The sequence below is a fragment of the Achromobacter arsenitoxydans SY8 genome (assembly GCF_000236785.1).
In the GTDB taxonomy this organism is placed as follows: domain Bacteria; phylum Pseudomonadota; class Gammaproteobacteria; order Burkholderiales; family Burkholderiaceae_B; genus Achromobacter; species Achromobacter arsenitoxydans.
Genome location: NZ_AGUF01000046.1, coordinates 1 through 109398, shown reverse-complemented (window position 1 = coordinate 109398; position 109398 = coordinate 1). Strand labels below are relative to the sequence as shown.

Sequence of the window (109398 nt, the reverse complement as noted above, 5' to 3'; positions counted from 1 at the left end):
CTGCGCTTTCGCATCGGGGCGCCGTCCCGACCACCTCCGGGCGACCATGTAGAACAGCGGCGTAAAGAAAACCCCGAACACGGTCGCAGTCAGCATGCTGCCCATGACGCTGGTGCCGACGGCCTGCTGGCTGGCCGCGCCGGCGCCGGAAGCGAACGCCAGCGGCATCATCCCCAGCACGAACGTGACGCTGGTCAGGACGATGGGGCGCAGCCGTTGCCGGGCGGCGTCCACCACGGCCTCCTTGCGGTCACGGCCCGCCAGTTCCTCTTTCAGCGCGAACTCGACGATCAGGATGCCGTTCTTGGCCGCCAGGCCGATGATGGTCACCAGCCCGATGTTGAAATAGATATCCGCGGACATTCCCCGGCTCAGCGTGAACGCCGCGGCCCCGAAAATGCCGAAGGGCAGGATCAGCAGGACGGAGACAGGCACGGACCAGCTCTCGTACAGCGCGGACAGCAGCAGGAACACCACGATGAGCGAAATGCCCAGAAGCAGGGCCACCTGATTCCCCGCCTGCCGCTCTTCGAATGCGGTGCCGGTCCATTCATACGTGACACCCTGCGGCAGCACGCGCTGGGCAATCGCTTCCATCTCGTCCAGCGCGTCGCCGCTGGACCGTCCCGCGGCGGCCTCTCCCGAAATGGTGATCGACGGAAAGCCGTTGTAGCGCTCCAGCTGCTGCGGCCCGTCTACCCACCGCATGCGCGAAAACGCCGAAAACGGCACCATTTCGCCGCGATTGTTGGGCAGCTGCAATGCGGCGATATCCTGCGGCTGCATGCGCTGTGATGCTTCGGCCTGGATGAACACCCGCTGGACGCTGCCTTCATGCAGGAAGTCGTTCACGTAGTTGGACCCGAACGCGAAGGTCAGCGCCTGGTTCACCTGCGCAACCTGCAGGCCCAGCGCCCGGGCATGCACACGGTCGATCTCCACAAAGAGCCGCGGCCCCGGCGGCATCCCGTCCAGCCGCACCCCGGTCAGGAGCGGACTGGCCGCGGCCGCCGCGATCATCGCCGCGCCCGTCGCGGCCAGCCCTGCCCCGCCCTGCGCGGTGCGGTCCTGCACTTTCATGGAGAAGCCGGACGCGTTGCCCATCGAGGGAATGGGGGGTGGATTCAAGGCGAAGATCAAGGCCTGGGGAATCGCCCGGAAACCCAGGTTGTTGCGCCCCACCAGCGCGTCCACCGCATCGCTGCGCGCAGTGCGCTCGCCCCAGGGATGCAGATCCACGAACGACAGCGCCGCCGTCTGCCCCTGGCCGAAAAAGTTGAAGCCGACCACCGATGCGACGTTGCGCACGGCGGACTGCTGGCGCAGCATGCTTTCGGCCTGCTCCACGGCCGTCTGCGTCTGGTCGGCCGTGGTGCCGGGCGCTCCGGTGTACGAAACAAAGAAGTAGCCCTGGTCTTCCAGCGGCAGATAACCGCCGGGAAGACGCGAAAACAGGAAGATCGTCAGCCCGCAGACGCCCAGGAAGATCAGCATCCAGCGCAAGGGGCGCACCAGCATGTGCTCCACCGCCCGCACGTAGTAGCGCGTCATGGCGTCCAGGCCGGCGTTGAACTTGTTGAACACCCACATCTTGCCCTTTGACAGCGGCCCCTTGGGCGGACTGTCGTCCGGGAGCTTGAGCACCGTGGCGCAAAGGGCGGCGCCCAGCGACAACGCCAGCACGGAGGATATGACGATGGCGACGGACAGCGTGATGGAAAACTGGCGATAGATGGCGCCGCTGGATCCCGGGAACATCGCCATCGGCACAAACACGGCCACAAGAACCAGCGAGCTGGCGATGATCGCCCCCCAGACCTGGCCGATCGCCTTGCGCGTCGCCTCGAACGCCGACAGTTTCTCGTCCTTCATGATGCGGACGACGTTCTCCGACACGACGATGGCGTCATCGTTCAGCACCCCGATTGCCACCACCATGCCAAAGAGAGACAGCAGGTTGATCGACGTGCCGAACAGCAACAGACCCGCGCAGGTGCCGATCAGCGCAATCGGCACGACAATCGTCGGGATCAGCGTGCTTCTCCAGCTTTGCAGGAACAGGAACACCATGACCGTGACGAGCAGCAGCGCTTCCACCATGGTGGTCAGGACCGACGCGATGGAGGTCGTGATGAAGGGCGTCGTGTCGAACGGCACCGTCCAGCTGACGCCATCCGGAAACACGGACTCCAGTTCCGTCATCCGCTGCCGGACCTGTCGCGCAACGTCCAGCGCATTGGCATCGTTCGCCAGCTGAATGGCGATACCCGCCGCCTCATTGCCATTGACGCTAAGCCGGAAGTTGTAGCTCTCGTTGCCCAGTTCAACCCTGGCCACGTCTCCCAGCCGCACCAGTGATCCATCATTGTTCACGCGCAGGATGACCTGCCTGAATTGTTCGGGCGTGGAAAACCGGCTCTGGGCGACGATCTGCGCATTGAAGTCCGCTCCCGGCGCCAGCGGCAGGTCGCCCAGGGAGCCGCCGATGGTCTGCGCATTCTGTTCCTGCACCGCGCGCATCGCGTCGCCGGCCGACATCTGGAAGCTCGCCAGCCTGCGCTCGTCCAACCAGATCCGCATGGCATAGGATGAGCCAAACAGCTGCACATCCCCCACCCCCGGTATGCGCCGCAGTTCATTCAGGATGTTGTTCGACGCAAAGTTGCCCATCTGCACGGCGCTGACGCTGCCGCTCTCGGACTGCAGCGCAAGCAGCATCAGGAAGCCCGAAGAGGCCTTGGTGACGGCAACGCCCAATTGACGCACTTCTTGCGGCAGCCGGGGTTCGACGCGGCCCAGGCGGTCCTGCACCTGGCTGCGCGCGACGTCCAGATCGGTGCCCGGTTTCAGGGTGACCGTGATCTGGGACGTGCCGTTGGCGCGGCTGACCGAAGCCATGTAGAGGAAATTGTCCACGCCATTCATTTCCTCCTCGATGATGGAGGTGACGGTGCGGTCTATGGTCGTCGTGTCCGCGCCACGGAAGGTCGCCTGGATCGTAATGGAAGGCGGCGCGACGTTGGGGTATTGCTCCACCGGAAGCAGCACCAGCGAAATGACCCCGAACAACAGGATGAACAGCGCCACCACCCATGCAAACACCGGCCGCAAGACGAAGAATGAACCCATGGCTGACTCCGCTAGGGTTTCGCGTTCGGTTGTTCCACGGGAGCGACGCGCTGGCCCGGCCTGATCTTGTGCCAGCCATCGACCACGACCCGCTCTCCGGGTTCTAGCCCTCGCCGCACCACCCAAAACCCGTCGAGCTGGTCGCCGACCTCGATCTGCTTGGCCACCGCAGTGTCATCGGAACCGACGACAAACACGGTGGCCGTATCGCCATTGAGCCGCGCCGCGCGCGCCGGGAGCAGGATGCCGTCCTGGCGGACGCCGATATGGATCTGGCCAGTAACGAACTGGCCGGGCAGCAGTTCCCTGCCGGCATTGTCGAAACGGGCGCGTATGGTCTGCGCGCCTGTGGTCCGGTCGACGCTCAGGTCGGCAAAATCCACCACCCCCGTCTCGCCGAACTCCCGGCCATTGGCCAACGTCAGGCGCACCTGGAACGTGTTGTCCGCGGCAGTCGCCAACGCGCCGGAGCGGGCGTAGTCCGTGAGGTCCATGATGGCGGTATTGGACTTTGTGAACGTGGCGCTGATGGGAGAAAGCTGGTTGACCTGTGCAAGCAGCGTCGCCGCCGACGCGCTGACCAGCGCGCCTTCGGTCACCAGGGCGCGCCCCACCCTGCCCGCGATGGGCGCCCGGACCGTGCAACGGTCCAGGCGCAACTGCGCAAGCGTCACCGCCGCCAGCGCGTCCGCCACATTGGCCTGCGCCTGTCCCAAGGCCGCCAGCGCGGCCTCGTATTCCTGCGCGCTGACCGCCTGGCGCTGCACCAGCGGCCGGAATCGTTCCGTGACCGAACGCGCATTTTTTTGCACCGCCTGCGCGCGCTGCAGCATCGCGTTGGCTTGCGCCAGTTGCGCCTTGTAGTCGCTGGGATCTATCTGGAAAAGCGGGTCGCCCGCCTGGACATCGCTGCCCTCGTTGTACAGAAGCTTTTCGACGATGCCGTCAACCCGCGCCCGGACTTCGGCGGTGCGTATGGGTTCGATCCGGCCCGGCAGATTCACATTCAGATCCACGGGCTGACGCCCCACCGTGACCACGACGACCTTCATGGGCGGCACCTCGACCGACGCGTCGTTCCGGTCCCCGCACCCCGCCAGCACGAACGCCCAGGCCCCCGTGGCATACATCAGGACACGGCGGACATTGCTGCTTACTTTCGACATGCCAAAGCTCCTAGGCGTTCGAACACAAGATTCTCGCGCTGCCTTGCTCCGCATGAGGACGGGCAAGACCTAACCTGGACGGATCACGGGCGCCGGATCAGCGCGCCACTGTGCGCTGCCCAAACCGGACAGGCGCGGCGCAGCCGCGGCATGGGTTCGCGGCGGCAACGACGGGGTCTTGATATTGGAGCTGTATCTATGAGTTTGACGTGTGCGTCGGGAATCGCGCCGATGGCGATGGCAACGTCAGGCTGAGCCGGGACGAAATGCGTGGAACCGCGGAATAACCGCCCCAGACACGTGCCGGGCATTTCCACGGATCGGTTTGAATCGAACAAGACCTTCGACTTTCGCACAAGCATCCCTTTCATGAGTTGATAAGGAAAACCGGCAGAAATTACGTCCCTGGTCGGGCGATGGCTTGGCCTGCGAGCCCACCGACGGAGAGATTGGTAGCGTCAAACGTGGTATTGCGAACGGATATAGCTTAAGTAGCGATCGCCATTAACGCAAGGGCGCAGGAGCGGCGCGATCGAATCCACACGCAGCGCCTTCAGCGGCCATGGAGTTTTTTTCCGCACAAGTACGCGATACCTGGACGATCGCTTCGCGTCGGCGGCCTGGCTTTAGGGTTCGGCGCCCCTGAAAGTGACTGAAAGATACTATTGATACATCGACATTACATAGCCCGAATCCGGCCTGAATACCCTTGGCGGCTCGTTGCGCCGGCATGCCGAGGGGGCTCTGTCCCGTCTTATCGCAAGCCATGCGTGCGGGTCGCGATGCTGCAACGCGTATTGATCCCGCACGGGCCGTGTGCCCCAATACCCATTAACGCGGACACACGCGAAGCATTCAGGAGACGACAATGGCAAACCCTTCATACAAGCGAGTCATGGAAGTCGTGGCGGCAGCCGCCGACGGCACGACGTATCGCATCGACAAATACGCCCAGCCGCAGCAGAACGGCAGCGAACAGAACAACTCATTCTGCTGCCTGCAAGACGGGCAGCGTGTGGTCTGGTGCGGCGACGGCCAATACAAGCTTCCCGACGGCACCATCGTCGCGACGGTGGCGTCGCGCTTATGCGACTAGGCGGACCACCGGCCTGGCGTCATCGCCCCGCCGTCGATTCCCTTTCAATGATGCGGAATCCGACATCGACGAACGGCTCATCCGGTGTTTCGCCCCGGCATCGCGCAAGCAGGATGCGGCCCGCCTCCACGCCTATCCGCGAGCCATCGACGTGCACGGTCGTCAGCGTGGGCGCAAGGTGGCCAGAAAACGGGGTGCCGCCGAAGCCGCATACGGCCAGGTCTTCAGGGACCCGCAGTCCACGCACGCGCGCCTCGGTCAGCACGCCTTCCGCCAGCGTGTCGGAGCTGCAGAAGATCGCCCGTATCGACGGGTCTTTCGTCAGCAGCTCGGCGCCGGCCTGCCGGCCCGAGCCGACATTGCTGGGCGCCGGCACGACCGCAGTGGGCACGTCGTGGCCGATGCGATCCACGAAGCCCTGCCGGCGTATCAAGGCCCGCTGGTCGTCGCCCGTCGCTACCCCGAACCGCGTCCATCCTTTTGCCAGAAAGTAATCCGCGACGGCGCGGCCGACCTCCAGATGGGAGAAGCCGACAAGCATGTCGAACGGCTCATCGGTGATGTCCCAGGTTTCCACCAGCGGGATGCCGGCCGCGCGTATCCGCGTCCGTGCGGGCGTGTCGCTAAGCAGGCCAGCCATCACAATGCCGTCCACCTGGCGCCCGACCATCGAATTGAGCAGGTCCGCTTCGCGGGCGCGGTCGTAGCCCGTCTGCCCCAGCAGGAGCTGATAGCCCGCCCGGTCCAGCTGTTCCGTCAAGGCCTCGATCGTCGGCAGGAACTGCTGCACAGAAATGATGGGTACAAGCGCGGCCACCGTCTTGCTGCGGCGCGACTTCAGGCCGCCCGCCAGCAAATTGGGGATATATCCGATCGCGTCGGCGACGGCCTGTACGCGCGCCACGGTCTTGTCGGAAACGCGGTCGGGGTTGCTCAATGCGCGCGACGCGGTGATGAGCGAGACGCCAGCCTCGCGGGCGACGTCATGCAGGGTGATCGACTTCTGCTTGATGGGAGGCATTCAAATAAGGCTAAGGGTAAATACCAGCTAGAAAACTGTTTGCCGGCGAGTTTGGACAACGTTATCATTTTTCGCAACGACGCACTGAACTTTTGCGAAGACACAGCCGAATCGCGCGCTTGTCCTCGCACCCAGGCCCAGTGCGCATTTTTTCCCCAAAAAATGACAACGTTGTCCATACGTACCGCAGCGTTGCCAGTTCCGACCGAAGGAGGCATCCATGAACCCATCCCTAGCCGCCGACAGCATCAGCTGGATGCGCATTTCCTCGTGCTACCTGCCGCTGGCCACCCCGATCAGCGACGCCAAGGTGCTGACGGGCCGTCAGAAGCCCATGACCGAGGTAGCGCTTCTTTTCGTCGAGATCCAGACCAAGGACGGGCATGAAGGCCTGGGCATTAGCTACTCCAAACGCGCGGGCGGTCCTGGACAATTCGCGCACGCCAAGGAAATCGCGCCGGTCCTGCTGGGCGAAGACCCCAGCGACATCGGCCGTCTGTGGGTCAAGCTGGCGTGGGCAGGCGCATCCGTGGGCCGCAGCGGGTTGTCCACCCAGGCCATCGCGGCCTTCGACGTCGCGCTTTACGACCTGAAAGCCCGACGCGCCAACTTGCCGCTGGCAAAGCTGCTGGGCGCCTATCGCGATTCGGTGGCTTGCTACAACACGTCCGGCGGTTTCCTGCACACGCCGACGGATCAGCTGCTGGTGAATGCCTCGGCGTCCCGCGAGAAGGGAATCGGCGGCATCAAGCTCAAGGTGGGCCAGCCTGACCGCAAACTGGACATCAGCCGCGTGGAAGCGGTGCGCAAGCACCTGGGCGACAACGTGCCGCTGATGGTCGACGCCAATCAGCAATGGGACCGCCCCACCGCGCAGCGCATGTGCCGCATCTTTGAGCAATTCGATCTGGTGTGGATCGAAGAGCCGCTGGACGCCTATGACCATGAAGGACACGCGGCCCTGGCCGCCGCATTCGACACGCCCATCGCCACCGGCGAAATGCTGACGAGCGCGGCAGAGCACGGCGATCTGATCCGCCATCGCGGCGCCGACTACATCCAGCCCGATGCGCCTCGCGTCGGCGGAATCACGCCCTTCCTGAAGATTCTTTCGCAAGCCGACAGCGCGGGCCTGATGCTCGCGCCGCACTTCGCGATGGAATTGCATGTCCACCTGGCGGCGATCTATCCGACCGAACCATGGGTTGAACATTTCGACTGGCTGGAACCGCTGTTCCACGAACGCCTGGAGACGCGCGACGGCCGCATGCTGGTGCCCAACCGGCCGGGTCTCGGGCTGACGCTGACGGATCAGGCGCGCGCCTGGACCCGCGAGCAAGTCGAGGTCGGCAAGCGCGCCTGAGCGCATTACCTCCGCTTTACCCCCGCGTCCCGCGGGGCCTCATACCTATTCGAGCGCAACAACGCCAATCCTGAGGAGACAACTTGATGAAACGCCTAATTTCTGCCTTGCTCGTGCTGGGCGCCGCGGTTGCGGCGCCCAGCGTCGCAACCGCGGCCGACACCGCATGGCCCAACAAGCCTGTGACGTTCCTGGTGCCGTTCCCGCCCGGCGGCTCGACAGACTTCATCGCCCGGACCGTCGCCCAGAAGGTCGGCGACAAGCTGGGCGGCACGTTCCTGACCGAGAACAAGCCCGGCGCGGGGGGCACGATGGGGGCCGCCTATGCCAAACGCGCCGCGCCCGACGGCGGCACCATCCTCGTGTCGTCGCTGGGTCCGTTCGTGATCTCGCCTCACCTGGTGTCCAACCCCGGCTACGACGCGCGCAAGGACTTCGACTTCATCACCGTCGCGGTCCAGGCGCCCAACGTCCTGGTCGTCAACGCGAAATCGCCACTCCAGTCCTTGAAAGACGTTATGGAGTACCTCAAGTCCAATCCGGGCAAGATGACTTTCGCGTCGGCGGGCAACGGCACGTCGGATCACCTGACCGCCGAACTGTTCTGGCAGGAAACCCGCAGTCAAGCCACGCACATCCCCTACAAGGGAGGCGCGCCGGCAATCGTTGACCTGCTTGGCGGCCAGGTGGATGCGTCGTTCTCGAACATCAACACGTGCCTTACGCACATCCAGTCCGGCAAGCTGCGCGCGCTGGCGGTCACCAGCGCCAAACGCTCTCCCCTGCTGCCCGATGTGCCGACAATGGAAGAGTTGGGCTTGAAGGGCGTAACGGTGACGTCCTGGCAAGCGTTTGCCGCGCCGAAGGGGCTGCCCGCCGACATCCGCGACAAGCTCCGCAACGCGATCGTCGAGAGCCTAAACGACCCTGCCATCAAGCCCAAGCTGCTGGAACTGGGCTTCGAGATCGTCGGGAACACGCCCGCCGAGTTCACCAAGTTCCAGGCCGAAGAGTATGACCGCTGGAAGCGCGTGATCGAAGTGGGCAAGATCACGACGAACTGACAAGCGGCGTGGATTCTCTGTTCATGTCCCGTTGCCGCGCACGCGGTCGATGACGGCCTGCCAAAGCGCGGCGACGGGCGCCGCCTGGACTGCTTCCCATGCGCGCGAGACCAGGGCCATGCCGAACATGCCCGTGAGGAAGCCGGCCAGGCCGCCGGGGATGCCCAGCATGCCGGAAAGGTATGGCGCCGCGTAATACGCCCCGAGCGAACCGCTTACGGCCATGCTCAAGCGCGCGCGCCATGACCCCCGCAGGTAATGCACCGACACTGCGGCTCCCAGCACGCCGGCGAAATTCTCCGCGAAGGCGTCGAAGTCTTGGATGTTCAATTGCGTCCCCTATAAGCGTCAAAAACCTGGTCTTGCGTCAGGTAGACGACCAGGCCGCGAGCAGCCCCGCAGCGTTCGGGTCACCTTTCGTAATCTGACCGTTCTGAAGTTGATCGACGCATAAATCTTAGAATGCTAAGATTCAAAACACAAGCCACCTAAGATGTTTTTTGTTTAGCATCCTAAGATGACCTTTCAGAAGCGAATCACGCAGGCGTTCAACGAAGAAGCGTCCCGCCGGGCGGACGCGGCCGAGCCACGCCTGACCAAGACCAACCTTTGGAAGGCCGCAGGCGCCTCTTCCGGCGCCGCGACGCATTGGTTCAATGGGTCCAACGGGATGGACATGGCAACCTGCATCAAGGTTGCGCCGCTTCTGCATGTCAACGCGCAGTGGCTGTATGACGGCACCGGACCTAAGCTGCCTAAGATCGGCGACGCAGGTGCGGCCGCCGCGCTGGCGCCTCCCCCGGCGCCTTGGCCCTTTCCCAGCATCCCGGAAGATCAGGTGCGCGCCTTGTCCCCGGACCAGCTCCACAAGCTGCAGGGCGCGCTGGCGTTGGCGATCGCGCAATTGAAGCTGGGGATTGATGTCTCCCCGGCGCCTGTTGCACCGCAGATTTCGACAGTCCTGCGCAGCGACTCGCTGGTCGACACCTACCTGTCCAGCGACGAGTTCCCGATGCGCGTCGATGGCCTGTCCCCGGCCCCATGGGAAGGCGGAAAGACCACGCACCAGACAGAGCGCGAACACCGGGTGCAAATCAGCACCCAGACAGGCGTGGTGGCCAACGTAGGCGCGGGGGAACCGCCCGCAGCCAACGACAAGTTCGAGAAAGTCCCCGAGCTGGCGGACGTGCGGCTGGCGGCAGGCGAGCCCATCGAGAACCACACCGAAGAACAGACCGGCATGATCCAGTTCCGCAAGTCGTTCCTGAAGTCGGTGGGCGCGGACAGCGGAAAAGGCCGCGTCGTTTACGCCAAGGGCGACAGCATGGAACCCGTCATCCGCGACGGCGCCGCCCTGCTCGTGGTCCCCAACGAAAGCCTGACGCTGCGCGATATCGCGGCCGGCGGCGTGTATGCCATCAACTACGACGGCAAGATGATCGTCAAGACAATGGCCAAGGACAGGCTGACGGGGCACTGGGTGGCGCGATCGTTCAATCCCGTGCACGCCGACATTCCGCTAGAGAACGGCGCCCCGGTGCGGGTGCTGGGGCGGGTGGTCTGGGCGGGGGCCCGGCTGCGCGAGGATGAAGTCGGGCAATGGGTGAAGTCTTAGAAGTGAACGGCGGCGGGATGAATTAAGAACCGGCCGCCGCCGCTCACTGCGTTCGATGCGCCTAGCTACGCCGGGCGGTCAACCACTGAGTGATAGGCAGCGGTTCGCTCGCGATCCGGATTTCGCTGATGTTGCCAAAGAAGCCGTCGGCTCGCTCGCCGTCCCACGCACCCGCACCGACAACCCAGGGCATGGCCGCCGACACCGGAGCCAGGCCGGAAGCATTGCCCGAATTGCGCAGCACCGGCGCGCCTTCGATGTACATGATGCTTTCGCGCGCCACCGGGTCGGCGACGATCGCGATATGCACCCAGGTGTCGGGCATGATCTCGCCGGACCAGCTGGCCTGAGGCGACCGGGTTCCGGCTTGCGGCGTGACCACTTCCCACTGAATCTCGCGCAGGCTGGACACCGCGAACAGCACGGGAGGCGATTCGCCGTCGCCACCGGAGAATCCCGGAATCGCGTCGCGGCGCCCATCGCGCGTCATGACGTTCATCCAAGCATGCAGGCTGGAGCTCCAGTCCTTGTCGATCTTCACGAACGCTTCCACGGTGTAGCCCGTGCTCGCGAAGTCCATGGCATTGAGCGGCGCGGAGGCATCGGTCAGGAAGTAGCTGAGACGCTTTGTATTCTTGTTGGTATTGGCAAAGCGCACCGAGCCCGGGGCGGCCGACAGATAGTGCTTGTCGGCAGTCCAAAGCAGGTCGTCAAGCTGCGCCGTCAGTACGCCCGCCTCGGAATTCAGGGCGGCGCGGTGCAGCGAATTCTGGCCAGCGCGATCTTCAATGACGTGGCCCGCGGCAACGGCCTGCCCGGCCGTGCCGCCAACGAAACGCCAGTGTGCAACGGTGCTGCCCACCTTCGGATAGTCTTCGGCGTCCGCCGGCGCCCGGTTGGCCGCAACCTCGGGCTCGGTGTAGCCGGCAAGAATCATCGCGCTGGCGGTCTCCACAAGCGACGCCCTCAACTCGGCGCCAGGTCCGAAGGTCTTGTTGAATCCCGAAAAACGGGAGACAAAGTCCATGTCGATGATGAATTGCTCGTTGTCCGTCTTCAGCACGGCCTGGTCGAACTGCGTCAACGTTTCGCGCGGCTTTTGCACCACCCAGGGCGAGAACGACAGAACATGAATCTTGTTGTGGGTCAGGTCGAATTCGTACAGACGCATCAGGCCGTTGCCGCCCTGATAGGCCATTTGGTAATCCACCACCATCAGTTCGACTTTATTGCCAAAGTCGTTCGTGCGCGTCTGGTGCGCGGCGCCATGGTGATGGCCATTGAGCGTCATAAAAATCTGATCGTTGTCGCGGATCAGGCGGTCCCACAGCATCAGGCCGTACGGGGTTTCCAGCGGGCTGACGCCATCACGGTCGATATTCAGAAGCTGGTGATTGACAAGGATGACGGGCAGGCTCGGGTTCTCGCTGATGACGCGACGCGCCCATGCAATACCGTCATCCGATATGCGCCAGGACAGCGACAGCACCATGAACTTCTGACCTTCCGCCTCGAAGACATGGTACTCATGGAAACCGCTGGGATCGCGGCCGCCAAAGGTCTTCATGCGCTTGGCGCGCGTGGTGTTGAACCATTGCAGATAGGGTTCGTTGGCCAGCGTGCGCTGCGCATCGGTGCCGCTGGATTGGCTGGATGCGTCCACATAATCGCGCGACTGAAGCACGTCGTGATTGCCGGCCAGCACCGAGTAGGGAACCTTCGCGGATTCCAAAACCCGCATGGCCTGATCCGCCACCTTCCATTGATCCGGCATGTTCACCTGGTCGACCACGTCGCCCAAATGCGTCACGAACGGAATGTTCAACGCCGAAGCATTCGAAGCGATCCAGTACGTCTGGGCCATGAACGGTTCGCTGCCGAACTTGCGGCTGTACTGGCTGCTTTCCGCCAGGGTGGCGTAGCGGGCATAGAACTGCGTATCGGGCAGCACGGCCAGGGCAAAGCGAGAGCCCTTGCCGGTATCTTCGACAGGGCCCGGCTCAGGCGTTTCACCCGGACCGGGTGCTTCCTTGTCATCATCATGATCGTCGTCTCCGCCGCAAGCGGTCAGCAGGCCGGCGCCAGGGATCATCGCCACGGCCAGGCCGCCGCGCAAGAAAGTGCGCCGCGTAGGAGCGCTTGGTGCAGCGGCCTGCAGATCCTTGGGTTCATCAAACTTCGACATCGCAAAAACTTCCTGAGTGGACACGAGGACCCGCTTTATAGATCGGGCCAGTGACGCAGCCATGACAACGCCCAGGCAGATGCGCCGTCGAATTGATCGTGTTCTTGCGGCGCGATGCATCGTTTGAAGGCCAGCGGTTCAACATGAGCAAGCCCGCAGAACGCGAAAGCCCGCCGGCTTTCGCTGGCGGGCTTCGGGTCTGAGATTGGATGGTCTTACTACTATCGTCGGATCACAACGTGAAGGTCGGCCGGACCGGATTGCGCTTTCGTTTTGATTTTCATGCCGCAAAATGAAAAAAGGCACTTCGCTTTCGCGCAAGTGCCTGTTTTCATACAAATTCTTTGGGGTGGCTGATGGGGCTCGAACCCACGACAACCGGAATCACAATCCGGCGTAATACCTAGGATTCATGCGGCTTTCCGGGAGAAACTGGTGGCATGGACGTCCAAAACGGCCACAGCTCTGCGCGGTTCTTCGGGGAATTGCCACCGCTATTTTCAGCCCTATACTGACTGACCCGACCGGAGGGAACTATGTGCATCCACTACTCGGGCGCGAAGATGATGATGAAGGGACAACATGGAGAAAATCGTTGTTTGGGGCCGCGTGGTCACTGGCATCTTGTTTGCTTGCGTTGCCGCTTATGCTGCCTCAATGCTGAGGTATGTCGAAGTAGGCAGCTCGCCTAGTGGCACATGGATATACATCCTAGACCGGCTCACCGGAACCGTCTGCCTTACCGCTCCAGGGAGCGAAGTTAGCCAGTGCGTAGCCCGTGGGACCGTGGCGCGTTGGGAAGACGCTCCCCCCGGTGGCTATGAACCCGCACCCAACGAAAAAGACAAAAAATAGCGTGCACGCGGGAAAGACTCTCTTGGCCTGCACCTATTTTTGTGACCGGGATTGTAGGGATGGACCATGTGCAGCCACTACCAGACGCTAAGACGCTTCCAAATTCAGCGCGGTAAATCTGTCCGATGTTTATCTGCCGCTGCGCACCGCCCCTTTGCTATTGGGTAGAGTGGCGTATATGGACACATGGCCCTTCCCCGAATTCCCGCCCGAGCGCTTTGCACAGCTACCGGTTGAAGACAAGGAACTTTGCCTTGTGATGATCCGCGCGTACTTGGCCGAAATTGCGCTTCAAGAGCAGATAGGCATGCGGACAAGGCCGGCGGGCGACAGCTGACCCTATACTGGTTCCCCCCAGGAGGGTTCCATGTGCAGCCACTACCAAACGCTGAAAGATGCCGAGCTGCTGCTGAAGAAGTTCGGCGCGTCCAAGCCGGCCCCCATCGGCAAATACGACATGTGGCCTCGGTATCAGGGCGTATTTGTGCGCCGGCCGCCGGAGCATGACGCCGGCGATGAAGCCGTGCCGGAGCGCGAGGCAGTCCCTGGGCGCTGGGGCCTGATCTCGGCGTCCACCCGCCCGGACGCCCTGGCCGGGGCCGAGAAGCTGTCGACGTTCAACGCGCGCGACGATCGGGTCGCCAACGCCTTCACTTTCCGCAACGCCTGGCACCGGGCGCAGCACTGCATCATCCCTGCCGACGCGATCTTCGAGCCGGATTGGCGCTCTGGCAAGGCCGTGGCCACCCGCTTCACCCGGGCGGACGGCGCGCCGCTGGGCATCGCTGGGCTATGGGACCGCTATCGGGACGCCGACGGGGCCTGGCATAACAGCTACACCATGCTGACCATCAATGCCGACGAGGATCCGCTCTTCCGCGACTACCACCAACCGAACAAGGAAAAGCGGATGGTCGTAATCCTGCCGGAGGGCGCCTACGGAGATTGGCTGACGGCGAGCGCAGAACAAAGCCGCGATTTCCTCGCTCCCTTCCCTTCCGACAAGCTGATCGCCACGCCGATGACGTGACCCTGTTTTTGCTGCAATATACTGTATATCCATACAGCTATGTCGCAGCAGAATCATGCGTTGCTCAGTCGTCCGCACCCACTATCTCGGCCAGAAGCGTCGAGACAATGACCCTGCGCCCGCAGTGATCGGCACGGTTCGTATGTACTCTGTCACCCGCGAGGATCTGCGCCGCCACGTCACGGTCATGACCATGGATTGCCTCGCCAAATTTGGCGGAATGCAAAAAGGGGCGATTCCTGATCTGCTTGAGCCGGAGCTACTGACGTTCTCATCCGACCGCGGGATGATGGTCTGCGGCTTCGAAGAAATCGACGGCCGGCGCTATTACCAGGGGTGGTGGATGCAGTGGGTGCAGCAGTAGAAAAAAATTGACCCTTCGGTAATCTTTTTTGTTGACTGAGTAATCTTTTTTGATTACTATAGAGTCACTGTCAACAAACAAGGGAGGTGCGGTGAAGTTAAGCGAGTTCAGACGGTGGCTCGCAACCCAAGGGGCAACTTTCAAAGAGGGCTCAAGCCACACGAAAGTGTTCTACCAAGGGAAGCAAACCATCATGCCGAGGCACCCAGGCCGAGAAATCGGAGAAAGCCTAAGAAAAGAAATTCTGAAGCAACTGGGATTGAAGTAAAGGGAGGCCCCGGAAGGGGCTTCCCACTCGCATTCACCGCACCACCCCGGAGAGCAAGAACATGCTGCGTTACCCAGCCAAAATCCGTCCCGACACGGTCGGCTACTACGTGACCTTCCGCGATATCCCTGAGGCATTGACCGCTGGCGATGACTTCGAAGAAGCAAAGGCGATGGCCGCCGACGCGCTGCTGGTTTCGATGGATTTCTACTTCGACGACCGCCGCGCGGTTCCGCCGCCGTCCGCGCCTGAGCCGGACGAGGTCTTGATTGCCTTGCCCGCCAGCGTCACGGCAAAGATCTACGTCTTGAACGAGATGATCGCGCAGGGCGTGGGACCGACCGAGCTGGCCAACCGGATGGGAATCCGAAAGCAAGAAATGACCCGCATCGTCGACCTGGGCCATGCCACCAAAATCGACACGCTCGCGGCGGCGCTGAGCGCACTAGGCAAGGATCTGGAAATCTCGGTCCGCAACGCCTGATTCAAGGTTTGGGCCAAGCGTCCGCCATTGCCCGCTGTCTGGCCGCGCATTCTCCATACAGCAGCGCCAGCGCCATATAGCTGCGCGCAAAATCGTCCCAGTTATCGCTCATCACCTCGGGCACTGGCGGGCACGGCTGCGCCAGGTTGGCTGGCAGCATTGGCCACGCGGCCGGCTTCGTTGATGTGCTGCAGCCGCTCAGGGTCAATGCGGCAGCCAGCAGGCAAAGGGCTCTGAACTTCGACACGGGTGTACCTCTCGATGGTCTTGGGCTTGGCGTCGCGCAGCGCCACTAGGGCGTCTTCCAGGTTGGCCGACACTCCCGCCAGGCGCGAGGTCTGCGTCTTGAACTCTGCGAGTTCCGAAAGCGCGTGGCCCACATTGGCCTGGTCGACGCCGGCCTGGAACTGGCTGACCCCGTACCAGCGCACGCCAAGCAGGGCCGCCACCACCAGAGTGGCACCGATCAGGTACGGGAGCACAGGGCGCAGCAACGGGTTCATCTCGCCACCTCGTCCATGGCCAGGGCATAGTTGCGGCCCCACTTGGCCCGAAGCTCAGCGCGCTGTGCCAGAGAACCGCGCTCGTATGCGCCGGGGCGCCAGGTGCGGAGATACAACGCCCAGGCGCCTTGCTCATCGCCGACCGCAGGTAGCCGACCTGGATCACTCCACAGCAGCAGGCGCGCCAGCCCGGCGGCCAGCACATCATCGTGCTCGATCGCGTCCCAGATGGCCGCGTCGCGCGCTTGGACGCCTCGGGCCTGGTACAGGCGCGCGGCCGCAGCGCTGGTTGCAGCGTGCAGCCGCACGCCGTGCACCATGCCGCCGCCCTGCTCCCCCTGCCAGAAGCTCTTCGCCGGCCCGGTCGGCCTCGGCGGATTGCCGACCATCTGGCGGCGATGTTCGAAGCGCGATTCCTGCAAACCGATTGCCAGCAGCATGATGCGCGCCTCGGGCGTGTCCATGTTGGCGGGCAACAGCGCCAGCGCGGGGTTGATGGCCGTCTTGATGATCTCGGAAAGGGTCATGTCTTCGGTGTCCTGATGTGCTTGGCCGTCACCGCGACCACGTAGAAGGCAGCGGAGGCCGCGAGCGCGGCATCGCCGGAGCTGGCCCAGCCGGCCACGACGATGCGGCAGGCGGCTCCAGTCGCCGTAAGGCAGACAGCCGACAGCCCGATTCGCTCGAGAGTCGTGTCCTTGATGCCGCGCGCGAACACGGCCAGCGCCGCGCCACCAGCCACGATCAGCCAGCAGACGAACGCCAGAACCGCCCAAAGGGTCAGAATGATGGTGCTGTCCATGTCACGCCCCTTTTCCGCGCACGCGGTCGATTACGGCTTGCCAGAGAGCGCCAATCGGCGCAGCCTGGACCGCCTCCCAGGCGCGCGACACGATGGCCATGCCGAACATTCCGGTCAGAAATCCCACCAGCCCCTCAGGAATTCCAAGCGCCATCGAGAGATAAGGCGAGGCGTAGTAGGCCACCAGCGAACCGCTTGCCGCCATGCTCAGGCGCGCCGGCCACGCCCCCTGCAGGTATCGCATGGACACTGCGGCGCCAAGCACGCCGGCAAACTTTGCCGCGAAGGCGTCGAAGTCTTGGATGTTCAATCGCGTCCCCTGTAGACGAAAAAAAACCCGCCGAAGCGGGTGGATCATGAAATTTCAAAATCAAGCGGTCGGGAGCGCCAGCGCCGGAAGCTCTGCAATCAGCTCCTCATCGCTCGGAATGGCGCGCTCGCCGTTCTGGACCTGCTCCAGGATCTCGTAGCAACGCTCCCACACCAGACTGCGCCAGGCGCGAAATGCCAGCCCTTCAGCCTGGAACTTCGGCACGGCCGGCTCATCGGCATAAGTGATGGCGTTGGCGATGCTGTCGTAGTTCAAGGCGCGCGCCGCCGCGTCCATATGCTCCTGCACCAAGGCTACTTTTTGAGCAGTGATTTCTTCGTCAGAAGGCGGCGAGATTTCCGGCCCTGGAGCGCTGAACTTCTGGCCATCGAATCCCCATCCGATCGACACAAACTCGTCAGCAATTACGGCGATATGCCCGGCTGGCGCTTGCCAAGTGGCCTCGTTTCCGTCCCATACGACGACATTTGCCACAACCCCGTCTTTCACAAGGGCGTATTTGTTCATTATGCGTACTCCTCGACAACCACGATCCCTGCGCCTCCCGGGAAGCCAGGGCTGGCCGGCGTGTTCTGTCCCACGCCAGCCCCCACACCGCCACCGCCAATACCGGCACCAGCACCATCCAACGTGCCCCCACGTCCCCAAGCAGAATTGCCGCCCGAGCTATAGAGAATGTTCACGATTCCCAGCACGACGCCGCGGACTCCGGTTTGGCCAAGGCCGTTCAAGACTCCGAAGGTACCGACAGCGCTGATCGTTGAGACGGCGTTCGCCTGGCACGCCCCACTCAGCCCAGGGAATGTGCCCTGGGCATTACCAGCCAGGCCTCCATACCCCCCCTTGATCGTCGCGATAGAGCCGATAACGATATCCCCGCCGTTCCCCCCGTTCCCAGGCGCCGAAGACCCCGCCGCACCCGCGGCACCAATCGTAATCGGCATCGAGGTGAGGCCCTGCATGACGAAGAAGTCGAAATGATTGCCTGCGCTACCAGCGCCAGATGCAGCGGCTTGGCCCGGCCCGGTCGCCAAAGTTCCACCAGAACCGCCTCCCGGCGCGACTCCCTTGAATCGCGCATACTTGGCGCCTGGGGTGGGGTCGTAGGTCGTGGACGAGATGTAGGTTTTCACGGCGAGCAGTCGCCCGGCCATCGCCTCCGCCCAGCTCGGGTCACCGCTCGCGGGATCACTGACGTTGTTCGCAATCAACGACCTATAGACGGTTTCATTGCGAATGACGTTTGCGCCCAGCGGCCAGCCGCCGTCGATTGCCTGCCATTTCGCGAAGCCATACAACTGGACTTCGCCCAGCCCCTCCGTCACCTCGCCAACAATGCCGTTCATTTCCTGACGGCCGACCGGTCGATAGTTCGGATTGTCGCCGGGCAACTCGTAATCCGGCGTCCAGCCCGACTGCAGCGAGACTTTGCCATCCGGTTGGTCTGCCGTCGCCAGCGCTTCCTTGTCGCCCGTGGCCGCGAAAGGCGTCTTGTAGATCCTGGTAGCCATTTACGCTCCAAAGTTTCCGTTTTCAAAATTGAGGTGATTGGGGCCGAATCCCCAGGCCGGCCTAGCCTGCACCGCCCACTCGAGGCCAACCGTAGAGGGCCGCGGAAGAATGTCTGTGTTCTCCAGCAGGCGACGCAGCCGGTAATCCGGTGCGCTCGTAAACATGACGGTGGTGGTGGTCATGTCATAGTTATCGAACACCGACGCCGAACCCATCCCGAAGACGCTCTCCAACGCCCGATTGATGTTCGGAGCGGTAGGCCTCATCGTGAGTTGGAACCATCGCAGCTTGAGCAACTTGCGCGCGGATTCGACGTCCAAACTCACCTGCCCATCACGAGCCCGCCCGAAATTGCCGTTTTCGAAGTTGGCGTTGTTTGTGCCGAATCCGAACACGCCCTCAACCCGCCTCGGTGCGCCGATCTCCAGCGAAACGCCGAGAATGCGGGCCCAAACCGACAGCCCAAATTCGGTGGCCGTGTCCAGGTCGAAAACGTCACGGTGCCAGCTGCGCCAGAAATCCGAGTGGTGGCTGTCGATCCAAGTCTGATCATTCCTCGCCAGGGCCACCGCCCGCGGCGCTCCGTCGTATTGCCAGAGGATTGATCGCATCAGGTCAACAGCGAAGTCAAATTGCTGGGTTCCGCTCATGCGATCACCACCTGGACGGAGCTGCGCTGGGTGCGCGCGATCTCATTGGGCGCGATGTCCATCGCGTCGGCTGACCAGACGCCGGAGCCGACAACCGACAGCTCGACCTTCCTCACGAAAACGGTCGGCTCTTGTTGGTTGATCGCGCTGGCGATCTCAAACGTAGACACGTCGCTACCGACGACGAAACTGACATCGCCCTCGATATCCCCGTTGACATAGTTCATGACCAAGTCCGGAATCAGTTGCTGCACGTCCAGTTGGCTGTCTCGAACGGTCACCCGTATGAGCAGCGCGATTTCGTCGGGGCGGTCGAACTTGACCTCGTACAGCCTCCCGTTCACCGGATCAGCCACATTGACCGCGACGGCGCCGTTGTATCCACCACCGACGGTCTTGGTCTCGAAGAGCGCCCGCGCGACCTCCGGATCCGTGCCGCCTTCCACGCACGCCCAGATGCTGTGCTTGCGCATGGGAATGCCGTCGATCACCTGGTCGACGTCGGCATAGTTCTCCAGGTAGTAGCAGGAGCGCACGGCCTCGATGCTGTAGAGCCGTGACACGATGGCCTCATTGATTGAGGTCGTCTGTAGTGCCAGCGTCTGCGCACGCCTGCGCCGCAACAGGACGTCGTTCTCCTCAACTTGCCCTGGAATCGCCGCGACAGGGTTGGTGATGGTCTCCCATCCCAACACGCTGGAAGCGACCGTATTCAGCCCGCCGGGCGGTACGACGATCTCGCCGTCTTGGAGTGCGCGAAGGTTCCCGGAGGCGGAGCCAGACGAATCCAGCACGACCGTCGTGACAAGCTCGAACTGCTCGCCCTGTTCCGTCTCAGCGATCGAGCCTGCCGGCACGTTTGTTCCGGGGATGCCTCCGAGAATCGCCCCGACAATCAACGAGCGCACGCTGCTGCGGCGCTGGCCGCCCGTCAAGGCCACAAGGGAGTCCAGAAACACACCGCCGGCCAGGTTGGGGTTGATCTGGTTGGCGAGCTCGGCGTTGTTCCGCGCGATCGCGTCCCGCTCCTCCGTGATCCGGGTGATCAGCATGCCCTGGGGCGTTGCCGGGTCCGTCGGCATGTCGTCGCCAAAGACCGCCCGGAACTCGGCCTCAACCTGCGCGCGGGTCGTCGCCGTGTCCACGACGATGACGCCGCGGTTTGCGATGAAACTGTAATCAGCCATTGATCGTTACCGTGCCGTATGTGGTTTGGAGGGTCGCCGTGTACTTCAGCGTCTCGCCTTCGATCTGCGTGACGAGGCTTACGATGCCGGTGACGTCCGGCGTGCCCAGCAAGCGCCGGCGCAATGACGCTTCGAACTGCGCCAGGTTCGGCTGCTTGCTGAACGCCTCGCGCAGGAACGGGATACCCTCGTCATAGGCGTGGATCATCTCCGCGCGCGCGGTGGCCGCGAAATGCTTAGCTTCCTGGGTCACCGCATCTCGATTCGTCACCATCGCCAAGTTGCCATTGGGCAGTGTCACGAAGTCGTTATCGTCGTCGGTTTGAAACGAGATCAATTGGGGCCTCCCGAGCTGCCGCTACCCGTCTGCACACCGCTATGGGTATGCGTGCTTCCGATGTTCTTGCTGTTGTGCGTCAGCGTGCCGCCAGACATCGACACGTTCCCGCCGCTCGTCGCCACATTGCCCTTGAACTCGATGTTCCCGATCCATTCCGTCTCGGGTATCTCCACCTTCGCTTTGGGCGCCTTGATGCGCACCTCGCCGGCATGCAATGAGATGCAGACCGAGCCATCCATAGACTGCAGGACCAGAGCGTCTGCGTTCTCGCCGTCGATCGCCCAATCCTTGATGGTGTCCGGGAAGAACATCGCATCCGAGAACGAATGCAGGCGCTCGGTGTTCGGCCAGTCTTCTCGGCCTCCACGCTGGAACATCAACGAGACGTCGCGGTCATTCGCCTTGAGCCAGCCGAAGTCCCCCGGCTTGATCGGAAACCGCATGAAAAAGCCCCCGCCACCAAAGCGGAACACCGGGATGTTCGGGATGCTGCCGCGGGAGATCTTCTGGCCGTCCGTCGTGCCGACCATGATCAGCGGCTTTATGACCGCCCGGTTCGAGGCATCGTCATACGAAACCACCTGGGCCGGCAGCATGTCGTCCAGGTTCTCGCGAATAAACGAGCGGATCCAGGACTTCAGGACGCCAGACAGGCTACCTTCGTCGGCGCCGTCGATATCGGGGGCTACAGTCGGCTGCATGTCGCTTGATAGAAAAATGGGTCTTCGTGGCTCGCCACGTCAAACTTCAGTTGGTCGATCTTGTAGTCGCCGTTCAACGATCGGTTGAACTTGCTCTCAAGGCGCAATGTGCCGCCCAGGACCGACTCGCCGTCGATCAGATAGGTCACCTCGACACCCTTCTCTGTCGCCTTGGGGATTCCCACCATGCCGCTATTCATGTTCAAGATCTTGACCCGGCCGCTGACGGCCTTGTCGAAGTCCTGGACGATCAGCCGGGTGTCATCCACGAACGCCCTTACACCGCCGGCCTCGGCCAGGCGGTTGACCTGGCCCAGCGCGCCGCCGGTATAGGTGTAGTTCCCGATCAGTTTGTCCAGCGCCTGGAACACGAGCGTGGCGCCGATGTCCGTGGCCACGGCCGCGGCAATCGCCGACAGCTTCGATGTCGCCTGCGCGCTCTTGGAAACGACAACGCCATTTGCCGAATTGGCCGTCTTCGACTTCAAGACGATGTCCACGTCCGGCGGGCTGCTCGGCTCCGCACTGATGATGTCGCCCGTGTAGACCTTGAACAGCCCGGTAGAAACACGCCCCACCTCCACGACCAGCCGCTTCGGCGTCCGGTCACTGTTGAACGGGCTCGTCTCGGTCAGCAGGAAGTCACGAGTCTCGCGCCGCAGGTTCGAGATGGTCACGCTGCACTCATTCTGCGTGGCATTGGCGTACTTCGTACCGCTGGCCTTTATCCGCATGCCACTGGCGGCGCTGTAGTAGTTCATCCGGCCGGACACCTCGACCCCGATCCGGATAGCGCGTAGGTCAATCATTGATGCCGACCTCCGCCGGTTCCAGGTAAATCAACGACTGCGACCGCCCGAACTCCTCCCACCATGGCAGTTCACCGTCCCGGGTCAGGATGGCGAAGTTGCCCTGATGGCTCAGGTGGCGGTACGGCAGGATGGGAAACTCCGCGACGATCCGCTGGCCCAGCACGAGGTCCACGCCATCGCGCTTCACGTCGGCCAGCATCGTCCCGTGCGCAACCTTGATGGAGAGCTCCCACAGGACGCCGTTGATCGTGATAGAGAAGGTCTGATTCGGCGCCCGTATTAGGTCGATTTCGATCATTTGAATATGGCCTCATAGGTCTCCAGTGCGGCGGATTTCTTCTTCTCCGTCGGCTCCTTCCCCGTCTGCTGTCCCCGCTTCACCGTGCTTGACTGACTCTTGTTCTCCACCTTCGCCGGCGGCAGCGTGCCGAACTCGGGTTTCACCTCGACCCACTCCTGCATTCGAACCGGGACATTGACCGCCGTACCCAACTCCGGCGTCTCGTCATGCGGCATGTCCACGATCAGCATGTTCTCGTAGGACCGCACCTTCGTCTGCACGGTGACCAGCTTGTTCTGTTCGAACGCCTGGCGCAGGGATTCGAACTGGTTCCGCGTGTCATCGGCCAGCAGGAAGTCGATCTGGATTTCCGTCAGCTCGCGCACGACATGATCCGACCGCTCGGTGCCGTCCTCGACCGCGAACTTGGTGGCCCTCTTTGCCTCCCGGACCGCGACTCGCATCGGCGCCGCGGACGCGAAGATGGTCTCGAAGCTCTCAGCGTCGAGAATGGCCACCTGTTGCTGAGTGGACGTCGAAAGGCTGTCTGATAGCTGCATTACCGTTTCACCCCGCTCGCAGAATCAGCCTGCAAGTTCTTGAGCTCGTCCTTCAAGCCGCCGCCGATCGACTGGCTGATGCCTTGCGCGTCGGTTGCCTGGGTTTGCACGGTGACCTGGCCAACCTGGACATTCGTCTCGGTATGCGTGTTGCTGGCGTTCGAGATCGCATTCGAAGTGACCGAGTTCATGGGGTTCGCCGCGGCCTGGTCAAGCTGCGCCTGGGCGGCCTTCATGTTCTCGGCTGCCTTGGCCTCAGCGTCCGACACTCCCTTGGATACCGTCGACGGCGACACCTCGATGTCGGCTCCGCTCCCGAATCCCAGCCACTTCCCAATCCTGGAAATCACCGTCGAGACTCTGTCGAACACCCCGCTGATGTACGTCCAGGCGCTCTTCACCACGTTCACGACGCCCTGGAATATGGCGCCTATGGACTTGCCCATCGCCGCAAAGGCATTGACGGCTCCGGACGCGAAGGTGGCGACAGACTGGTAGGCCCCCGCGAGCGCCGCCTTAACCCACTCGACGGCGGCTTTCACCGCATCGGCCATCGTTGTGACCGTCTCGCCTACGCTTGCCCCCATCGTGGTGAAAGCACCCGCAACTTTGTCCGGGAAGTCCTTGATCGACTCCCAGGTTGACGCGATGGCGTCGACCACCCACCGAAACGCTTCCATCACCGCCTCGGCCATTGCCCTGACCGTCTGCCCGACGATCGGGTACTTCTCCGAAATCTGGCCGATCAGCGACTCGTTCCCATCCAGGAAGTTCATCACGTCGTCGTACAGCAGCGCGAACAGCGCTACAACCGCGGCGATCGGTGCTGCCACCGCCAGGAACGGAGCGATCAGGGCCCATACCGCTGCGGTCGCGGAGACAACCGCAGGCAGGAACATCGCCATCAGGATCGTCGTCAGGCCAATGAAGAAGCCTTTCACGAACGTATCGTGCCTATTCATCCATGAAACGACCGCGTCCAGCTTCTCGATGAACCAAGTGACCGCAGGCAGGATCCAATCGACGATTCCGCTGGATGCCTTATCTGTACTATCCCTGAACTTCGCCATCGCTTCGGAGTACGCCTTGGCTCGCTCGGCCGACTCCTTGGTTACGCCGCCCTGTTGCTTCTGGACGCGGAGCATGCGCTCCACTTCCTGCCGGCCCTTGAGGAGCAGTTCCACAGTTCGGTTGTCCGTGATCCCCAGTTCCTTGATCCGGAAGACAGCCTCTTCGCGCCCCATCCCTTCTACGGCGCCGGCCAGCTCGACCATGCCCTGCACTGCGTTCTTGGCTTGGCCATTCACGTCCTTTAGGCTGATGCCCAGCGCCTTGAACGTCTTGGCGCGGCCGGATTCCACGTCCTGTAGTGCCTCACCAATGGACTCGGCCATGTCCGTCAGAGAGTCCCGCGCGCCCTGAGCGTCGCCGCCCATGCGTACGATGGTTCTGCCGAAGGCGTCCACATCCTCGATCGCCACCCCCAGCGCCTCGCTGGTGTTTCGGATCTGCTCGACCGTCTGGACGTGGTTGTTGAACGTCTCCAGAGCCTTGGACGCAGCGACAGTGGCCAGGATGGCGGCGCCGATCCGGGTAAAAGCACCCTTGATCTTCTGCTCCATCAAGCCGGCGCGCCCTTCGGCGGTCAGCATCGACTTGCCGAACTCGTCGGTCTTTTGCTCGGACTTGTCGATCTCCTTGTTCAGCTTGGAGTTGTCCGCGTCGATGATGTACGTCAGGGCGTCCAGCAAGGCCATGTCACTTCCTCTTTTCCGCTTCCATCGCGCGGATCTCATTGACCTTGTTGGTCGTGGCGATTTCCCAGAGGTCCATCGCCTCCTCCAGGTCTATTTCGGTTTTGAGCTCGACGAGTCGGGCGAGTCCTGAGCTGACAATTGACCCAATAAAGGGGTCAGCATTGGCATAATCGAGTGGAGACACTTTTCCAGCAGGCAGTCGAGGAAACCGCGCTGCCCGCCGAGTCCGAAAAAACCCGTGTTCTCCTCGATCATCTCGATCTCCAGCTTCATGAGCTGGATGCCGTCGTCGACGTGGTTGTCGATGAGGGCCTGGGTGGTCAAGCGCTGCTCACGCCCGTCCAGGTCCACCGCCACGTAGCCCATGAGCTTCTTCATGACCTCTTCCGAGGTCTGGTAGTCGCCCAGCTTGGGGATGTTCGACAGCGGGTACTTGGCGATCACCTCTCGCGCCACCGTGGCCGGCAGGCGGGAGATGGTGAATGCCTTCTCCACGCCGTCACGGTTCTTGACCATGACGACGCGGGGTTTGATCAGGTCTGCCATGGTTGGCCCTTACGCGCGAGTGCGGGAGAGGTTCTGGAAGGCGAAGGTGTAGGACTTCGACTTGATGCGGCCGGCGGAGGCCGGCGAGTTGCCCGGCATGCCGTTGGTCATCTTGCCTTCGCTGAGCGTGAGGCTGGATCCGTCCGGATAGGTGTTCACCAGGGTGATCTCGTCGCGCGCGTGCCGCTTGTTCTTGGCGGCGCGGTTCGCTTCGAAGATCACGGCGAGGTTGTTGTCCTCTTCGCTTCCCGGAATGACGTTCAGCGTGATCGTGATCGGCGTCGGGGCGCTGAACACCACAAGATCGCCGTTCACGTTCATGGCCGGCGTGGCGATGTCGATCGCCGGGATGTCGAACGGGTCCGCATCGTCGGCAAAGGCGGTGATGGTGAACCCGGACGGGAAAGACTCGCTGGCCACGCAGCGCACGGCTACGCCGATAGCGGAAGTATCGTACATGTCTGATCCTCAAAAGAAAGACGGCCCGCAGGCCGCCCAAAATGTTGTCTTGCCCGGTCAGACCAGGTTGTGCGAGCCGTCGACCTTGCGGACCATGTCGCCCTTCGAATAGACCAGCGTGTACTTGGCCGTGTACTCGGTCACGCCCGACTCGCCCGTCTCCTGCTCGATGCTGACGTTGAACCAGTAGCCGTTGTCCTGCACGTCGTGCCAGGCCAGCGGATCGTTGGTCAGTTGGGTCACCGCAACCTTCTGCAGCTCCGTCAGCGTCTTGCCGATCAGGATCGTGCCGTTGTTCAGCGCCTTGTTGACGCCGCCCTGGATGATCGCCATGACCATGCCGCGGCCGTCGTTGTTGGCCGGGATCTTGTTCGTGGTGAGCAGCAGGCTCATCAGCTGGGCCGTCATGTACGCCTTGAGCCATTGCTCGTTGGCGTGCACGGACATGTCAAGCGGCGCCGTGGCACCGCCCATGAGGTAGCCGCGCTGGAAGAACGAAATCTTCTGGCCGGCGCTCGCCGTCTGACCGTAGTAATTCACGCGGCGCGCGTCGTAGAAGTCCGCCATCTGGTCGTCCGACACGTCGGACGTGAGCGTCACTCCCGACTGCCGGTACATGTAGTTGATGCTGGCGTTGGTCCGGTCGTAGTCCGTCGCCGCCATCACCGCCATCGGAAGGGCCTCCTTGTACTCGCCGGCCGTGCCGTTCAGGACCAGGCCATTGGAGGCGGTGCCAATCATGGCCGCGTTCCAGCTGTCGGCAGTCACCGAGTCCACCGACCAGTACATCTGGTACTTCACGTTCTCGCCAGAGACATACTCCGCCAGCGGAATCGCGTCTTCCAGGTCCACCGTGGCACCGAACGAGGCCGAACCGAACGAATCGGTCACGTTCTCCGCCGCGCGGAAAGCCTCCAGGGGAGACATGGCGGCCGATCCGGGGGAACTGATCGCCTGGGCACCCTGCAGCGCCAGCATCGCGCCGATATCGCTGCCCGTGACCGGCGATACCACGATGGCGCCCGGGCCCGTCGCGGCGGACTCGACTGTGAAGGATCCGGCGATGGCGTCATAGCTGACGGTCGCCGCAGTCCCCGTCTGGGCCGTAGCCGCCGTGGCGATCGTCGTCGTGACCAGCTGTGCGACGTTCGTCAGGCTCGTGGCGCCGGAGAGGTCCACGCCGGTCAAGTCATAGGCGTACTCGCCGACCTTGATGTTCATGACACCGGCAGTCACTGCCTGGAACTCCGCCAGACTGGCCGAGATCCGGTAACCGTACACGCGAGCGGGCCGCGCCACGTCGGGATAGGCGGCAAACTGAAGCTCGGGAGCCTGCGAGGCGGGCGCCGGGCTGACGTAGGAGAAGTACTGGCGGGCAAATGCCGCCTCGGGCGAGTCCGAGCCGAAATAGTCGTCGGCGCCGCCAGGGCGAACCGACACGATCTGGCCGACAGGCACGCGCGGGTCAGTGGTGAAGCGCCGGCCGGTCAGTTGCTGCTGGGCGACGGCATTGGCGCCGATCACCGCACTGATGATCCGGACGTAGCGAGTCATCTTGATGGACATGTCTTTTTCCTCAAATGCGATGGATGCCCGGCGCAACCTGTTGGATGTGTGCCGTGGCCTGGGTGATGTTGCGGTGGTGGGTGAAGATGACGGTGAAGTTCGGGTTGAAGTCGAAGTTGTCGCGGTCGTTCACGAAGGCCGGCGTCACGATGTCCGTCGCCCGCTGAACGCCAATCCCGGCCGCCGTCATGGCCTGCGTGAATTTCATGGACTGCAGCAAGCCCCGGACAGCCGACAGAACGTCGGAGGCCAGAAGCTGCTCTGGCGCGCTCAGGTCGTCCTCGACGAAGGCCTGGAATTGGTACATCGACTCGTTGATCTGGGATTCCGTCGCCGTGAGCGCAGCGCCGTCATCGCGGTACTTGCGCGCCTGCCAGCCACGCTTGCCCCGATCGACCGAAAAGAAGTAGATGCCGTCGTCGACGCGGCCCTGCTTGGTGGGCTGAAACGCCGCCAGCACAGGCAGGGTGATCCCCTGCTCCGGCAGCAACGCCAGCAGCGCGGCCCGGATGGTGGCTTCTAGCTGCTTCTGCTTCATGCTGGCCCCACGTCGACGCAAAGGATGCCGCGCCAGCCGTCCTGGGTGTACCAATCGGCGCCACCCACCACGTCATGCCGACGGCCGCCAAAGACCAGCTGGTCCGGCGCCGCGCCGCGCTGCACGTTCTCCACCGGGTGGGACGTGTACAGGTTGAAGTAGCGCTTGGCGGTGTCCAGCCCAAGGTCGCGGATCGTCGACTCGCCCACCGGCTGCCAGGATCCCTGGATCGGCTGCGGCGGCTCGTACTTGTTCACCCACTGCCCGCGCGCGTTTTCGGTGCGGCCCTTGAATTTCAGCCACACCGGCGCCTGCTGCGCGATCACGCCGGACGCCAAGTCAAGCAGGTTGATTCCTGGAATCACGTTTTATCCTCCACGACGTGGCTGACGGACTGGATCATCTGGCCGGTGTCGACCAAGGGCTTTTTGGAAACCCCGGGCGTCTTCTTCCGGGCCTGGCGGGCTTCCAGCGTCGTCTTCTTCAAGGGTGGCGTGGTCACGCGGCTGATAGTCCGGGCGATATCGCCAGCCGATCGCGCGCCAAGCGCCTCGAAGGCCTGGCTGACGTCGACCTTGCCGTCGATCGCGCCACGGACGGCCCCGGCGATCTGCCGGCCCCATTCGGCCTTCTTCTGTTCGGCCGTAGGACGCATGAACGGCCGCGCCGGGATGTTTCCCTGGGGATAGCCGTATTCCTGGATGGCCGCCACGTAGGCCACGGGCGTGCCGTCGGGATACTTGGCCTCAGGAAAGAATCCGACCCGGATCTGCTTGCCGCCCACGTCCTTCAACGTCGCCTGCAGCTTCTCAGTGCCGCCCTTGCGCACCACCTTCATCGGATCCTTCCCCCGCGGATGGACAGGCCGCCCACGTTGCGGAACGCCGCGCGCTCGGGCAACCCGCCCACATACAACCCGCCGGCCCCGCAGCTCTTGGACAGCGCCAGGAACTGCTGGCCATAGGGCGTCAGGTTCAGCCAGTGCGACCAGGAGTCGGTAGCCGGCGGCGCCTGAAACGACACGCTCACCTTGTCGATGGTGGCCGAGGCCAGCGCGCCAGGCGCGCCGCCGTTGCCGGATTCGGCATTGAGCCGCAGCTGCAACAGGTGGGCCGTGATCAGCATCCACAGCTGCTCGTTGCACTGACAGCCGCGCCCGCTGGTGTAGCACTGCGCCCATTCGGCCACGGCCAGCACCACGTCATCCGGCACGGCGCTGAACATGGGGAACAGGATCCGGAACTTCGCCAGCGGGAAGTCCATATCAGGCCTCGGCGTCTTTGACCTTGGCGCCGCCGGCGTTGCGCTTCTTCGCCGTTTCCGGGGTGTCCTGGGCGGACTTGTCCGCGGGTTCCAAATTCCGGGCGGCAAAGGTCTCCGCGTCCTGCTTGTCGTGGCTGGCCGAGACGAAGCCATTCTTCGAATGCGCCTTGAACACGATGTTCTCCTGCAGCAGGTTGAACTCGTCTTCCGAGATGGCGGTGGCCATGCCTTTGGGCGTCACCAGCTGTTTGTTGGCCACGTTGGCCTTGCCAGCGATCAGGACCGAGCGGCCGTTCTTGAGCTGGTAGCGCTGGTCGTTGCTGAGCGTGCTGTAGATATAGATAAGAGACATTTCGACTCCAGAAATGAAAAAGGCCGGGTTTCCCCGGCCCTCTGTTCAGTGAGCGACGATCAGGACGCGCTGATGGTCCGGCGGGCGAAAGCCCAGGGGCGCAGCACGAAGACGCCCGCCGTAGCGTTGATGGCGTCCTCGATGTAGCCCTTGATGCGGTTCTCGCTGCCCAGAACCTGGTAGCGCACAGGAACGGCCTGGATCAGGCTGGCGCCGGTGATGTCCGACTCGTCCTGGTCGGCCGCGTTCTCGACGAACAGGTAGGCCACGTCCAGGCCGCCGTTGGCGTCCTTGAATTCGGCCGTCGTCACCACGCGCACGTTCGGGAAGTTCTCGTTCAGCCACTGGCGGAACGTCATGCCCGAGGCCGCGGGGCTGTACACACTGAAGATCGAGCGGTAGCCGGTCGGCAGGACCAGCACCAGGCGCGCCGTGTCCCTGAGCTCGCCGCCCATCTGGGTTTCGAGCTGGTTGTACATGCCCGTGAACTCGGCAACCAGTTGGTCGAAGTTCGCGGCTATCCACGGCGTGGTGGCCGAGACGAAGGCCGGCAGGCTGGGATCGTTCAGCAGGCCATACACGTTCGTGTCGGGCTGATTGAAGCCGTAGAAGCCGACCTGGTTACGGCTGATGTCCAGCGACTCGGTCGCGGCGCGGCGCTTCTCGTCCGCCGCCTGGTAGCCGATGGCGGCCTGGCGGGCGTCTTCCAGCTTGCCCACCTGGAAGCCCTGTTCGAAGCGCACGATGCCGCGCGATTCGATGGACTGGCGGTAGTCGGCCAGCGGGATGTTCGTCGAGTCGCCGTACAGCTCAGCCTTGGCGGCCGGCTCGGCAACGCGCAGGCTGATCAACTCGTCTTCCCAGCGGCCGACGGTCGTGATACCGGCGATCTCGTCGATGTTGCGTACCTGCGTGACGACGCGCAGCGTGCCGGGCAGCCAGGTCTGGAGCATGTGCGAGAGCATCGCGCCATTCGTGACGGCCGGGCCGGTCAGGGCCGAGTCCATCGCGCGCAGGCCGACGCCCAGGTTCTCCAGGTCTTCGAAGCCGATCTTGGCATCGCTGCCCAGCTTGACGGCGCCGCGCGAGAGGGCCAGGCGGCCGCTCATGTGCATGTGCACCTTGGATTGAGTTTTTGCCATGATTTTTGGTTCCTTTCCGATCAGGCGCCGGCCGGGGTGGGCAGCACCACCAGGCCATTGAGGGCGATCACCGCCAGACGCGGGGTCTCGGCGCTGGGTTCGTGGCGGGCGATGTGCGCGCCGGGGATGACGGTGCCGGTTTCGCCGGCGGAAATAACCCCGGTGGCCGGATCGAACGACACCGGATCGCCGATGTTGCCGTCGTTGCCCAGCTGGACGTAGACCTCGCCCATGTTCAGGAACTCGCCCACGGTCGCGTTGCGGGCGTAGTCGGTGTCAATGGCATAGGCCTTCGGGTTGATCAGGATGCCCGCGAAGACTCCGGCGCCGCCGGCCTGCACCTGTTCGAACGTGCCGCGGCCCGAGGGCTGGCCGGCGACGTACGTGAAGGCGCGGCCGAACACGTTGTTCGATTCGGTTGCCGAGTCGATCACGGCAGACAGCGCGCGAGTGGGGCCGTCATGGCTGATGTTGCCCGGGATGCCGGACAGCAGGTAGGTACGTGCGGTGTTCGGGATCATTGCTTTTCGCCCCAGACTTTGGCGGCCGTGTCTTCGGCGCGCACGGTTTTGGAATCGCTGACGATCTTGTCGGCGTCGGATTTGGCGGCTTGCAGGAAGCCCAGCAGGACAGCATGCTCGGCACCGTCCTGCGCTTGCAGGCCCAGCTTCTTGACTGCGTAGCGGGCGACTTGGTCCGCCGACGTCAGCAGCGCGCTATCGAAGGCGCCGATGAACGGGGTCACCCGTTTGGCCAGCGCGTCGCGGTCGGCGATCTGCTTGATCACCGCGGCGGCGTCATTGGCCTTCATCTGGGTCTGAATGGTGCCGATCATGCCCATGACCTGGGAGTCCGCGGCGCGCGCGGCGATCTTGTTCTTGGCGGCGCCCAGCTTGGCCATGGCGGCGTCCAGCGCCTTCTTGCTGTCGGCGGTCGGGGCTGCCTTCACTTCTTCGGCAGCTGCCTGCACTTCCTCGAGGGCGGCAGTCACTTCCTCGATGGCCGCCGTGGCGGATTCGACCGCACTGGTCGCCTGTTCGGCAGCGGCGGCGGTCTCCTCGACGGCATCCTTTTCTTCCGTCGTGACGGCGCCGGGGGCCGCCGGCGCTTCCGCGTCCGTGACAGCCTCCTTGTTGGGGTCGTTGTCCGAGACAGCGGCAGCTTTTTCCGCCAAGATTTTCTCGATCAACGCCCGGAATGCTTGTTCCATTTCGGGGGTGATTTCCATATTGATGAACTCCGCTGAGTCGTATGTGATGGTGAGGCAGTCCTGTACAGCCACGTCCGGCCCCGTCCTGCCCTCTTTCACGGATGCCAGATGATTGAAACGAATGTCGCGCTGGATGGCGTCGTACCGCTTGCCATCGAACACGCCTTCGCTGAATTCGTACCGACAGCGGTAGCTGGGCGAAAGCTCCACCTTGCCGCGGTCGATTAGGTTCTGCATGAACCCGGAGTAGGCCCGGATGCTGTTGCGTATGTAGGGGTAGTCGAACCGGGCCGTCTCGCCTGTCGTCCCCTGTACGCCCTTCTTCTCTGGCGGCGTCCCGTCCTTGCCCAGGAACTCGTGCTCGTCGATCCAGGGCACCAGGTTGGCCGAGGCGATCGTCTCCGGGTTCTCCAGCTCCTCCTGCGGGCGATACACCTGGTAGATCCGGTCCGCATCGGGCGCGCCGATCTCTCGGCCCAGGTACGGAAACACCCCGACCTTCGTGATCGGGTTGTCGCGCACCAGCAGGTAGCCGTTGACGTCAGTTTGTCGCTTGCTCATCGAGGTACTCGGTAAAGTCGATGACCGGGCGCATGCGGCACCGGCAGTTGATCAGCTCGCCAGGGAAACCGACCTGCCCCTTGTTCTTGCCGCGGTCTTCGATGATCGGAGGGTTATCCATGTCGAAGATTTTCCCGTCATATTTGGCGTGCAGCTCGCGCGGCTCCGCGCCGCCGCCGCTGTGAATCCACTCGAACTGCTTGACGCCGGCCGCCTTCATCCGCTCCTCGTTCATGGCGGACGTGATCTTGCGGGTCTGGTCCACCGCGATCAGCTTGGCGCGGTTCCGGGTGACCTGGTTCAGGCTCTTGATCTCCTCGAAGATCTGGCCCGCTCCCTGGCCGCCCGACTGGATCGACCGCAGGACGATGCCCTGGATCCGGTCCTGGAACTGCGCCGGGATGCTCTTGATCAGCCCGACGTTCTCCGCGGTGCTCGCCAGGACCTTGTCGTACAGGCCGGCCGGCATCTGGAACGTCTTGATGGTCAGCCCGCCGGACATGTCCCGCAGCGACGCGCCGAGGTTCTGCTTGGAGAACCTGTCGACCTGGGAGATCGTGCGGTTCGCGAGCGGGCCCGCCTTCTCGGCAAAGACCTTGCTCCACTTCCGCCCGAGCTCGCCCAGGATGCGCCGCGCCTGCGTGGTGACGCTCTCGTCCTGCGTGATCTCCGGGTTTCCCCGGTACAGCCTGCGCAGCGCCTTGTCGTACTCGGCCAGCATGCCGTCAATCATCGACTCCATGCTGGCCCGATACCGCCCCTCAACTGCGACCGGGTACGCCAGCGCCGAGCCCTTGAACTGGGTTGCCTGCTGTTGCTGCCCCCAAGCCTGGCGCCGCTTCGTTACCATTTTCTTCGGCATCTACGAACTCGGCGTCTTCAAGGTTGTGGTAATCGCCCTCGCGGTCCTCGCGCAGACGGTTGCGGATGTCCTCCGCGTCAATGGCGCCTGTGTTGAACAGCGCAGCGTCTCGGTCCGCCTTGATCTTGTCGATCTCGGCCCATTCCTTCGCGGTCGGGCTGTCGACCGGCATCCACTGGATGGCAATCTCGGCCGGCAGCGCTACGCCCTCCGACTTCGCCAGCAGCCGGTAGTGCGTCTCCAGCAGCGGCGTCATGTCGTTGGACTGGATGCTCTCCAGATCCTCCCGGTAGACCGACTGCTCATAGTCCCCCGTGGCGTTGAAGCCCTTGGGTTGCGTGCCCAGCAGCTTCGTTGCCGGGACGTTCGCCACAGAGGCTGCCAGCTGATACTGGGTCATGAGGACCGTGTCCACGTCGCCCAGCGCTGTGTCGAACTGCTGGATGGTCTCTTCGGCACCGCCGACGCGCACGCCATAGTTGTCGCGGAACGCCACCCACTCGGCCAGGTTCTTCTCCAGCGCCTCGCGGTTGTTCAGTGCCGCATCGCCCACGTTCAGCGACGTCAGCCGCTTGGTCATCAGCAGTTGCGGGCCTTCGTTGGCGCTGCGCTCCGCCGCGTACGCCCGCTCCATCATGCGCTGAGGCACGCTCACGCCCAGGTAGCGGTAATGCGGCTTCAGGTAGTCCGGTACCGGGTAAGGCACGAAGATCCGCAGATGGGACTTGTGATAGACCCGGTCCTTGATCTTCCAGAACGTCGGCTCGTAGTAGCTTTGGCTGGCCGGGTCGTTCAGGTTGTCCTCGGTCAGCACCGGCGTCACCCAGTTCGGGTCGATCTGGGACATACCGCGGTACGTGCCCGGCTGCACGCCGTCCAGGTTGAACGGCGCCTTGTAATACTCCTCGGGGTTGGCCGCAGCGACGTCGAACAAGACCAGACGGCCGCCGTACACGCGCCCGAAGTGAACGAGCTCGCGCAGGTGACGCTTGACCGCATACTTCTTGTCACCAGCCATCAGACGGGCCGAGATATCGTCCGAGCCGCACGTCAGCAGGTAACCATTGCGCACCGCGTCCCGGGCAGGCATGTTGCACGCCTTGTCGATCAGCCAGTTCGTGGCCAGCATCGCGCAGGCCTGGTAGCCGATGAAGATGCTGCCCGCCGCGTAGAAGCCGAGCTGCGCCTCGTTGACCGGGGTGAAGCTGGCGGTCTTGGGCGTCGGACGCTCGCCGATGTAGCCGTTGTCTGATGCGACCGTCGGCGCTCCCCTGGGCTGTTCGAACGGAGGCATCTCGAAGCGTGCCTGGACCTTGTCGCCCAACGGATGCCGATGCGTCGAGAACAGGCCGCGTGACTTTGACGCCGGCGCAGGCTCTTGGCTCCGGCCGAACAGGTTGCGAAGGAATTTCATCCGAAGAATCCGCGCTTGCGCTTAATCATGGGCTGCAGCGCATACCGCGTCGCGTCCATGTAATGGTTGTTGGCGTCCACGATGTCTGTCAGCACATCGCCCGTCAGGCGGTCCACCTTGTAGCTGTACAGCCTCGCCTCACGCAGGGTCTGCACGCAGCGCGGGTGGATGACGATTTCCTTGTAGGACCGCAGGTGGGCGATGCCATCCTCGACGCTGCCCTTCCACTTCTCCACGCCTTGGAGCCGTGGCAGGTTGGCGCGCTGGCCGTCCCTGCCCTTGCTCTTGACGTGGCTGATCGTCTCTGGCCTGGCCGAGTCCGCACGGGTCACGTGCTGCTCAATGCCGGGCAGGCGGTCGATCATGAATGCCGCGATATCGTCGTTCTCAAGGCCGATCTTGCCGGCCTCGTACTCCACCCACAGCCGGTGATCGTGGACCCAAAGCTTGACGCCGGCCGTCGGGTCTTGGCTAAAGCCCCAGTCCAGACCGAAGTACGGGCCATCCCAGCCAGCGGCCGGGTCGAACTCGGCAACCCGGTACTTGCCAGCCAGGATCTGCGCCTCGCTGTTCTCGCGGTAGGCGCCGTCCCATATCCAGGCATAAGTCTGGTCGTCCAGGCGCTCGCGGTCATTGCGGCGCTCTTGCTCCAGAACATCGGGAAACCAGGGATTGTCCGTGTAGTTCAGCTCGACGATCTTGGAATTCGGCGGCGGATTCTTGACGAAACGCAGGTCCGTAGGGCTTCCATCCAGCTCCGGGTTCCAGGTCAGCCAGACCTCGGAATCGTTCTCGCGGACCGTCGGCAGAAGCTTCTGGTACGCGATTTCGCTGACGTTCTCCGCCTCGTCGATCCACGCGATCAGCACGCGCGCTTTGGACTTGATGCTGTCCAGGTTGTGCCGCAGGCCCGTGAACGTGTACGAGACGCGTCGGTTGCGCGTGCGGATGAACTTCTCGCCAATATCGAAGTACGCATCCAGCCACGGCTCCGAACGGATCGCCTGCTTGACCTCCTCCATCGAGGAGTCTTCCAGGCTGTTCATGTACTCCCGCCCGCACAGGATCACACCTGACACGCCGGCCTGGGCGAACATATACGCCCGAACCGCCGTCATCAACGCGAAGCTGCGCGTCTTGGCACTACCGCGGCCGCCCCTTGCCCCCCTGTACCGCGCCGACCCGGAGAACACCGGGATCAGCTTAGGAGGGAGTTGGATTTCAGCCGTTGTCACCTGGCGCAACCAGTTGGATCGTTGTGGGCATTGTGGGGATCGGCCCACCGCCGGGGCCGGAATGCTCGATGACTTGCTTGTCCATCCCCAGCAGCTTGGCTTTGCCCATCGTGGCGGCAACAGCGGCGGACGACTGAGCCGTCTCCGCAGTCAGCGCGGCTTGGCGAGCCTCTTCCAGCTCTCGCAGTAGGTCATCCACGGTCAGCTTGTGGCGGTCAGCGTGGTCGGCCTGCAGTTCCGCGACCCTTGCCGTAATCTTGCCGTTGTCCAGAAGCTCCTTCGCCTTTCGATTGACGGAGTCCGGCTTCATCTTGCCGGCGTTGTAGGCGCGCCGGTATGCCTCTGAGGCGTTGCCCGTCTCTACATAAGCAAGGGCGAAGGCCTCCTGCTTTGGAGTCAGGGCCATAGGTTTGTTCCTTGAGGGATATCACGTCCATCCGACTACTCGCCAAGCGAGCTGGGCGCCGCGGTTCTCGTCGCGCTGGCCACCGGCGACAAGACCGGTAGAAGTGTCCCGCGCATTTGCCCCTGCGCGGACGCCGGGCCGGCTGCGGCGACTCATGGGGGATTACTGTTCTGCTAGGTAGGTGTCCCAGTACCAGCCGTGGCCGGAGACATAGGAGAGCCGGCCCATGTCAATTCGGTCGCGGGCCTCCTGCCATGTGCTGCCAGGGACGGGAGAGGCGCTATGGCCTTCGATCTCGTCGGTCAGAACGACTCGTCCGTCTGCGTGGGTGCAGCGGTAGAACATGGCGGCTCCAATGAAAAAACCGCCCGAAGGCGGTTCGACGTCAGCACAGCAGGACTACTCTGCAGCTATTAAGGTTTCCTGACGGAAGACCTTTTCAGCTACCGACTCAAGCCCGACAAACCAAAAACACAGGACACTGCCTTCGCTGTATCCGTCCTCGGCCACAGTCATAAGGGGGCCGCCACTTTTCAGTTGCACGACATCGCCGATTTTCCATTGATTCATGACTCTTCCTATGAGGTTGGTAGAGCCTTGATCATGCCCCATGCTGCGATGAAGGGCAAAGCCTAATCAGCTTCATTTCTTCAGGGCGCAAGAGCCCGCACGTATTGTGATGGTTTCTGAGATGCTTTTCCAGAAGACGATGTTATGCTTTTCCACCAATACTCCGCGTGGGCGCCGTTGGTTACCTCCTCGCGAGAACTGGCGATGTGCCCCGTTTCCTCCAGAGTGAGCAAGACGCGCCACACTCCGGTCCGGACAACAGCCCTTTGGCGCTGGTCCGCGCGCGGCGCCACATGATTGATGATCTGGCGCATCTTGAACCTGCGTTCCGGGTAGGCCGCCATCAAGTCCATCACCTCGTGCGCATACTTCACGCCAGCCTCCTTTCGACCTGGCTGCGGAAGAGCCCCAGATACAGCTTATATTCGGTTTCGGTTAGGGCCACGCCCGTCGTATTGGCGATCCATTCCCGCGCAGCCTTGACCCGGGCCCGGGCGTCAAGGTGGCCGAACATGGGGCGCTTCTGTGGGTATTCGGCGATGATCACCATGCGCTCATGCCAGGGGAGCGCCGCGTGCATGCTCTCCACGACCAGAGCATGGTCCGTCAGGATTGGGCGATGGTCGTCTTCCCAGGACACATACGGCGTCATGTTGCCCACGGTGGCGCCTGACCATACCCAGCGGCTCCAATTCCAAAGCAAATCATCCCCCGTCAGCCTACTCATCGGCCACCTCCAAAAATCCGCCGAGCGGCGTCATTGATTGCGCGGTTCAGTTCAAACAGCCCCATCTGAAAACGCCGGCGCGCGCGCTTCGTCATCAGCCCATCCAGGACATGGGGCCGACCCCAAGACAGTCGGGACATACGGGCCCGTAGCCGTCGAAGTTTCATGCCGGGTCCACCTCGTACTGTTTGCATTTCTTCCCATACGGCTTGCCCTTCAGGCAGCGCACGACCGTATCGCCAAAGGGCGATTGCACCGTGCGGGCGTTGGCGCAGCCTTGGCAAGACCGCTTCAGCGCGGCTTGCTGCCGGCTCATCACGACCAGCATCGGGTCGCGGAATTCCCACTTCTGCAACTCGACCGTCACCGTCCAATCTCCACGAGCACGAAGCCCTTCTTCTCCACATCCAGGGCACGGTCCAGGACGAGCGGCCGAAACTGGCTGTCGTCGATCCCCAGCGCGGCGGCAATGCCATCCAGCCGCGGCTTCTCCGCTGACAGCAGGCCGTCCAGGTCGCGGCGAATCCTGTTGGGCGCCACCCAAGTGATCGACACTGGCACCTGGCCGGCGCCGGACAGGTTGTTCCGGCCGAGCGCTTCCTTGGCGGCGAAGAACGCCGACTCCCGCGCGCGCACCTTGGCCGCGTGGCTGGATCCCCAGTGCTTGCCGCCCTTGCGGTTTGCCATCAGGCTGGTGTCGGGCCACGGCAGGCGGATGGTCAGTCGATCCAATGTCATGTCAGTCCCTCAGTTGGCTGTATTTCGGTTTCGGCTTGAACTGCACGGCGTTGCGCGCTTCGGCGACCGCCTGCGCGTCGGCATTTAGGAAACGGGAGTGCTGCCCCTGGAAGGTCAGGAACACTTCGCCCAGCGGGCCCATGCGCTGCTTGCGAATCAGGATCTCGGCCAGGCCCTTGTACGGGCTGTCTTCGTGGTAGTAGTCGTCCCGGTACACCATCATCACGACGTCGGCGTCCTGCTCGATCGCACCGGATTCGCGCAGGTCACTGAGGATCGGCCGCTTGTTCGGGCGCTCCTCCACCTTCCGCGATAGCTGAGACAGCACGATGATCGGGCAGCCGAGCTCGCGCGCCAGCAGCTTAATCGCCCGGGTGATACCGCCCAGGTCTTCGTTCCGGGTGGAGCCCTCGCCCTGCATCAGCTGCAGGTAGTCGACGACGATCAGGTCGAGACGTCCCTGGCGCTGCTTGACCTTGCGCGCCGCCAAGCGGATCCGCGCGACGTTCGCTAGGCTGGGATCGTCTGCGATGATCAGCCGCTGGTTTTCCAGCTGTTGGATAGCATGCGTCAGCCGCGGCCAGTCGCCTTGGTGCAGCTTCCCGGTGCGCAGGCGCTGGGTGTCGATAGCGCCGTAGCGTGCAATCGAACGCTCCGCCAGTTGGGCCGCAGCCATTTCCAGGCTGACCACCAGGGCAACGCCATCATCCTCGGTCACGTTCTCCGCGATGTTGATTGCGAACGTCGTCTTGCCCATCGAGGGGCGGCCGGCGATGATGATCAGGTCGCCGTCTTGGCAGCCGCTGGTCTTCTCGTCCAGGTCGGCGAAGCCCGTGGCCAAGCCAGAAACTCCGCCCTCACGCTCACCTCGGGCTTCAAGCTGCTCGAGTACGTTGCGCAACAGCGCGCCAACCTCAACCGGGTCGCGGCCCGCGGTGCGGGTGTCCGCCAGCGCCATAACCAGACCTGTAGCGCGCTCCACCAACTCAGCGGGATCGGCGGATTCCGCAAGATCGGCGATGTCGTGCCCAACGGCCAGCACATCTCGGCGCACGCGGTGGGCCCGGACGATCTCCGCGTAGCTGCGCACGTTGGCGCTGCTGGGCACGTTGTGGGCGATGGCGTTCAGGTAGGCCAGGCCTCCTGCATCCTCAGCCTGCCCGGCGGCCTGGAGCGCGTCAAAGACCGTCAGCACGTCGGCCGGCTTGGAGGCGTTCATCAGGCTGGCCGCGGCGCCGAAGATCAGCCGGTGGTCGTGGCGGTAGAAATCCTCCGCGCTCAGCAAGTCGCCCAGACGGTCCCAGGCGCGGTTGTCCAGCAGCAGCCCGCCAATCACGCCCTGCTCGGCGTCGACAGAATGCGGCGGCACGCGTACGGCTTCGGTCTTCATGCAGCGTCCCTCCGTGCGTGCAGTTTCTGCGCCTGAATGCCAACGGTCGTCAGGGCGAACTGCCCCTCAGCGTCGGCGTACCAGAGCCGGTAGTAGCCCTTGGTGACGTAGTTCAGGAAGTGCTTGCGCCAGTCCGCCTGCAAGCGGCGCTCGTTGGTGCCGCCAGGCGAGTGCTCGCCCTTGAACACGTCCCAAGCCAGTTGCACGAATTCCATCGGCAGCTCGACACCGTCCACGTACTTGCGCAGAGGCTCGTACCCGCTGATCGCCGTCTCGCCAGCTGCACGGCAGCGATCGAGAAAGGTTTTCAGCGAGCAGCGCTCTTTGCGTTCCCGCTTGGGTTTCTCAGCCGAAGGCGCATCGGACTCTTCACCCCCCTGGCAAGGGGGGTTGGGGGGTATTTCTTCTTCTTTCTCTTCTCTTTCTCTAGCTAACGCACCCGTAACGCTCGGTGCGTTACTCGAATCGTCGGATGGCGTTTCAGGAGCGTTACTGCTACGGTGGTTCGCAACCCTCTTTGCGGTCTGGGCGCGTTTCTTCGCCGATGCGCCGTTGTGGTCTTCAAAGTTCACAATGAACACGCCCTCCGAATGGTTCTCGATCCATCCGATATCGACAAGCGCCTGCCCCAAGCCCTGAACGCCCGTCTTCCGGTCTATCTGACGGCAAGACAGGCCGGGCATGAAGCCGTCGGCGGTATGTTGGTCAGCCGTGGCCCACAACCAGTACAGACCGCCGATGACGGCAGCCTCGCTGCTGTCGGTCAGGTCAACCAGCCGCGCGACGCGGGGGTCGTCCCACAGGTTGCTGCGCATCTTGATCCAGTCGCCGGCCATCACTCATCTCCTTTGACCAGGCGGCGCAACGGCTCAACGGCCCGCTGGTAGTGCATTTCCACTTCGGCGGGCCACTGTCCGCGCTGCATCAGCGCAGCCCGGGTAGCGTCCACGTATTCCCATTCGCGCTTCCAACGTTCCGCCCTCGGGATGCCTCCCTGGTCGTGCTGGCGATGCAGCTCAGGGTTCAGGGGGAAGCACAGGCTGTCGCACGCCTTCAACGCGCCGCCCTTCCCCAGGTTCACGTGGCACGCCTGCGCCGGCTTGCCGGTCACCAAGCACCCCAGCGCTGCCACGTTGCGGCGGTGCTGCTCACTGCGCAGCAGCGTCGGCAGCTTGTGGCCCGGCGGTCGGTAGAAGCCCATGACGATCTCGACCTTGCGGCCCAGGCCTTCGCCGCGGTCCGCTTTCGTGCGCTTCATGGGCGTCTTGCGCTTCAACGTCGAGTTTCGGTTCACGCGTCTCTCCCGAGGCTCGTGCGCGACCACTCCACGCCCTTCTCATTGCCGAAGGCGTAGGCCAGCTCAATCAGTTCCGTCATCTGCCGCACGGTCATCTTGCTCGTGCGCTGGCCCAGCAGGACCATGCCTCCGTCAATGCCCATGGCCATGCGCGTTTCGCGGTGCAGGCCGGCCGTTAGGATGTCTTTGACCTCTTCCTTCTCAACCATCACCAGGGCGCCGTTCACGACGAACTGCACTTGGCGGCTGATGTCGGTCAGGATCGACCACATCATGTCGTTCTGAGCCGTGGACCGAGTGGGCGGCTTGATCTCGACGCGATACCCCGCCGGCGCGTTCGCGCAGGCGTGCGCAGCGTTGTGCCGAGCCGTCGAATGCGAGAGGACAAAAACCTGTTTGTCCACGGCTATGCCTCGTCCTCGTTCTCGACTTCGGCCAGCAGCCAGTTCGCCGCCCAACGCTTGAGAACCTTCTGATCGTGCGGCGTCGTGACCACGGAGTTCTTGGGCGACACCTGCAGCCCGGTCGCGGCCAACAGCAGGCAGAACTGGTCCAAACCTTCCTTCTGGCGGCTCACGGTGCTGGGATCAACTCCCATCAATTCGGCTGCACGGACCTGCGTTACGTGCGCAAGCCGCCGCAATATCTCGGATTCAATCCGTGCAGCGTTCTTGCGTGTGATTTCCTGACGGTCGACAGATACTGGTTGCGTGCTCATCGAGTACTTCCTTATGAACAAAGAACGAGGGTTGTTTCGTGAACGAAACGGAAAAGCTGTTGAAAGAGGCCGCCTCCATCGCCAAGCGGACCTTTCTTGATCCGTCGGAAGAAGCGGTGCTGGAAATCTTTAAGGAGCTGTGCGCCGAGCGTGACCGCATGGCGTGGGCGACCGACGGCCGTGACAGCGCGACGGTGCATTGAATGGGCGGCCGGCCCCCGTTCGCTATGATTTGCGCTCTCACACGACAAACCGTTGGAAAAGGAACCGACCTTGAAAGAGAACAAAGAAAGCGAATCCAGCGCGCGAGCGCACGCCATGGTCTTGGAGATGGCGTTGGTGACGCTGATTCGCATGCAACCCGACGATGTGAAGCGGGCATTCATGGCCGTCCTCCCAAAGAACGTAGAAGCCTGGCAAGAACACGCCTTGCTATCGACGTACTCGGACGAGTGGATTGCGGCGCTGAAAAAGCACTCAGACGCTTTGCTATCTCTTGTCGAGAAATCAGTCCAGAAGCCATAAGGCGTTCGACCGCAACATCCGGCGACGTAGGCTCAGCGTTGTTTTCACGCATGGCTGGCCTCCTGCTGCGCAGGCGCGGCGTCGGACGGCTTCGTGCTGTTGTGGCTCCCGCGCAACGTAGAATCGGGAGTTCTCACACAGCCCTTTTCTACGTTGGGGGAACCCTCATGGACATGATCAGCGCGCTCGCGAGCATGCGAGCCCTCATTGACTTCACCAAGGTCGCCGTCGCTGCCAGGGACGACCACCAGATCGCCCAAGTTGAGCAGCGTCTTACCCGGGTACTTTTGGATGTCACAAGCGCCGGCCTTGAACTCCAGCAAAAAGTGCAAGCGGGCATTGATACGGAGCGTGCGCTGAAAGACCGCGTACGTGAGCTCGAAGAACAGGTCGCGGATCTTGTAAAGCGGGCGGCTGAGCGGGAGCGCTACAAGTTGGCCCCACTTTCCGAAGACGTCTTCGCTCTTGCGTTGAAGGAAGAATGCGCAGGCACCGATCCCCACCACCATCTTTGCCAACCGTGCATGGACAACCGGGGTAAGAAGGCGACGCTCCAGCGTAAAACGAAGGGGTTCATGATCTACCTGACCTGCCCAGAATGTAGCTACGACTACCCCACTGGAAAGGGGGTCTCGACCCAGCGGCAGCCGTTGAACTACCCGTCCATGGGGAGATTTTGATTTCCTCACGCCGCCTCCTGCTGCGCAGGCGCGGCGTCGGAGGCCTCGACTATGCGGCGCAGTCCGCGTACGCCCAGGCACGCGCCGAGCCGGGTCAATGTCGTGTATCCAGGGTTCGGGATCTGCCCCCGAACGAACTTGGAAATCCACGAATGCGAGATCCCGGATGAGGCGGCGATAGCGGGCCATTCGCCGCGACGGGCAAGTAGCCGATTCTTAACATCTTGGTCGAGTGGCATATTCATGGCGCCACATTAGCAAAGTTTTGCTATTCGATCAAGCAACACTTTGCTAGCAAGAAATTGCACACTTCGCGCATGAGCAAGCCAACCCTAAACGACATACTCGCGACGAACCTCGCCCGCCTTATGGAAAAGACTGGCCATAAGCAGGCGTCGCTCGCGAAGCTATCTGGGGTTGGTCAGACTACGATCAGCCTGTATCTGAATCCCAGCCGCCGCCAACCCAGCAAGAGCGGAAAGGTTCCTTCGGCGAAGTTCGGGGAAGTAGAGGCATTGGCCGAGGTTTTCGGCGTGCCTCCATGGGACCTGCTGCGCCCGTCTGACGCCAGCAGCGAAACATCTCGGGCGATGCCAACAGCGCCCGCGCCAATCCGACGGGGTTCCCTGGTCGACATGGACCACGCCGACGATCCGTTCCCCATGCGCATCTCGGGCTTGCCGCCGGCGCCCTGGGAAGGTGGTCACACGACCTTCGAGGCCGAGCAAAACCCCAAGATCAGGATCAGCACCCAGACTGGAGTGGTGGCCAATGTCGGCCCAGGCGAGCCGTATGCAGCGAATGACAAGTTCGACAAAGTGCCGGAAATGGCCGACGTGCGGCTTGCCGCCGGCGACGGCATCGAGAACCACATTGAAGAACAGACCGGAGTGATGCACTTCCGCCGCTCGTTCCTGCGCGCCGTGGGAGCAGATGCCGGGAAGGCTCGCGTCGTCTACGCCAAGGGCGACAGCATGGAACCCATCATTCGTGATGGCGCCGCCCTGCTTGTCGTGCCCAATGAAGATCTGACCGTGCGCGACCTGGCCGCGGGCGGCGTCTACGCCATCAACTACGACGGCAAGATGATCGTGAAGACAGTGACTCGCGACCGCCTGACGAAACAATGGGTGGCGCGCTCATTCAACCCGGCCTATCCGGACATCCCGTTGGAGAACGGCATGCCCGTGCGAGTCCTTGGACAGGTCGTCTGGTCAGGCGCCAGGCTGCGGGATGATGAGGCGGGGCAGTGGGTGCAGGCCTAACGCGCTGTGCCTCCACCGGTACGACCATGATGGCCCTCTCCAATGGTCTCAAGACATAGCATGTGGCCATGTTATGATTTGATACAGATCACCCCGGCCGTGTAGCCGCGGCCACATTCGCCGATTGATAAAATCTATTTTTGATAACATATCCAAGTAGATATAATGTCCCAAGTCATTGTTGAACCCGCCGCAGAGCAGGATCTAGACGCGTTGTGGGACAGCAACGACCCGGCAAAACAGGATGCCGTCGCTCTTATAGAGGCGACGTTGGCGGAAATTGCTGCAGACTCAGATTTTTTGAGTCGCATGTTTCGCTACCACCAGACCCGCGTAGGAGACCCTACAGTTGAAGCGGACAGACTTGTTGAATTTTGGAACGACCGCACAGCGCCTCGCAATCTGTCTCGACTGAAAATGTGGCACTTCCCCGAAGACGGCGGACACCTATGCTCTTATCGCGTAGTGTATGCGTATGACGGCCGGTCCGAGGCCTATCACGTCCTTGGTGTCATTCACCGAAGCAATACAAACTATGACCGAAAACACCCACACATCGCCCGCATTCTCAGGGACTATGATGACCTTGGGATACCATGATCTGGGACAGAACGGCGCCTTTAGTGAGGGACTTCTGATCGTCGCCCACCACGTGCGATTGCCTCGCGAGAGCGTCAAGGCGCATTTTGGGAAGGGGCGCCCAATAGGGTCGATTGTTAAAGATCGCGAGGCCGACCCAGCGCGGCGCGCAGCTCTTCAGAGAGCACGCAAGCATCTCTCTAGCGTTGCTGCAGACTCGCCAGAGGCGATGTCCGCTCTCACAAGGCTTCGCCTTTCTAAGGGGCTGTCTCAATCTGAGCTTGCTGATATATGCGAGACTCAACAGTCCTATATCGCCAAAATTGAAAAATCGAAGGTCGACCTTCGTGCGGGGACGATTCGTCGATTGGCAACGGCCTTAGGCGTTTCGTGCGACGAGATCATTGAGGCGACCGGTAAAAGCGATGAGTGAAATGGCCTATCGGGAGAACATCCAGTTCTCCGTGATGTTCTGCAATGACGTACGGCTCGAGCGGGACGGGCAGGTCACGTATGTCGGCGTGTATCAACCTCACCTTACAGTGAAAGAATTTCCCTACTCGTTTCGCGGGTTCTGCGTGGTCCTAAATTTCATGGCCCCAGTAGACGTCCTCGGCGAGCAGATCTGCTTCCAAGTGTTCCGGAATGACAAAGTGGTGATGGAGTTCACGCCCGACTCCGGGGAAGTTCCTACGCCCAACGCTGCTATCCAGATGTCGATCAATATGGAAGTCGAGTCGTTAGAAATTTCGGAGCCGACGAAGTTCTACGCACAGGTGGCGATTGGTGAAAAGGTCTACCGCTCACGCAACGTCCTGAACGTGACCACCGAGCCATTTAGCGGCACCACGGAACAAGGGCGAGAGACTAAGCCATTGATGAACGAAGAATGAGAAGTCTTCGCCAAAGCCACCCCCGGGTGGCTTTTTTGTTGGGCGCCGGCCGAATGACCGGCGGGGCCTGCGCCCTACTTCGACTTGTGCAAGAGCACCATTGCGTCGCCCTTCTCGACCGCCGACTTCGCGGACACGTCCGACAGCGTCACGAGGAATGACCCGTTCGGCTTGGACGTCAGATTGCTGAACACGTATGGCGCTTGGTCGACAAACACAGCGACCGCCGAGAACGGAAACTCCTTGCCCGTGTCGTTCTTCACCTTGATAGCGAACTTCAGATCGAGCTTCCCAACTGGCGACTTCTTTTGAGCGTTGCTGATCTTCGTCTTGATTGCCTCGGGGACACTCACCGATAGCAGCCCGTGTTCGTTGGACACGAGATTGATGTGCGATGCCGACGCGAGCTTGCCGTCTGCGTCCTTATCCAAGAACACCGGCATTGAGAACCGGGCGAACGACTCAAAGCCTTTGCGATAGCACTCCTCATACTTCGCATCCGAGAAGATGCCAGGAACAGCTTGCTGCACATCCACCAATGTCTTCGACGGCTGGCGCGAGTCTTCATGGCTCTGGCACGCGGGCACCTCCACCAACAGGTTGCCGGCGAGTTGCTTAGTCGGCGAGCTCAGCAGATCGGTCAGGCTGACTTCAGTTTCGACAGTCGTTTTGCAGCCGGCCACCATCACAGCGCACAGCACAGCCAGCGCGACCTTTCCTGTCCTTTTCATTGGTTCTCCTGAAGGGTGAGGGGCGAGGGCCCCGGGTAGTGACCACACTTTAACAACTTCAGACAAATCGTGTCCGCAGGTTGCGGCTTGCGAAGGTCTTGGTACGGCCATAACTAGCAAAGTTTTGCTTGACCGAGCTAGCAAAGTATTGCTATTGTTCATCCACGCGCTGCAAACACGGCGCAGCTAGACCCCCACGGACCCTCAGCCAGCAGTCAGGGCATCGCCTCAAGAGGGAGACGTACCGCCACGAAGTCGGATGGGGAAGGCGAGCACCGCTCTTTAACAACCCGCACAGAGATAGAACAGGCCAATGGCGCGAAAGCGCGGCTAGGCCCCGGGCTCACCCTCCGCCCCGGAAAGAAGATCGACGAGGACATCAACGACCCAGGCGCGGCAAGAAGCTGTGCTGTTTTGCCTGCGGACGATTGATAGGGCAGCGCCCCACCTGGAGCCGCGATGAGCGGGAGTAGCTAGGGGAACGTTGCCCCGGAATTTATCCGTCAGCCCGTTCATTGAGCGCTGGCTGACGAATGAATCCTCACAACCCGTGAGCAACCAGGGAGAACAGCATGGAACGCAAACACATCGTCGTTTGGTGGGATGCCAACGGCAACGCCCGCCAGTCCGAAAAGATGGATCGCGCAGCCGCTGAGACGTTTGCCGCGCACATGCTGCCCGAACAAGAAGCCCGTCTGGTTCTTGTGTCTGCCTAACCCCCACCCGCCCCGGGTGCCGGGGCAAGGAGACTCACCATGTCCACGAACATTTTCAGCAACGCGACGACGGCCCAGGCGGTCGCGGAAATGACGCTCTACGGCGGCACCGGCATGAAGCGGATGGCCGATCTGTGGATCGTGCTGGACGGCGAGCGCCGCGCCACGCTTGAGGCCGCGTTTAAGCCTGATTTCGACCGCTACCGCGAAATGGCCGCCAAGGGCGCGCCGGTGGCTCTGCCCGTTCCCACCCTTGCCCAGCGCGCCGCGCAGGACGTGGCCGCCCGGGATTGCCGGAACTGAATCATGAACGCCCGCCAATCCTTCGAATCCTGGGGCGACGATCCGTCGCGCTTGTCCACCTATGGCGACATGGGCGACGAGAGCGATGCCGACGCGCCCAGCGTCACGCAAGAGCGTGCTGTAGCCCTCGTGGTGGCCTGCCTGGGCAACGAGACGGCCGGGGCCTTCGGCCAGTCGGCGCGCATCTGGGGCGAGTGCCTGCTGGACCAGCTGGCCGACAACCAAGCGGCGGTCGCTCTGGTGCTGCTGGCCGGGGCCACCACGCCGAGCGTTGGCCGGTTCCTGGCCAAGAACCTGGAGAGCTTCATTCACGCCGAGGCGAATCGCCTGCTGGCGGACATGGACCCGGACGAAGCGGAGGCCTACCTGTGATCGCCTTCGTAATCCTGGGCTTTGTCCTGCTCGCGCAGGCCATCGCCGACGCCTGGAGGTCGCGCAAATGATGACCGCCTACGCCGTGTGGGCCATGGCCGCCCTTTACGCAATTGCCCTGATCGGCGACGCCTTGATGGCGCGCTGCTGGAGAGACGAATGAGCAAGATAAACGACGGTGGCCCGGCCTTCCCCAACGTGCCGGATGGCGCTGGCGATAGGTGGGCCGACTGGGACACCGGCATGTCCCTGCGCGACTACTTCGCGGCCAAGGCCATGTGCAGCGCGATGGATCTTTCCCCCGCTCGGTGGTGGAACGAAGGCGTGAACCCCGCAGCGGGAACCGGCGAGATTCAACGAGTGGCAAAGGTCGCATACACCATGGCCGACGCCATGCTGGCCGCCCGAGGTGCCCAATGATCCGCCGCCTCCTGCGCGCCCTGCTGCGCCTCGACCGTCACGAATGGGTCGGCGCTGCCTGCGCGGTCGTCTTCATCGGCGGCATCGTCGTGGCCTACGGCGACCGCCAGCAGCGCGACGAGCTTGCCCAATCCACCCTCACCGCCTGCGAAGGCTGCGGCAAGACGGCCGTGGCCGCGCGCCAACCCTGAGAGACCACCACCATGACCGAAGTTGCAGACGAAGTGTTTGACGCGCCCGCGGCGCTTGCCGAGTTCAACCCCGTGCAGAAGGGCCTGGCCGAGCTGCGGCAGGAACTGGCGGGGGTGCAGTTCGACGTCACGACGACGGCCGGCGACAAGGCGGCGCGTGCGGCGCGCTCCCGCTGCGTCAGCATTCGCACGTCGGCCGATGCGGCCTACGAAGGCTGGAACAAGCCGATGCTGACCAAGCAGCGCGAAATGCGCGCCATCCTGGCCCAGATCAAGGACGAGGTGAAGGCCATCGAAGAGCCCATCGACGCCCAGATTAAGGCCGAAGAGGCGCGCAAGGCGGAAATCAAGGCGGCGAGGGAAGCCGCCGAGCTGGCGCGCCAGCAGGCCATCCAGGAACGTCTGGACCATATCCGCGACTTCGCCACCAGCGCCGCCGGCCTGTCGTCCGCCAAGATCGCGGCGATGCGCGACACGCTGGCCGAGTTTCCCCTGACCACCGAACTGTACGAGCACCGCGCCGGCGAGGCGATGCAGCTGCACTCCGAGGTCATGGCCAAGCTGGAACAGATGCACGGCGCTGCGACGGTGCAGGAAGAGGAAGCGGCCCGCCTGGCCGCCGAGCGCGCCGCGCTGGAACGCCAGCGCCAGGAGCAGGAAGCCGCCGCCGCTGCCGCCCGCAAGGCGGAAGACGAGCGGCTGGCGAAGGAGCGCGCAGAACTGGAAGAGCAGCAGCGCCGCCTTCAGGCTGAACGCGAGGCCGAAAACGCCCGCCAGGAAGCTGCTCGCGCCGAACAGGCCCGCAAGGATGCCGAAGCCGCCGCAGCGCTTAAGCGTCAGCAGGATGAAGCAGCCGCCGCCCTGCGTGCCCAGCAGGACGAAATCGACCGCCAGCGCCGTGAGTTCGAAGCACAGCAGGAAGCCGCCCGCCGCGCCGAGCAGGAGAAGGCCGAAGCCGCAGCCCGTGCCGAGCGTGAGAAGGAAGAAGCGGCACGCGCCGAAGCCGAACGCGCCGAGCAGGCCCGCCGTGACGAAGCCGCGCGCCGCGAGCGCGAGAACTTCGAAAAGGTCGGCCCTGGCGCCACCGCCATCGCGTACGCGGTCGCTGAGTCCTTCGGCGTGGATGTGCAGGTCGCCGTCGCTTGGCTCAAGGAATTCGACGCCGCCAGCGTCGAGCAGCTCACCGAGTAATCAACCCCATACGCCCGGCCGAGTCTCGGGCAGGAGAAAACAATGTCTGAAGCCACCACTATCGAATCCCAATCTACCGCCCTGGACCTTCCCGCGGCGAACACCACCACCAGCGGGTTGGTGCTGCACGCCGACAACATGGACAGCATGATGCGCGCCGCTGAGCTGATGGCCGCAGGCAAGGCCACCGTGCCGAAGCACCTGCAGGGGAGTCCGTCCGACTGCATGGCCGTGATCATGCAGGCGATGCAGTGGAACATGAACCCCTTCGTGGTGGCGCAGAAGACGCACCTGGTGAATGGGCAGCTCGGCTATGAGGCGCAGTTGGTGAATGCCGTTGTGCAGTCATCCGGCGCCATCACCGGCCGCTTTCACTACGAATACACCGGCGATGGCAACGGCCTGGCCTGCCGCGTCGGCGCAGTCATCGCCGGCGAGACGGACATTACCTGGAGTGAGTGGCTGAAGGTGTCGGACGTCACTACCAAGAATTCGCCCCTCTGGAAGACCAACCCGCGCCAGCAGATGGGCTACCTGCAGGTCAAGAACTGGACCCGCGCCTACACCCCTGGCGCGCTGCTGGGCGTGTACACGTCCGACGAACTGATCGAGGCTCAGCCGCGCGAGCGCGATATCACCCCGCGCACGGCCGCCGAGTTCGCCCAGGCAGCCAAGCCGCAGCCGGCGGCACAGGTCGACCGCGACCAGCTCATCCGCGACATGGAAATGATCGCGCGCAGCAATGACGCGGCACCGCAGCGCATCGCGGACCTGGAAGCAGCCTGGAAGAAGCTCACCAAAGATGAGCGCGCTGCGGTGGGCGCCGACGAAATTAAGCGCCTGAAGTCCCTGGCCGCTGCCGAGGACGCCACGCCGGCGCCCGCTGCGCAGCAGGATGACCTGCCCACCGAAGACAACCCCTTCGACGGAGTCGAAGAATGAACGCGCCCGCAGAACAACGCACCGAGCAATGGCAGATGGACCGTGCCGGCAAGCTCACCGCGTCCGTCTTTGCCGACATCATCGGCCAGACCAAGGCCGGCAAGCCCACCGCCGAGCGCGCGAAGCTGATGCGCCTGAAGGCGTTCGAGCGGCTGGCTGGCATCCCCAAGCACGAGGTCGGCGCGCGCTCCCTTTCCTGGGGCAAAGACCTGGAGCTGGCTGCCACCGAGGCCTACGAAGTCGACACCGGCAACATCGTCGAGACCACCGGCTTTGTGCTGCACCCGCAGCACGACTTCATCGGATGCAGCCCGGACGGCCTCGTATCGTCGGACGGCGGTATCGAAATGAAGTGCCCACACGATGAGCAGGTCCACGTTCAGACGTGGCTGGAAGGGATGCCTGATGACCATATTCCCCAGGTCCAGGGCTGCATGCTCGTCACGGGCCGGCAGTGGTGGGACTTCATCAGCTACGACCCACGCCAGGCCCCGGCGCTGCGCCTGTACGTGCAGCGCATCCCGCGCGACGAGGCCTACATCAAGTTCCTGCTGACCGCCCTGCTGCAGTTCGAAGCCGAGCTGCGCGCGATGGTCGACACCCTGCGCCGCAAGGCCGCCTAACCCGAGAACGACCATGATCCCCGCCATGAACCGCCAGCAGCGCCGAATGATGGACAAGCAGCAGGCCCGCGTGCGCGCCGGGCGCCGCCCGAATCGCCCGGCCCGGCTGCCCATGCTGATCAAGACCCAGCAGACCCTGGCGCCGCTCGAAGCCATCATCGACCAGATCCAGCGCGACGGCACCGTGACGGTAGACGACCGTGGCGTACCGATCTTCCACTGCGTCGCGGACGGCGAATGGTACGCCAGCGCTCCTGCTATCGCGGGCATGGCGGACTTCTTCGATATGTGGGCGACGCGGCACGGCAGCCCGTTCAAGGCCACAGCGCTGCGCCAGCTTGCCCGGCGGCTGGACGTGGGCATGCCCATAGACGGGCCGCTGATGGCCGCCCTGCAGGCCGAGATACCCGCGTTGCGCCGCATCGGCGCTGGGCTGACCCAGGACGACGCCACCGACCTGCTGCAGCAGACAAGAATCCTCGCCGAGATGGAGGCCCGCCCGTGACCGCCGAACCGACCGAGAGCCCCTCCGACCGGGCCTTCCAGCGCCGCGTGCTGTGCATCGGCACCCTTATCACCCTGGCCGCCGCCGGCATCGTGGCGTGCTTCCTGTACCCCTATTTCTCCGGAGCCTGAAATGTCTGAAAAGAACGAATGGAAGTTGGTGCCTGTCGAGCCGACGCCGGAAATGTGGGCGGCGGTCAACAAGCTTGACGACGAAATGGCTGCCGGCAGCTATGACGGCAAAGGCGCGTCCATTGAGCAAGTATGGAACTGCCTGGTTGATGCCGCCCCTTCAGCGCCTGGGGATACGCAGGACGAGCAGACCGAATCCATCCTCTGGTGGATCATGCGCCAAGCGCAGGAGGCGAAAGAGCCGTGCGGCGATGATCCTGAAAGCCTCGCTGCGGTTCGCAACGCGAAGTTGGCTAGCATCGGCGGCGCTGCAGCGCAGGCCCTCGGCCTTGTCAGGGGGCCAGACTATCCGGCTCCCGCTGCTGGCGATGCGCTGGATGCGGCGCGGTATCGCTGGCTGCGCGACCACGCCTGCAACTCGCTGCACCTTACGCGGGACGGCGAACATGCGTGCAACTACCTGACCGCTGCGCAATGGATCGAGAGTTGCCCGGAGGATTTCCAAGACGACGCCCCGGAAGAAATCGAGCGCATGAAAGCCACGAATACGATCTGGCGGCTTCAGGTCTATCCCAACACGCCAGTCGGCTTCTGGGTTCTCCATGCCTCGACGCTTGATGCGGCCATAGACGCCGCCCAGGTCCCGCAGCAGGGAGAGGCGTGATGGGAGATACATCGCACGTCGTCAGCGACGCAGACCTGAGAACCGCCTTTCTGGGCACGGACTTTGGCGGTGCAGATCACCGCAAGCTGATCGAAATCGGCGTGCTGAAGACGGCTTGCGGCTACGGCTCCGGCCACACCCTCACGCAAATCATGATCGGCCTGAAGCTGATCGGCGCTAACGCAACCGTACTCAAGCGGGGCCGCGACCTGATGCGCGCCGCGTACCACGAACTCATGCTCAACGGCGGATGAAATGACCGACACAAACAACGCCGAGCAGCCCGAGCAAAGCCTGCTTCGGTATGACGCGAATAGCCCTTCTGGACTGGTATGGGCCGTTTCTCGTGGCTGCCGCAAGCTTGGCCAGCCGGCAGGAAGCCGGAACGGGCGTGGCTACTTTGAAGTAGAGCACAACCATATGCGCCTTATGGCTCACAGAGTGATTTGGGAAATGCACTATGGACCAATTCCAGATGGCTTATGCGTTGATCACATCAACGGTCGGAAAACTGATAACCGAATCGAGAATCTTCGATTGGCGACCAAAGCCGAGAACGGTCAAAACCAGGGGAAGCAAAGTAGCAACACGACCGGAATTAAGGGGCTGACCAAGCATTCTGTCAATGGAACGTGGATTGGCCAAATCAGATGCAACGGCACGAGGTATTCCCACTATTCCAGGGACCGCGGCGAAGTGGTCGAGTGGCTGAAGAACAAACGCCAGGAACTGCACGGAGATTTTGCACGCTATGAATAACTCAACGCAACTTTTGTCGGATGACGACATTCTCCACCTAGCCAGCCTATTCGGCGTCGGCACCCTTCCTGTTCTCTCTGGGTCATACCAGAGCCAAATTCCGGAGGGTGAGCGACTCGCGCAATTCGCCCGCGCCATCGAATCCGCCCTGCTGTCCAAGCTGCGCGCCCCTGTAGCCGATGAGCTGCCTCACTGGGAAGAAGTTTCAGCCAAGTTGGAACGCGACGAGACGCTGACCCCGCTGGAGTTGTTCATCTTTGACAACGAACCGGCCGGCGACGAAGACACTTGGCGCGATCAACTGGCCGCCGCCCTGGCAAGCGCCCCTGTAGGCGGGGAGGCGCATCCCCCGACGCGGCATTGCATGTGCGAAGACTGCGCGCCGTCGTTCTCGGATGCCGCGCCCCAGGCCAGCGAGGCGGAACAGACGATCATCGCCGCATTCCTGGAGCGTTCGGGGCAGTGGCTGACCAACGACGCCATCACGAAGGCAGCCCGCAATGCGGCTTTGGAAGAAGCGGCGGTGGCATGCAAGGAAACGTCAATGATGAACGTCGACTCCTATTGCGGGGCGACAGCCTCGATGTGCGCTGATCGAATCCGTGCCCTCAAGTCACAGAGCGCCGCCCTGTCCGCGCAACCGGGAGCGCAGAGAACGGGAGGCAGCGAGTAATGGCCCTGTCATCGCACCAGTCGGCACGCATGAAGAACGACGAGTGGCTGACGCCGCCTGGCATCGTCGCGGCGCTGGGCACGTTCGATCTGGACCCCTGCGCGCCGGAGGTTCGGCCGTGGAGTACGGCCCACCAGCATTACACCGTGGCCGACAACGGCCTGCAGCAGACCTGGAAAGGCCGCGTCTGGTGCAACCCTCCCTTCGGCCGTGAGGCGGTCAAGTGGCTGCGCAAGATGGCCGCGCACGGCGACGGCGTGGCCCTCATCCCGGCCCGAACCGAAACCGCCATGTTCTACGAATGCGTGTGGGACGCGGCCGATGCTGTGCTGTTCATCGAGGGTCGGCCGCACTTCCACTACGTCGACGGCACCCGCGCACCATTCAACTCGGGCGCGCCCATCTGCCTCGTCGCCTACGGGCTGTCCAATGTCGCTGCCCTCGAGCGCAGCGGCCTGGGCGTCGTCCTGCCGATTCCCCGGCGGCGTGTAGGCCTTCCCCACCCCAAGCAGCACAACGACGGAGGCGCGGATGAGTGAAATCCTGAACCTGAAGCACACGCTACCAGATACTGCGCAGGCGCATTACATCAGCCAGGAGCAGATCGAGGCCAGCCGCGATCCGTGCAGCGCCATAGGCACGGTCGCGCATGTGCTCGTCAGCGAGCGGCATGGGAAGTTTGACCTGGTGCATCTGGTCGCACACCTGATGGAGCAAAAGGCGGCGCTGGCCGCCCAGCTCTGCGAGTGCGCCGAAACCCTCGGAGCCGACAAGATCGACGAGCAGCGCGCCATGCGGGCCTATGCCGACGCTATGGCGCTGCTGGCGGAAATGAGTCATTTATCGAGCACGCCCGGTGGCGATGCATCATTAAAGGAGCTCTGATGGCTTCCCCTTATCTCACGCCTGACGAGGTCAAGGAATTGACGGGCTACGTTACGCGCGCCGCGGCCTGCCGCTGGCTTGATCGGAACGGCTGGCCCTATGCTACGCCTGCGGGCGGCGGCTGGCCGCGCGTGCTGCGCGAGTACCATGACGCGCGCCTGTCCGGCGAAGAAAAGCGCCGGCCGAAACGGGGCGCCGAACCGAATTGGAGATGCGCGGCATGATTGCCAAGCGTACGAAGCACCTGAAGCTGGGCCTGCTACCTCGCATGGATGCGCGCCCGCGCGCCAAGGGCGGATGGACCTTCCGCTATTACACCTACGACCGGAAGTACATCAATCTTGGGCACGACCGCGCCGAGGCGATCAAGCGGGTGCTGGAAATGGAGCGACGGGCGCCGGACACGGGCACAGTGGCCGAGTTGCTACGCGAGTACATGGCCAGCGGCAGCTTCAAGAACGAGCTGGCCCCGCGCACGCAGGACGACTACATCGCGGCCAGCAAGGAGATCTTGGAGCGCTTCGCGGACATGCCAGTGGACGACGTCAAGCCGCCTCACGTCGCGCGATACTTGCGCGTGGAGCGGGCGAAGGCACCAGTTCGGGCCAACCGCGAAATCGCCCTGTTGGCGTCGGCGTTTCAGTTCGGCATCGAACATGGCTATGCCACGGCCAACCCCTGCCGCCAAGTCAGGCGGAACAAGGAGCGCCCGCGCTCGCGCTGCCCGTCATGGGAAGAGATCGAATCTTTTTGCGTCACGGCGGCCAAGAAGGGCCCGTCGTCGCATGTGATCGGCCTGATGGCGAAATTCATCGCACTCACGGGCCGGCGTCGTGCTGAATTCTTGAACCTGCGGAAGACCGACCTTGGCCCGGACGGCATCGTGGTTGGCTTCGCCAAGGCCAAGGCGGGCGACGCGCTGCGCCGCGGCCTGATCGAATGGACGCCGGCGTTGCGCCAGCTTTTCGCCGAGCTCGCTCAGCTGGACCGCAAAGCGCGTGACGGGAAGTCGGCCATTCCGGAATCCATGTTCGTCTTCACCAACCGGGACGGACAGCCGTACACCGAACAAGGCTTCAAGGCCCTGTGGTCCAAAATCATGGGGGATTGGGTTGAGACGCCGGGACGAGAGCGGTTCACGTTTCACGACCTGCGCGCCTACTATGTGACGGTGCTGGTGGGCCGGGACGAGAACCCGGAAACTCACGCAAATCCGGCTACCACCAGGCGCGTTTACGACCGCCGGCGCGTGGTCAAAATCAAGGGTAGCGCCTGACGCATGCCACCATTCTTGATTCATGCCACCATTTAGCAGAACGCAGAAAAGAAAAAAGCCGCTCTAAGCGGCTGATTTCTAAGGGAATTCTTGGGGTGGCTGATGGGGCTCGAACCCACGACAACCGGAATCACAATCCGGGACTCTACCAACTGAGCTACAGCCACCTCTGATACTGCTAAAGCCTTTCGGCTTTTCCGCTGCCGGCATCCCTGAAACGTGTTTCAAAAGAAGCTCAACAACGAAGAGGCCGAATTCTAGCACGTTTTTTAAAAGATGCGAAAGCGCCCTCGCGCGGCCGGTCTTGCCAGCGGCGGCAGCCTTGATATCCTTGCGCTTGGCTCACCACCGGAGGCCGCGTCTCAAGCCATCGCCCATGGATCGCATACACGCATTCTTGACCGAATATTGGCCTCATATTGCCTTTGCCATCAGCATCGTGGCGGGCACTGGCGCGGCGGTGCATGCCGCGATGACCAAGCAGGATGTGCGGGCGGCCATAGGCTGGGTGGGGGTGGCGATGTTTTCGCCGATCCTTGGGGCGCTCTTCTATTTCGTGGCCGGGATCAACCGCATTCGCAAAACGCGGGTGTCGCAGCAGCGCGACGACGCCATGCTGGTGGATGCGGAACAGGTGGCGACGGCGCCGGTGGACGTGGCGCCGATATCCGGCGAGCAGTTCGCGTCGCTGAAGGTGCTGGGCGACCGCGTCAGCCGGTTTCAGCTGTTGGGCGGCAACGAGGTGCGGCCGCTGGCCGGCGGCGACGAGACCTATCCGGCCATGCTGCAGGCCATCCGCGAAGCCCGCCATACGGTGGCGATGCAAAGCTACATTTTCGACAACGACCCGATCGGCCGCGAGATTGCGCAGGCCCTGATCGAGGCGCGGGCGCGGGGCGTGGAAGTGCGGGTGCTGATCGACGCGGTCGGCTCCAAGTATTCCCGTCCGCCCATCGTGCGCATGCTGGCCCGCGCGGGCGTGCCGGTGGCGCGGTTCATGACGAATCCCATGGGCGTGCTGCGCATGCCCTACGCCAACCTGCGCAGCCACCGCAAAGTGCTGGTGGTGGACGGGCGCGTGGGTTTCACGGGCGGGATGAACGTGCGGGCGGCGTTTGTCAGCGCGCTGTCCGGCGACGCGACCAACCGCGATACGCATTTCCGCGTGGAAGGCCCGATCGTGACGCAGCTGATGTCGGTGTTTGCGCACGACTGGAACTTCACGACGCACGAATCGCTGCCCGCCAAGCCCTGGTTCGATCCGGACACCCTGCCGCCGACGGGCCGGGTGCCAATGCGCTGCGTGCCGTCGGGGCCCGACCGGGCGCTGGGCAGCACGCACAACATGCTGCTGGGCGCGCTGGCGGTGGCGCGGCATCACGTGCGCATCCAGTCGCCCTATTTCCTGCCCGACCAGACGCTGATCGGGGCGCTGGCGACCGCCGCGCGCCGGGGCATCATCGTGGACATCGTCATTCCAGGGAAGAACAACCTGCGGCTGGTGGACTACGCCATGACGGCGCAGCTGGACCAGGTGGTGCGCACGGGCTGCCGGGTCTGGCGGTCGGGCGGCGCCTTCGACCATTCCAAGCTGATGACGGTGGACGACGCCTGGACCTATGCCGGGTCGTCGAACCTGGATCCGCGCAGCCTGCGGCTGAATTTTGAGTTGGACACCGAGATCTTTGACCCGGCGGTGGCGCGCTGGGTCGGCGCGCGCATCGACGAGCTGATCGCCGGCGCCCGCCGCGAGACGCTCGAGGACCTGCAGCGTGCGCCCTTCGCCAAGCGCCTGCGCAATAAGGTGATCTGGCTGGCGACGCCTTATCTGTAGCGGGCGCCCACGCGCGCTAGCCGTCCGAGGCAGGCACCGCGGCGTGGCGCACCGCGAATACGGCGCTGGCCTTCAGCATGGAGCGGCCTTCCACCTGCAGCAGGCACGTGGCGTAGATGAGCCGCTTGCCCTGCTTGTCGATCTGCACGTGCGCCTCGAGCCAGTCGCCCGGCTTGACGGCGTTCAGGTATTCCACCGACATCTGGGCCGTCACGACGGATACGTGCGCCTGCTCCGCGATGACAAAGCCCAGCGCGCTGTCGGCGAACGTGGCCAACAGGCCGCCGTGCGCCATGCCGTGCATGTTGCCGTGGGCTGCATTGACGCGCAGGGCCAGCACGTTGTCGGCTTCGCGCCGGTAGAACGCGCCAAGATCGGTCAGGTGGCGCATGAACTGGCTTTTGGGAAGCCAGGGTATGAAACCGGCGGGTATGGAGTCTGTCATGGCTGGCGCGGCAAGCGTTCCGATGTGGGTTTGCCAAAGTATCCCAGACGAGGCCGCCGCGGCATAGCGCGGCGATCGGCGCGCGGACGATCTTGGACGCCCGCCGCCCGCATCTGAGGGTAAGATTTACGCCACAACAAACACCCACATGGCAGGAGCAGTTGAAGATGGCGAAAGTCGGCATGGTTGGTATCGGCCTCATGGGCCACGGTATTGCAAGCAATCTGGTCAAGCATGGACACGACCTGACCGTGCTTGAACACCCGGGCAACCAGCCCCTGGATGCGCTGAAGGCCGCCGGCGCGGCCAGCGTGGACAGCGGCGCTGCGCTGGCCGCGCGGTCGGACGTGATCATTCTGTGCGTTACCGGCAGCCCGCAGGTCGAGGCCGTGCTGCTGTCGCCCGGCGGCGTGCTGGAAGGCCTGCGCCCCGGCACGGTCATCATCGACTGCTCGACCGCCATCCCCTCGTCCACCGTCAAGGTGGCGCAGGCCGTGACCGAAAGCGGCGGCCGCTTCCTGGACGCGCCGATGACGCGCACGCCCAAAGAGGCCGCCGAAGGCAGGCTGAATCTGCTGGTGGGCGGCGACGCGGGGCTGTTCGAGGAATGCAAGCCGCTGCTGGCCTGCTTTGCAGAGAACATCACGCACGCCGGCCCGATCGGCGCCGGCCACCGCATGAAGCTGCTGCACAACTACGTGTCGCTGGGCGTGGTTGCGTTGCTGTCGGAGGCCGCGGCCTGCGCGCTGCGATCCGACATTGATCCGGCCGTGTTCGCCGAGGTGCTGTCCAAGGGCGGCGGCGGCGGCGTGGCGCTGGAACGCATCAAGCCGTATTTGCTGGAGCAGGATCCGTCGTCGTTGCGTTTCTTCATGTCGAATGCGCAGAAGGACCTGTCCTACTACAACACCATGGCGGCCGAAGCCGGCGCGGTGCGCGAGATCGGCGCGGCCGTGCAGCACACGTTCGACCAGGCGGTTACGCAAGGCGGCGGCGACCGCTATGTGCCGGAGCTGGTGTCGCTGCTGAAGGACCGCTAGGTAGCACCCCGTACAGGCCGCCGGGCGCCCTGGCGCCGGCGGCCATAGTGGCGGACCCTAGCGCCCGCCCGCCGCAGCCGCGTGCGGCGCCCTCAGGACGCCGCGCGGCGGCAGCCGCAGCGAAATCAGCGCGGCCGCCAACAGCAGCGCGCCGGCCGACCCGAAGGCCACCCAGTGCGTGCCGAAGGTCTCGAAAGCCCAGCCCCCCAGCCATGAACTGATCATGCCGCCAATCTGGTGGCCCAGGTAGGTCAGTCCGTACAGCACGCCAACCAGGCGGATGCCGTAGACGTCGGCCAGGATCGCAGACGACAGCGCAATGCTGCCGGCCCAGACGATGCCGCCGATGGTGGCCGCGGCGTACAGTTCCCAGTGCGCGCCCACCATGACCAGCGCGAAGAAGCCCAGGCCGCGCACCAGGTAGATGGCGGCAAGGATGTTGCGGCGTTCGACCTGGTCCGACATGCGGCCCAGCACCAGCGTGCTGAAAATGGCGACCAGGCCGATCAGGCCGATGCCCAGCGAACTGGTGGTGGCGTCGAAGCCATGGTCCATCAGCATGGGCATGCCGTGCGTGCCCAGCAGGTTCATGCTGAAGCCACAGGCGAACAGGCCCAGCGCCACCTGCCAGAAGGGCAAGGTGCGCAGCGCGTCGCCCAGCCCTGGCGCCGGGGCCTTGGCCGCGGGCTTGGCGGATGCGGATTTCTCGATGATCTGGTGGGGCAGCAGGTCGGTGTGCTCGGGCGCCTCGTCGCGCATGACAAAGAGCGCGACCGGCACGGTCAGCAGCGCGAACAGCGCGGCAAAGCCCAGCAGCGTTTCCTGCCAGCCCACCGCCGAGATCGCGAAGGTTAGCGTGGGCGTCATCAGCGCGATGCCGGCCATGGACCCCGTGGACAGGAAAAACAGCGCCATGCCGCGCTGGCGCGTGAACCAGCGGCTGATCACGGGCGTCAGCGCGACGGGGCTGGTGAAGGCCAGGCCGATGGACAGCGCCACGCCGAAGGACAGCAGGAATTCAAAGGGGCCGCGCGCAAAAACCGTCCAGATGGAGGACGCCACGACGATCGCGGTGCCGGCCAGCAGCACGAAGCGCGTACCGCGTGTGCTGACCAGATACCCCGCCAGCGGCATGCCCAGCCCGTAGCACAGCATGCCGATCGCCACGATGCCCGACAGCAGGCTGCGCGAAAAACCCAGGCCGTCCGCCATGGGCAGGAAGAACGGTCCGATGCCCATGCGCAGGCCGACCGTCAACAGGGTGAGTACCGTGGCGGCGCCGACGATGTTCCAGCCGAAATACCAGCCGCCCGACTCTTGCTTGTCCAATCTCTTCTCCTCTGTATCTTCTTATGGCCGCATGCGCGCCAGGACTGGAAGACACCGCGGGAGAAGCACGGAGCAGCGCTCCGCTATCGACAGGGGTGGGAAGGACCAGGCGTGGAACGGCTTGCAGGCGCCGGCGGATTCAGCCGCCAGACGCGTCATATTACTCCTGGCTATATGCCGATTCGAGGCATGCGCCTCAAATCCTGTCCGGTGAGCGGCCACACCGCCCCGCCTTGTCGCAAATGTTGCGCACGAAGCGCGGGCGAGTGTCGCCGCCGTTGAAATAGCCGTAGGGCTGCGCGCTGCGATAGATGGCGAAGTTGATCGCCCGCAGCCAGCGACCAGGTCCAGCGCTGCGCCTCGCCGCCTGCAGGCGCGTATATTGCTCACAATTTCGTCACGCAAGCCGATTCAGCCTTCAACATTCAGCGTTCAAGCAATCCGTGGATTCCAAGACTTCAATGTTCGCCCTGTCCCGCCAGGAAATCGCCCTGGTGCTGGTCACCATGCTGTGGGGGAGCACGTTCCTCATCATTCATATCGCCATGCAGCACAGCGGTCCGCTGTTCTTCGTGGGCCTGCGGTTCACCATCGCCGGGTTGATGGCGCTGCTGCTGTTTCGCAAGCACATGGCGGGGCTCACCCGTTACGAAGTGGGCGCGGGCGTCGCGATCGGCTCAGCCCTGTTCCTGGGCTATTACCTGCAGACCCACGGCCTGCGCACCATCACCAGCAGCCAGTCCGCCTTCATCACGGCCCTGTACGTGCCTATCGTGCCGCTGCTGCAATGGGCGGTGCTGAAGCGGCCGCCCGGCCTGATGAGCTGGATTGGCGTCGGGCTGGCCTTCTCGGGCCTGATCCTGCTCGCGGGCCCGGAGGCCGGCGTGCCAAGCTTCAGCCCGGGCGAAGTCGCCACGCTGGCGGGCGCCGTGGCGATTGCGGCCGAGATCATCCTGATCGGCCTGTTCGCGCGCAAGGTGGACAGCCGCCGCGTGACGTTCGTGCAGTTGATGACGGCGGGGCTGCTGTCGTTCGCGCTAATGCCGGCGCTGGGAGAGTCGATTCCGGCGTTTTCGTGGCTGTGGGCGGGGGCCGCTATCGGACTGGGGCTGGCCAGCGCCATCATTCAGCTGACGATGAACTGGGCACAGAAGTCGGTGTCGCCCACGCGCGCCACGGTTATTTATGCGGGCGAGCCGGTCTGGGGCGGGATTGTCGGGCGCCTGGCGGGAGATCGCCTGCCCGCGCTGGCGCTGGTCGGCGCGGGATTGATCGTGGCGGGGGTGATCGCGAGCGAGGCGAAGTTCGGGCGCAGGAAGAAGCCGCAGTTGAGCGGTGTCTGACACCCAATAGAAACGCCCCGACGGGCTGCTCAGGCCGCCTGTTCCAGGAACGCCTGCAGGGCCGGCACCGTGTTCAGCACGTGCTGGCGCATCGCCGCCTCGCAGCGCGCCGCGTCGCGGGTCTGAAGCGCGTCGATGAGTTCCTGGTGCGATTCGCGCACGCGCAGCACGCGTCCCGGCTGGGCGGCCCACAGGCGCATGTAGGGTTCGACGACGGAATGCAGCTCGGAGATCTGGCTCAGCAGGCGGGGCTGCCGGCAGAAGCTGCACAGATATTCGTGGAATTCGCGGTGGGCGGTGGTCCAGTCCAGGTCTTCGCTGGCGCCCTGGTCCAACTGCTCCAGCATGTGGGTCAGCCGGCGAATGTGTTCGGGGCCCATATTGAGCACCGCGTTGCGCGTGGCCAGGCCTTCCAGGACGGAACGCATTTCAAAGACTTCCAGCATTTCCTGCTGGTTCAGGCCGCGCACCACGGCGCCACGGTTGGCGCGGATTTCGACCAGGCCTTCCGAGGCCAGCCGGCGCAGCGCGCCGCGCACGGGCATGCGGCTGGTGCCGATTTCGGCGGCCACCACGTCGGGCACCAGGCGCTGGCCGGGCGCGTAGCGGCCCAGCCGGATCTCGCGCTGCAAATGCAGGTACGCCTCGTCTTCGGCGCTGATGGCTGTCTTTTGAAATTGCAGCACTTACGTCCCCGGGCTTGGAAAGCCGCAATGATAGATAACCGCAAAAATAACACAAACTGGATCCAATGATCCATGGATGCAAACACCAATAGTCCCGGCGGGCAAGCTTGCGTCTAATCCAGTCCGGGACGCGGCCGCCAAGCCGACCCGGCCGGAATGGGCAACAGACCCGCCCGGCGCACACGCTTTCCATTACGCGAACAAGGGGAATCCATGAAATTTCGTCTCATCCGGGCGCTGGCTGGCGCCGCCGCGATGGCCTTCGCAGCCCAGGCCGGCGCCCAGGCCACGGACTGGCCGCAGCATCCGGTGCGCATCGTCGTGCCCTTCCAGGCGGGCTCGGCCACGGACCTGATCACGCGCCAGCTTGGCGCGGCGCTGTCGGCCGAACTGGGCCAGCCCTTCGTGATCGAGGCCCGCCCGGGCGCCGCTGCCGCGATCGGCAGCGCGTCGGTGGCGCGGTCCGCCCCTGACGGCTACACGCTGCTGATGGGCGGCCCCGCCGCCGTCGTCACCAACCGCTTCCTGCAAAAGCGCCTGGCCTACGATCCGGACGCCTTCGCGCTGGTGTCGCTGGTGGCCTACACGCCCAACATCCTGCTGGCCAATCCGTCGCAGCCCTTCAAGACCCTGCCGGAGATGGTGGCCTATGCGCGCGCCAACCCGGGCAAGCTGACCTACGCCTCGTTCGGCACCGGCACGACGTCCCACATGGCCGGCGAAATGCTCAAGTCCATCGCCAAGATCGACATCCTGCACGTGCCCTACAAGGGCGCCGGCGAAGCGATCCCCGCGCTGCTGAGCGGCCAGGTGTCGATGTACTTCGACACCATCATGACCGGCCTGCCCCAGGCCAAGAGCGGCGCGCTGCTGGCGTTGGGCATGTCCAATTCGCAGCGTTCGGCGCTGGCTCCGGACATCCCCACGATCGCAGAGCAAGGCTACGCCGGCTACGACATCGCGCCGTGGTACGGCCTGGTCGCCCCCGAAGGCACGCCCGCCCCGATCCTCGACAAGCTCAACAAGGCCGTGAACAAAGTGCTGGCCGATCCCGCATTGCGCGGTAAGCTCGCCGAAGCCGGCGCCGAGCCGCGCGGCGGCAGCCGCGAGGAATTCGCCGCCTTCATCAAGGCCGAGATCCCGCGCACCAAGCAGCTGATCGACCAGGCCGGCATCACCCCGCAGTAATTTCCCTTACGAGTTCCAGCATCCATGTCTTCCCCCTTCGATTGGTCTTTTCCGTACGCTTCCCGAAAAATGCCGGTCCTGGCCGCCAACGCGGTCGCGACCAGCCAGCCGCTGGCTGCGCAGGCGGGACTGCGCATGCTGCTGGCCGGTGGCAATGCCGTTGATAGCGCCATTGCCACCGCGATCGCCCTGACCGTCGTCGAGCCCGTCATGAACGGGATCGGCGGCGACATGTTCGCGCTGGTCTGGCACGAAGGCCAGCTCTACGGCCTGAACTCCAGCGGCTGCGCGCCCGCCGCGTGGACGCCCGAATACTTCAACGGCCGCGACACCATGCCGGGCACCGGCTGGGGCACGGTCACCGTGCCCGGCCAGGTCGCCGGCTGGAAGGCCATGTCGGACCGCTTCGGCAAGCTGCCCTTCGCCAAGCTGTTCGAACCCGCCATTGCCTACGCCGAGGACGGCTTCGCCGTGTCGCCGACCATCGCGCGCCAATGGGCCAACCAGGCGTCCAAGCTGGCGGCCGAGCCCGGCTTTGCCGAAGCATTCCTGCCCAACGGCCGCGCGCCGCAGGCGGGCGAATGGTGGCGTTTCCCGGACCAGGCCAAAACCCTGCGCGAGATCGCCGAAACCGGCGGCGAAAGCTTCTACCGCGGCGCGCTGGCCCGCAAGATCGCCGACTTCGCCAGCCAGACGGGCGGCGCGCTCAGCGCCGTCGACCTGGCCGAACACCAGGCTGAATGGGTACAGCCCATCTCCCAGTCCTTCCGCGATTACGAACTGCACGAGATTCCGCCGAACGGCCAGGGCATCTCCGCCCTGATGGCGCTGGGCATGCTCGAGCAATTCGACCTGGAAGGCATGGGCCGCGACAGCGCCGACTACTACCACGTCAGCATTGAAGCCATGAAGCTGGCCTTCGCGGACCTGCACCACCACATCGCGGACCCGCGCCACATGCGCACCGACGCGCGCGCCCTGCTCGACCGCGCCTACCTGGCCGAGCGCGCCCGCCTGATCTCCATGGACCGCGCCAGCGTGCCCACGGCCGGCACGCCCGCCACCGGCGGCACCGTCTACCTGACCGCGGCGGACGCTGGCGGCACCATGGTGTCCTTCATCCAGTCCAACTACCACGGCTTCGGCTCCGGCGTCGTCGTGCCGGGCACCGGCATCAGCCTGCACAACCGCGGCCTGAACTTCGTGCTCAAGCCCGGCCACGCCAACCAGGTCGCGCCGCGCAAAAAGCCGATGCACACCATCATTCCGGCGTTCGTCACGCGCGGCGGCCAGCCCGTCATGTCGTTCGGCGTCATGGGCGGATCCATGCAGGCGCAGGGCCATCTGCAAATGGTCACGCGACTGGCCGCATTCGGCCAGAACCCGCAGGCCATGAGCGACGCGCCGCGCTTCCGCGTGGAAAACGGCCCGGTGGTAAACGTGGAATCGCACCTGCCGGCGGACGTGGTCGACACGCTGCGCGCGCGCGGCCACAACGTGGCGGTGGCGCCCGTGGACAGTCTGGAATTCGGCTCCGCGCAGCTGATCTGCCGCCTGCCGCAAGGCGGCTACGTGGCCGCATCCGACTCGCGCCGCGACGGCCAGGCCGTCGGTTTCTGACGCATTGCCGGGCATGCCGGGCTTCTCGCGGAAGTTCGGCGAACATCCATAACCGCCCGGCGCCCTGCGCCCGGCGGCAAGCCAAGCCAGGAGATCGCCCGCGTTCGTTTCCGGGTGATCTCCCGGGCGAACGTCGAGCCGGGATCACGTGGGCGTCAGGGCGCCGACATTGCCTGCTTCAGTTCGTTCACCAACCCCGGATGCCTGGCCTTTTCCTGGGTCAGGGTATAGGCGGAAAGCGTCACCACTTTATTGCCCGACGCGGCGAACATCGCCGTCAGCTCGGCCGGCCGGCCGGAAAGCCTGCTGGCCGCATCCAGTTGGAACACCCCGATATTGCCGACCTTGAAGGCGCCATCCCCCGTCTTCTTGAACGTGGGCACGGCTTCCTGCTGCTGAGACTGGAAGCCCGCCGCCATCGCACCCAGCGTGAACGCGTCGTCATCGCCAACGGAAACTTCCAGCGGCACGTCGATCAGGATGATCGCCTGCATGGCGGCGCGGTTGAGGAAGATCTTTCCCGAGACCTCCGGCGTGGCAGGATCCGACGGAAATTCGGTTTCGAAGAACCCCGCCGGGATGACAACCTTCAGCTTGCCATCCAGCACCGCCAGCGTCTGCGGCGGCAGGGGCGCGGCTGCGGTGTCCTGCGGCGCGCCATTGGGATCCTGCGCCGCCGCCGGAGTTTCCTGGGCAAGCGCGGGCGTACAGGCCGCGCCGATAGCCAGCGCCAACGCCAATGACATTCCCGCGAGCCGTCCGTTGTGGGTGTGCATAGGGATTCGAGAAAAGGGCGGAGCTTTCAATACTACAACGCAGCCGGCGCGCAGCTCCGAAATGCAAAGGCCCGCGCAACGCCTGCGCGGGCCTTTCAGTTTGCCATGATCGGAGTTCGGGTGAGCGGACTGGGAGTGGAGCTAGGGAGGTGGCCGCTTTTTTCTCGTCTGTGGCCGGGTAAGACGCCCAATCCGCTCAGTGCAACCGCGGTGCAGAGGGCGGGCGGCGCGCACACGGCGCGCCGCCCGATCACGTCAGGCGCTTAGAAGCGATGACGGATGCCCACGATGCCCACGGTGCTCTTCACGCCGTCGATGAAGGCGTAGTCGGTGGCGTAGGAAGCCAGCGCGTACAGGTTGGTGCGCTTGGACAGGTTGTAGGTGTAGCCCAGGCTGTACACGTTCATGGCGGAATCGCCGCCGGTCAGCGCATCGCTGTCCGGATCAGCACGCTGCCACGAAGCCATGATGCTGCTGGCGCCCAGCGGCACGGTCAGGCCGACCATGTACGAGTTGGCCTTGAAGTCCTCCACGGCCACGTTCGTTCCGAAGCCCTTGGCGGTGGGGCTGCCGCTGCCGAAGGCATTGACGCCCTGGCCGGTGAACCAGCCGTCGCGGGTCTGGCCGAAGGCCAGCGCCAGCTTCAGCACTTCAAAGTCGTACGCGCCGCCGATGCTCCACGACTTCGGCGTTGCGTCGGTGCCCAGCTGGCTGGCCGGGTTCAGCTGGTCATACGTCAGGGCGACGTTCAGCGGACCGTTCACGTAGCGCACGCCGGCGGTGATGCCGCGCGTGTTGTCGGCGGTGCGGAAGCCGGTCTGGGCCGAGGTCGTGTCGGCGACGTTGAACGAGTAGCCGATGCCAGCCTGGAAGCCGCCGAACGACGGGGTCGAGTACTGGACCATGTTGTCGTAGCGGACGGTGTTCGCGGCGCTGAAGGCCACACCGACGTTCGCCTGGCCGTAGCTGGCGCCGAACGGATCAATCGCGCCGATGTACTTCGAGGCGATGTTGGTCTGGCGGCCGAATTCCAGCAGGCCCCACGAGCTGCTCTTCAGGCCGACGGTGGCTTGGCGGCCGAACAGGCGGCTGCTCTGGCCAGACTGGCCGTTGGCCGAGTTGAAACCGCTTTCCAGCGTGAAGACCGCGCTCAGGCCGTCGCCCAGGTCTTCAGCGCCACGCAGGCCCCAGCGCGAACCGCTGGACACGCCGTTGGCCATGCCGACCTTCGACTCGTGGTAGTTGTCGCCCTTGATGCGTTGGTAACCCACGCCCGTGTCGATCAGGCCGTACAGCGTCACCGAAGTTTCCGCCTGCGCCGTGCCGGACAGCGCGGCGAAGATGGCGGTGACGAACAAAGTCTTTTTCATTACAGATTCCCATTGATTGAACAGACATGCGCATCTGGCGTGGCCCGCAACGCAAGCGGCGCACCGATGCACTTGGCGCATGGCAGGGACGAATTCTAGGGACGCAATATGTCAGTTTTTGAGACACAAGCTAAAACGCGTCAATCAGGGGAAATAAGGGGCAGTTTGTGGCGCGTGGTCGACACGTTGGGGTAAACACGGTGCGCCGGCAGGCGTGTCATGTCGGTGTGCTATTTAGGGGGATGACGGCAAACGGCTTGCGATTCAACGGATTGTTGCGGTGACTATGGCCTGCCGCGGTCACTTTGCGAACAGGCGGCGCAGGCGCTCGGATTCTGCCAGATTCAGGCGCTTGGCCTCGTCCACCGCGTAGTCCCTTTCGCCCGCATCGTAAGAACCCTCGTGCAGGCACTTGCTGCGATTGGGCTTGCACTCGTTGCTGGCGCGTGCCGGGGTGGCGTTGGACATGCTGGACTTGGCGCCCGCTGACGGCTTGCTGGACGAGCAGCCGGCGGCAAGCGCGACCAACATCAGCGCCGCGCCGCAGCGGCTCAAGGTAAGAATGGACATATTCCCGGCCCCACAGAAAAGCTATAGGCCTGTTTATAGCAAAACCGGGCGGGTCAAACCGTTTTAAGTCGTAGCAGGAAAAGGGCCGGGCAGGCGTACGCCTGCCCGGCCGTCATGCAGAGCGCCAGGAATCCGCCCTATTCGATCTCGATGCCCGCCTCTTTGATCAGCGCGGTCCATTGCGCCGTGTCGCGGCGAACGGTGTCGGCAAGCTGTTGCGGCGTGCTGGAGACGAATTCCACGCCCTGCGACTCGAACTTCTGGTTCAGTTCGGGATTCTTCAGCGTGTCGGCCACCGCCGCATTCAGCTTGGCCAGCACCTCCGGCGGCGTGCCCGCCTTGGCAAAAAGGCCATACCAAGTGGTGTAGGACACGCCCGGCAGGGTCTGCGAGATCAGCGGCAGCTTCGCCGTGTCCGCCCCCTTGCTGGGCGCGCTCATGGCCAGCGCCTTCACCGAACCCTTGTCGATCATGGGCTTCAACGAAGGCATGCTGCTGAACAACGCCTGCACCTGGCCCGACGCCAGGTCGGTCAGCACCTGGGACGTGCCGCGATACGGCACGTGCACCACATCCACCTTCGCCTTGCTCTTGAACAGTTCCATGCCCAGGTGCGCCACGCCGCCCACGCCCGCCGAACCGAAATTGACCTTGCCCGGATGCGCGCGCGCATAGTCGACCAAGCCCTGCACGGAATCCACCGGCAATTGCGCGTTCACGACCAGCACGTGCGGGCTTTCGGTCAGCAGGCTGATCGGCGCCAGAAGGTCCAACACATTCTTGCCCTGCATGGCCTTGGAGGGCACCGTCATGTTGCCCGAGGCCGGCATCAGCAGCGTGTAGCCATCGGCCTCCGCGCCAAGCACCTGATTCAGCGCCGGCACGCCATGGCCGCCGCCAGCGTTCACCACCACCACCGGCTGCCCCAGTTTGTCGCTGAACAGCTTGGCGAACTCGCGTCCCACCATGTCGGCCGGGCCACCCGCGGCAAACGGCACGACCATGCGGATCGGCCGTTCCGGGTAGCCCGCGTTAGCGGCGGTCAGCGGCGCAATGCCCGCGATCAGGGCAATCGCGCCCAGGGTCTGCTTGTTGAACTTCATGTCTTCCTCCTGTTGTGTTTGATGCTTGTTTTTGGGGCGACGGCGCGGTTCCTAGCGCGCCGGCCCGATATCCAGCGTGGCCTTGGCCAAGGCCTCGTCCAGCCAGGCCGGCCGCAGTTCGCCGCGCGCGATGGCCGCCATTCGGCGCGCCTCCGCTTCGGCCTTGGCCAGCGCGGCGGCAACCACCGTCTCGCATTCGGCAGGTCCGACCACGATCAGCCCGTCGTCATCGCCCAGGATCCAGTCGCCCGGTTCGACGCGCACTCCACCGCACTGAACCGGCCGGTTCACGCTGCCGCCGCCCGCCTTGTAGGGCCCGGCCGGCGACACGGCGGCCGCGAACACGGGCAGATCGCCCTGGCGCAATTCGGCCGCGTCGCGCATGGCGCCGTCGATCACGACGCCGGCCACGCCCGTCGCCGCGGCCTGGGCGCACATGATCCCGCCCATGACGGCGCGGTCGGCATACCCCTGCGCGTCCACTACCAGGACATCGCCAGGCTTCGCGATAGCCAGCGCGGCGTGGATGGCCAGGTTGTCGCCCGCAGGCACCGACACGGTCTGCGCGCGGCCACGCACGGACCAGCCGGCGCGCAGGGGCTTGATCGCCGCGCGCATGACACGCGCGCCGGCATCGGCCAACAGCGTGCTGCACAGGCCGGCTGCAAACAGATCGCTCATGCCATTACTCCATCAGGGCCGAGACAACGGCCGGGAAAATGCTCTGATAGGCCTCGCCATAGCGCGTGCCCGCCGTCTTGCCGCGGCGGCCCGCCTGCGCGCCGCGCTGCAGCGCCACGCGTTCGTAGTAGGCCCACAGGTTGCTTTGCGTCGGCATGGCCTGCATGGCCTGCCACTTGCGCTCCCACACGTCGGTGATGTCGAGCAGCACATTGGGTTTGAAGCCGCACAATTCCGTCTGGTGCGGCTCGAAGCACAGCACCTGCGGCGGCACCACGAAGTCCGCGCCGTGGCCCGGCGCCATCGCCTGCATGCGGGCACGCAGCGCCATTTCGAAGGTGCGGCAGTGATCCAGATTGGAAGGATCATGCTCCGGGTGGGTCAGCACCACCGACGCCTTCGTGCGGCGCAGCGTGTCGGAGATGCGGCGCACCGAATCCGCAGAGTCCGGCAGCGGGTAATCGCCCAGGTCATGGAAATCCAGCGAAGCGACGCCAAGGATTTGCGCTGCGGCCTCGGCTTCGGCGCGGCGCTGGGCCTTCACCGCATCGCGCTGCGTATCGCCTTTCCAGGCGGCGTTGGATTCGCCGTTTTCGCCGTAGCTCAGGCACACCAGGTGCACGTCCACGCCGCGTTGCGCATGCAACGCCATCGCGCCGCCGCAGCGCCAGACAAAATCGCCCACGTGGGCGGTCACCACCAGCATCGAACTCGACATCCCTGACTCCAGATCAACAGACTTGTCGCATTTTAAAATTACGAAACGTAGTTGTACTCTGTACAATCAACAAGCAAATTCAATGATTCAGGAGCTATGCATGAGTAATGATGGGGTGGTGGCGGTGGAACGCGCGCTGAGCGTGCTGGATTGTTTCCGGCCCGGCGCCGAGCATCTATCGCTGGCGGACTTCGCCCATCGGCTGCCCCTGCACAAGACCACGATCTTCCGCATGCTCAACTCATTGGCACGCTGCGGATACGTCGTGCGCGAGCCCGACGGCCGCTACGGCCTGGGCCCCCGGGTGCTGTTTCTGGCGCGCGTCTATGAACGCGGCTTTGACCTGGAAGCCGTCGTCATGCCGGTGCTGGAGCGCCTGTCCGCCGATACCGGCGAAAGCGCCGCCTACTACGTCGAAGGCGGCGAACCCGGACAGCGCCTGTGCCTGTTCCGCCATCAGCCGCATGAAGGCCTGCACAGCCAGGTCATCGCGGGCAGCGTCATGCCGCCCGACAAATCCTCCACAGGCCAGGTCTTCGCGATCTGGGCGCAAGGCGCCCGGCGCAACCAGGAACGGCTGCCGATATTCTCTTGCGGCGCGCGCGACCCCTACACGTCGTCATGGTCGGTGCCGGTCATCGGACAGGAAGACCGCTTCGTCGGCGCGCTGACGATCGCCGGGCCATCGGTGCGGCTCAAGACGGTGGACGCGGCGGCCTTCGAAGCCATGATTCTTGAACGGGCGGATGAGCTGTCGCAGCGGCTGGGCGCGTCGGCGGAGATGCGGGCCATTCTGTATCGTCCGAACGAAGCGTGAAAAGAACCTGACGTCGGCCACAGGCACGCCGCAATCGCAAATACGACGCGGCGGCAGACCGGCAGGCAGCGGCAATGGCCATGCCCGACATCTGCGTACACTAGTGCAACGCCCCGGGAAGTGAACCGCCCACTGAACAACAAGGATCGCTTCATGCCCAAAGCCACCGAGCAGTCCGTTCTCCGCGCTTCCATCCTCGTCACCCTCGCCGTCTCCGCCGTCGCCGTCGTCTTCGGGCTGCTGGCCGGTTCGTTCTCCATCGTGTTCGACGGGGTCTATATGCTGGCCGATGCCGGGCTCAGCGCGCTGGCCTTGATCTCGGCCCGGCTGATCGCCCTGTCGACGGCGCCTGGCGGTCCCACCGGAAAGCTCCGGGACCGCTTCACCATGGGCTTCTGGCATCTGGAGCCGCTGGTATTGGGACTCAACGGCCTGATCCTGACCTGCGTCTCGATCTACGCCCTGATTACCGCAGTCGGCAGCATCCTGAAGGGCGGGCGGGACCTGGAGTTCACCTACGCCATCTATTACGCAATCTTCGGATTGGCCGCCTGCATCGGCATGGCTATCTACGCGACCATCCAGAATCGGCACATCCGATCAGAATTCATCGCTTTGGACGCCAAGGCATGGATCATGTCGGGCGGCATCACGGCCGCGCTGCTGATTGCGTTCACCATCGGCTACGCCATCGAAGGCACCCGGCTGGACTGGCTGACGCCCTATGTCGACCCCGCGGCGCTTGCGCTGGTCTGCCTGGTGATCATTCCGATGCCGGCCGCCACCATCAAGCAGGCGCTTTCCGACATGCTGCTGGTTACGCCGGCCGACCTGAAGGACCACATCGACGGCGTGGCCCGCGAATTCACCAGCCGCTACGGATTCACGTCACACCGGTCGTATGTCGCGAAAGTGGGAAGGGGCAAGCAGATCGAGCTCTATTTCATCGTCCCGGCCGACATGCCGGCCAAGCCGCTGACAGAATGGGACAGGATCCGCGATGAAATCAGCAAGGCCGTGGGCGACGACACGCCGAACCGCTGGCTGACGATTGCGTTTACGACGGATCCGGAATGGGCGAATTGAAGCGGTGTTCGGCGCCAGGATGGAAGCGCCAGGGCTTCAATTTTGAATGAAATCTGGCGCGGCAGGAGGTGATTCGAACTTTTATATTAGGACGCCAATGCTGACAGCGAAGCCAAACCCGCCCTAATGCGTTGACGTGGGAAGAATGGCGAGATTTGAAGGACGGATCTTGCGGGTGGAGTGCTAGAACGCCAACAAGCTGGAGTGTTGACGCTTTCTCCCGTCATTACGAGATCACGCGAGAAATTGGGTCTGGTGTAACATAATGTGATTGAGGCATACCGAACATTGCTTATGTCGTCAGCGGTGTGAACGCGGAGCCTCGTCCACCCCCCCATCAGAATTTCCATATGCCTCTCGGGAATCTAGCCCACCGCGCCGTGATTGCAGTCCTATCGACCTGCACAGCTGTAGCACTTTCAGGTTGCCAGACGCCGGCCGTCCATGTCTTGAACGCAGTGCTTAACGCGGGGACCGAGCTACCGGCCAATATGAGACAAGTCAATGTCGCTGCTCAAGTGATTCACGACGAAGTCTGGGCAGGTGACTATCCGTTCGGCGCCCGAAATCAGCTTTACACAGTGGGCGTTATTAAGGGCGAACCAGAATACTCCATGCGCGTCGCCTTCCTCCAAATGCGTCATCCTGAGTATGGAGCCTGGGTACGAGCGGGAGGCAAAGGATGGGTCTCCACTGGGATCATCCCGGACCATCTTCCTCCGCTCAAACAGGGCGATGTTGTCGAGCTACGGCAGACGGGAACATACAACGTTGTGAAGGGATTCGTAGAAAACGGCGAGGGCAACGTGGTGCTACAAATCCTGTGTAGTGCTGGCGATCCGGCTTTCAAGGAATGTGTTGCTGCACTACCCCGCATCGGAGCCTTCCAAGGCTTCGGTGAGACCAGTTCCTACTATCCCGAGAGCATACGCGAGTACGGTTTTACTTTTAGCCAAAACTACGATGCGAATGGCGTCGCGCTGGCGGTAGCACGCAAGCCACTTAACTGATCATGCCAAAAGACTTGAGTATCAAATCGAAATTTGCAGTTGCTGGTTTACTTGCGGCAGCTTCCTTGGCCGGATGTGCAGCAACCGGCGATGATTACGTAGTCGGCGTGCGGCCGGCACTGGTGGAACATCCGGTATTGGGCCCGCTCACGATAAAGGAGCAAGACTTGCTAGGTCCAGACGCTGATTTAAACGGCGTGCGCGACGAGATCGACAAGTCCCTGCGCCAGACGTTTGCAGACGCCGAAGCGCTCAGGCGGGGTGAGGCCTACGCGTTGCAGGTCACTAAAGCCATGCTCAGCGGGGCTAGCGGCCGTACGCCTACTGCCGCCGATCTAAATGCTTACTCCAATGATCGCAGCTGCTTGAGTGCTGTAAAGGCGGATGTTCCTGATTTCGTGTATGCGCAGACCACACGTACACGAAGTCGCGCGGATGCGATGCAAATTTGGGCTGAAACCGTCGACTCGCTACTGCCTACGGACAGCATCACCTGTGCGTCAGAGGTAGTTCCGTCCACGTAGAAGAAAGGATCCTTAACCACCAACGCGTAACTGAGATATTCAAGCCTCTCCCACTGGATCTTTTCACGGGCTGCTGGTCGAGTCCGTTCAAGCTACAAATTTCGGATAAAAAATGCGAAGAAAGTTTTTAAAGTTTATCGGTTTTGTTTTCGGGTTCGCTGGCCTGGTTCTACTGCTGGGTGCAGCCTTCCTGATATCTCGCGGTGATACTACTGGCTCGCTGTTTTGGCTTATCTTCGGGGGGGCGTTTACCCTTGCCGGCTTTGGGCAGTATTTTCGCCTTAACAAATTTGAGAAGCGAAATTTCGAGTGGTACAAACGCACGTATCCGGAATCTTGCGAGCGTCGTCGGGTGTCATGTGCTAGCTGTGACGGCACTCACATACGTGTGCGCGGTCTGATGCAGCATAGTTATACCCGCGAACACTTCTGCGGTACCTGCGGAAAGACTCTCTATTACTCGCCGGAAGGTTAAGCTAACGCTGTCGTCTTGCTGCCCTCACCCCTGAGCACTTCGAGTTGCGCGCGAAATCAAACTTAGTGCCGCGTGCCCAGGCTTACGTGCGCTACGGGCTCGCCGGCCGGGCCTCTGACCAGCTAGCGAACTATCAATTACCACTATCAGACTTTCGTTTCACCCTTTGTGATCCTGAGTTCGCTGATAGGCACGAGGGATTCGCTAGCACAGCCCCAGGGGAAACTTACGCCTTGGAGATTCTGGGCAGCCGGCGCGCGTTCGCCTCGTAGAAGCTCTCTTGCAGTTCGACTGCCCACAACTTTCCGCTAGACCCTTTCAACCCAAAGACCCTGAAAATCCTCAAACGCCCCAATTCCGCCACTTCAGTGGGCACCACGGAAAGCGAGTAGTTCAGTCGTTGCTAGGGTAGCGCTTTGATGGCTTGCTTAATCAGATCTTCCCGACGAAGCATTGGAGGCAGCGATTCCTTTGCCGTCTGATACCGGAGGTGCTATTCCTCCTGGCTACAGCGCGGGGTACGGAACACCCGATTGGGCACGTTCTTGTTGCTCAGGTTGATCCCTACAGCGGCGCGCGGGTCAACCGGCAGCGTACTCAGACACACATCCACCTGTTCCGCCACATAACGGTCCTTTCGACCAAGCGCAAGAAGGGCCAGATTGAGGTGTTAAAGGTTCGGAAATGGTCAAAGCCCCTGCGCGTGGTGGTTGCTCGCGGCCTTGCTCGTAAGAACACCGTCAGCCCTAACCTATTTGCGCCCAGCAAAGATCCGATGCCTATCCTCTAGCTGGAAGGATGCTCAATTGGCGTGGTTTTTGACCGTGGATGAGACCGTGAACGAAAAGACGCTCACCGCTTATCCGCTGTACTTCAACCTACAGCACATTCGACCCGCAGCCATCACTACAAAGATCGCTAACAGGAACGAAGACGCATACGATTTCGCAGCTCACGCCAACCCGGCCACGACTCACAAACACTGCGACAGACGGGTGGTAAAGAAGGCCTCGGCTACGGAGTAAAGTTCTAACGCAGGCATTTTTATTCTAATGATTGCCCTGCCAACGAACCCCAAACCGCTGTAATCGCCTGATTTATATAGATGTTCTGGCGCGGCAGGAGGGGCTCGAACCCCCGACCTCAGGCTTAGAAGGCCCGTGCTCTATCCAGCTGAGCTACTGCCGCGCGGTGTGGTGAAGTCACCGGAGTGACACCCGGAAGCTGTCCGGGCGCCGAATTTTACCTTGTTGCGCGCAAACCTGGGCGCTCCCCTATTCTTCCCCGATATCCGTGTGGGTCGACACCCACAGGACGATGGCGTCTTCCGGGCTCAGGCTGATCACCCGGTGGCCCATGCGGCTGTCTATATAGAAGCTCTCGCCGGCCTTCAGGCGGGCGGGTTCGTAGAATTCCGTATAGAGCTGGACCTCGCCTTCCAGGACATAGACGAATTCCTCGCCGCCGTGGCGGCTCCAGTCCTGGAATTCGTCGAAGGAGCGCGCCTTGACCCGGGTGTGGAACGGCATCATGCGTTTGTGCGACAGCGCGGTGCACAGCAGACGGTGGTCGTAGTACGGGGTTTCGTACTGGCGCCCTTCCCCCTGGCGGCTCAGGCTGCGGCGGCCGGTGCCCATGTGGGCGTCGGACGCGGTGAAGAGTTCCGCCACGTCCAGGTCCAGGCCCGCAGCGATCTTGATCAGGTTGTCATAGGTGGGAGACAGCAGGCTGTTTTCGATTTTCGACAGGGTCGATGCGGACACGCCGGTGGCCGCGGCCGCCTGCTTCAGGGTCCATGCGCGCGCCTGGCGCAGGGCCCGCAGCCGTTGTGCCAATGCGCTCTGTTTGTTGCCTTGCATCTGTATACCCTGTCATGCCCGCGATTGGCGCTCCCGCCACCAGTCGCGCGCCTGGTAAGACCAATAAGTCAGTTGAACCGCCGCCGTGCCCAGGCTGCCGCCGTTCCAGGCCAGCCCGAAGGGCGCGAACAGCTTGTAGCGCTGGGTGTCGCCCGTGATGCCTTCGGCCACGACGCGCCCGCCGATGGAGGTGGTGTTCATGCCATGGCCGCCGAACGCCGTGCAATACCAGACGCCGGGCCCCAGAAGGCCGATCTGCGGCATCAGGTGCCGCGCGTAGGCCATGCGCCCCGACCACGCGGCTTCCACGCGCAGCCCCTGCAATTGGGGATAGACGCTGAGCAATTCGCGGCGCAGGGACTCGGCCAGATCGGGCGGGTCGTCGACACGGGTGGTGATTCTACTGCCCCAGCCGATGCGGCCGCCATCGAGGACGCGGTAATAGTTGCCGGCGCGCCGGTCGTCGCCGATGGCGGCGGTGCTGCGGATGGCTTCGCGCACGCGGTCGCCCAGCGGCTCGGTCAGCATGATGTAGGTGGCGATGGGCAGCATGGCGCGGCGCAGGGCGGGCACGACGTCGCCGGTGTAGCCGCCAGTGGCCAGCACGACGGTGGCGGCGTCAATCTGCCCCTGCGCCGTCTTCAGGTGCTTGACCGCGCCTTCCAGCGTGACCTGCTCGACCGGGGAATCTTCATGGATGCGCACGCCCAGCCGGACGCACTCGCGGGCCAGCGCCCGCGCGTAGTTGAGCGGATGGAAGTGAAAGGACGCAGGATCCTCGACGCCCTGGAAGTAGACGTCCGACACCAGCCGTTCCCGGACCTGGCTGCGGGTCAGCAGACGGACGTCGCGCCCGAAGTCGCGCTGTTGGCTGTCACACCACTGTCGCAACGCGTCGGTGGCCTCGTAGCGCACGACCCGCAGACGCCCGTCCACCTTGCGGGCGTCGGTGATACGCAGGTCGCGGATGTTGTCGCGGATGATCTCGACGCCCTCCATCGACAGCCGGTAGAGCTGGCGGTAGTGGTCTTCGTCGACATGCTTGCGGATGGCGTCGGCGCCCGCCGAGAACGCCGGCGACACCGAGCCGCCGTTGCGGCCCGACGCCCCCCAGGCGATGCGCTTGCCTTCCAGCAGGGTGACGTTGCGGCCCCGCCGCGCCAGTTCCAACGCGGTGGACAGCCCGGCCAGGCCGCCGCCGATCACGCAGACGTCGGCGCTGGCCGCGCCCGCCAGGGGCGGGTAGTAGGTCTCGCCGTCGGCGAGCGTGCGTTTGTAGTAGGTGTCGATGTACTCGGAGACCATGGCGTCGGCTCAGTGCAGGCTTGCGCCCTGCAGCCCCCCGGCCAGGCGCTTTTCCAGCCAGTTGGCCAGGCGCAGGAGCGGGTAGCAGTAGATGAAGTAGATGGCGGCGATCATGCCGTAGATGAACAGCGACTTGGCCGGGAACGTGATGATGAAGACCTCGCCCTGCCGCGTGAGTTCGGTGATGCCGACCACCGACAGGATGGCGGTGCTTTTGATCAGCATGACGTAGACGCCGCTCATGGGCTGCACGATCAGCCGCATGGCCTGCGGCAGAATGACCAGCCACAGGATCTGCAAGGGGCGCAGGCCCAGGGTCATCGCCCCTTCCGTCTGACCGCGCGGCACGGCCTGGATGGCGCCCATGACAATCTCGGCGACATAGCACGACGTGTACACCGACAGGGACACGAAGGCCGCCGTCCCGGAATCCCAGTGCAGCAGCTCGATGCCGGTGCTGGGCAGCACGAAGTAGAAGATGTAGAGCTGCACCAGGAACGGCGTGCCGCGCAGAATGTGGATATAAAGCCCCAGCAGCTGGTGCACGCCGCGGATGCGGTAGCTGCGGATCACGCCGATGACAAAGCCCAGCAGCGACCCGGCGATGATGGCCACGAAGGAAATTTTCAGCGTTTCCCAGAAGCCCTTGAGCAAAAAGGGCAGCACGACGCCGGCGGTGGAAAGGTAGGATTCCAGCATGGTTACCTCGCGTTCCAGGCCGGACCCGCCAGCCATAGGCTCACGCCCTTGGACAGCAGCAGCATGACGCAGTAGATCAGCAGATAGCCCGCCGCGATGGTCAGGAAGGCTTCGTTGGGCACGATGCGCTCGCTGTTCATCTGCACGCCGGCCGCGACCAGTTCGAAGACCGTGATCAGCGACAGCAGCGAGGTGTCCTTGATCAGCACGGCCGTCTGGCCCAGCAGGGGCGGCAGCGTATTGGCGAAGGCCTGCGGCAGCACGACGTAGCGCAGGCGCTGGTGGTAGTTCATGCCGCAGGCCTTGGCGCCTTCGACCTGGCCGCGCGGCACGGATTCGATGCCGACGCGGATGATTTCGCTCATGTAGGCCGCGTGGTGCACCGTCATGGCGATGATGCCCAGCAGCATCTCGCTCCAGCCCTTTGCGCCGGGAATCAGCGCGGGCACGGCGTAGTAGACGAGATAGATCTGCACCAGCAGCGGCGTGGAGCGGACAAACTGCACATAGGCCGCCACCGGGCGCCAGACGGCGCCGCGGGACGACATATGGGCAAGCGCCAGCGGGATGCCAGCCAGCACCGACAGCACCAGGCTGGCGCCCGCCGCTATCAGGGTGTTGGCCAGGCCCTCGGCGAATTGGCCCGTGTACTGGCTGACGATGCGCCAGTTATAGAAATCAATCAGCCAGTCCATGGGCGGTCCCGTCTCCGATCAGTGGTCTTTCTTCCAATCGGTCGAATACCAGTACCTTACCTGCTCCGGCAGCGTGTTGTCGGCCGTCTTCAGGGTCTGCCAGTTGTCCAGCCAGAATTTCAGGCGGAACGCGTTGGGGCCGACGGCGAACGCCAGCGGCTCGCGCACCATCACGCCTTCCAGCACCCGCAGGTTGCCGAAGTCGACCAGGAACTGGTTGGCCGTGGACAGCGACATGATGCCCGCGTCCAATCGTCCGCTGGACAGGGCCTGCCCGACCGGGGCGCTGCCGCCCGAGAATTCCTTCAGCGTGGCCTTGGGCAGCATCTTCTTGCCGACTTCCGCATACGTGCTGGCGCCCAGCGCGCCGACGGTGACGCCGGCCTTGTCGAGTTCCTGGTAGGTCTTGTAGGGAGAATCCTTGGGCACCACGGCCACGGTGTCGGCGTAGAACATGGGCAGCGAGAACAGCACCTGGGCCGCGCGCTGCGGGGTGGGCGTCATGTCGGCGGCCACCATGTCGGCCTTGCCGGACAGCAGCGCCGGCAGCAGCCCCTTCCATTCATAATCCTGCAGCACCAGCTTCACGCCCAGGTCGTCGGCCATGCGCTTGGCCACTTCCACGGCCAGCCCGGTGCGCTTGCCCGACTTGTCCATGAAGCTCATCAGCGGCCCGGATGTCTGCACCGCCACGCGCAATTCGCCGCGCTTGATGATGTCCGAAAGTTCGTCCGCCTGTGCCGGCAGGGCCACAGTGGCGGCCGCCAGGGCGACGCTGGCCACGCCCAGCCATTGTTTGATTTTCAGCATTTCCAACCCCTTTGGTGATTTGACCCATATCGTTCCGGGCAAGGCACATCACGCCGGCAGCGCCCGGATAAGCCGGACCGGCGGGACTACAGAATCTTTTCCAGGAAAGCGCGGGTGCGCGCCTCTTTGGGGTTGCCGAAGACCTCGTCCGGCGTGCCCATTTCCACGATGCGGCCGGCATCCATGAAGAGCGCCCGGTCGCCGACGTCGCGGGCGAAACCCATTTCGTGGGTCACGACCGCCATCGTCATGCCGTCGCGCGCCAGCGCCCGCATCAATTCAAGAATGCCGCCCACGGTTTCGGGATCGAGCGCCGACGTCGCCTCGTCGAACAGCATGAGCTTGGGGTCCATGGCCAGCGCCCGGGCGATTGCCACGCGCTGCTGCTGACCGCCCGACAGCTGGCTGGGATAGCGGTCGCCGAATTCGGCCATGCCGACCCGGCCCAGCAAATCGCGGGCGTAACGCTCGGCGTCGGCGCGGCTGCGGCCGCGCACCACGCGCTGGGGTAGCGCCACGTTGTCGAGCGCAGTACGGTGTTGGAACAGGTTGAAGTGCTGGAACACCATGCCGACCTCGGTGCGCCAGTGGTTGACGTCGGTGGCCGGGTCCGTCAGGGACACGCCGTTCACCCGGATGGCGCCGCTGTCGATGCTTTCCAGGCCGTTAAGGGTGCGCAGCAGGGTGCTCTTGCCCGAGCCGGACGGCCCCACCACGACCATGACCTCGCCGCGTTCGAGCTGGCAATCAATGCCGTCCAGCGCCAGATGCGGGGGATGCCCGTCGCGCTGATAGGTCTTGGTGACTGCCTGGACAACGAGCAACGGTTCCGCCACGGATTCACCTTCTGGTGGAGTGGGCCGGCATCCGGGACCTGCGGGAGAAACCCGCGGAGAAACGGACTTCGGCTGGCACTGGCGATTCAAGAGGCCTCAGAAGACTGGCGCCTCAAAAATATTTCGCATTTCACGTCATAGTTTCGTATAGTAAATTTTTTTCCAGAATCGCCACTTAGGCATAACCCTTAAGGCGAAGGTAATTCCTTCGCTGGCCATCCAAGGAACCGGCATGGACACTCCCCAAGACATCCTGCGTAATCTCGGACTGAATTCCAGCGTGCTCACCGGCGGCACGCTGATTGCCCGCAGCCCGATCGACGGCGCCGAACTGGCCCAGGTGCGTGAACACACGGTGGCCCAGGCCCATTCCGCCATCACCCGCGCGCGCCAGGCCAGCCAGGCGTGGCGCGACGTGCCCGCCCCGCGCCGCGGCGAACTGATCCGCCTGTTCGGCGAAACGCTGCGCCAGCACAAAAGCGAACTGGGCCGCCTGGTCAGCCTGGAAGCCGGCAAGATCGTGGCCGAAGGCGAAGGCGAGGTCCAGGAAATGATCGACATCTGCGACTTCGCCGTCGGCCTGTCGCGGCAGCTCTATGGCCTGACCATCGCCTCCGAACGCCCCGGCCACCGCATGATGGAAACCTGGCATCCGCTGGGCGTCGTGGGCGTCATCAGCGCGTTCAACTTCCCGGTCGCCGTCTGGGCCTGGAACTCCGCCCTGGCGATCGTCTGCGGCAACGCCGTCGTCTGGAAGCCGTCCGAAAAGACGCCGTTGACCGCCCTGGCCTGCCAGGCCCTGTTCGCCCAGGCCATGCAGCGCTTTGGCGACGCGCCCGCCGGCCTGTCCGAAGTCCTGATCGGCGGCCGCGAAGTCGGCGAAGCCCTGGTCGACTCCCACACCGTGGCGCTGGTATCGGCCACCGGCTCCACCCGCATGGGCCGCCAGGTCGGCCCGCGGGTCGCGCAGCGCTTCGGCCGCGTCCTGCTTGAGCTGGGCGGCAACAACGCCATCATCGTCGGCCCCACCGCCGACCTGGACATGGCCGCCCGCGGCATCGTCTTCGGCGCCATCGGCACCGCCGGCCAGCGCTGCACCACCACGCGCCGCCTGATCGTCCATGAAAGCGTGGCCGACGAACTGCTCCAGCGCCTGCACAAGGCCTACGCCAGCGCCCCCATCGGCAACCCGCTGGACAGCGGCAACCTCGTCGGCCCGCTGATCGACCGCGTATCCTTCGACGCCATGCAGACCGCGCTGACCGCCGCCCGCGAACAGGGCGGCAAGGTCACGGGCGGCGAACGCGTACTGGCCGACCAGTACCCCGACGCCTGGTACGTGCGCCCGGCCATCGCCGAAATGCCTGGCCAGACCGACGTCGTCTGCCATGAAACCTTCGCGCCCATCCTGTACGTGATGCGCTACAAGGAATTCGGCGACGCGCTGGCCATGCAGAACGGCGTGCCGCAAGGCCTGTCGTCCGCCATCTTCACCAACGACCTGCGCGAAGCCGAGACCTTCCTGTCGGCCGCCGGCTCCGACTGCGGCATCGCCAACGTCAACATCGGCACGTCCGGCGCCGAAATCGGCGGCGCCTTCGGCGGCGAAAAGGAAACCGGCGGCGGCCGCGAATCGGGTTCTGACGCTTGGCGCAACTACATGCGCCGCGCCACCAACACCATCAACTATTCGCGCAACCTGCCGCTGGCGCAGGGCATCAAGTTCGGCGAGTAGACCCGATCAGACCGGCCAGCAACGACGAAGGCCCCGCGCATTCAGACGATGCGCGGGGCCTTCCGCCTTATACGCGCTCAATGTAGCCGAGCGCCCGCCCAGAAATCCCTGCCGCCGCCCCATCCCGCCCACACGGCCCGTTTACACCCACTACATACGATTAGCCCGGCTTACAACCTGTTGCCAGGGACGGTGCTACATTTCCTGATCACAAAAACCATACACGTCCTCAATGACATTCAGTCGCCGCTTCCCCCGCATCCATACCCTCCGCCTCTGCGCCGCCGCCCTCGCCCTGAGCGCGGCCGGATCCGCCGCGGCAGGCGTGTCGTACCGGCTGGACCGCCCCTCCGCCGCCCCCGGCGAGACCATCACCATCGAGGCCGTGTATTTCAACGAAGACAGCGGACGCGTCACCTGGCAGCCGCCCCCTGAACTGGTGCTGCAGTGGCGCAGCCAGGACGGGCAGATCGTGCGCAGCCTTGCCAAGCTCAAGAGCGGCCGCGACAACTACAGCGTGCCCGCCAACAACTTCGCGCGCATGTCCTGGACCGCCGAAGTACCCGCCACCGCGCACGGCCTGCAAGCCGTCACCATCGAAGGCCAGCCGTCGATGATGGCCCTGGACGCCACCGGCCGCGACAGCGGCACCCTGGCCACCACGCCCGCCCAGACGCCCGTCGTCGACGCCCGCACCGGCCAGCCCGTCCCGCCGGCGGCTGTCGCGGCTGCCGGCGCATCCCCCGAAGCCGGCCCCGCGCCCGCCGCGTCCGTCGAGCAGACCGTGGAGCAGACCGCCTTCGACCAGTTCCGCAGCGCCTTCTCGGCCTACAAGCCCGTGTACTTCAGCGTCGGCACCCGCGGCCTGACCACCGCACGCTTCCAGATCAGCGCCAAGTACCGCCTCATCAGCCCCCGCGGCACCGAGGACTCCTGGCACGACGACTTCTACCTGGGCTACACCCAGACCTCGCTGTGGGACCTGGAAAGCGACTCCAAGCCCTTCATCGACACCACCTTCAACCCCAGCGTCTTCTGGCTGTCCGACGACATCTGGAAATCCGAGAACCAGGACTGGCGCTTCGGCATGAACACCGGCGTCGAGCACAACTCCAACGGCAAGGACGGCGAAGACTCCCGCTCGCTCAACGCCGGCTACATCGAACCGCGCTTCCACTACCGCTTCGACGGCGGCAGCACCCTCACCTTCGCGCCCAAGGTCAAGGCCTACTTCGCCGTCGCCAAGGAAAACAGCGACTACGCCGACTACGCCGGCCGCGTCGACTGGCAACTGCGCTGGGCCCAGGACAACGGCGCCGTGATCACCGCGATGTACCGCCAGGGCGACCAGAAGCGCCGCACCACCCAACTGGACTTCGCATGGCCCCTGCGCCGCACGTTCCTGAACTGGAACGGCTACCTGCACATGCAGTACTTCAACGGCTATGGCGAAACCCTGCTGGGCTACAACCAGCGCAATGAAAGCCAGTTCCGCATTGGGCTTTCGCTGATTCCGTAAATCGCGTCCAACGCCGCCCCCAACCTCGAACCCAAACTCGCCGGCCCCAAACGCCGGCGATTTGCTTTCCGCGCGATCGAACGGCCCGACAGTGCAAGACGCCCGAACGCCAGATGAGGCCGCCCGCGCGGCCGACCACTGGCAGCCCCGCAAGATCTTCCAGACCCGAGCTTCCCGCCAAAAAAATGCAAGAAGAGCCGCCCTCCCCGGCAATCGCGCAGCTTCTTGCAGCACCGGGCGTCTCAAAAACCAACGCCTCAGCAACAAAGCAACCTCAAAGGGATTTCCCTCAATCAGGTTCGCAACCGGGAACGCGTCCCGTAAACTCCGCCCCAAAAGCGCAACTAAAAACCCGCGCAAGGGGATCCGGGCCCGCAAGGCCCGGCGATGCACACACCGGGCCCGTCATGTTCGCCGACCTGAAACACCTATCGCACCACGCCGCCTGGCGCCGCCAGCTGGAAATGCTGCTCGAAGCCGCCGGCGAAGGCATCTACGGCATCGACCTGCGAGGCCGTTGCATCTTCATCAACAGCGCAGGCGCCGAAATGCTCGGCTACACGCCCGATGAACTCGTCGGGCGCAACATGCACTACCTCATCCACCACTCCCACGCCGACCGCAGCCTCATGCCCGTGCATGACTGCCGCATCTTCAGAGCCTTCCGCGACGGCCGCGGCGAGCGCGCCGACGACGAAGTGCTCTGGCGGCGCGACGGCTCCTGCTTCGACGCCCAATACGCTTCCTACCCCATCCGCAACGAACAGGAAGTCGTCGGCGCCGTCGTCACGTTTTCGGACATCACCGCCCGCAAACGCATCGAACGCGAACTCCAGAGCACCCAGGCCCTGCTTGAGCGCCGCGTCGGCGAACGCACCGCCGAACTCAGCGCGGCCCACGAATCGCTGCGCCGCCTCTCCTCTCACCTGAGCACCCTGCGCGAAGAAGAACGCGCTCACATCGCCCGCAACATCCACGACGACCTCGGCGCGTCCTTCACCGCCCTGCAGCTCGACCTCAACTGGCTGCGCCGCCAGCTGGGCGCCACCCCGGCCCTGCAGGCCCACCTTGACCGCATGCTGGACGTCACCCAGACCGCCATGGGCGCCACCCGCCGCATCCTCAACGACCTGCGCCCCGTCGTCCTGGACCACCTTGGCCTGTGGGCCGCCCTCGAAGCCCTGCTGCAAGACCTGCAGACCCGCAGCGGCCTGCAGTGCCGCTACCTCTGCCCGCCCGACACCGAAAGCCTGCGCCTGGACCGCAACGCCGAAATCGCCATCTACCGCATCGTCCAGGAACTGCTGACCAACGTGCAGCGCCACGCCCGCGCCCGCAGCGTCAGCGTCAGCGCCGCCTGGAGCGCCGACGGCCTGGTCCTGACCGTCGAAGACGACGGCGTCGGCATGCAACTGCCCGAAGACCGCCACACCTTCGGCATCCTCGGCATGCGCGAACGCGCCCGCGCCATTGGCGGCGACCTTGCGCTGGACAGCGCCCCCGGCGCCGGCATGCGCGCCCGCCTGCGCCTGAACCCGCTGGCCGCATAAGGAACCGCCGCCATGCCCCTGAATCTGCTCATCGTCGACGACCATCTCATCATCCGCCGCGGCCTGGCCCGCATCCTGGAAGAAGACCCCAGGGTCGCCCTGGTGCACGAAGCCGCCGACGGCCCGGCCGCCCTGCGCGCCCTGCGCCAGGCGCACTACGACGCCATCGTCCTGGACGTCGCCCTGGGCGAACGCGATGGCCTCGACGTCCTCAAAAGCGTGCGCGCCGACTACCCCGCGCTGGGCATCGTCATGCTCTCCGTCTACCCCGAGTCCCAGTTCGCAGTGCGCGCCCTGCGCGCCGGCGCCCATGCCTACCTCAACAAAGGCTGCGAGCCCGAAGAACTGCTCGCCGCCCTGGGCAACGCCGCCGCCGGAAAGATGTACGTCACCCCCACCGTCGCCGAACTGCTCGCCCACACCGTCCGCCAGGACAGCTCCCGCCCGCCCCACGAACTGCTGTCCAACCGCGAATTCCAGGTGCTGCAGCTGCTGGTCGCGGGCCGGTCCGTCTCCGCCATCGGCGAACAGCTCGCGCTGTCGGTCAACACCATCTCCACCTACCGCAGCCGCATTTTCGAAAAGCTCAACGTCCGCACCCTGGTCGAGCTGGTCGCCTACGCCAACACGCACCAGTTGGGTGCCATCTGAGCGTCCGCGCACTATCCCGGCGCAGGCCGCGCACCACGTAGTAGGTCCACTACACGCGTATCGTAGAACCGGCGATACCGGCCGCCTGCCCGCGGCCGCATGATGGCTCCATTCCCGTCCGAAGGAGCCAGCATGTCCCTCTTCAGCAATCCGTTCGACGCCAACAGCCGCCTTGCCTGCGGCTGCGGCCGCCACGCCTCGCAAGCCGAACATGAACGCGCCGCCCAGGCCCTCGTCAGCGCCGACGACAGCGCGGTCGAAAACGCCGTCATGCGCGCCCTGTTCCCGCAGGACGCCCTGCGCCGCCGCTTCCTGCGCGCCGTCGGCAGCGGCACCGCCATGGCCGCCATTGCGTCCATCTTCCCGCTGGCCGCCGCCAAGGAAGCCTTCGCGCAGTCCGCCGGCCCGCTGGAAAAACAGAAACTGAAGGTCGGCTTCATCCCCATCACCTGCGCCACCCCCATCATCATGGCGCACCCCATGGGCTTCTACGGCAAGCAGGGCCTGGACGTCGAAGTGGTCAAGACCGCGGGCTGGGCGCTCATCCGCGACAAAGCCATGTCGGGCGAATACGATGCCGCGCACATGCTGTCGCCCATGCCGCTGGCCATCTCGATGGGCGTGGGCGCCAGCCGCGCCGTGCCCTGGACCATGCCCGCCGTAGAGAACATCAACGGCCAGGCCATCACCCTGTCCATGAAACACAAGGACCGGCGCGATCCCAAAGACTGGAGGGGCTTCAAGTTCGCCGTGCCCTTCGACTACTCCATGCACAACTACCTGTTGCGCTACTACCTGGCCGAACACGGACTGGATCCCGACACCGACGTGCAAATCCGCTCGGTCCCGCCGCCCGAGATGGTGGCCAACCTGCGCGCCGACAACATCGACGGCTTCCTGGCGCCCGACCCCGTGAACCAGCGCGCGGTCTACGACGGCGTGGGCTTCATCCACACCCTGTCCAAGGCCATCTGGGACGGCCACCCCTGCTGCGCGTTCTCGGCCAGCAAGGAATTCGTCACCGCCATGCCCAACACTTACCAGGCGCTGCTCAAGGCCATCATCGAGGCCACCGCCTACGCCCGCAACCCCGCGCACCGCAAGGAAATCGCCACCGCCATCGCCGCCCCCAACTACCTGAACCAGCCTGTCACGGTCGTGGAACAGGTGCTGACCGGCACCTATGCCGACGGCCTGGGCAAGGTGCTGACCGACCCGAACCGCATCGACTTCGACCCGATGCCCTGGCAGTCGTTCGCCGTGTGGATCCTGACGCAGATGAAGCGCTGGGGCCAGGTCAAGGGCGACGTCGACTACCAGAAGATCGCCGGTGAAGTATTCCTGGCGACCGACGCCGTGCGGCTGATGCGCGAGGCCGGCCTGACCCCGCCCGCCGACACCGGCAAGACGTTCAGCATCATGGGCAAGCCCTTCGATCCCAGCCAGCCCGAGGCCTACCTCGCCGGCTTCAAGATCCGGAGGACCTGATGCGGTCGGTGCAACACTGGCGGGCCGCCTTCCTGTCCATCGCGCTGTTCCTGGCGTTCCTGCTGTTGTGGCACGCCGCCACCCGCCCCGACACGGGCGGCGCGACGGTGGACCCCGCCTATGCGGCGCTGGTCGGCAACGCCGCCGCCAGCGGCTCGAAGACGCCCTTCCCCGGCCCCGCCGAAGTCGGCGCGCAGCTGTGGCAACACATCAAGGATCCCTTCTACGACCGCGGCCCCAACGACAAGGGCATCGGCATCCAGCTTGCCTACTCCGTGGCCCGGGTGCTGACGGGCTTTGGCCTGGCGGCCCTGGTGGCCATTCCGCTGGGCTTCCTGATCGGCATGTCCAAGACGGTGTACCGGGCGTTCGACCCCTTCATCCAGATCCTTAAACCCATCTCGCCGCTGGCGTGGATGCCGCTGGCCCTCTATACCATCAAGGACGCCAACATATCTGCGGTTTTTGTGATTTTTATCTGCTCGTTGTGGCCCATGTTGGTCAATACTGCCTTCGGTGTGGGCGCCGTGCGGCAGGACTGGCTGAACGTGGCGCGCACACTGGAAGTGCCGCGTCTGCGCACGGCGCTGACCGTAATCCTGCCTGCCGCCGCGCCCACCATCATGACGGGAATGCGCATTTCGGTGGGCATCGCGTGGCTGGTGATCGTGGCCGCCGAAATGCTCATCGGCGGCACCGGCATCGGTTACTTCGTCTGGAATGAATGGAACAACCTGTCTATCTCCAACATCATCTGCGCCATCTTCTTCATCGGCCTGATTGGCATGCTGCTGGACAACCTGCTGGCGCGCGCCGCCCGGCTCGTGAGCTATCGGGAGTGACGCCATGAGCCAATCTTTCCTGCAGGTCCAAGGGCTGGGCAAGCGCTATCCCGGACGCGACGGCAAGCCCCAGCCCCCTGTCTTCGAGCACATAGATTTCGAGATCGACAAAGGCCAGTTCGTCTGCGTCATCGGCCACTCCGGCTGCGGCAAGACCACCATCCTGAACGTGCTGGCCGGCATCGACGAAAACAATGAAGGCGTCGTCATCATGGACGGCCGCCAGATCGCGGGCCCGTCGCTTGAACGCGGCGTGGTGTTCCAGGCGCACGCGCTGCTGCCCTGGCTGACCGCGCTGCAGAACGTGGAGTTCGGCGTGCGCTCGCGCTGGCCAGCCTACAGCCGCGACCAGGTGCGCGCGCACAGCCAGCGCTACCTGGACATGGTGGGGCTGGGCAAGGCCGCCGGCAAGAAGCCCTGCGAACTGTCCGGCGGCATGAAGCAGCGCGTCGGCATCGCCCGCGCCTTTGCAATCCAGCCCAAGATGCTGCTGCTGGACGAACCCTTCGGCGCGCTGGACGCGCTGACCCGCGGCGCCATCCAGGACGAACTGCGCGCCATCGTCCAGGAAACCCGCCAGACCGTATTCATGATCACGCACGACGTGGACGAAGCCATCCTGCTGTCGGACCGCATCCTGCTCATGAGCGCGGGCCCCTACGCCCGCATCGCCGAGTCCGTCGCCGTGGATCTGCCGCGCGACCGGACCCGCGCCAGCCTGCACCACGAACCCCGCTACTACGAAATCCGCAACCACCTCGTCGACTTCCTGGTCGACAAGGCATCCCACAAGGAGTGAACCCCATCATGATGTCCCGCGCAGAAGTCACCGAACTCGTCGTCACCCGCAAGCTAGAGAAAAAACTTTCCTGGGGCGCCATCGCCGAGGCCGTGGGCCAGAGCAAGGAATGGACCACCGCCGCGCTGCTGGGCCAGATGACCATGACCGAGGAACAGGCGCTGGCCGCCGCCCGCGTGCTTGACCTGCCGGCCGATGCGGTCGTGCAACTGCAGGTCGTGCCGTACAAGGGCTCGCTGCCCACCACCGTCCCCACTGACCCGCTGATCTACCGCTTCTACGAGCTGATCAACGTCTACGGCACCACGTTCAAGGCGCTGATCAACGAAGAATTCGGCGATGGCATCATGAGCGCCATCGACTTCAAGATGGACCTGACGCGCGAGGTCGACCCCAAGGGCGACCGCGTGCAGATCGTGATGAGCGGCAAGTTCCTGCCGTACAAGATGTACTGAGTCGCGCGGGGCGGGTGGATTCCCGCCCCTAGCCGTCGACCGCCAGCTCTTCCCAGGCCAGTTCCCGCGTGCGCTCCAGCGCCACGGTGACCTGCGCCGCGGCCTCGCGCACCGCCTCGATCAAGTCCTGGCCGGCCAGCAGCCGGGAAGCCACGCCGGCCATGAAAACGTCGCCCGTGCCGTGCACCGACGGCGGGATCGCGATCTCGGGATGGGTCACCACCGTCGCTTGGTCGCGCGTCACGACGGCAAGCTGCAGCGTGCCCGGTTGCGCCGCCATCGGCGCGGCGCTGGTCACGACAATCCATTGCGGTCCGCGCGCGATGAGTTCGCGCGCCGCGGCCACCACCTCGTCCAGCGACGACAACTGCCGGCCGGCCAGCAGCTCCAGTTCGAAATGATTGGGCGTCATGCCGTCAGCCAGCGGCACCAGCAGGTCGCGGTACTGTTCGACGAGCCCTTCGTTCACATACAGCCCGTCGTTGCGGTCTCCCATGACCGGATCAATATGCACGCGCACGTCCGGGCGCGACGCCCGCAGCGCAGTCAGCCACCGGGCCAGCAGGCCGGCCTGTCCGGGCTGACCCAGGTAGCCGCACACGACGGCGCGCGCCACGCGGCTCACGCCGCGTTCGTTCAGGCCCTGCAGCAGTCCTTCAAACCAATCCAGCGGCACGGCCCCGCCATGCAGGGTGGGATAGTGCGGGGTATTGCTGAGGATGACAGTAGGCACAGCGATCGCCCGCAGGCCCGCCTTGCGGAACACGGGCATGGCGGCATTGTTGCCGACGTAGCCGTAAACGACCTGTGACTGGATGGAGACGACGTCCACCTGCGCGGTGCGGGCAGGCAGCGCTGCGCCCGGGACGGAGGCAGCGGGGATTGCGGTCATACGGTGGGCTCCTGCGGTTGCTCCAGGCGCGAACGCGGGTTGCGGCGCCGGTCCGGCGCCCAAGCGCCAGACCTCGGATGCGCATTATTCTAGTCCCGCCGGCCGGCAGCCGGCGTCCGCGCCCGTAGCCGGGGCCGTTACGCCATCCGCGTGATGAAATAGATCTTCTTGACGAACTGGTCCACTTCCCAGCGGCCCGTGTAGCCCTCGGGCATGACAAAGGCCTCGCCCACCGTCAGCTCGTGCACCGTGCCGTCCGGGTCCACCAGGCGCGCGGCGCCTTCGACGATGTAGCCGAACTCGATGTAGCCGGTGGTATTGGACTGGAACGAACCGGCGGTGCTTTCCCACACGCCGGCCTCAGCCTTGCCCGCGTTGCCTTCGAAGGCGGTGACCGTGCGAAACGCCGCATCGCCCGAGATCGGGCGGCGGGGCTTGCCAGGCACCGGGTTCTTCATCGGGCCGACATCAATGCGGACTAACCGCGACTGATCGTTCTTCATAGTTTTTCCTTTAGGGATGAGGCGCGGCGGCCTGTCTTTCAGTGCGCCGCCACGACCAGCACCTCGGCCATGGCCCGGCTGACGGTGCGCATGCGGTGCGGCAGTTCGGAATCGAAATAGACGGAATCGCCGGTTTCCAGGCGGAACTGGCGTTCGCCCACGTGGACCTCGATGGCGCCTTTCAGCACCAGCAGAAATTCCTCGCCCGGATGCGGAAAAACCGCCGTGGCGTCGGGAAATTCGCGCGGCGGATGCACCACGAAGGGCTCCATGGCCTTGACCTTGCGGCGTCCGGCCAGCGACTCGTAATGGTATTCGCTGCCCAGGCCCCGGCGCTGCAAGGCTTCGCGGTCGGCCACGCGGACCACGCTGACCACTTCGTCCTGCGCGGCGTCGTCCGCCCCCACCAGTTGCGATACGCCCACGCCATAGGCCTCGGCCAGGCGCAACACCGTGGAAATGGACGGCTCGCTCAAGCCCCGCTCAAGCTTGGAGAGGTAGCTCTTGGTCAGTCCGGTGCGCTGCGCCAGCTGTTCCAGGGACAAGGTTTGCTGGCGGCGCAGGGTGCGTAGGCGGTGCGGCAGGTCGATCATGGGCGGGAAAAACGGGAATACAACCGGCAAGAATGCCCGAATCCTGCGCCGCCGTCGAGCGCCCTGCCCCGAAACTCCCTAGGCCAGCACGTCGGGATGCATCCGCAAGGCGCGCCGCGCGTAGTACGAAAAGCCCACCTGGGAGCGCTTGGGCGTCAGGATCCAGTCGTGCGCCTCGCGGCCAAGTTCGGGCGGAATCGGCTGGATCTTTCCCGCCGACATCGCCAGCAGCTGCATGCGCGCGGCGCGCTCAAACTGGAGCGCCAGCACGCAAGCCTCTTCCACCGACCCCGCCGCAATCAGCATCCCGTGGTGCGACAGCAGGATGGCCCGCTTGGCCCCCAGCGCCTTGGAAATGATCTCGCCTTCCTCGTTGCCCACTGGCACGCCGGGCCAATCCTTCAAAAAGGCCACGTCGTCGTACAGCGGGCAATTGTCCATGTGCGAGACCTCCAGCGGAATCTCCAGCATCGACAGCGACGCCACATGCAGCGGATGCGTGTGGATGATGCAGTTCACATCCGGGCGGGCGCGATAAATCCAGGAATGGAAGCGGTTCGCCGGATTCGGCATGCCCCCGCCCTCCTGCACGCGCAGGTCTTCGTCCACCAGCAGCAGATTGCTGGCGGTGATTTCGTCGAAGCCCAGGCCCAGCCGCTGCGTGAGGTAGCGGCCCGGCTCGGTCGCACGCGCGGTGATCTGGCCCGCCAGCCCGGAATCGTGCCCGCCGTCGAACAGGATCCGGCAGGTCAGCGCCAGGCGTTCACGCAGGCTCCATTGCGGGGTGTCGAACTGGCGCTGCATTTCGGCCTGCGCCCGCGCAATCAGTTCGTCTTTTCCCAAGTGCATCGTATCGGCCATCATGTCTCCGTCATGCCGCTTCCATCAGCGGCGTAAATCCCGGCAGTGCGCGGATGCGCGCCAGCCAGGCATTGATATGGGCAAAGCCGGACAGGTCGTAGCCGCCCTGCTCCGCCATGCTCGTGTAAGGGAACAGCGCGATGTCCGCGATGGTCGGCGCGGTTCCCACCAGGTAATGGCGCCCCGCCAGATGCGCGTCCATCAGCGCCGCCGCCTTCATGCCGATGGCGCGCCAAGCGACCATCTCCGGGTCATTCACGCCCGCCGTCTGGCGCAGGTGGATCAACAGGCGCGGCTGCGCGTACGCATGCATGTGCTGCGTCTGCTCGAAACTCAGCCAGCTCGACACCTGCGCCTGCGCCAACCGGTCCTCGGGCAGCCAGGGCGTGCCCATGCCCAGATACCAGAGAATGGCCTGCGATTCCGCCAGCCATTGCCCTTCCGGCGTCAGCAGCGCGGGCACCTGCCGCCAGGGGTTGATGCGCGCGAACGCTTCGGTTTCCAGATCGCCCTGGACAATGTCGAACGTGCGCCGCGTCACCGGCAGGCCCATCAGCCCGCAGGCCAGCCGGATCTTCCACGCATTGCCCGACCGCAGGGTGTCGGCCAGCTCCAGCGGCTTGCCTGCGAGCGGGTGTGGCGCCTGAGTATTCATGCTGAACTCCTGGTCATTGATGCGTTTCCTAATCCATCTTGATATTGGCGCGCTTCACGATCTCGGCCCACTTGGCCTTCTCGCCGCCGATGAAGCGCTGATATTCATCGGGCGCGCCCGTGTAGAGCTGCGTGCCTTGCGCCGCAAGCCGCTCCTTCAAATCGGGCGTGGCCAGCGTCTTCTGCAGCGCGGCGTTCAGCGCAGCCACCACGTCCGGCGGCGTCCCAGCCGGCGCGAAGAACGCGTTCCAGGAACTGATCTGCAAGCCCGCATCGCCCGCTTCGGTGCTGGCCGGCACGCCGGGCGCGGACGGCAATCGCTTGTCCGACGCCACCGCCAGGGCGCGTAGCTTGCCCGAGGCCACGTGCGGCATGATGACCGGACTGGCGTCCATCACCACATCCACCTGTTCGCCGATCGCCGCGTTCACGGCCTCGCTGCCGCTCTTGAACGGCACATGCACAATGTCCACGCCGGCCGTCAGCTTCAGCAGCTCCAGCCCCAGGTGCGGCGAACTGGCGTTGCCCGCCGACCCGAAATTCAGCTTCGCCGGATTGGCCTTGGCGTACTTCACGAACTCGCCGAACGACGCGGCCGGCACGCCGGCCCTGACGGCCAGCAGATACGGCGATCCCGACACCATGCCCACCGGCGCGAACTTATCCGCGTCATAGCTGAGCTTGCTGTAGATCAGCGGGTTCACGACCTGCGTGCCTACCGTCCCCATGAAGATCGTATAGCCATCGGCCGGCGCAGTAGCCGCCACCTGGGCCGCGATCACCCCGCCCGCGCCCGGCCGGTTCTCGATCACGATGCCCTGCCCCAGCACATCGCCCATGCCCTTGCCCACCTGCCGCGCCACGATATCCGTAATGCCGCCAGCGCCAAACGGCACCACCAGCCGGATCGGCCGCTCCGGAAACGCCGCCTGTGCGCCACCCGCCATTCCCGCCGCCATCGCCAGCGCGGCCACCATGCCCAAGACTTTCATCCCATTCCCCTTGTGTGCGCCGTCGCAGCGCTATGACACAAAGTGTCCTATAGAGCATTGATTTTCCGCAAGGAGAATGTGATTGGGGAAATCCCTGAACCGTAGAATTAGAGGTCGCCTTCTGGCTTTGGGGCGGGCAACGTCTGTCACTGTGCGAACGTCCTCCCCTCTCCTACGCAGATAGACGCCACGCTGGTTGAAGAAAGGCGAACTTTACTTTTGTGGCCCGCGGCCGCCGTCGCTCAGAGACGGTCAATCGAATCGTTGATCAATTGATCTCACCAAAGACTCAGGTCGAAAAAAATCTGAGGCCGCTTCAAAACACAGCAACAGTTAATTTGTCTATCGAGCTGAAAGCTCATACAGTCTTAGGCAAGCTAGGCATGCCTATTACATGCCTTCTAAATCTAGTTAGGCTATTCGTAAACACGCAAAGTTCAGCAATGTCTTCCTGCACCTACTGCGGTGACTTAATCACCTTCCGGTACATCAACGGTCGATGTATTCCTTTGCACAGCGCCGGCTCTTGTAGTGCGTTCTTGAGCAAAACATACACGGACTTCACCAAAGAACAGCATGCGCCGAATTCTGCTTGCTACCTGACTCTCTGTCCAATCTGCAACGCAAGAGTGTTTTTCGTCCGACATAACGGGGGCAGCGTTTGGCTAGATGGTCCGCTTGGCGCACCGTGGACAAGGCACGGTTGTTTCCTAGATAGTCAAAGCGGCTCGCCGCCCACTATCCCAACGATCGCTTTCCCTTCCGCGCCCACTGAATCTTCTAAAGAACGTAGCGACTCTGCTGGAGTCGTCCGGTTTGCAAGGGTAGAGCATGGGATCACCGAGTGCATATTAGAGACTGGCGGGAGTGGGGCCTACTTTCTGGATGTAAAGAACAATGCAGGCTACCTACTTGGTCAACTGTGTGAGATCAACAAAGAAGGGAATACTATTTCCCCATTCGACGCCCCCGAATTGAGGTACGCGATCACAAAAGTCAAACGTACCCGAATGACACACACTACCTTCTGCCACATTTGCAGAGTAGAGATCAGCCTCAAGAAAAAAAAGAAGCACCTTCAGTTGGCTCATAAAATCTAGTAGCCATGTAGTCGACCACCTCCCCTGAACACGCTATCAGGCCCGACACGTTACCTTCCGGCAATGCCACGGATAGTCGTGCCTCGCCGACTGCGCCGAAACTTCCATCTGCAGGCAGAGTGAATCAACGCAGCATCATTCTTCGAAACTAACTCTGATGCACAGTCGCGACGGCAGGCCGTCGGCTGCAGTGTCGGTTGCGGGCTAGATGGCTTATTTTCGGGTCCAGCGCGCCAGTCTGTTCATCAAAGGTCAAGTTCGACCCAAACTCCAGCATGATCGGATGCGCCAAGATCCCAAGAGGAGACTTCCGGGAAGGGTTTGACGAGTTCGGCCCCCTCCTTAGCGGTGATCTTCTCGATCTCGAAAATTCCCCGCCTCTCAAACCCCTGCCCTACAACGGCATCGTGGAGCGGACTCGACAGAAAGATATAGTCGAGTTGATTCAGGCGTTCGCCCTTCTTGCCGCCGCCGAAGTGATAGGTGTAGCGCTGTGTTGCTGGAAGATTGCGATCAACAATGGGGTGCAGCCCTTCGACGTCGAACAGCGGGTCCAAGCTCTTGAATGCGTTGTCCGTGTCCTCATTGAGGTCTCCCAGCACGACCACATAGTCTTTTTTGAGATCGTAGGCCTTCAGGATGCTTACGACTGTGCGAGATTGATCCTTGCGCCTGGCCGCAGACTTTCGCCTGTCTGCGTCCAATCTTCCGCTCTGACTCTTGAAATGGTTGCAGAGCACGAACACGGGTTGATTCAACCCTTCGAATGTAATGGCGACCTCCAGGCAATCGCGGCTGAAAACCGGCTTGAAGACTTGCCCGTCATCGAAAACATGGGTCTTGATACCAATAATCCTGCCCCGCGTGAGGCAGGCCACATCAATTCCTCGCGGATCGTTGGGGCTGTCGATCATGACGAACTGTTTGAACTTTTTGGTGTGAAGAACCTGGCTGTTAAAGCCTTTGAGCACGTCCATGCCTTCGACTTCGACAAGGCACTGGATGTCGGCGTTCAAGGCCTTAATCACTTTTCCGGTGTTCTTGCGTTGCTGGTCGGAAAACTCCTTTGCCCGGAAGACGATCTCGCCCAGCCAATCGCCGCGTCCCTTGCAGCTCTTGTTGATTCTGAAACCCGTACGGCTGTTCTCCTTCTTCCAGTCTCCTAGCGACCCGGCATCTTTTCGGATATCAACGTAGGTCACAAGCTGATGGGAGATCTCGAACACCTCGTCCTTCAAAGCGTTCGAGTAGTCGCTTCGGTCGAGCAGCCCCTGCAATTCTTTGACAAGCTGGAGCAATTCATCAACCCGCGCGGAATCGCGCAGATTAAGAATGGCTGCGCGACGAAACAGGTTCTCAACATTGAAAGTCGCAATGCGCAATTTCATGCTGTTCTCCTCCCAATGCGCTCCAGATTACCCGTTCGCCAGATGTTTGTAATGGGTGCTTTTTTACCCATAAAGACGGCAAGGGAGAGGGAAGCAGCCTGACATGATAGATCGGCGCAAATGGGCTAACCAGCGGCGGGCAATGAAAAACCTTAACGCGCCATCCGGTTCTCTTAAACTGAGTCTGGCCGCAATCCTGGATTGCCGGCCCCTCATCGGTCTCGACCAACCTAATAAGAAAAGTGCGGAGCTTTTCATGAAGAACATATTTAGATTGGTGTTTTCCGGCCTTGCCGGCGTATTGATGGCGACTACTGCACACGCGCAATCCAGCACTTCGACAGCCAGCGCCAGCGCCAGCGCAGAGAAAAAGCCGAATATCCTGGTGATTTGGGGTGACGACATCGGTTGGCAGAACGTTAGCGCCTATGGCATGGGGACAATGGGCTACACGACCCCGAACATCGACAGCATCGGCCAGCAGGGCATACGTTTCACAGACCACTATGCACAACCTTCATGCACGGCAGGGCGCGCGGCCTTTATTACCGGCCAGTATCCGATTCGGTCCGGCATGACGACCGTAGGGCAGCCTGGAGATCCTCGAGGACTGATGGCCGAGTCTCCGAGTCTTGGGGAGGTAATGAAAGACGCCGGCTACGCCACGGGACAATTCGGCAAGAACCACCTTGGCGATCACAACTCCGCCCTTCCTACGGTCCATGGCTTTGACGAATTCTTTGGTCTGCTTTATCACCTGAACGTGATGGAAGAGGCGGATCAACGTGACTACAAGAACTTTGGCGCCAAGTACTCGGGTAGCTCCGAAGCCTACGAGAAGAAGTTTGGCGCGCGCAATGTGGTCCACTCGTTCGCGTCAAACAAGGACGACTCCACCACCGACCCACGTTGGGGCCGAGTAGGAAAACAAGTCATCCAGGACGCAGGCAAGCTGGATGCAAAGCGGATGGAGGACTTCGACGGTGGAGAAGTTGCGCCTCTCGCGATGAAATTCATGAAGCAGGCGAAAGATGATGGAAAGCCCTTCTTCGTCTGGCTAAACACCAGCCGCATGCATGTCTACACGCGGCTGAATGAGAAGTGGCGCTACGCTGCGGAGCAATACACAAGCGAAGCCGACCTGCATGGTTCGGGCATGATGCAACACGATCACGATGTCGGCGTGATTCTTGATTTCCTGAAAGAGAACGGGCTCGATGAAAACACCATCGTTTGGTACTCAACCGACAATGGCCCGGAACACGCCAGTTGGCCCCATGGTGGAACCACGCCTTTCCGTGGCGCGAAGATGGGCACGTTCGAGGGCGGCGTGCGTGTGATTTCAATGATTCGCTGGCCAGGTGTGATCAAGCCTGCACAAACGTTGAACGGCATTCAGACTCATATGGACATGTTTACCACGCTGGCCGCAGCGGCCGGAGTAGCGAACGTGAATGAGCGCATGTTGAAGGAGAAGAGTCAGTACATTGACGGCATCAACAACATGGAATACTGGCTCGGGAAGTCCCGCGAATCGGCGCGCAACAGCCTTTTGTACTATTACGAGAATAAGTTGACTGCGATGCGCATGGGCCCGTGGAAGCTCCACTTTTCTGAAAAGGAGAGCTACTACAGCAACGTAATTCCGCGCACCATGCCTCTCCTGTTCAATCTGCGCATGGACCCCTTCGAAAGTTATGACAACGAAGACTCCTATGGCCATTTGGTGCAGAAAGTGTCCTGGCTGATGGCCCCAATGAGCGAGATCATGCAGCAACACCTGAAAAGCCTGGCGGACTATCCCCCCGTCCAAGGTTCCAAAACCTATGACATGTCCAACGTCGTTGAGGAATACATGAACAAGGGGCGGCAATAGCCAATAGCGGGCCTGCAATCATTGACGCGAGTAGCCCGAGCAAAGCGGGCGGCGACCAACGCGAAGGAGAGGGCTATGCCGACACCACATCGAGGCAAACGCTGGACACTTGCGATCTTTACCGCCACAAGCCTGGCCTTGGGCCTAGGCGCAACGGCGGCGCGGGCGCAGGAGGTCCTGCCCAAACCGCAAGCGGCTTTCAAGGGCGTGATCGGCAAGACCTACAAGGACTCGCGCGAGGACTACCCTCAACCCATCAAGGCGCCTGCCGGCGCGCCCAATGTGCTGGTGGTGCTGCTTGACGATGTCGGCTTTGGGCAGCCGGCCACTTTCGGCGGTCCGGTGCCGATGCCCAATCTGGACAAACTGGCTTCCGAGGGCCTGCGCTATAACCAGTTCCACACCACGGCGATTTGCTCGCCCACGCGCGCCGCGCTGCTGACCGGCCGCAATCACCACCAGGTGGGCATGGGCACGATCACCGAGCTCTCGACCGGCTACCCCGGCTACGACAGCATCTGGGGCAAGAATGTCGCCTCTGTCGCCGAGGTCGTGCGGCAGAACGGCTATGCAACGGCAGCCTTCGGCAAGTGGCACAACACCCCTGATTGGGAGACCAGCCCGGTCGGCCCCTTCGAGCGTTGGCCTACAGGCCTGGGTTTCGAATACTGGTATGGCTACCAAGGCGGAGAGACCAGCCAGTGGTATCCCCAGCTGTTTCGCAACACGACGCCGATTGAGCCGTCAAAGACGCCGGAGCAGGGCTATCACCTGATGCCTGACATGACCGACGAGGCCATCGCCTGGATCCAGCGTTCCAAGTCGATTGCACCGGACAGGCCGTTCTTCGCCTACTTCGCCCCAGGGGCTGCGCACGCGCCGCTGCACGCGCCTAAGGAATGGATCGACAAGTTCAAGGGAAAGTTCGACCAGGGGTGGGACAAGGTGCGCGAAGAAACGCTGGAGCGCCAGAAGCAGCTCGGTGTGGTGCCTGCCAACACGCGCCTGACACCGCGCCCCAAGGAAATCCAGGCCTGGGATTCACTATCGGCCGATGAGAAGCGGCTCTTCGCAAGGCACCAGGAAGTGTTTGCCGCCTATCTGGCCTACACCGATTACCAGATTGGCCGCCTGCTGGATGCCGTGCATGCGCTGCCGGATGCCGACAACACGTTGATCATCTACATCGCCGGCGACAACGGTCCGAGTGCCGAAGGTTCCCTGACCGGGACGACGAACAACATGATGACGCAGAACGGCGTCCCTGACGACGTGGCCTCGCAGATAAAAGAGATCGACGAGATCGGCGGCCCGAAGCACGAGAACCACTACCCGGTGGGCTGGGCCTGGGCCGGTTCGTCGCCGTTCCAATGGATGAAGCGCGTCCCTTCGCACTTCGGTGGCACCCGTAACGGCATGGTGGTCAGCTGGCCGAAGAAGATCGCCGAGCACGGCGGCCTGCGCACCCAGTTCCACCACGTCATCGACATTGCGCCGACGATTTACGAGGTGACCGGCATCACGTTCCCAACCTCGGTCAACGGCGTGAAGCAGACTCCGCTGGCGGGCGTGAGTTTGGCGTACTCCTTCGACAAGCCCAAGGCCCCCAGCACGCGCACAACGCAGTATTTCGAGACCGGCGGCCATCGCGCCATCTACCATGACGGCTGGGTCGCCACAGCCTTCCACGGCGTGCCCTGGGTGTTGCGCGGCTCGGTGCCTTTCGAGCAGGACAAATGGGAGCTCTACAACATCCGCGAAGATTTCTCCCAGGCCAATGATGTGGCTCAGCAAAACCCGGCCAAGTTGAAGGAGCTGCAGAATCTCTTTGACCAGGAGGCGAAGAAATACGACGTCTTTCCGCTGGATGATCGCTTTGCCGAGCGCGCGAGCAACCCCAACAGGCCTTCCGCGACGCGCGGCAAAACCAGCTTCACGTACGTCTCCGGGACGACGCGGGTTCCCGAAGGCAGCGCGCCTCCGATCTACAAGCGCTCTCACCGCATCGCCGCTGATGTCGACACGGCGGATGGCAAGGCGCAGGGCGTGATCATCGCCGAAGGCGGCAGCGGCGCGGGCTACACGCTCTACATCAAGGATCAGCGCCTGGTGTACGAGTACAACTTCTTCGGAAAGAACCGCTACAAAGTGACGTCCGACCAGACCGTGCCGGCAGGCAAGGCAAATGTCGCCCTCGAATACGTGCAGCAGCCGGGCGGAGAGCTCACGACTGGCGGCACCGTGCGTCTGTTCATCAATGGCCAGCCGGCCGGCGAGGGGTCCATCGACAACGTGGCGCCGACACGTTTCTCGGCCACCGAGACGCTGGACATCGGCATGGACCTCGGCAGCGCAGTGGCCGAAACTTACGCAGATGCCCTGCCGTTCGCCTACACCGGCAAGATTGGCAAGGTCACGGTGGATTTGAAGTAGGCCGGAAGCTGATTGCCAGCCCCGCAACGAAAGTTGCGGGGCTTTTTACTGGTGCGCCCGAAAAGGGAAAGCGTCAGCCGAAGCTCAACCCGGTACGCGCGCCATCTCCCCGTCCAGGGCTTCCGGATTGACCACATGCTTAGGCCGCTCGCCCCGCAGCGCGTCCACCACCTGCCCCGCCACGGCGACCGCCGTGCGGATCAAGGCTTCTTCCGTGCTGCCGCCGGCATGCGGCGCCAGCACGACATTGGGCACGTCGATCAGCGGGTGATCCGCGGGCGGCGGCTCCGTCGAGAACACGTCGATGCCGGCACCGCCCAGGCGGCCCGCCTTCAGGCTCTGGGCCAGTGCCTGCTCATCGACCAGCCCGCCGCGCGCGGTGTTGATCAGCAAGGCGCCCGGCTTCATCAGGCCGAGGGCGGTCGCGTCGATCAGCGGGCCGGCGCCCGGATTGCCGGGCCGATGCAGGGACACGATGTCTGAGTTGCGCAGCAATTCGGCCAAGTCCTGGTCGGCGGTGAATCCGCCCTGCTCGATCTCTGCCGCCGGCACCGACGGCGAGTAGACCCGCACGCGCATGCCGAAGCCCTTGCTGGCGATGTCGGCGACGGCGCGGCCTATCTGGCCGAAGCCCACCACACCCAATGTCGCCCCCGCCAACTCGCGCAGGCCGGAATCGTAGCGAGCGTTCCAGTTGCCCGCACGCACCGCGGCATCGAGCGTGATCGTTCGCTTGTACAGGGCCAGCGCCATCGAGATCACCAGTTCGGCCACGGAGCGCGCATTGGCGCCCGGGGTGTTGACGACGGGAATCCCGGCGCGGGTTGCCGCCTTGACGTCCACCATATTGGTGCCTGCGCCGTGGCTGCCGATGATGCGCAGGCGGGCGCCTGCGGCAATGGCCGCCGCGTCGAGGCCCGCGTTGCGCGTGATGACGGCCTCGCAGTCGCCGATGGCGCGCGCCACGTCGGCCATGCCCGCGGAGGCCGGCGTTACACACTCGATGCCCGCCCGCTGCAGGAGATCAATGCCCTGCTTGTGGATCGGCTGGACAATCAAACACTTCATACTGAACTCCTTACGGGATTTTGATCTGACGAATCTGACGCCAGGATATCAGCCAGGAGACGCGCTCCCAGCCCAAAGTCTTCAAGGTCCATGGCCTCGTCGGGGTTGTGCGACCCGTGTTCGTTTCGAACAAAGATCATTGCCGACGGCACCCCTTGCTGGGCGAATATCGCGGCGTCATGACCTGCGCCGCTGGCCATCGTCATGGCCGGAAGGCCGCGAGCGTCCGAGTAGCCGCGCAGCAGCGCCACCAGGCCCGCGTCCATCATTGCGGGCTTGGAGCCGGTCTGCGGCCCGAACTGGACCTGCGTCGCGGTGAGCTGCGCGGCCTCGGCTGCGCACTCGCGGATGATGCGGTCATAGTCGCGCAAGACGTCGACGCTCTGACTGCGTACATCTATGCAGCAATCCAACTCGCCCGCGACTTTACTGAACGCGTGTTCGCGCGGGTTGGTGGCCAGCTGCCCTACCGTCACCACCAGGTCCGCCCCGTCGGATTCAAGCGATTCCCAGGCGTCGTCGATCGCCGTCATCCAGCGTGCCGCCGCTCGCACAGCGTCGCTGCGGCTCTTGCGGCCGACGGCGCCTGAATGCGCGTAGCGGCCAAGCCATCGCATGTTGCGATAGCGGAAGCTGCCGCGGATGCCGGTCACGATCCCCACGGGCAGCCCCGCTTCCACCAAGGTCGGTCCCTGTTCGATATGCAATTCGACAAAGCGGTCGATGCGCGCCGGGTCAAGCGCGGCAACGCCGTAGCCATCAGGATCGAGGCCCAGGTCGCGGACGTGGTCGCGCAGGCGGCGGCCGGTATCGGCCCGGCACAGTTCAAGCACTTCTGGTTCTACCAGGCCGAACGCAGCCTTGCTGCCTAAGTACGAGTACGGGAACCAAGTGCTTTCTTCCGCCCGGATGCCCATGACGGTCACGTCCGCCTCCGGGGTATAACCCTGCGCGCGCCAGCCGGCCAGTACGGCCATCCCCGCGATAACACCCGCGGCGCCGTCGAAGTTGCCCCCGACCGGCACCGAATCCAGGTGGGAGCCGGTCATGCGCACGGGCCGGGTGCGGTCCTTGCCTGGCAGGGTCGCATACAGATTGCCGCTGCCGTCGACGCGGACCTCCAGCCCCAGCCGGAGCGCCTCGGCGCGCACCAGGTCGTGGGCGCATTGTTCGCCCGCTCCGTAGGCGTCGCGCGTGACGCCTAGGCCGTCCGCAGTGCGTTCGCGCAAGGTATCGAGCATTCGGCGGGCAAGCGGGAGGTCGGGGTCGGGGCTCATCCACATGGTTCGCTTACCTCAGCGCGTAGTCGGATCGCGTGATGGGGGCCAGCCGGTCGCGCAGGAGGCGGCCATAGCCCGGCACGCTGTCGTTCAGTTTGAGCAGGCGCAGGCAGGCCCAGAAGGTCGCCTGGTTGCTGGTGACCACCGGCTTGCCCAGTTCGTCTTCCAGGCGCTGGATCATGTCGATGGTGGCAAGGTTGGTGCACGACAGAAAGATGGCGTCGGCGTCGGGATGATCAATGTCGCGCGCCAACTGATACGCCGCCTGGGGCGGCACGCGGCCGATGTCGCGCCGTTCTTCCTGGGTATGGCCAAGGTCCAGGCCCTCGATGGAAACCACGTCGAATCCGTATTGCTCCAGGAACTCGCGCTCGCGCACATTCACAAAGTCGATGTACGGGGTTCCGACCGCCACCTTCTTCGCGCCCAGCACGCGCAAGGCGGCCACCACCGCCCCGGCGGTGGCGACGGCCGGCACGCCGACACGCTCGCTCATGCCGTCGCACAGTTCATCAAGCGAGCACACGATGGACCCGGACGTGCAGCCGTAGGCCACCACGTCGACCTCCGCGGTCTTGATCAGGTCGGCCGCTTCCATCACGCCGCGCGCCATCTTGTCGTAGTTTTCCTGGGTGGCAGGGCCGGCGTTGATAGCCCGGCCGGAGTGGATCGTGACCCCTTCCGGCGCCATGCGATAGAACTCGGGTTCGTTGATCGTGTTGGTGGACGGCACGATCAGGCCGATCTTGGCGCGCCAACCGTAGGGACGATAGCGCGCCGTGGTTTTCATCAACGTGTCGATTTTCTTCATGCTTGCTCCTGCCGGTTGGCCAGGCGCTTGAGCCCGGAGGCGGCCTGACTGAAGGTGTTGAACAGACTGTTGACGTCATTGCTGAACGGCATCCAGCCTATGCCGCGGCCGATCCATTTCTCGCCGGCGGCGAGGTCCTGGCAGCTGAATCCCCAGGGGACTCCAAGCCTGCCGCAGGTGGCGATCACGTGTTCCACGGCTTCCAGGTAGCGCGGATGTTGCATCTGGCCCGGGATGCCGAGGTCCTGTGTCAGGTCGTCGGGGCCGATCATTACGGCGTCCAGTCCGTCCACGGCGCATATGCGCTCCAGGTTGTTCAGGCCGACCTGGGTTTCGGTCATGGCTACGGTGAGCGTGTTGTCGTTCATCACGGCTGTCTGTTCCAGCGGCGACGAGAGCTTGATGTAGTCGGTGTGCGGGCCGCGCATGTTCAGGATGCGCTGGCCGCGCGGGCCGTATTTGGTGTACTGCAGGATCTGCTCCAGCTGCTCGGGCGTTTCGATATTGGGCAGCAGCAGGCCCATGGCGCCTGCGTCCAGCGGACGGGTGTAGTCGTGCGAGTCCGAGCCGGCCGGCCGCACGATGGGCACGATTCCGGCCTCGCGCGCCACCAGGCACATCGTGGCCACTTCGCTGATGGAGAAGTCGCTGTGCTCCATTTCGATCAGCACGAAGTCCAGGCCAGACACGGCCAGCAGCTTCATGAAGCGGGGGTGACGCACCATCGTGGCCCAGGTGCCGAACGCCGGCTGTTTCTGCTGCCACAGGGTCTTGATGGGATTTACTTTCATGCCTGCGCTCCTTCGGGCTTGAACTGCATGTTGCTGAACTTCAATGCGGCGTCGCTGAGATAGGCCACGGCGTCGTTCCAGATGGCGTGTCCCGATTCGGCGCTGGCCTGGCTGGGATCGCCCTGCGTGCCGATCGGCGCGTAGTCGCTGATGTCGCTGAATACCGCGAAGCTGGATTTGCCGAATGTCACCTTGCCGCTGGACACGGTGGTCACGCCTTCGGTGAAGGCGCGCAGCGGGCCGGCGGCCTTGGCGCGGTCCATGAACACCAGCTCGGGATACTTGGCCAGCGCCACCGACGTCACCATTTCCGAGGCATGGCCGCTGGGCGCGCTCTTGGTCAGGAGCTTGCCCGCCGACACGTCGCGCATGATGGTGAACACGTCTATCAGTCCGCCCACCGCCCCGTAGTTGCGGCGCAGATGGCGGCATACGCTTTCAATCGGGCCCAGCGAGCCGGCGTGGATATTGATGAAGAAGAAATGGCGGAATCCCTGGCCGGCCAGGGCGTCGCACATCTCGCGCAGGTACGCTTCGATCGTGCCCATGCTGACCGACAGCGTGCCGGGATAGTCGAGGAACATGGCCGAGTAGTTCACCGGCACGATAGGCGTGACCGCCAGGCCGGCCCGCTCGCCGGCCTCGGTGGCGATGCCCTCGCAGATGCGCAGCTCCGTGCCGGTCGCCAGGTGGGCGCCGTACTGCTCGACCGCTCCCACCGGGATCAGCACCGTGTCGCGCTCGCGCAAGTAGGCGCGAATGTCGTCATAGGTATGCTGGTCTGTTCTCATCAGGTTTGACTCCTTGGTTCAATGGATCGCGGCTTACAGCAGCCACGGGTTGGTCTGCCACAACTTGCGCAGCTGCGTGTCCAGCGCCTTCAGCCGGCTGACGTATTCGTCGTGCTTGAGGTACTTCAGTGGCTGAAAGCTGTTCTTGGCGCGCTCCAGGTAGGAGGCGTCCTGGTTGCATCGGTCCACCGCGTCGACCAGCTTCTCCATGACCGGCGCGGGCACGCCGCGTGGCGCGGCCAGCCCGCGCATCGAACCCGAATACACGTCATAGCCGGCCTCCTTGAAGGTGGGGACATCCGGCGCATCGGGCGAGCGGCTGTCGCTCATTACGCCCACGATGCGCCACGGATTGCCGCGCGCGAACGTCACGGCTTCGCCCATGTTGGCCATGCTGCTGTCGATCACCTTGCCCAACAGCGCGACGCTGGCCGGTGACGCGCCCTGGAACGGCACCGGCGCGACCTTGATGCCCGCCGCCTGCTCGATCAGCAGCGCCGAGATATGGCCGGCCGATCCCACCCCTTGGGTGCCGACCGTGATGCCGCCAGGGTTCTTCTTGGCGGCGGCCACCAGGTCGGCCACGGTGTGGATCGGGCTGTCCGCATGCACGCTGATGGTGCCGGGGTCTTCCACCAAGTTGGCGATGAATTCAAAACTGTCCAGCGTGTAATTGCGCTTACGCTCGATGGGCAGACTGACAATGCCGGGCGTGTTGACGATGCCGATGGTGTAGCCGTTGGGCTCGGCGTGCGCCAGATAATTCAGGGCGATGTCGCCCGAGGCGCCGGGCTTGTTCAGCACGACAAAGCGAGCGCCGTCGATCTTGGTTTGCATGCAGGCCGCGATGGTGCGCGCGGTAAGGTCTGTGCCGGCGCCAGCGGGGAAAGGCACGACCAGGTTGATGGGTTGCTCCGGCCAGGCGGCGAAAGCGGTGGTGCAGGCGGAAGCCAGCAGGCATGCGATGGCGGTTCTCATGGAATGCTCCTTACTGGTTCCAGGGCGATGCCGCCCAGAGTTGCTTGAGCTGGTCCTGCTGGGCCAGCAAGGTCTCGGCGTAGCGCGCGTCGGCAAGCACCTTCAGTTCCTGGCTGGCCTGTTTCGCGGCCGACTTGAACTTGGGGTCCTCGGCCGCGGCCAGCACCAGTTTGCGCAGCTGTTCGCTGCGCGCCGGCGGCAGGCCGGCCGGCGCGCCGATACCGCGCAAGGAACCAGAGACCAGCGGATAACCGCTTTCGGCGAAGGTCGGCAGATCAGGCGCGAAACCCGATCGCGCCCCGCTCATCACGCCCAATGTGCGCCACGGGCTGCCCTCGGCAAATGCAAGCGCCTCGCCCAGGTTGACGGCCGCCACGTCGATCTGCCCGCCCAGCAGCGCGGTGCGTACGTCGGATGTGCCCTTGTAGGGCACGTGCAACAGGCGGATGCCCGCGCGCTTTTCCAGCAACAGCACCGAAAGATGACCCGCCGAGCCGACGCCCGCGGTGCCGTACTTCACCGACTCCGGCTTGGCGCCCGCTACGCGCACCAGGTCTGCGATCGAATGAATCGACGAGTTCGCATGCACGCTGAGCGTGGCGGGATCGTCGACCAGGCTTGCCACGGGCTCGAACGAGGTCAGCGCAAACTGGGCCTTGCGCTCGATCGGGATGCTGAGCAGGTTCGGCGTGTTCAACAGGCCGAGCGTGTAGCCGTCGGCCTCGGCCCTTGCCACCTGGGCCATGCCCAGCTCGCCGCCCGCCCCCGGGCGGTTCAACACCGTGACGGGCTGGCCGCCCTGCCGCTCCAGCGCCTGGGCAAACAGCCGTGCCGTCAGATCCGTGCCGCCGGCCGCGGAAAACGGCACGACGATCGTGATGGGACGGGTGGGATAAGGTTCAAGCGGCTGGCCGTGGGCCGCGAACGCCATGGTGGCGGAGAACAACGCCGGCAATAGCCGCGCCGGCGTTCGATAGGTGCGAGCGCACCCCTCGTATCGCTGAGTACGAAACATTTTCAACCCCTTGATTTATGAATCGCTACATGCGGATGGCATGCCCACGGCCCCGCCCCTGTACCGAGGCTGGTGACTGTGGCAGTGCTTGGCCGTACTGCAGGTCAAGCACTGGGAGTCATGATATTTATAGATTTATGGATTGAAAAACTGTATTTTTTTATGATCTTCACAAATTTTATTTGTAAGCGATGATCAAGGAACTCCGCACCCTCATCGCCGTCGCGCAGCACGGCACCATCACGGCGGCGGCCCGCCATATCGGCCTGACGCAGGCGGCCGCCAGCGCGCAGATCCAGCGCCTGGAAGAGTCATTGAAGGTGGAATTGCTTGACCGGGCCGGGCGCCAGGTGCGCCTGAACGCGGCGGGCGTCGACATCGTGTCGCGCGCGGAACATATCCTGCACCTCTGCGATGAACTGCGCGAGGTAACGCAACGGCCCAAGCTGCGCGGCCACCTGCGCCTGGGCGCGATCCAGAGCATGCAGCGGCGCTACCTGCCCGCGATGATCAAGGGACTGATACAGCGGCATCCTGACGTGAGCACCCATCTGGAATTGGGCGGCTCGCTGCCGCTGCTGACCGCCGTCGACCAGGGCCAGCTTGACGCGGCCATGGTCGTGAAGCCGTTTTTCGCGCTGCCCGCCGAACTGACGTTCGTGCCGCTGCTGCGGGAGCCGTTTACGGTGTTGTGCCCGGCGGAAGCAACCTGCGACGACTGGCGTGAGGTGCTGACGTCTTTACCCTTCATCCGATATGACAGCGCGTCATTTGGCGGCCGCATGGTCGACCGCTTTCTGCAGAATCACCGGATCAATCCCAGGTGCCAGGTCGAGTCCCAGGACGTCGATGCGATTCTGGAGATGGTCGCCTGCGGAATCGGGGCCTCGCTGATTCCGGTCAAGGATCTGTCCCAGCACCGGAACACAGTGCGGGCGATCGGGTTGGGCGACGACACCATTTACCGGGAGGTCGGCATGGTGCTTTCCGCTGCCCGAGGCAAGGACGAACTGGTGCAGGAGCTGCTGCAAAGCGCAAAGTCGACCCTGCGCGAATCACCGTTTGCGCATCCGCTGCTGGAACGATTCTGACAAGGTCCGGCGCGCCGGACTCAAATACAA

General features: G+C 63.7%; 127 protein-coding genes and 3 tRNA genes (1 of these 130 only partly in view). 53 read left to right on the top strand and 77 right to left on the bottom strand.

What is annotated here, in order from left to right; genetic code table 11:
* Positions 1 to 3129 carry the 5' portion of a multidrug efflux RND transporter permease subunit gene (locus KYC_RS12725; protein ID WP_008162725.1) on the bottom strand. It extends 33 nt beyond the left edge of the window, so the window shows 3129 of its 3162 coding nt (coding positions 1-3129); it begins with the start codon at positions 3127 to 3129; its stop codon lies off the left edge, out of view.
* An 11-nt stretch (positions 3130 to 3140) separates the two neighbouring features.
* Positions 3141 to 4295 (bottom strand): efflux RND transporter periplasmic adaptor subunit, encoded by a 1155-nt coding sequence (locus tag KYC_RS12720; protein WP_008162723.1) that lies wholly within the window; start codon positions 4293 to 4295, stop codon positions 3141 to 3143.
* A gap of 868 nt (positions 4296 to 5163) precedes the next feature.
* On the opposite strand from KYC_RS12720, the gene KYC_RS12715 reads away from it, so the two are divergent.
* Positions 5164 to 5391 carry a hypothetical protein gene (locus KYC_RS12715; protein ID WP_139026511.1) on the top strand — a complete coding sequence of 76 codons (228 nt, stop codon included), beginning with the start codon at positions 5164 to 5166 and terminating at the stop codon, positions 5389 to 5391.
* A 19-nt stretch (positions 5392 to 5410) separates the two neighbouring features.
* Here KYC_RS12715 and KYC_RS12710 read toward each other — a convergent pair whose 3' ends face one another.
* Positions 5411 to 6412, bottom strand: coding sequence for a LacI family DNA-binding transcriptional regulator (locus KYC_RS12710; RefSeq protein ID WP_008162719.1), 1002 nt, complete (start codon positions 6410 to 6412; stop codon positions 5411 to 5413).
* Between the two features lie 220 nt (positions 6413 to 6632).
* Between KYC_RS12710 and KYC_RS12705 the strand changes: the two genes are divergently transcribed.
* Positions 6633 to 7775 carry an L-talarate/galactarate dehydratase gene (locus KYC_RS12705; RefSeq protein WP_008162717.1) on the top strand — a complete coding sequence of 381 codons (1143 nt, stop codon included), beginning with the start codon at positions 6633 to 6635 and terminating at the stop codon, positions 7773 to 7775.
* 86 nt (positions 7776 to 7861) lie between these two features.
* Positions 7862 to 8839, top strand: a complete 978-nt coding sequence (locus KYC_RS12700; RefSeq protein ID WP_008162716.1) for a Bug family tripartite tricarboxylate transporter substrate binding protein — start codon at positions 7862 to 7864, stop codon at positions 8837 to 8839.
* A gap of 21 nt (positions 8840 to 8860) precedes the next feature.
* Here the strand turns inward: KYC_RS12700 and KYC_RS12695 are convergent, their stop codons facing one another.
* Positions 8861 to 9169, bottom strand: coding sequence for a hypothetical protein (locus KYC_RS12695; RefSeq protein WP_008162714.1), 309 nt, complete (start codon positions 9167 to 9169; stop codon positions 8861 to 8863).
* A gap of 187 nt (positions 9170 to 9356) precedes the next feature.
* On the opposite strand from KYC_RS12695, the gene KYC_RS12690 reads away from it, so the two are divergent.
* Positions 9357 to 10454, top strand: a complete 1098-nt coding sequence (locus KYC_RS12690) for a S24 family peptidase (protein ID WP_008162712.1) — start codon at positions 9357 to 9359, stop codon at positions 10452 to 10454.
* Between the two features lie 61 nt (positions 10455 to 10515).
* On the opposite strand, the gene KYC_RS12685 is transcribed toward KYC_RS12690, so the two are convergent.
* Together KYC_RS12685 and KYC_RS29635 are read right to left on the bottom strand one after the other, a co-directional pair.
* Positions 10516 to 12639: a LamG-like jellyroll fold domain-containing protein gene (locus KYC_RS12685; protein WP_008162710.1), complete on the bottom strand. Its 2124-nt coding sequence runs from the start codon at positions 12637 to 12639 to the stop codon at positions 10516 to 10518.
* Between the two features lie 345 nt (positions 12640 to 12984).
* Positions 12985 to 13100, bottom strand: a tRNA-His gene (locus tag KYC_RS29635).
* 761 nt (positions 13101 to 13861) lie between these two features.
* Between KYC_RS29635 and KYC_RS12675 the strand changes: the two genes are divergently transcribed.
* The 4 genes from KYC_RS12675 (at position 13862) to KYC_RS12665 (ending at position 15640) form a co-directional block, all read left to right on the top strand.
* A complete protein-coding gene (locus KYC_RS12675) occupies positions 13862 to 14524 on the top strand; it encodes an SOS response-associated peptidase (protein ID WP_008162705.1) in 663 nt (220 codons plus the stop codon).
* A 55-nt stretch (positions 14525 to 14579) separates the two neighbouring features.
* Positions 14580 to 14888 (top strand): hypothetical protein, encoded by a 309-nt coding sequence (locus tag KYC_RS12670; RefSeq protein ID WP_238531924.1) that lies wholly within the window; start codon positions 14580 to 14582, stop codon positions 14886 to 14888.
* Positions 14889 to 14979: 91 nt separating this feature from the next.
* Complete coding sequence (locus KYC_RS28685; protein WP_081478030.1) at positions 14980 to 15156, top strand: type II toxin-antitoxin system HicA family toxin; 177 nt, start codon at positions 14980 to 14982, stop codon at positions 15154 to 15156.
* 61 nt (positions 15157 to 15217) lie between these two features.
* A complete protein-coding gene (locus KYC_RS12665) occupies positions 15218 to 15640 on the top strand; it encodes a type II toxin-antitoxin system HicB family antitoxin (protein WP_008162700.1) in 423 nt (140 codons plus the stop codon).
* A gap of 101 nt (positions 15641 to 15741) precedes the next feature.
* Here the strand turns inward: KYC_RS12665 and KYC_RS12660 are convergent, their stop codons facing one another.
* The 39 genes from KYC_RS12660 to KYC_RS28675 form a co-directional block, all read right to left on the bottom strand.
* Positions 15742 to 16143 (bottom strand): hypothetical protein, encoded by a 402-nt coding sequence (locus KYC_RS12660; RefSeq protein ID WP_008162698.1) that lies wholly within the window; start codon positions 16141 to 16143, stop codon positions 15742 to 15744.
* Positions 16140 to 16670, bottom strand: coding sequence for a hypothetical protein (locus KYC_RS12655; RefSeq protein ID WP_008162696.1), 531 nt, complete (start codon positions 16668 to 16670; stop codon positions 16140 to 16142). The genes KYC_RS12660 and KYC_RS12655 overlap by 4 nt, the downstream gene beginning before the upstream one ends.
* On the bottom strand, positions 16667 to 16945 hold the full coding sequence (locus KYC_RS12650; protein WP_008162694.1) for a hypothetical protein: 279 nt from the start codon (positions 16943 to 16945) through the stop codon (positions 16667 to 16669). Before KYC_RS12650 ends, KYC_RS12655 begins: the two co-directional genes overlap by 4 nt.
* Position 16946: 1 nt before the next feature.
* A complete protein-coding gene (locus KYC_RS12645) occupies positions 16947 to 17255 on the bottom strand; it encodes a hypothetical protein (protein WP_008162693.1) in 309 nt (102 codons plus the stop codon).
* 60 nt (positions 17256 to 17315) lie between these two features.
* Positions 17316 to 17783 carry a hypothetical protein gene (locus KYC_RS28410; protein ID WP_008162691.1) on the bottom strand — a complete coding sequence of 156 codons (468 nt, stop codon included), beginning with the start codon at positions 17781 to 17783 and terminating at the stop codon, positions 17316 to 17318.
* Positions 17783 to 18787 carry a hypothetical protein gene (locus KYC_RS12635; protein WP_008162689.1) on the bottom strand — a complete coding sequence of 335 codons (1005 nt, stop codon included), beginning with the start codon at positions 18785 to 18787 and terminating at the stop codon, positions 17783 to 17785. Before KYC_RS12635 ends, KYC_RS28410 begins: the two co-directional genes overlap by 1 nt.
* The gene (locus KYC_RS12630; protein WP_008162687.1) at positions 18788 to 19438 is read right to left on the bottom strand and encodes a DUF2612 domain-containing protein; all 651 of its coding nucleotides are present in this window, start codon (positions 19436 to 19438) and stop codon (positions 18788 to 18790) included. It lies immediately after the preceding gene.
* Complete coding sequence (locus KYC_RS12625; RefSeq protein WP_008162685.1) at positions 19435 to 20625, bottom strand: baseplate J/gp47 family protein; 1191 nt, start codon at positions 20623 to 20625, stop codon at positions 19435 to 19437. Before KYC_RS12625 ends, KYC_RS12630 begins: the two co-directional genes overlap by 4 nt.
* Entirely contained in the window at positions 20618 to 20962 is a 345-nt protein-coding gene (locus KYC_RS12620) for a contractile injection system sheath initiator (protein WP_008162683.1), read from the bottom strand. The genes KYC_RS12625 and KYC_RS12620 overlap by 8 nt, the downstream gene beginning before the upstream one ends.
* A complete protein-coding gene (locus tag KYC_RS12615; RefSeq protein WP_008162682.1) occupies positions 20959 to 21666 on the bottom strand; it encodes a Gp138 family membrane-puncturing spike protein in 708 nt (235 codons plus the stop codon). Before KYC_RS12615 ends, KYC_RS12620 begins: the two co-directional genes overlap by 4 nt.
* Positions 21651 to 22475, bottom strand: a complete 825-nt coding sequence (locus tag KYC_RS12610; RefSeq protein WP_043518267.1) for a baseplate hub protein — start codon at positions 22473 to 22475, stop codon at positions 21651 to 21653. The genes KYC_RS12615 and KYC_RS12610 overlap by 16 nt, the downstream gene beginning before the upstream one ends.
* Positions 22468 to 22776, bottom strand: a complete 309-nt coding sequence (locus tag KYC_RS12605; RefSeq protein ID WP_008162677.1) for a phage baseplate plug family protein — start codon at positions 22774 to 22776, stop codon at positions 22468 to 22470. Before KYC_RS12605 ends, KYC_RS12610 begins: the two co-directional genes overlap by 8 nt.
* A complete protein-coding gene (locus KYC_RS12600) occupies positions 22773 to 23318 on the bottom strand; it encodes a phage baseplate protein (protein ID WP_008162676.1) in 546 nt (181 codons plus the stop codon). Before KYC_RS12600 ends, KYC_RS12605 begins: the two co-directional genes overlap by 4 nt.
* Positions 23318 to 25075 carry a phage tail tape measure protein gene (locus KYC_RS12595; protein ID WP_008162673.1) on the bottom strand — a complete coding sequence of 586 codons (1758 nt, stop codon included), beginning with the start codon at positions 25073 to 25075 and terminating at the stop codon, positions 23318 to 23320. The genes KYC_RS12600 and KYC_RS12595 overlap by 1 nt, the downstream gene beginning before the upstream one ends.
* 90 nt (positions 25076 to 25165) lie before the next feature.
* Positions 25166 to 25621 (bottom strand): hypothetical protein, encoded by a 456-nt coding sequence (locus KYC_RS12590; RefSeq protein ID WP_008162671.1) that lies wholly within the window; start codon positions 25619 to 25621, stop codon positions 25166 to 25168.
* Positions 25622 to 25630: 9 nt separating this feature from the next.
* Entirely contained in the window at positions 25631 to 26080 is a 450-nt protein-coding gene (locus tag KYC_RS12585; protein WP_008162669.1) for a phage tail fiber protein, read from the bottom strand.
* Between the two features lie 57 nt (positions 26081 to 26137).
* Positions 26138 to 27646, bottom strand: coding sequence for a DUF3383 domain-containing protein (locus KYC_RS12580; RefSeq protein ID WP_008162666.1), 1509 nt, complete (start codon positions 27644 to 27646; stop codon positions 26138 to 26140).
* 10 nt (positions 27647 to 27656) lie between these two features.
* The gene (locus KYC_RS12575) at positions 27657 to 28184 is read right to left on the bottom strand and encodes a phage gateway protein (RefSeq protein ID WP_008162664.1); all 528 of its coding nucleotides are present in this window, start codon (positions 28182 to 28184) and stop codon (positions 27657 to 27659) included.
* Positions 28181 to 28549, bottom strand: coding sequence for a phage collar protein (locus tag KYC_RS12570; RefSeq protein ID WP_008162661.1), 369 nt, complete (start codon positions 28547 to 28549; stop codon positions 28181 to 28183). Before KYC_RS12570 ends, KYC_RS12575 begins: the two co-directional genes overlap by 4 nt.
* Complete coding sequence (locus tag KYC_RS12565; RefSeq protein ID WP_008162658.1) at positions 28546 to 29022, bottom strand: hypothetical protein; 477 nt, start codon at positions 29020 to 29022, stop codon at positions 28546 to 28548. The genes KYC_RS12570 and KYC_RS12565 overlap by 4 nt, the downstream gene beginning before the upstream one ends.
* Positions 29019 to 29447 carry a DUF4054 domain-containing protein gene (locus KYC_RS12560; protein ID WP_008162656.1) on the bottom strand — a complete coding sequence of 143 codons (429 nt, stop codon included), beginning with the start codon at positions 29445 to 29447 and terminating at the stop codon, positions 29019 to 29021. Before KYC_RS12560 ends, KYC_RS12565 begins: the two co-directional genes overlap by 4 nt.
* 1 nt (position 29448) lies before the next feature.
* Entirely contained in the window at positions 29449 to 29799 is a 351-nt protein-coding gene (locus KYC_RS12555) for a hypothetical protein (RefSeq protein ID WP_008162654.1), read from the bottom strand.
* Between the two features lie 59 nt (positions 29800 to 29858).
* Positions 29859 to 30941 (bottom strand): major capsid family protein, encoded by a 1083-nt coding sequence (locus KYC_RS12550; protein ID WP_008162651.1) that lies wholly within the window; start codon positions 30939 to 30941, stop codon positions 29859 to 29861.
* 20 nt (positions 30942 to 30961) lie between these two features.
* Positions 30962 to 31462 carry a structural cement protein Gp24 gene (locus KYC_RS12545; RefSeq protein WP_008162649.1) on the bottom strand — a complete coding sequence of 167 codons (501 nt, stop codon included), beginning with the start codon at positions 31460 to 31462 and terminating at the stop codon, positions 30962 to 30964.
* A complete protein-coding gene (locus KYC_RS12540; RefSeq protein ID WP_008162648.1) occupies positions 31459 to 32712 on the bottom strand; it encodes a DUF2213 domain-containing protein in 1254 nt (417 codons plus the stop codon). Before KYC_RS12540 ends, KYC_RS12545 begins: the two co-directional genes overlap by 4 nt.
* Entirely contained in the window at positions 32693 to 33433 is a 741-nt protein-coding gene (locus KYC_RS12535; RefSeq protein WP_043518296.1) for a phage head morphogenesis protein, read from the bottom strand. Before KYC_RS12535 ends, KYC_RS12540 begins: the two co-directional genes overlap by 20 nt.
* A gap of 40 nt (positions 33434 to 33473) precedes the next feature.
* Complete coding sequence (locus tag KYC_RS12530; protein WP_008162645.1) at positions 33474 to 34988, bottom strand: phage portal protein; 1515 nt, start codon at positions 34986 to 34988, stop codon at positions 33474 to 33476.
* Entirely contained in the window at positions 34985 to 36181 is a 1197-nt protein-coding gene (locus KYC_RS12525) for a PBSX family phage terminase large subunit (protein ID WP_274428520.1), read from the bottom strand. Before KYC_RS12525 ends, KYC_RS12530 begins: the two co-directional genes overlap by 4 nt.
* Positions 36182 to 36209: 28 nt before the next feature.
* Positions 36210 to 36629, bottom strand: coding sequence for a terminase small subunit (locus KYC_RS12520; RefSeq protein ID WP_008162640.1), 420 nt, complete (start codon positions 36627 to 36629; stop codon positions 36210 to 36212).
* A gap of 162 nt (positions 36630 to 36791) precedes the next feature.
* The gene (locus KYC_RS12515) at positions 36792 to 36974 is read right to left on the bottom strand and encodes a hypothetical protein (protein ID WP_008162638.1); all 183 of its coding nucleotides are present in this window, start codon (positions 36972 to 36974) and stop codon (positions 36792 to 36794) included.
* Positions 36975 to 37028: 54 nt separating this feature from the next.
* Entirely contained in the window at positions 37029 to 37199 is a 171-nt protein-coding gene (locus tag KYC_RS28680; protein ID WP_008162636.1) for a YodC family protein, read from the bottom strand.
* Positions 37200 to 37569: 370 nt separating this feature from the next.
* Positions 37570 to 37926, bottom strand: a complete 357-nt coding sequence (locus KYC_RS12505; RefSeq protein WP_008162632.1) for a hypothetical protein — start codon at positions 37924 to 37926, stop codon at positions 37570 to 37572.
* Between the two features lie 163 nt (positions 37927 to 38089).
* Entirely contained in the window at positions 38090 to 38293 is a 204-nt protein-coding gene (locus KYC_RS12500; protein ID WP_008162631.1) for a hypothetical protein, read from the bottom strand.
* Positions 38290 to 38664 (bottom strand): hypothetical protein, encoded by a 375-nt coding sequence (locus tag KYC_RS28405; RefSeq protein ID WP_008162630.1) that lies wholly within the window; start codon positions 38662 to 38664, stop codon positions 38290 to 38292. Before KYC_RS28405 ends, KYC_RS12500 begins: the two co-directional genes overlap by 4 nt.
* Position 38665: 1 nt before the next feature.
* Positions 38666 to 40054 carry a replicative DNA helicase gene (gene dnaB / locus KYC_RS12490; RefSeq protein ID WP_008162628.1) on the bottom strand — a complete coding sequence of 463 codons (1389 nt, stop codon included), beginning with the start codon at positions 40052 to 40054 and terminating at the stop codon, positions 38666 to 38668.
* A complete protein-coding gene (locus KYC_RS28400; protein ID WP_008162626.1) occupies positions 40051 to 40890 on the bottom strand; it encodes a hypothetical protein in 840 nt (279 codons plus the stop codon). The genes dnaB and KYC_RS28400 overlap by 4 nt, the downstream gene beginning before the upstream one ends.
* Positions 40890 to 41348: a hypothetical protein gene (locus KYC_RS12480; RefSeq protein ID WP_238531922.1), complete on the bottom strand. Its 459-nt coding sequence runs from the start codon at positions 41346 to 41348 to the stop codon at positions 40890 to 40892. The genes KYC_RS28400 and KYC_RS12480 overlap by 1 nt, the downstream gene beginning before the upstream one ends.
* On the bottom strand, positions 41345 to 41755 hold the full coding sequence (locus KYC_RS12475) for a recombination protein NinB (RefSeq protein WP_050814866.1): 411 nt from the start codon (positions 41753 to 41755) through the stop codon (positions 41345 to 41347). Before KYC_RS12475 ends, KYC_RS12480 begins: the two co-directional genes overlap by 4 nt.
* A gap of 2 nt (positions 41756 to 41757) precedes the next feature.
* Positions 41758 to 42069, bottom strand: coding sequence for a CII family transcriptional regulator (locus tag KYC_RS28675; RefSeq protein WP_081478027.1), 312 nt, complete (start codon positions 42067 to 42069; stop codon positions 41758 to 41760).
* Positions 42070 to 42107: 38 nt separating this feature from the next.
* On the opposite strand from KYC_RS28675, the gene KYC_RS29630 reads away from it, so the two are divergent.
* The 7 genes from KYC_RS29630 (at position 42108) to KYC_RS12445 (ending at position 46011) form a co-directional block, all read left to right on the top strand.
* The gene (locus KYC_RS29630) at positions 42108 to 42272 is read left to right on the top strand and encodes a hypothetical protein (RefSeq protein ID WP_008162618.1); all 165 of its coding nucleotides are present in this window, start codon (positions 42108 to 42110) and stop codon (positions 42270 to 42272) included.
* 70 nt (positions 42273 to 42342) lie between these two features.
* Positions 42343 to 42594 (top strand): hypothetical protein, encoded by a 252-nt coding sequence (locus tag KYC_RS12465; protein ID WP_008162616.1) that lies wholly within the window; start codon positions 42343 to 42345, stop codon positions 42592 to 42594.
* A 167-nt stretch (positions 42595 to 42761) separates the two neighbouring features.
* Complete coding sequence (locus KYC_RS12460; protein WP_008162613.1) at positions 42762 to 43274, top strand: TraB/GumN family protein; 513 nt, start codon at positions 42762 to 42764, stop codon at positions 43272 to 43274.
* Positions 43275 to 43591: 317 nt separating this feature from the next.
* Positions 43592 to 44539, top strand: a complete 948-nt coding sequence (locus KYC_RS29310) for an XRE family transcriptional regulator (protein ID WP_238531921.1) — start codon at positions 43592 to 43594, stop codon at positions 44537 to 44539.
* 165 nt (positions 44540 to 44704) lie between these two features.
* A complete protein-coding gene (locus tag KYC_RS28665) occupies positions 44705 to 45139 on the top strand; it encodes a type II toxin-antitoxin system RelE/ParE family toxin (protein WP_081478026.1) in 435 nt (144 codons plus the stop codon).
* The gene (locus tag KYC_RS28395) at positions 45075 to 45551 is read left to right on the top strand and encodes a helix-turn-helix domain-containing protein (protein WP_008162605.1); all 477 of its coding nucleotides are present in this window, start codon (positions 45075 to 45077) and stop codon (positions 45549 to 45551) included. The genes KYC_RS28665 and KYC_RS28395 overlap by 65 nt, the downstream gene beginning before the upstream one ends.
* On the top strand, positions 45544 to 46011 hold the full coding sequence (locus tag KYC_RS12445) for a DUF6941 family protein (RefSeq protein WP_139026510.1): 468 nt from the start codon (positions 45544 to 45546) through the stop codon (positions 46009 to 46011). Before KYC_RS28395 ends, KYC_RS12445 begins: the two co-directional genes overlap by 8 nt.
* 74 nt (positions 46012 to 46085) lie before the next feature.
* Here the strand turns inward: KYC_RS12445 and KYC_RS12440 are convergent, their stop codons facing one another.
* Entirely contained in the window at positions 46086 to 46742 is a 657-nt protein-coding gene (locus tag KYC_RS12440; protein WP_008162601.1) for a DUF7424 family protein, read from the bottom strand.
* A 572-nt stretch (positions 46743 to 47314) separates the two neighbouring features.
* Between KYC_RS12440 and KYC_RS29625 the strand changes: the two genes are divergently transcribed.
* From KYC_RS29625 to KYC_RS12360, 18 genes are all read left to right on the top strand, one after another.
* Complete coding sequence (locus KYC_RS29625; RefSeq protein WP_008162599.1) at positions 47315 to 47458, top strand: hypothetical protein; 144 nt, start codon at positions 47315 to 47317, stop codon at positions 47456 to 47458.
* 39 nt (positions 47459 to 47497) lie between these two features.
* Entirely contained in the window at positions 47498 to 47761 is a 264-nt protein-coding gene (locus KYC_RS12435) for a hypothetical protein (protein ID WP_008162597.1), read from the top strand.
* Positions 47762 to 47764: 3 nt separating this feature from the next.
* Positions 47765 to 48133, top strand: coding sequence for a hypothetical protein (locus tag KYC_RS12430; RefSeq protein ID WP_008162595.1), 369 nt, complete (start codon positions 47765 to 47767; stop codon positions 48131 to 48133).
* A gap of 159 nt (positions 48134 to 48292) precedes the next feature.
* Positions 48293 to 48553: a hypothetical protein gene (locus KYC_RS12425; protein ID WP_008162590.1), complete on the top strand. Its 261-nt coding sequence runs from the start codon at positions 48293 to 48295 to the stop codon at positions 48551 to 48553.
* On the top strand, positions 48550 to 48744 hold the full coding sequence (locus KYC_RS12420) for a hypothetical protein (RefSeq protein ID WP_008162589.1): 195 nt from the start codon (positions 48550 to 48552) through the stop codon (positions 48742 to 48744). The genes KYC_RS12425 and KYC_RS12420 overlap by 4 nt, the downstream gene beginning before the upstream one ends.
* Before the next feature lie 12 nt (positions 48745 to 48756).
* The gene (locus KYC_RS12415; protein ID WP_008162586.1) at positions 48757 to 49935 is read left to right on the top strand and encodes a coiled-coil domain-containing protein; all 1179 of its coding nucleotides are present in this window, start codon (positions 48757 to 48759) and stop codon (positions 49933 to 49935) included.
* Positions 49936 to 49977: 42 nt separating this feature from the next.
* Complete coding sequence (locus KYC_RS12410; protein ID WP_008162585.1) at positions 49978 to 50877, top strand: RecT family recombinase; 900 nt, start codon at positions 49978 to 49980, stop codon at positions 50875 to 50877.
* Entirely contained in the window at positions 50874 to 51500 is a 627-nt protein-coding gene (locus tag KYC_RS12405) for a lambda exonuclease family protein (protein WP_008162583.1), read from the top strand. The genes KYC_RS12410 and KYC_RS12405 overlap by 4 nt, the downstream gene beginning before the upstream one ends.
* 13 nt (positions 51501 to 51513) lie before the next feature.
* On the top strand, positions 51514 to 52005 hold the full coding sequence (locus KYC_RS12400) for a hypothetical protein (protein WP_008162580.1): 492 nt from the start codon (positions 51514 to 51516) through the stop codon (positions 52003 to 52005).
* The gene (locus tag KYC_RS30045) at positions 52002 to 52136 is read left to right on the top strand and encodes a hypothetical protein (protein WP_008162578.1); all 135 of its coding nucleotides are present in this window, start codon (positions 52002 to 52004) and stop codon (positions 52134 to 52136) included. The genes KYC_RS12400 and KYC_RS30045 overlap by 4 nt, the downstream gene beginning before the upstream one ends.
* 1 nt (position 52137) lies before the next feature.
* Complete coding sequence (locus KYC_RS28390) at positions 52138 to 52800, top strand: hypothetical protein (protein WP_008162575.1); 663 nt, start codon at positions 52138 to 52140, stop codon at positions 52798 to 52800.
* Positions 52800 to 53054 (top strand): hypothetical protein, encoded by a 255-nt coding sequence (locus tag KYC_RS12390; protein ID WP_008162573.1) that lies wholly within the window; start codon positions 52800 to 52802, stop codon positions 53052 to 53054. Before KYC_RS28390 ends, KYC_RS12390 begins: the two co-directional genes overlap by 1 nt.
* 1 nt (position 53055) lies before the next feature.
* On the top strand, positions 53056 to 53559 hold the full coding sequence (locus KYC_RS28660; RefSeq protein WP_008162571.1) for an HNH endonuclease: 504 nt from the start codon (positions 53056 to 53058) through the stop codon (positions 53557 to 53559).
* Positions 53552 to 54232 carry a hypothetical protein gene (locus KYC_RS12380; RefSeq protein WP_008162569.1) on the top strand — a complete coding sequence of 227 codons (681 nt, stop codon included), beginning with the start codon at positions 53552 to 53554 and terminating at the stop codon, positions 54230 to 54232. Before KYC_RS28660 ends, KYC_RS12380 begins: the two co-directional genes overlap by 8 nt.
* Before the next feature lie 29 nt (positions 54233 to 54261).
* Positions 54262 to 54771, top strand: a complete 510-nt coding sequence (locus tag KYC_RS12375; protein WP_238531920.1) for a DNA N-6-adenine-methyltransferase — start codon at positions 54262 to 54264, stop codon at positions 54769 to 54771.
* On the top strand, positions 54764 to 55117 hold the full coding sequence (locus KYC_RS12370) for a hypothetical protein (RefSeq protein WP_008162564.1): 354 nt from the start codon (positions 54764 to 54766) through the stop codon (positions 55115 to 55117). Before KYC_RS12375 ends, KYC_RS12370 begins: the two co-directional genes overlap by 8 nt.
* The gene (locus KYC_RS12365) at positions 55117 to 55341 is read left to right on the top strand and encodes a DUF4224 domain-containing protein (RefSeq protein WP_008162562.1); all 225 of its coding nucleotides are present in this window, start codon (positions 55117 to 55119) and stop codon (positions 55339 to 55341) included. Before KYC_RS12370 ends, KYC_RS12365 begins: the two co-directional genes overlap by 1 nt.
* Positions 55338 to 56393 (top strand): tyrosine-type recombinase/integrase, encoded by a 1056-nt coding sequence (locus KYC_RS12360; RefSeq protein ID WP_008162559.1) that lies wholly within the window; start codon positions 55338 to 55340, stop codon positions 56391 to 56393. Before KYC_RS12365 ends, KYC_RS12360 begins: the two co-directional genes overlap by 4 nt.
* Before the next feature lie 91 nt (positions 56394 to 56484).
* Here the strand turns inward: KYC_RS12360 and KYC_RS12355 are convergent.
* Positions 56485 to 56560 (bottom strand) — tRNA-His (locus tag KYC_RS12355).
* Between the two features lie 209 nt (positions 56561 to 56769).
* Between KYC_RS12355 and KYC_RS12350 the strand changes: the two genes are divergently transcribed.
* Positions 56770 to 58227 (top strand): phospholipase D-like domain-containing protein, encoded by a 1458-nt coding sequence (locus KYC_RS12350; RefSeq protein WP_008162557.1) that lies wholly within the window; start codon positions 56770 to 56772, stop codon positions 58225 to 58227.
* 16 nt (positions 58228 to 58243) lie between these two features.
* Here the strand turns inward: KYC_RS12350 and KYC_RS12345 are convergent, their stop codons facing one another.
* Positions 58244 to 58672, bottom strand: coding sequence for a PaaI family thioesterase (locus tag KYC_RS12345; protein WP_008162555.1), 429 nt, complete (start codon positions 58670 to 58672; stop codon positions 58244 to 58246).
* Between the two features lie 167 nt (positions 58673 to 58839).
* Between KYC_RS12345 and KYC_RS12340 the strand changes: the two genes are divergently transcribed.
* Positions 58840 to 59712 carry an NAD(P)-dependent oxidoreductase gene (locus KYC_RS12340; protein WP_008162552.1) on the top strand — a complete coding sequence of 291 codons (873 nt, stop codon included), beginning with the start codon at positions 58840 to 58842 and terminating at the stop codon, positions 59710 to 59712.
* A 57-nt stretch (positions 59713 to 59769) separates the two neighbouring features.
* Here KYC_RS12340 and KYC_RS12335 read toward each other — a convergent pair whose 3' ends face one another.
* Positions 59770 to 61041 (bottom strand): MFS transporter, encoded by a 1272-nt coding sequence (locus KYC_RS12335; protein WP_008162550.1) that lies wholly within the window; start codon positions 61039 to 61041, stop codon positions 59770 to 59772.
* Between the two features lie 461 nt (positions 61042 to 61502).
* On the opposite strand from KYC_RS12335, the gene KYC_RS12330 reads away from it, so the two are divergent.
* Entirely contained in the window at positions 61503 to 62384 is an 882-nt protein-coding gene (locus KYC_RS12330; RefSeq protein ID WP_008162549.1) for a DMT family transporter, read from the top strand.
* A 29-nt stretch (positions 62385 to 62413) separates the two neighbouring features.
* Here the strand turns inward: KYC_RS12330 and KYC_RS12325 are convergent, their stop codons facing one another.
* Positions 62414 to 63070, bottom strand: coding sequence for a GntR family transcriptional regulator (locus KYC_RS12325; protein WP_008162546.1), 657 nt, complete (start codon positions 63068 to 63070; stop codon positions 62414 to 62416).
* A 213-nt stretch (positions 63071 to 63283) separates the two neighbouring features.
* Here KYC_RS12325 and KYC_RS12320 point away from each other — a divergent pair, with 213 nt between their 5' ends.
* On the top strand, positions 63284 to 64258 hold the full coding sequence (locus KYC_RS12320) for a Bug family tripartite tricarboxylate transporter substrate binding protein (RefSeq protein WP_008162544.1): 975 nt from the start codon (positions 63284 to 63286) through the stop codon (positions 64256 to 64258).
* A gap of 24 nt (positions 64259 to 64282) precedes the next feature.
* On the top strand, positions 64283 to 65878 hold the full coding sequence (gene ggt, locus KYC_RS12315) for a gamma-glutamyltransferase (RefSeq protein WP_043518255.1): 1596 nt from the start codon (positions 64283 to 64285) through the stop codon (positions 65876 to 65878).
* Between the two features lie 155 nt (positions 65879 to 66033).
* Here the strand turns inward: ggt and KYC_RS12310 are convergent, their stop codons facing one another.
* From KYC_RS12310 to KYC_RS12285, 6 genes are all read right to left on the bottom strand, one after another.
* The gene (locus tag KYC_RS12310) at positions 66034 to 66624 is read right to left on the bottom strand and encodes a DcrB/PsbP domain-containing protein (protein WP_043518253.1); all 591 of its coding nucleotides are present in this window, start codon (positions 66622 to 66624) and stop codon (positions 66034 to 66036) included.
* Between the two features lie 293 nt (positions 66625 to 66917).
* Positions 66918 to 68024: a porin gene (locus KYC_RS12305; RefSeq protein ID WP_008162539.1), complete on the bottom strand. Its 1107-nt coding sequence runs from the start codon at positions 68022 to 68024 to the stop codon at positions 66918 to 66920.
* A gap of 300 nt (positions 68025 to 68324) precedes the next feature.
* Complete coding sequence (locus tag KYC_RS12300; RefSeq protein ID WP_050814865.1) at positions 68325 to 68594, bottom strand: hypothetical protein; 270 nt, start codon at positions 68592 to 68594, stop codon at positions 68325 to 68327.
* 137 nt (positions 68595 to 68731) lie between these two features.
* Entirely contained in the window at positions 68732 to 69697 is a 966-nt protein-coding gene (locus KYC_RS12295) for a Bug family tripartite tricarboxylate transporter substrate binding protein (RefSeq protein WP_008162535.1), read from the bottom strand.
* A 51-nt stretch (positions 69698 to 69748) separates the two neighbouring features.
* Complete coding sequence (locus tag KYC_RS12290; protein ID WP_008162533.1) at positions 69749 to 70378, bottom strand: RraA family protein; 630 nt, start codon at positions 70376 to 70378, stop codon at positions 69749 to 69751.
* 4 nt (positions 70379 to 70382) lie between these two features.
* On the bottom strand, positions 70383 to 71096 hold the full coding sequence (locus KYC_RS12285; protein ID WP_008162531.1) for a PIG-L deacetylase family protein: 714 nt from the start codon (positions 71094 to 71096) through the stop codon (positions 70383 to 70385).
* A 100-nt stretch (positions 71097 to 71196) separates the two neighbouring features.
* Here KYC_RS12285 and KYC_RS12280 point away from each other — a divergent pair, with 100 nt between their 5' ends.
* The 4 genes from KYC_RS12280 (at position 71197) to KYC_RS12270 (ending at position 74533) form a co-directional block, all read left to right on the top strand.
* On the top strand, positions 71197 to 71913 hold the full coding sequence (locus KYC_RS12280) for an IclR family transcriptional regulator (RefSeq protein ID WP_043518251.1): 717 nt from the start codon (positions 71197 to 71199) through the stop codon (positions 71911 to 71913).
* Between the two features lie 153 nt (positions 71914 to 72066).
* Entirely contained in the window at positions 72067 to 72999 is a 933-nt protein-coding gene (locus KYC_RS12275; RefSeq protein ID WP_043518275.1) for a cation diffusion facilitator family transporter, read from the top strand.
* Positions 73000 to 73448: 449 nt separating this feature from the next.
* Positions 73449 to 74009 carry a hypothetical protein gene (locus KYC_RS29450; protein ID WP_139026509.1) on the top strand — a complete coding sequence of 187 codons (561 nt, stop codon included), beginning with the start codon at positions 73449 to 73451 and terminating at the stop codon, positions 74007 to 74009.
* 14 nt (positions 74010 to 74023) lie between these two features.
* The gene (locus tag KYC_RS12270) at positions 74024 to 74533 is read left to right on the top strand and encodes a hypothetical protein (RefSeq protein WP_139026508.1); all 510 of its coding nucleotides are present in this window, start codon (positions 74024 to 74026) and stop codon (positions 74531 to 74533) included.
* Positions 74534 to 76119: 1586 nt separating this feature from the next.
* Here KYC_RS12270 and KYC_RS12255 read toward each other — a convergent pair.
* The 7 genes from KYC_RS12255 to KYC_RS12225 form a co-directional block, all read right to left on the bottom strand.
* Positions 76120 to 76196 (bottom strand) — tRNA-Arg (locus tag KYC_RS12255).
* An 86-nt stretch (positions 76197 to 76282) separates the two neighbouring features.
* A complete protein-coding gene (locus tag KYC_RS12250) occupies positions 76283 to 76867 on the bottom strand; it encodes a helix-turn-helix domain-containing protein (protein WP_008162515.1) in 585 nt (194 codons plus the stop codon).
* 12 nt (positions 76868 to 76879) lie between these two features.
* Positions 76880 to 78172 (bottom strand): NAD(P)/FAD-dependent oxidoreductase, encoded by a 1293-nt coding sequence (locus KYC_RS12245; protein ID WP_008162513.1) that lies wholly within the window; start codon positions 78170 to 78172, stop codon positions 76880 to 76882.
* Between the two features lie 9 nt (positions 78173 to 78181).
* Entirely contained in the window at positions 78182 to 78871 is a 690-nt protein-coding gene (locus KYC_RS12240) for an amino acid ABC transporter permease (protein ID WP_008162511.1), read from the bottom strand.
* Positions 78872 to 78873: 2 nt separating this feature from the next.
* On the bottom strand, positions 78874 to 79566 hold the full coding sequence (locus KYC_RS12235) for an amino acid ABC transporter permease (RefSeq protein ID WP_008162509.1): 693 nt from the start codon (positions 79564 to 79566) through the stop codon (positions 78874 to 78876).
* 18 nt (positions 79567 to 79584) lie between these two features.
* Positions 79585 to 80376, bottom strand: a complete 792-nt coding sequence (locus KYC_RS12230; protein WP_043518247.1) for an ABC transporter substrate-binding protein — start codon at positions 80374 to 80376, stop codon at positions 79585 to 79587.
* 86 nt (positions 80377 to 80462) lie between these two features.
* A complete protein-coding gene (locus KYC_RS12225) occupies positions 80463 to 81212 on the bottom strand; it encodes an amino acid ABC transporter ATP-binding protein (RefSeq protein ID WP_043518245.1) in 750 nt (249 codons plus the stop codon).
* Positions 81213 to 81444: 232 nt separating this feature from the next.
* Between KYC_RS12225 and amaB the strand changes: the two genes are divergently transcribed.
* The 8 genes from amaB (at position 81445) to cynS (ending at position 90251) form a co-directional block, all read left to right on the top strand.
* Positions 81445 to 82947, top strand: coding sequence for an L-piperidine-6-carboxylate dehydrogenase (gene amaB / locus KYC_RS12220; RefSeq protein ID WP_008162504.1), 1503 nt, complete (start codon positions 81445 to 81447; stop codon positions 82945 to 82947).
* A 232-nt stretch (positions 82948 to 83179) separates the two neighbouring features.
* Positions 83180 to 84466 carry a phospholipase A gene (locus tag KYC_RS12215; RefSeq protein WP_008162502.1) on the top strand — a complete coding sequence of 429 codons (1287 nt, stop codon included), beginning with the start codon at positions 83180 to 83182 and terminating at the stop codon, positions 84464 to 84466.
* Between the two features lie 407 nt (positions 84467 to 84873).
* Positions 84874 to 86016, top strand: a complete 1143-nt coding sequence (locus KYC_RS12210) for a sensor histidine kinase (protein ID WP_008162500.1) — start codon at positions 84874 to 84876, stop codon at positions 86014 to 86016.
* Between the two features lie 12 nt (positions 86017 to 86028).
* Positions 86029 to 86667 (top strand): response regulator, encoded by a 639-nt coding sequence (locus tag KYC_RS12205; RefSeq protein ID WP_008162498.1) that lies wholly within the window; start codon positions 86029 to 86031, stop codon positions 86665 to 86667.
* A gap of 132 nt (positions 86668 to 86799) precedes the next feature.
* On the top strand, positions 86800 to 88155 hold the full coding sequence (locus KYC_RS12200; protein WP_008162496.1) for a CmpA/NrtA family ABC transporter substrate-binding protein: 1356 nt from the start codon (positions 86800 to 86802) through the stop codon (positions 88153 to 88155).
* Positions 88155 to 88997 carry a nitrate ABC transporter permease gene (ntrB, locus tag KYC_RS12195; protein WP_008162494.1) on the top strand — a complete coding sequence of 281 codons (843 nt, stop codon included), beginning with the start codon at positions 88155 to 88157 and terminating at the stop codon, positions 88995 to 88997. Before KYC_RS12200 ends, ntrB begins: the two co-directional genes overlap by 1 nt.
* Before the next feature lie 4 nt (positions 88998 to 89001).
* Positions 89002 to 89796: an ABC transporter ATP-binding protein gene (locus KYC_RS12190; RefSeq protein WP_008162492.1), complete on the top strand. Its 795-nt coding sequence runs from the start codon at positions 89002 to 89004 to the stop codon at positions 89794 to 89796.
* 11 nt (positions 89797 to 89807) lie between these two features.
* On the top strand, positions 89808 to 90251 hold the full coding sequence (gene cynS, locus KYC_RS12185) for a cyanase (protein WP_008162490.1): 444 nt from the start codon (positions 89808 to 89810) through the stop codon (positions 90249 to 90251).
* Between the two features lie 28 nt (positions 90252 to 90279).
* Here the strand turns inward: cynS and pdxK are convergent, their stop codons facing one another.
* The 7 genes from pdxK to KYC_RS12150 form a co-directional block, all read right to left on the bottom strand.
* Entirely contained in the window at positions 90280 to 91143 is an 864-nt protein-coding gene (gene pdxK, locus KYC_RS12180) for a pyridoxine/pyridoxal/pyridoxamine kinase (protein WP_008162488.1), read from the bottom strand.
* A 137-nt stretch (positions 91144 to 91280) separates the two neighbouring features.
* Positions 91281 to 91646, bottom strand: coding sequence for a cupin domain-containing protein (locus tag KYC_RS12175; RefSeq protein ID WP_008162487.1), 366 nt, complete (start codon positions 91644 to 91646; stop codon positions 91281 to 91283).
* A 38-nt stretch (positions 91647 to 91684) separates the two neighbouring features.
* Positions 91685 to 92239 carry a helix-turn-helix domain-containing protein gene (locus KYC_RS12170; RefSeq protein ID WP_043518243.1) on the bottom strand — a complete coding sequence of 185 codons (555 nt, stop codon included), beginning with the start codon at positions 92237 to 92239 and terminating at the stop codon, positions 91685 to 91687.
* A gap of 78 nt (positions 92240 to 92317) precedes the next feature.
* Positions 92318 to 93100, bottom strand: a complete 783-nt coding sequence (locus tag KYC_RS12165; RefSeq protein WP_008162482.1) for an aldolase — start codon at positions 93098 to 93100, stop codon at positions 92318 to 92320.
* A gap of 10 nt (positions 93101 to 93110) precedes the next feature.
* Entirely contained in the window at positions 93111 to 93755 is a 645-nt protein-coding gene (locus KYC_RS12160; protein WP_008162480.1) for a glutathione S-transferase family protein, read from the bottom strand.
* 28 nt (positions 93756 to 93783) lie between these two features.
* The gene (locus KYC_RS12155; RefSeq protein WP_043518241.1) at positions 93784 to 94746 is read right to left on the bottom strand and encodes a Bug family tripartite tricarboxylate transporter substrate binding protein; all 963 of its coding nucleotides are present in this window, start codon (positions 94744 to 94746) and stop codon (positions 93784 to 93786) included.
* A gap of 1345 nt (positions 94747 to 96091) precedes the next feature.
* A complete protein-coding gene (locus KYC_RS12150; protein WP_008162475.1) occupies positions 96092 to 97234 on the bottom strand; it encodes an endonuclease/exonuclease/phosphatase family protein in 1143 nt (380 codons plus the stop codon).
* Positions 97235 to 97376: 142 nt separating this feature from the next.
* Between KYC_RS12150 and KYC_RS12145 the strand changes: the two genes are divergently transcribed.
* Both KYC_RS12145 and KYC_RS12140 read left to right on the top strand, forming a co-directional pair.
* Entirely contained in the window at positions 97377 to 99110 is a 1734-nt protein-coding gene (locus tag KYC_RS12145) for an arylsulfatase (protein ID WP_238531918.1), read from the top strand.
* 75 nt (positions 99111 to 99185) lie between these two features.
* On the top strand, positions 99186 to 101543 hold the full coding sequence (locus tag KYC_RS12140) for an arylsulfatase (RefSeq protein WP_081478023.1): 2358 nt from the start codon (positions 99186 to 99188) through the stop codon (positions 101541 to 101543).
* 84 nt (positions 101544 to 101627) lie between these two features.
* Here KYC_RS12140 and KYC_RS12135 read toward each other — a convergent pair whose 3' ends face one another.
* The 7 genes from KYC_RS12135 to KYC_RS12105 are packed head-to-tail and all read right to left on the bottom strand — an operon-like array spanning position 101628 to position 108277.
* Positions 101628 to 102611 (bottom strand): hydroxyacid dehydrogenase, encoded by a 984-nt coding sequence (locus tag KYC_RS12135; protein WP_008162469.1) that lies wholly within the window; start codon positions 102609 to 102611, stop codon positions 101628 to 101630.
* A complete protein-coding gene (locus KYC_RS12130) occupies positions 102608 to 103894 on the bottom strand; it encodes a Zn-dependent hydrolase (RefSeq protein WP_008162467.1) in 1287 nt (428 codons plus the stop codon). The genes KYC_RS12135 and KYC_RS12130 overlap by 4 nt, the downstream gene beginning before the upstream one ends.
* A 7-nt stretch (positions 103895 to 103901) precedes the next feature.
* Positions 103902 to 104702: a maleate cis-trans isomerase family protein gene (locus KYC_RS12125; protein ID WP_008162465.1), complete on the bottom strand. Its 801-nt coding sequence runs from the start codon at positions 104700 to 104702 to the stop codon at positions 103902 to 103904.
* Positions 104699 to 105493, bottom strand: coding sequence for an HpcH/HpaI aldolase family protein (locus KYC_RS12120; RefSeq protein WP_008162463.1), 795 nt, complete (start codon positions 105491 to 105493; stop codon positions 104699 to 104701). Before KYC_RS12120 ends, KYC_RS12125 begins: the two co-directional genes overlap by 4 nt.
* Positions 105490 to 106284: a creatininase family protein gene (locus KYC_RS12115; RefSeq protein WP_008162461.1), complete on the bottom strand. Its 795-nt coding sequence runs from the start codon at positions 106282 to 106284 to the stop codon at positions 105490 to 105492. Before KYC_RS12115 ends, KYC_RS12120 begins: the two co-directional genes overlap by 4 nt.
* A gap of 33 nt (positions 106285 to 106317) precedes the next feature.
* On the bottom strand, positions 106318 to 107262 hold the full coding sequence (locus KYC_RS12110) for a tripartite tricarboxylate transporter substrate binding protein (RefSeq protein WP_008162459.1): 945 nt from the start codon (positions 107260 to 107262) through the stop codon (positions 106318 to 106320).
* A 10-nt stretch (positions 107263 to 107272) separates the two neighbouring features.
* A complete protein-coding gene (locus tag KYC_RS12105; protein WP_043518238.1) occupies positions 107273 to 108277 on the bottom strand; it encodes a tripartite tricarboxylate transporter substrate binding protein in 1005 nt (334 codons plus the stop codon).
* 191 nt (positions 108278 to 108468) lie between these two features.
* On the opposite strand from KYC_RS12105, the gene KYC_RS12100 reads away from it, so the two are divergent.
* Positions 108469 to 109368, top strand: coding sequence for a LysR family transcriptional regulator (locus KYC_RS12100; protein ID WP_008162451.1), 900 nt, complete (start codon positions 108469 to 108471; stop codon positions 109366 to 109368).
* Positions 109369 to 109398: the final 30 nt, after the last annotated feature.

Excerpts from the sequence above, each read along its gene's own strand:
- KYC_RS12720 (WP_008162723.1), bottom strand. The coding sequence starts at position 4,295 with ATGTCGAAAGTAAGCAGCAATGTCCGCCGTGTCCTGATGTATGCCACG.
- KYC_RS12715 (WP_139026511.1), top strand. The coding sequence starts at position 5,164 with ATGGCAAACCCTTCATACAAGCGAGTCATGGAAGTCGTGGCGGCAGCC.
- KYC_RS12710 (WP_008162719.1), bottom strand. The coding sequence starts at position 6,412 with ATGCCTCCCATCAAGCAGAAGTCGATCACCCTGCATGACGTCGCCCGC.
- KYC_RS12705 (WP_008162717.1), top strand. The coding sequence starts at position 6,633 with ATGAACCCATCCCTAGCCGCCGACAGCATCAGCTGGATGCGCATTTCC.
- KYC_RS12700 (WP_008162716.1), top strand. The coding sequence starts at position 7,862 with ATGAAACGCCTAATTTCTGCCTTGCTCGTGCTGGGCGCCGCGGTTGCG.
- KYC_RS12690 (WP_008162712.1), top strand. The coding sequence starts at position 9,357 with ATGACCTTTCAGAAGCGAATCACGCAGGCGTTCAACGAAGAAGCGTCC.
- KYC_RS12685 (WP_008162710.1), bottom strand. The coding sequence starts at position 12,639 with ATGTCGAAGTTTGATGAACCCAAGGATCTGCAGGCCGCTGCACCAAGC.
- KYC_RS12675 (WP_008162705.1), top strand. The coding sequence starts at position 13,862 with ATGTGCAGCCACTACCAAACGCTGAAAGATGCCGAGCTGCTGCTGAAG.
- KYC_RS12670 (WP_238531924.1), top strand. The coding sequence starts at position 14,580 with ATGCGTTGCTCAGTCGTCCGCACCCACTATCTCGGCCAGAAGCGTCGA.
- KYC_RS12665 (WP_008162700.1), top strand. The coding sequence starts at position 15,218 with ATGCTGCGTTACCCAGCCAAAATCCGTCCCGACACGGTCGGCTACTAC.
- KYC_RS12660 (WP_008162698.1), bottom strand. The coding sequence starts at position 16,143 with ATGAACCCGTTGCTGCGCCCTGTGCTCCCGTACCTGATCGGTGCCACT.
- KYC_RS12655 (WP_008162696.1), bottom strand. The coding sequence starts at position 16,670 with ATGACCCTTTCCGAGATCATCAAGACGGCCATCAACCCCGCGCTGGCG.
- KYC_RS12650 (WP_008162694.1), bottom strand. The coding sequence starts at position 16,945 with ATGGACAGCACCATCATTCTGACCCTTTGGGCGGTTCTGGCGTTCGTC.
- KYC_RS28410 (WP_008162691.1), bottom strand. The coding sequence starts at position 17,783 with ATGAACAAATACGCCCTTGTGAAAGACGGGGTTGTGGCAAATGTCGTC.
- KYC_RS12635 (WP_008162689.1), bottom strand. The coding sequence starts at position 18,787 with ATGGCTACCAGGATCTACAAGACGCCTTTCGCGGCCACGGGCGACAAG.
- KYC_RS12630 (WP_008162687.1), bottom strand. The coding sequence starts at position 19,438 with ATGAGCGGAACCCAGCAATTTGACTTCGCTGTTGACCTGATGCGATCA.
- KYC_RS12625 (WP_008162685.1), bottom strand. The coding sequence starts at position 20,625 with ATGGCTGATTACAGTTTCATCGCAAACCGCGGCGTCATCGTCGTGGAC.
- KYC_RS12615 (WP_008162682.1), bottom strand. The coding sequence starts at position 21,666 with ATGCAGCCGACTGTAGCCCCCGATATCGACGGCGCCGACGAAGGTAGC.
- KYC_RS12610 (WP_043518267.1), bottom strand. The coding sequence starts at position 22,475 with ATGATTGACCTACGCGCTATCCGGATCGGGGTCGAGGTGTCCGGCCGG.
- KYC_RS12605 (WP_008162677.1), bottom strand. The coding sequence starts at position 22,776 with ATGATCGAAATCGACCTAATACGGGCGCCGAATCAGACCTTCTCTATC.
- KYC_RS12600 (WP_008162676.1), bottom strand. The coding sequence starts at position 23,318 with ATGCAGCTATCAGACAGCCTTTCGACGTCCACTCAGCAACAGGTGGCC.
- KYC_RS12595 (WP_008162673.1), bottom strand. The coding sequence starts at position 25,075 with ATGGCCTTGCTGGACGCCCTGACGTACATCATCGACGCGGACAACTCC.
- KYC_RS12590 (WP_008162671.1), bottom strand. The coding sequence starts at position 25,621 with ATGGCAGACCTGATCAAACCCCGCGTCGTCATGGTCAAGAACCGTGAC.
- KYC_RS12585 (WP_008162669.1), bottom strand. The coding sequence starts at position 26,080 with ATGTACGATACTTCCGCTATCGGCGTAGCCGTGCGCTGCGTGGCCAGC.
- KYC_RS12580 (WP_008162666.1), bottom strand. The coding sequence starts at position 27,646 with ATGTCCATCAAGATGACTCGCTACGTCCGGATCATCAGTGCGGTGATC.
- KYC_RS12575 (WP_008162664.1), bottom strand. The coding sequence starts at position 28,184 with ATGAAGCAGAAGCAGCTAGAAGCCACCATCCGGGCCGCGCTGCTGGCG.
- KYC_RS12565 (WP_008162658.1), bottom strand. The coding sequence starts at position 29,022 with ATGAAGGTGGTGCGCAAGGGCGGCACTGAGAAGCTGCAGGCGACGTTG.
- KYC_RS12560 (WP_008162656.1), bottom strand. The coding sequence starts at position 29,447 with ATGGACTTCCCGCTGGCGAAGTTCCGGATCCTGTTCCCCATGTTCAGC.
- KYC_RS12555 (WP_008162654.1), bottom strand. The coding sequence starts at position 29,799 with ATGTCTCTTATCTATATCTACAGCACGCTCAGCAACGACCAGCGCTAC.
- KYC_RS12550 (WP_008162651.1), bottom strand. The coding sequence starts at position 30,941 with ATGGCAAAAACTCAATCCAAGGTGCACATGCACATGAGCGGCCGCCTG.
- KYC_RS12545 (WP_008162649.1), bottom strand. The coding sequence starts at position 31,462 with ATGATCCCGAACACCGCACGTACCTACCTGCTGTCCGGCATCCCGGGC.
- KYC_RS12540 (WP_008162648.1), bottom strand. The coding sequence starts at position 32,712 with ATGAGCAAGCGACAAACTGACGTCAACGGCTACCTGCTGGTGCGCGAC.
- KYC_RS12535 (WP_043518296.1), bottom strand. The coding sequence starts at position 33,433 with ATGCTGGCCGAGTACGACAAGGCGCTGCGCAGGCTGTACCGGGGAAAC.
- KYC_RS12530 (WP_008162645.1), bottom strand. The coding sequence starts at position 34,988 with ATGAAATTCCTTCGCAACCTGTTCGGCCGGAGCCAAGAGCCTGCGCCG.
- KYC_RS12520 (WP_008162640.1), bottom strand. The coding sequence starts at position 36,629 with ATGGCCCTGACTCCAAAGCAGGAGGCCTTCGCCCTTGCTTATGTAGAG.
- KYC_RS12515 (WP_008162638.1), bottom strand. The coding sequence starts at position 36,974 with ATGTTCTACCGCTGCACCCACGCAGACGGACGAGTCGTTCTGACCGAC.
- KYC_RS28680 (WP_008162636.1), bottom strand. The coding sequence starts at position 37,199 with ATGAATCAATGGAAAATCGGCGATGTCGTGCAACTGAAAAGTGGCGGC.
- KYC_RS12505 (WP_008162632.1), bottom strand. The coding sequence starts at position 37,926 with ATGAGTAGGCTGACGGGGGATGATTTGCTTTGGAATTGGAGCCGCTGG.
- KYC_RS28405 (WP_008162630.1), bottom strand. The coding sequence starts at position 38,664 with ATGACATTGGATCGACTGACCATCCGCCTGCCGTGGCCCGACACCAGC.
- dnaB (WP_008162628.1), bottom strand. The coding sequence starts at position 40,054 with ATGAAGACCGAAGCCGTACGCGTGCCGCCGCATTCTGTCGACGCCGAG.
- KYC_RS28400 (WP_008162626.1), bottom strand. The coding sequence starts at position 40,890 with ATGGCCGGCGACTGGATCAAGATGCGCAGCAACCTGTGGGACGACCCC.
- KYC_RS28675 (WP_081478027.1), bottom strand. The coding sequence starts at position 42,069 with ATGAGCACGCAACCAGTATCTGTCGACCGTCAGGAAATCACACGCAAG.
- KYC_RS12460 (WP_008162613.1), top strand. The coding sequence starts at position 42,762 with ATGGACATGATCAGCGCGCTCGCGAGCATGCGAGCCCTCATTGACTTC.
- KYC_RS29310 (WP_238531921.1), top strand. The coding sequence starts at position 43,592 with ATGAGCAAGCCAACCCTAAACGACATACTCGCGACGAACCTCGCCCGC.
- KYC_RS28665 (WP_081478026.1), top strand. The coding sequence starts at position 44,705 with ATGTCCCAAGTCATTGTTGAACCCGCCGCAGAGCAGGATCTAGACGCG.
- KYC_RS28395 (WP_008162605.1), top strand. The coding sequence starts at position 45,075 with ATGACCGAAAACACCCACACATCGCCCGCATTCTCAGGGACTATGATG.
- KYC_RS12445 (WP_139026510.1), top strand. The coding sequence starts at position 45,544 with ATGAGTGAAATGGCCTATCGGGAGAACATCCAGTTCTCCGTGATGTTC.
- KYC_RS12440 (WP_008162601.1), bottom strand. The coding sequence starts at position 46,742 with ATGAAAAGGACAGGAAAGGTCGCGCTGGCTGTGCTGTGCGCTGTGATG.
- KYC_RS29625 (WP_008162599.1), top strand. The coding sequence starts at position 47,315 with ATGGAACGCAAACACATCGTCGTTTGGTGGGATGCCAACGGCAACGCC.
- KYC_RS12435 (WP_008162597.1), top strand. The coding sequence starts at position 47,498 with ATGTCCACGAACATTTTCAGCAACGCGACGACGGCCCAGGCGGTCGCG.
- KYC_RS12430 (WP_008162595.1), top strand. The coding sequence starts at position 47,765 with ATGAACGCCCGCCAATCCTTCGAATCCTGGGGCGACGATCCGTCGCGC.
- KYC_RS12425 (WP_008162590.1), top strand. The coding sequence starts at position 48,293 with ATGAGCAAGATAAACGACGGTGGCCCGGCCTTCCCCAACGTGCCGGAT.
- KYC_RS12420 (WP_008162589.1), top strand. The coding sequence starts at position 48,550 with ATGATCCGCCGCCTCCTGCGCGCCCTGCTGCGCCTCGACCGTCACGAA.
- KYC_RS12415 (WP_008162586.1), top strand. The coding sequence starts at position 48,757 with ATGACCGAAGTTGCAGACGAAGTGTTTGACGCGCCCGCGGCGCTTGCC.
- KYC_RS12410 (WP_008162585.1), top strand. The coding sequence starts at position 49,978 with ATGTCTGAAGCCACCACTATCGAATCCCAATCTACCGCCCTGGACCTT.
- KYC_RS12405 (WP_008162583.1), top strand. The coding sequence starts at position 50,874 with ATGAACGCGCCCGCAGAACAACGCACCGAGCAATGGCAGATGGACCGT.
- KYC_RS12400 (WP_008162580.1), top strand. The coding sequence starts at position 51,514 with ATGATCCCCGCCATGAACCGCCAGCAGCGCCGAATGATGGACAAGCAG.
- KYC_RS28390 (WP_008162575.1), top strand. The coding sequence starts at position 52,138 with ATGTCTGAAAAGAACGAATGGAAGTTGGTGCCTGTCGAGCCGACGCCG.
- KYC_RS12390 (WP_008162573.1), top strand. The coding sequence starts at position 52,800 with ATGGGAGATACATCGCACGTCGTCAGCGACGCAGACCTGAGAACCGCC.
- KYC_RS28660 (WP_008162571.1), top strand. The coding sequence starts at position 53,056 with ATGACCGACACAAACAACGCCGAGCAGCCCGAGCAAAGCCTGCTTCGG.
- KYC_RS12380 (WP_008162569.1), top strand. The coding sequence starts at position 53,552 with ATGAATAACTCAACGCAACTTTTGTCGGATGACGACATTCTCCACCTA.
- KYC_RS12375 (WP_238531920.1), top strand. The coding sequence starts at position 54,262 with ATGAAGAACGACGAGTGGCTGACGCCGCCTGGCATCGTCGCGGCGCTG.
- KYC_RS12370 (WP_008162564.1), top strand. The coding sequence starts at position 54,764 with ATGAGTGAAATCCTGAACCTGAAGCACACGCTACCAGATACTGCGCAG.
- KYC_RS12365 (WP_008162562.1), top strand. The coding sequence starts at position 55,117 with ATGGCTTCCCCTTATCTCACGCCTGACGAGGTCAAGGAATTGACGGGC.
- KYC_RS12360 (WP_008162559.1), top strand. The coding sequence starts at position 55,338 with ATGATTGCCAAGCGTACGAAGCACCTGAAGCTGGGCCTGCTACCTCGC.
- KYC_RS12350 (WP_008162557.1), top strand. The coding sequence starts at position 56,770 with ATGGATCGCATACACGCATTCTTGACCGAATATTGGCCTCATATTGCC.
- KYC_RS12345 (WP_008162555.1), bottom strand. The coding sequence starts at position 58,672 with ATGACAGACTCCATACCCGCCGGTTTCATACCCTGGCTTCCCAAAAGC.
- KYC_RS12340 (WP_008162552.1), top strand. The coding sequence starts at position 58,840 with ATGGCGAAAGTCGGCATGGTTGGTATCGGCCTCATGGGCCACGGTATT.
- KYC_RS12330 (WP_008162549.1), top strand. The coding sequence starts at position 61,503 with ATGTTCGCCCTGTCCCGCCAGGAAATCGCCCTGGTGCTGGTCACCATG.
- KYC_RS12320 (WP_008162544.1), top strand. The coding sequence starts at position 63,284 with ATGAAATTTCGTCTCATCCGGGCGCTGGCTGGCGCCGCCGCGATGGCC.
- ggt (WP_043518255.1), top strand. The coding sequence starts at position 64,283 with ATGTCTTCCCCCTTCGATTGGTCTTTTCCGTACGCTTCCCGAAAAATG.
- KYC_RS12310 (WP_043518253.1), bottom strand. The coding sequence starts at position 66,624 with ATGTCATTGGCGTTGGCGCTGGCTATCGGCGCGGCCTGTACGCCCGCG.
- KYC_RS12305 (WP_008162539.1), bottom strand. The coding sequence starts at position 68,024 with ATGAAAAAGACTTTGTTCGTCACCGCCATCTTCGCCGCGCTGTCCGGC.
- KYC_RS12300 (WP_050814865.1), bottom strand. The coding sequence starts at position 68,594 with ATGTCCATTCTTACCTTGAGCCGCTGCGGCGCGGCGCTGATGTTGGTC.
- KYC_RS12295 (WP_008162535.1), bottom strand. The coding sequence starts at position 69,697 with ATGAAGTTCAACAAGCAGACCCTGGGCGCGATTGCCCTGATCGCGGGC.
- KYC_RS12290 (WP_008162533.1), bottom strand. The coding sequence starts at position 70,378 with ATGAGCGATCTGTTTGCAGCCGGCCTGTGCAGCACGCTGTTGGCCGAT.
- KYC_RS12285 (WP_008162531.1), bottom strand. The coding sequence starts at position 71,096 with ATGTCGAGTTCGATGCTGGTGGTGACCGCCCACGTGGGCGATTTTGTC.
- KYC_RS12280 (WP_043518251.1), top strand. The coding sequence starts at position 71,197 with ATGAGTAATGATGGGGTGGTGGCGGTGGAACGCGCGCTGAGCGTGCTG.
- KYC_RS12275 (WP_043518275.1), top strand. The coding sequence starts at position 72,067 with ATGCCCAAAGCCACCGAGCAGTCCGTTCTCCGCGCTTCCATCCTCGTC.
- KYC_RS12250 (WP_008162515.1), bottom strand. The coding sequence starts at position 76,867 with ATGCAAGGCAACAAACAGAGCGCATTGGCACAACGGCTGCGGGCCCTG.
- KYC_RS12245 (WP_008162513.1), bottom strand. The coding sequence starts at position 78,172 with ATGGTCTCCGAGTACATCGACACCTACTACAAACGCACGCTCGCCGAC.
- KYC_RS12240 (WP_008162511.1), bottom strand. The coding sequence starts at position 78,871 with ATGCTGGAATCCTACCTTTCCACCGCCGGCGTCGTGCTGCCCTTTTTG.
- KYC_RS12235 (WP_008162509.1), bottom strand. The coding sequence starts at position 79,566 with ATGGACTGGCTGATTGATTTCTATAACTGGCGCATCGTCAGCCAGTAC.
- KYC_RS12230 (WP_043518247.1), bottom strand. The coding sequence starts at position 80,376 with ATGCTGAAAATCAAACAATGGCTGGGCGTGGCCAGCGTCGCCCTGGCG.
- amaB (WP_008162504.1), top strand. The coding sequence starts at position 81,445 with ATGGACACTCCCCAAGACATCCTGCGTAATCTCGGACTGAATTCCAGC.
- KYC_RS12215 (WP_008162502.1), top strand. The coding sequence starts at position 83,180 with ATGACATTCAGTCGCCGCTTCCCCCGCATCCATACCCTCCGCCTCTGC.
- KYC_RS12210 (WP_008162500.1), top strand. The coding sequence starts at position 84,874 with ATGTTCGCCGACCTGAAACACCTATCGCACCACGCCGCCTGGCGCCGC.
- KYC_RS12205 (WP_008162498.1), top strand. The coding sequence starts at position 86,029 with ATGCCCCTGAATCTGCTCATCGTCGACGACCATCTCATCATCCGCCGC.
- KYC_RS12200 (WP_008162496.1), top strand. The coding sequence starts at position 86,800 with ATGTCCCTCTTCAGCAATCCGTTCGACGCCAACAGCCGCCTTGCCTGC.
- ntrB (WP_008162494.1), top strand. The coding sequence starts at position 88,155 with ATGCGGTCGGTGCAACACTGGCGGGCCGCCTTCCTGTCCATCGCGCTG.
- KYC_RS12190 (WP_008162492.1), top strand. The coding sequence starts at position 89,002 with ATGAGCCAATCTTTCCTGCAGGTCCAAGGGCTGGGCAAGCGCTATCCC.
- cynS (WP_008162490.1), top strand. The coding sequence starts at position 89,808 with ATGTCCCGCGCAGAAGTCACCGAACTCGTCGTCACCCGCAAGCTAGAG.
- pdxK (WP_008162488.1), bottom strand. The coding sequence starts at position 91,143 with ATGACCGCAATCCCCGCTGCCTCCGTCCCGGGCGCAGCGCTGCCTGCC.
- KYC_RS12175 (WP_008162487.1), bottom strand. The coding sequence starts at position 91,646 with ATGAAGAACGATCAGTCGCGGTTAGTCCGCATTGATGTCGGCCCGATG.
- KYC_RS12170 (WP_043518243.1), bottom strand. The coding sequence starts at position 92,239 with ATGATCGACCTGCCGCACCGCCTACGCACCCTGCGCCGCCAGCAAACC.
- KYC_RS12165 (WP_008162482.1), bottom strand. The coding sequence starts at position 93,100 with ATGGCCGATACGATGCACTTGGGAAAAGACGAACTGATTGCGCGGGCG.
- KYC_RS12160 (WP_008162480.1), bottom strand. The coding sequence starts at position 93,755 with ATGAATACTCAGGCGCCACACCCGCTCGCAGGCAAGCCGCTGGAGCTG.
- KYC_RS12155 (WP_043518241.1), bottom strand. The coding sequence starts at position 94,746 with ATGAAAGTCTTGGGCATGGTGGCCGCGCTGGCGATGGCGGCGGGAATG.
- KYC_RS12150 (WP_008162475.1), bottom strand. The coding sequence starts at position 97,234 with ATGAAATTGCGCATTGCGACTTTCAATGTTGAGAACCTGTTTCGTCGC.
- KYC_RS12145 (WP_238531918.1), top strand. The coding sequence starts at position 97,377 with ATGAAAAACCTTAACGCGCCATCCGGTTCTCTTAAACTGAGTCTGGCC.
- KYC_RS12140 (WP_081478023.1), top strand. The coding sequence starts at position 99,186 with ATGCCGACACCACATCGAGGCAAACGCTGGACACTTGCGATCTTTACC.
- KYC_RS12135 (WP_008162469.1), bottom strand. The coding sequence starts at position 102,611 with ATGAAGTGTTTGATTGTCCAGCCGATCCACAAGCAGGGCATTGATCTC.
- KYC_RS12130 (WP_008162467.1), bottom strand. The coding sequence starts at position 103,894 with ATGTGGATGAGCCCCGACCCCGACCTCCCGCTTGCCCGCCGAATGCTC.
- KYC_RS12125 (WP_008162465.1), bottom strand. The coding sequence starts at position 104,702 with ATGAAGAAAATCGACACGTTGATGAAAACCACGGCGCGCTATCGTCCC.
- KYC_RS12120 (WP_008162463.1), bottom strand. The coding sequence starts at position 105,493 with ATGAAAGTAAATCCCATCAAGACCCTGTGGCAGCAGAAACAGCCGGCG.
- KYC_RS12115 (WP_008162461.1), bottom strand. The coding sequence starts at position 106,284 with ATGAGAACAGACCAGCATACCTATGACGACATTCGCGCCTACTTGCGC.
- KYC_RS12110 (WP_008162459.1), bottom strand. The coding sequence starts at position 107,262 with ATGAGAACCGCCATCGCATGCCTGCTGGCTTCCGCCTGCACCACCGCT.
- KYC_RS12105 (WP_043518238.1), bottom strand. The coding sequence starts at position 108,277 with ATGTTTCGTACTCAGCGATACGAGGGGTGCGCTCGCACCTATCGAACG.
- KYC_RS12100 (WP_008162451.1), top strand. The coding sequence starts at position 108,469 with ATGATCAAGGAACTCCGCACCCTCATCGCCGTCGCGCAGCACGGCACC.